Source organism: Paenarthrobacter nicotinovorans, assembly GCF_021919345.1.
Classification (GTDB): Bacteria; Actinomycetota; Actinomycetes; order Actinomycetales; family Micrococcaceae; genus Arthrobacter; species Arthrobacter nicotinovorans.
In genome coordinates this window covers 2,228,684-2,344,026 of the sequence record NZ_CP089293.1, presented here as the reverse complement: position 1 = coordinate 2,344,026, position 115,343 = coordinate 2,228,684, and the positions used below count along the sequence as shown (strand labels likewise).

General features: G+C 62.6%; 106 protein-coding genes (2 of these 106 running past the window's edge). 74 read left to right on the top strand and 32 right to left on the bottom strand.

Annotation, left to right across the window (positions count from 1 at the left end; genetic code table 11):
- Positions 1 to 428 carry the final stretch of a protein translocase subunit SecF gene (gene secF, locus JMY29_RS10905; RefSeq protein ID WP_018777756.1) on the top strand. It extends 562 nt beyond the left edge of the window, so only the last 428 of its 990 coding nucleotides appear in the window; its start codon lies off the left edge, out of view; the stop codon is at positions 426 to 428.
- A gap of 162 nt (positions 429 to 590) precedes the next feature.
- Positions 591 to 2,984: a RelA/SpoT family protein gene (locus JMY29_RS10900; RefSeq protein ID WP_018777755.1), complete on the top strand. Its 2,394-nt coding sequence runs from the start codon at positions 591 to 593 to the stop codon at positions 2,982 to 2,984.
- Between the two features lie 10 nt (positions 2,985 to 2,994).
- Here JMY29_RS10900 and JMY29_RS10895 read toward each other — a convergent pair whose 3' ends face one another.
- The 3 genes from JMY29_RS10895 to JMY29_RS10885 all read right to left on the bottom strand — a co-directional run bounded on the left by JMY29_RS10895 (position 2,995) and on the right by JMY29_RS10885 (position 6,048).
- A complete protein-coding gene (locus JMY29_RS10895; RefSeq protein WP_110504694.1) occupies positions 2,995 to 3,606 on the bottom strand; it encodes a hypothetical protein in 612 nt (203 codons plus the stop codon).
- 93 nt (positions 3,607 to 3,699) lie between these two features.
- Positions 3,700 to 5,187, bottom strand: coding sequence for a DUF349 domain-containing protein (locus tag JMY29_RS10890; protein ID WP_189075510.1), 1,488 nt, complete (start codon positions 5,185 to 5,187; stop codon positions 3,700 to 3,702).
- Positions 5,188 to 5,253: 66 nt separating this feature from the next.
- A complete protein-coding gene (locus JMY29_RS10885; RefSeq protein ID WP_189075511.1) occupies positions 5,254 to 6,048 on the bottom strand; it encodes a peptidylprolyl isomerase in 795 nt (264 codons plus the stop codon).
- A 206-nt stretch (positions 6,049 to 6,254) separates the two neighbouring features.
- Here JMY29_RS10885 and hisS point away from each other — a divergent pair, with 206 nt between their 5' ends.
- The 3 genes from hisS (at position 6,255) to JMY29_RS10870 (ending at position 10,377) form a co-directional block, all read left to right on the top strand.
- Positions 6,255 to 7,610, top strand: a complete 1,356-nt coding sequence (gene hisS, locus JMY29_RS10880) for a histidine--tRNA ligase (protein WP_018777751.1) — start codon at positions 6,255 to 6,257, stop codon at positions 7,608 to 7,610.
- A 110-nt stretch (positions 7,611 to 7,720) separates the two neighbouring features.
- The gene (gene aspS, locus JMY29_RS10875; RefSeq protein ID WP_018777750.1) at positions 7,721 to 9,514 is read left to right on the top strand and encodes an aspartate--tRNA ligase; all 1,794 of its coding nucleotides are present in this window, start codon (positions 7,721 to 7,723) and stop codon (positions 9,512 to 9,514) included.
- Positions 9,515 to 9,600: 86 nt separating this feature from the next.
- Entirely contained in the window at positions 9,601 to 10,377 is a 777-nt protein-coding gene (locus tag JMY29_RS10870; protein WP_189075512.1) for a GNAT family N-acetyltransferase, read from the top strand.
- Here the strand turns inward: JMY29_RS10870 and JMY29_RS10865 are convergent.
- Complete coding sequence (locus JMY29_RS10865) at positions 10,341 to 10,985, bottom strand: Vms1/Ankzf1 family peptidyl-tRNA hydrolase (protein ID WP_189075513.1); 645 nt, start codon at positions 10,983 to 10,985, stop codon at positions 10,341 to 10,343. The two genes, JMY29_RS10870 and JMY29_RS10865, sit on opposite strands and share 37 nt — an antisense overlap.
- Positions 10,986 to 11,026: 41 nt before the next feature.
- Here JMY29_RS10865 and JMY29_RS10860 point away from each other — a divergent pair, with 41 nt between their 5' ends.
- The 14 genes from JMY29_RS10860 to nusB all read left to right on the top strand — a co-directional run bounded on the left by JMY29_RS10860 (position 11,027) and on the right by nusB (position 24,623).
- A complete protein-coding gene (locus JMY29_RS10860) occupies positions 11,027 to 12,469 on the top strand; it encodes a replication-associated recombination protein A (protein WP_189075514.1) in 1,443 nt (480 codons plus the stop codon).
- A gap of 190 nt (positions 12,470 to 12,659) precedes the next feature.
- Positions 12,660 to 13,280, top strand: coding sequence for a 30S ribosomal protein S4 (rpsD, locus tag JMY29_RS10855; protein ID WP_018777746.1), 621 nt, complete (start codon positions 12,660 to 12,662; stop codon positions 13,278 to 13,280).
- A 158-nt stretch (positions 13,281 to 13,438) separates the two neighbouring features.
- Positions 13,439 to 13,813: a DUF948 domain-containing protein gene (locus JMY29_RS10850; RefSeq protein ID WP_018777745.1), complete on the top strand. Its 375-nt coding sequence runs from the start codon at positions 13,439 to 13,441 to the stop codon at positions 13,811 to 13,813.
- A 22-nt stretch (positions 13,814 to 13,835) separates the two neighbouring features.
- Positions 13,836 to 14,066, top strand: coding sequence for a hypothetical protein (locus JMY29_RS10845; RefSeq protein ID WP_026267164.1), 231 nt, complete (start codon positions 13,836 to 13,838; stop codon positions 14,064 to 14,066).
- A 114-nt stretch (positions 14,067 to 14,180) separates the two neighbouring features.
- Positions 14,181 to 16,859 carry an alanine--tRNA ligase gene (gene alaS, locus JMY29_RS10840; protein WP_018777743.1) on the top strand — a complete coding sequence of 893 codons (2,679 nt, stop codon included), beginning with the start codon at positions 14,181 to 14,183 and terminating at the stop codon, positions 16,857 to 16,859.
- 2 nt (positions 16,860 to 16,861) lie between these two features.
- Complete coding sequence (gene ruvX / locus JMY29_RS10835; RefSeq protein ID WP_018777742.1) at positions 16,862 to 17,452, top strand: Holliday junction resolvase RuvX; 591 nt, start codon at positions 16,862 to 16,864, stop codon at positions 17,450 to 17,452.
- Positions 17,449 to 19,245: an endolytic transglycosylase MltG gene (gene mltG / locus JMY29_RS10830; RefSeq protein WP_189075515.1), complete on the top strand. Its 1,797-nt coding sequence runs from the start codon at positions 17,449 to 17,451 to the stop codon at positions 19,243 to 19,245. The genes ruvX and mltG overlap by 4 nt, the downstream gene beginning before the upstream one ends.
- Positions 19,242 to 20,096, top strand: coding sequence for a shikimate dehydrogenase family protein (locus tag JMY29_RS10825; protein WP_189075516.1), 855 nt, complete (start codon positions 19,242 to 19,244; stop codon positions 20,094 to 20,096). Before mltG ends, JMY29_RS10825 begins: the two co-directional genes overlap by 4 nt.
- Positions 20,097 to 20,122: 26 nt before the next feature.
- Entirely contained in the window at positions 20,123 to 21,322 is a 1,200-nt protein-coding gene (gene aroC, locus JMY29_RS10820; protein WP_018777739.1) for a chorismate synthase, read from the top strand.
- Positions 21,323 to 21,378: 56 nt separating this feature from the next.
- Positions 21,379 to 21,888, top strand: coding sequence for a shikimate kinase (locus tag JMY29_RS10815; protein WP_055976085.1), 510 nt, complete (start codon positions 21,379 to 21,381; stop codon positions 21,886 to 21,888).
- Positions 21,885 to 22,976: a 3-dehydroquinate synthase gene (gene aroB, locus JMY29_RS10810; protein WP_189075517.1), complete on the top strand. Its 1,092-nt coding sequence runs from the start codon at positions 21,885 to 21,887 to the stop codon at positions 22,974 to 22,976. Before JMY29_RS10815 ends, aroB begins: the two co-directional genes overlap by 4 nt.
- A complete protein-coding gene (locus JMY29_RS10805) occupies positions 22,973 to 23,494 on the top strand; it encodes a tetratricopeptide repeat protein (protein WP_018777736.1) in 522 nt (173 codons plus the stop codon). Before aroB ends, JMY29_RS10805 begins: the two co-directional genes overlap by 4 nt.
- A gap of 155 nt (positions 23,495 to 23,649) precedes the next feature.
- On the top strand, positions 23,650 to 24,213 hold the full coding sequence (efp, locus tag JMY29_RS10800) for an elongation factor P (protein ID WP_011774957.1): 564 nt from the start codon (positions 23,650 to 23,652) through the stop codon (positions 24,211 to 24,213).
- A complete protein-coding gene (nusB, locus tag JMY29_RS10795; protein ID WP_018777735.1) occupies positions 24,213 to 24,623 on the top strand; it encodes a transcription antitermination factor NusB in 411 nt (136 codons plus the stop codon). The genes efp and nusB overlap by 1 nt, the downstream gene beginning before the upstream one ends.
- 94 nt (positions 24,624 to 24,717) lie before the next feature.
- On the opposite strand, the gene JMY29_RS10790 is transcribed toward nusB, so the two are convergent.
- Positions 24,718 to 26,013, bottom strand: coding sequence for a PrsW family intramembrane metalloprotease (locus JMY29_RS10790; RefSeq protein ID WP_189075518.1), 1,296 nt, complete (start codon positions 26,011 to 26,013; stop codon positions 24,718 to 24,720).
- Between the two features lie 110 nt (positions 26,014 to 26,123).
- Here JMY29_RS10790 and pyrR point away from each other — a divergent pair, with 110 nt between their 5' ends.
- The 13 genes from pyrR (at position 26,124) to JMY29_RS10725 (ending at position 41,193) form a co-directional block, all read left to right on the top strand.
- Entirely contained in the window at positions 26,124 to 26,708 is a 585-nt protein-coding gene (gene pyrR / locus JMY29_RS10785; protein ID WP_018777733.1) for a bifunctional pyr operon transcriptional regulator/uracil phosphoribosyltransferase PyrR, read from the top strand.
- Positions 26,705 to 27,733 (top strand): aspartate carbamoyltransferase catalytic subunit, encoded by a 1,029-nt coding sequence (locus JMY29_RS10780; protein ID WP_039241674.1) that lies wholly within the window; start codon positions 26,705 to 26,707, stop codon positions 27,731 to 27,733. The genes pyrR and JMY29_RS10780 overlap by 4 nt, the downstream gene beginning before the upstream one ends.
- Entirely contained in the window at positions 27,733 to 29,055 is a 1,323-nt protein-coding gene (locus tag JMY29_RS10775; protein WP_189075519.1) for a dihydroorotase, read from the top strand. Before JMY29_RS10780 ends, JMY29_RS10775 begins: the two co-directional genes overlap by 1 nt.
- The gene (locus JMY29_RS10770; protein WP_018777730.1) at positions 29,055 to 29,576 is read left to right on the top strand and encodes a PH-like domain-containing protein; all 522 of its coding nucleotides are present in this window, start codon (positions 29,055 to 29,057) and stop codon (positions 29,574 to 29,576) included. The genes JMY29_RS10775 and JMY29_RS10770 overlap by 1 nt, the downstream gene beginning before the upstream one ends.
- Positions 29,557 to 30,801, top strand: coding sequence for a glutamine-hydrolyzing carbamoyl-phosphate synthase small subunit (carA, locus tag JMY29_RS10765; protein WP_189075520.1), 1,245 nt, complete (start codon positions 29,557 to 29,559; stop codon positions 30,799 to 30,801). The genes JMY29_RS10770 and carA overlap by 20 nt, the downstream gene beginning before the upstream one ends.
- Positions 30,801 to 34,109: a carbamoyl-phosphate synthase large subunit gene (gene carB, locus JMY29_RS10760; protein ID WP_018777728.1), complete on the top strand. Its 3,309-nt coding sequence runs from the start codon at positions 30,801 to 30,803 to the stop codon at positions 34,107 to 34,109. The genes carA and carB overlap by 1 nt, the downstream gene beginning before the upstream one ends.
- On the top strand, positions 34,102 to 34,974 hold the full coding sequence (gene pyrF / locus JMY29_RS10755; protein ID WP_055975933.1) for an orotidine-5'-phosphate decarboxylase: 873 nt from the start codon (positions 34,102 to 34,104) through the stop codon (positions 34,972 to 34,974). The genes carB and pyrF overlap by 8 nt, the downstream gene beginning before the upstream one ends.
- Before the next feature lie 157 nt (positions 34,975 to 35,131).
- Positions 35,132 to 35,458, top strand: coding sequence for an integration host factor, actinobacterial type (gene mihF / locus JMY29_RS10750; protein ID WP_039241672.1), 327 nt, complete (start codon positions 35,132 to 35,134; stop codon positions 35,456 to 35,458).
- A 21-nt stretch (positions 35,459 to 35,479) separates the two neighbouring features.
- The gene (gene gmk, locus JMY29_RS10745; RefSeq protein WP_018777725.1) at positions 35,480 to 36,052 is read left to right on the top strand and encodes a guanylate kinase; all 573 of its coding nucleotides are present in this window, start codon (positions 35,480 to 35,482) and stop codon (positions 36,050 to 36,052) included.
- 38 nt (positions 36,053 to 36,090) lie between these two features.
- Positions 36,091 to 36,351, top strand: coding sequence for a DNA-directed RNA polymerase subunit omega (gene rpoZ / locus JMY29_RS10740; RefSeq protein WP_017197559.1), 261 nt, complete (start codon positions 36,091 to 36,093; stop codon positions 36,349 to 36,351).
- A gap of 27 nt (positions 36,352 to 36,378) precedes the next feature.
- On the top strand, positions 36,379 to 37,638 hold the full coding sequence (gene coaBC, locus JMY29_RS10735; RefSeq protein WP_189075521.1) for a bifunctional phosphopantothenoylcysteine decarboxylase/phosphopantothenate--cysteine ligase CoaBC: 1,260 nt from the start codon (positions 36,379 to 36,381) through the stop codon (positions 37,636 to 37,638).
- A 76-nt stretch (positions 37,639 to 37,714) separates the two neighbouring features.
- Positions 37,715 to 38,944: a methionine adenosyltransferase gene (metK, locus tag JMY29_RS10730; protein ID WP_189075522.1), complete on the top strand. Its 1,230-nt coding sequence runs from the start codon at positions 37,715 to 37,717 to the stop codon at positions 38,942 to 38,944.
- 149 nt (positions 38,945 to 39,093) lie between these two features.
- Entirely contained in the window at positions 39,094 to 41,193 is a 2,100-nt protein-coding gene (locus JMY29_RS10725; RefSeq protein ID WP_189075523.1) for a primosomal protein N', read from the top strand.
- Between the two features lie 17 nt (positions 41,194 to 41,210).
- Here JMY29_RS10725 and JMY29_RS10720 read toward each other — a convergent pair whose 3' ends face one another.
- Genes JMY29_RS10720 through JMY29_RS10705 form a run of 4 tightly spaced genes read right to left on the bottom strand, consistent with a single transcriptional unit; the run spans position 41,211 to position 45,133 of the window.
- Positions 41,211 to 42,302 carry a glycosyltransferase family 4 protein gene (locus JMY29_RS10720; protein WP_189075524.1) on the bottom strand — a complete coding sequence of 364 codons (1,092 nt, stop codon included), beginning with the start codon at positions 42,300 to 42,302 and terminating at the stop codon, positions 41,211 to 41,213.
- Positions 42,299 to 43,243 carry an alpha/beta fold hydrolase gene (locus JMY29_RS10715; protein WP_189075525.1) on the bottom strand — a complete coding sequence of 315 codons (945 nt, stop codon included), beginning with the start codon at positions 43,241 to 43,243 and terminating at the stop codon, positions 42,299 to 42,301. The genes JMY29_RS10720 and JMY29_RS10715 overlap by 4 nt, the downstream gene beginning before the upstream one ends.
- 11 nt (positions 43,244 to 43,254) lie before the next feature.
- The gene (locus JMY29_RS10710; RefSeq protein ID WP_189075526.1) at positions 43,255 to 44,136 is read right to left on the bottom strand and encodes an aldo/keto reductase; all 882 of its coding nucleotides are present in this window, start codon (positions 44,134 to 44,136) and stop codon (positions 43,255 to 43,257) included.
- Between the two features lie 34 nt (positions 44,137 to 44,170).
- Complete coding sequence (locus JMY29_RS10705) at positions 44,171 to 45,133, bottom strand: sugar-binding transcriptional regulator (protein ID WP_018777718.1); 963 nt, start codon at positions 45,131 to 45,133, stop codon at positions 44,171 to 44,173.
- Positions 45,134 to 45,255: 122 nt separating this feature from the next.
- Between JMY29_RS10705 and JMY29_RS10700 the strand changes: the two genes are divergently transcribed.
- The 6 genes from JMY29_RS10700 (at position 45,256) to JMY29_RS10675 (ending at position 54,462) form a co-directional block, all read left to right on the top strand.
- Positions 45,256 to 47,040, top strand: a complete 1,785-nt coding sequence (locus JMY29_RS10700; protein WP_189075527.1) for a glycerol-3-phosphate dehydrogenase/oxidase — start codon at positions 45,256 to 45,258, stop codon at positions 47,038 to 47,040.
- Positions 47,041 to 47,209: 169 nt separating this feature from the next.
- Entirely contained in the window at positions 47,210 to 47,962 is a 753-nt protein-coding gene (locus tag JMY29_RS10695; protein WP_018777716.1) for an MIP/aquaporin family protein, read from the top strand.
- Between the two features lie 79 nt (positions 47,963 to 48,041).
- Positions 48,042 to 49,556 carry a glycerol kinase GlpK gene (gene glpK, locus JMY29_RS10690; protein WP_055975914.1) on the top strand — a complete coding sequence of 505 codons (1,515 nt, stop codon included), beginning with the start codon at positions 48,042 to 48,044 and terminating at the stop codon, positions 49,554 to 49,556.
- A 301-nt stretch (positions 49,557 to 49,857) separates the two neighbouring features.
- Positions 49,858 to 52,386, top strand: a complete 2,529-nt coding sequence (gene leuS / locus JMY29_RS10685; RefSeq protein WP_189075528.1) for a leucine--tRNA ligase — start codon at positions 49,858 to 49,860, stop codon at positions 52,384 to 52,386.
- A 59-nt stretch (positions 52,387 to 52,445) separates the two neighbouring features.
- Positions 52,446 to 53,429: a DegV family protein gene (locus JMY29_RS10680; protein WP_374757497.1), complete on the top strand. Its 984-nt coding sequence runs from the start codon at positions 52,446 to 52,448 to the stop codon at positions 53,427 to 53,429.
- Between the two features lie 145 nt (positions 53,430 to 53,574).
- Entirely contained in the window at positions 53,575 to 54,462 is an 888-nt protein-coding gene (locus JMY29_RS10675; RefSeq protein WP_189075530.1) for a helix-hairpin-helix domain-containing protein, read from the top strand.
- Here the strand turns inward: JMY29_RS10675 and JMY29_RS10670 are convergent.
- Positions 54,427 to 54,729: a hypothetical protein gene (locus JMY29_RS10670; protein ID WP_229778582.1), complete on the bottom strand. Its 303-nt coding sequence runs from the start codon at positions 54,727 to 54,729 to the stop codon at positions 54,427 to 54,429. The two genes, JMY29_RS10675 and JMY29_RS10670, sit on opposite strands and share 36 nt — an antisense overlap.
- Here JMY29_RS10670 and JMY29_RS10665 point away from each other — a divergent pair.
- Positions 54,728 to 56,173 carry a ComEC/Rec2 family competence protein gene (locus tag JMY29_RS10665; protein ID WP_229778583.1) on the top strand — a complete coding sequence of 482 codons (1,446 nt, stop codon included), beginning with the start codon at positions 54,728 to 54,730 and terminating at the stop codon, positions 56,171 to 56,173. The genes JMY29_RS10670 and JMY29_RS10665 overlap by 2 nt on opposite strands.
- Complete coding sequence (gene holA, locus JMY29_RS10660; RefSeq protein ID WP_189075532.1) at positions 56,092 to 57,108, top strand: DNA polymerase III subunit delta; 1,017 nt, start codon at positions 56,092 to 56,094, stop codon at positions 57,106 to 57,108. Before JMY29_RS10665 ends, holA begins: the two co-directional genes overlap by 82 nt.
- Before the next feature lie 106 nt (positions 57,109 to 57,214).
- On the opposite strand, the gene rpsT is transcribed toward holA, so the two are convergent.
- Positions 57,215 to 57,475: a 30S ribosomal protein S20 gene (rpsT, locus tag JMY29_RS10655; RefSeq protein WP_011774926.1), complete on the bottom strand. Its 261-nt coding sequence runs from the start codon at positions 57,473 to 57,475 to the stop codon at positions 57,215 to 57,217.
- 168 nt (positions 57,476 to 57,643) lie between these two features.
- The gene (locus tag JMY29_RS10650) at positions 57,644 to 58,180 is read right to left on the bottom strand and encodes a type II toxin-antitoxin system PemK/MazF family toxin (protein ID WP_189075533.1); all 537 of its coding nucleotides are present in this window, start codon (positions 58,178 to 58,180) and stop codon (positions 57,644 to 57,646) included.
- Positions 58,181 to 58,340: 160 nt separating this feature from the next.
- Between JMY29_RS10650 and lepA the strand changes: the two genes are divergently transcribed.
- Positions 58,341 to 60,194: a translation elongation factor 4 gene (gene lepA, locus JMY29_RS10645; RefSeq protein ID WP_026267159.1), complete on the top strand. Its 1,854-nt coding sequence runs from the start codon at positions 58,341 to 58,343 to the stop codon at positions 60,192 to 60,194.
- The gene (gene hemW, locus JMY29_RS10640) at positions 60,195 to 61,424 is read left to right on the top strand and encodes a radical SAM family heme chaperone HemW (RefSeq protein WP_189075534.1); all 1,230 of its coding nucleotides are present in this window, start codon (positions 60,195 to 60,197) and stop codon (positions 61,422 to 61,424) included.
- Between the two features lie 90 nt (positions 61,425 to 61,514).
- Here the strand turns inward: hemW and JMY29_RS10635 are convergent, their stop codons facing one another.
- Positions 61,515 to 61,928 (bottom strand): DUF4870 domain-containing protein, encoded by a 414-nt coding sequence (locus JMY29_RS10635; protein WP_018777707.1) that lies wholly within the window; start codon positions 61,926 to 61,928, stop codon positions 61,515 to 61,517.
- Positions 61,929 to 62,057: 129 nt separating this feature from the next.
- Positions 62,058 to 62,909, bottom strand: coding sequence for a DUF3097 domain-containing protein (locus tag JMY29_RS10630; protein ID WP_018777706.1), 852 nt, complete (start codon positions 62,907 to 62,909; stop codon positions 62,058 to 62,060).
- 232 nt (positions 62,910 to 63,141) lie between these two features.
- Between JMY29_RS10630 and hrcA the strand changes: the two genes are divergently transcribed.
- From hrcA to JMY29_RS10615, 3 genes are read left to right on the top strand one after another with little or no spacing between them, the layout of a single operon-like run.
- The gene (gene hrcA / locus JMY29_RS10625; RefSeq protein ID WP_018777705.1) at positions 63,142 to 64,149 is read left to right on the top strand and encodes a heat-inducible transcriptional repressor HrcA; all 1,008 of its coding nucleotides are present in this window, start codon (positions 63,142 to 63,144) and stop codon (positions 64,147 to 64,149) included.
- Positions 64,150 to 64,199: 50 nt separating this feature from the next.
- Complete coding sequence (gene dnaJ / locus JMY29_RS10620) at positions 64,200 to 65,327, top strand: molecular chaperone DnaJ (protein ID WP_055975889.1); 1,128 nt, start codon at positions 64,200 to 64,202, stop codon at positions 65,325 to 65,327.
- A 2-nt stretch (positions 65,328 to 65,329) separates the two neighbouring features.
- Complete coding sequence (locus tag JMY29_RS10615; protein ID WP_189075535.1) at positions 65,330 to 66,091, top strand: 16S rRNA (uracil(1498)-N(3))-methyltransferase; 762 nt, start codon at positions 65,330 to 65,332, stop codon at positions 66,089 to 66,091.
- Positions 66,092 to 66,106: 15 nt separating this feature from the next.
- Here the strand turns inward: JMY29_RS10615 and JMY29_RS10610 are convergent, their stop codons facing one another.
- Entirely contained in the window at positions 66,107 to 66,982 is an 876-nt protein-coding gene (locus JMY29_RS10610) for a GerMN domain-containing protein (protein WP_189075759.1), read from the bottom strand.
- Between the two features lie 375 nt (positions 66,983 to 67,357).
- On the opposite strand from JMY29_RS10610, the gene JMY29_RS10605 reads away from it, so the two are divergent.
- The 5 genes from JMY29_RS10605 to JMY29_RS10585 all read left to right on the top strand — a co-directional run bounded on the left by JMY29_RS10605 (position 67,358) and on the right by JMY29_RS10585 (position 72,847).
- Complete coding sequence (locus JMY29_RS10605) at positions 67,358 to 68,437, top strand: PhoH family protein (protein WP_189075536.1); 1,080 nt, start codon at positions 67,358 to 67,360, stop codon at positions 68,435 to 68,437.
- Entirely contained in the window at positions 68,434 to 68,907 is a 474-nt protein-coding gene (gene ybeY, locus JMY29_RS10600; protein ID WP_018777700.1) for an rRNA maturation RNase YbeY, read from the top strand. Before JMY29_RS10605 ends, ybeY begins: the two co-directional genes overlap by 4 nt.
- Entirely contained in the window at positions 68,904 to 70,235 is a 1,332-nt protein-coding gene (locus JMY29_RS10595; protein ID WP_018777699.1) for a hemolysin family protein, read from the top strand. The genes ybeY and JMY29_RS10595 overlap by 4 nt, the downstream gene beginning before the upstream one ends.
- Positions 70,219 to 71,181: a GTPase Era gene (gene era, locus JMY29_RS10590; RefSeq protein ID WP_018777698.1), complete on the top strand. Its 963-nt coding sequence runs from the start codon at positions 70,219 to 70,221 to the stop codon at positions 71,179 to 71,181. Before JMY29_RS10595 ends, era begins: the two co-directional genes overlap by 17 nt.
- Before the next feature lie 106 nt (positions 71,182 to 71,287).
- Positions 71,288 to 72,847: an LCP family protein gene (locus JMY29_RS10585; protein WP_026267157.1), complete on the top strand. Its 1,560-nt coding sequence runs from the start codon at positions 71,288 to 71,290 to the stop codon at positions 72,845 to 72,847.
- Positions 72,848 to 72,936: 89 nt separating this feature from the next.
- On the opposite strand, the gene JMY29_RS10580 is transcribed toward JMY29_RS10585, so the two are convergent.
- Positions 72,937 to 74,889, bottom strand: coding sequence for a M13 family metallopeptidase (locus tag JMY29_RS10580; protein WP_189075537.1), 1,953 nt, complete (start codon positions 74,887 to 74,889; stop codon positions 72,937 to 72,939).
- Between the two features lie 249 nt (positions 74,890 to 75,138).
- On the opposite strand from JMY29_RS10580, the gene leuA reads away from it, so the two are divergent.
- From leuA to JMY29_RS10565, 3 genes are all read left to right on the top strand, one after another.
- Entirely contained in the window at positions 75,139 to 76,878 is a 1,740-nt protein-coding gene (leuA, locus tag JMY29_RS10575; protein WP_026267156.1) for a 2-isopropylmalate synthase, read from the top strand.
- A gap of 84 nt (positions 76,879 to 76,962) precedes the next feature.
- Positions 76,963 to 77,715 carry a DNA repair protein RecO gene (recO, locus tag JMY29_RS10570; protein WP_018777694.1) on the top strand — a complete coding sequence of 251 codons (753 nt, stop codon included), beginning with the start codon at positions 76,963 to 76,965 and terminating at the stop codon, positions 77,713 to 77,715.
- A gap of 2 nt (positions 77,716 to 77,717) precedes the next feature.
- The gene (locus JMY29_RS10565) at positions 77,718 to 78,542 is read left to right on the top strand and encodes an isoprenyl transferase (RefSeq protein ID WP_026267155.1); all 825 of its coding nucleotides are present in this window, start codon (positions 77,718 to 77,720) and stop codon (positions 78,540 to 78,542) included.
- 15 nt (positions 78,543 to 78,557) lie between these two features.
- On the opposite strand, the gene JMY29_RS10560 is transcribed toward JMY29_RS10565, so the two are convergent.
- The 3 genes from JMY29_RS10560 to JMY29_RS10550 are packed head-to-tail and all read right to left on the bottom strand — an operon-like array spanning position 78,558 to position 82,375.
- Positions 78,558 to 79,628: an alpha/beta hydrolase gene (locus tag JMY29_RS10560; RefSeq protein ID WP_189075538.1), complete on the bottom strand. Its 1,071-nt coding sequence runs from the start codon at positions 79,626 to 79,628 to the stop codon at positions 78,558 to 78,560.
- Positions 79,625 to 80,725, bottom strand: coding sequence for an alpha/beta hydrolase (locus JMY29_RS10555; protein ID WP_189075539.1), 1,101 nt, complete (start codon positions 80,723 to 80,725; stop codon positions 79,625 to 79,627). The genes JMY29_RS10560 and JMY29_RS10555 overlap by 4 nt, the downstream gene beginning before the upstream one ends.
- Positions 80,726 to 80,734: 9 nt before the next feature.
- Positions 80,735 to 82,375 (bottom strand): FAD-binding dehydrogenase, encoded by a 1,641-nt coding sequence (locus tag JMY29_RS10550; RefSeq protein ID WP_189075540.1) that lies wholly within the window; start codon positions 82,373 to 82,375, stop codon positions 80,735 to 80,737.
- A gap of 110 nt (positions 82,376 to 82,485) precedes the next feature.
- Here JMY29_RS10550 and JMY29_RS10545 point away from each other — a divergent pair, with 110 nt between their 5' ends.
- Positions 82,486 to 83,565, top strand: a complete 1,080-nt coding sequence (locus JMY29_RS10545) for a quinone-dependent dihydroorotate dehydrogenase (protein WP_039241323.1) — start codon at positions 82,486 to 82,488, stop codon at positions 83,563 to 83,565.
- A 61-nt stretch (positions 83,566 to 83,626) separates the two neighbouring features.
- Here JMY29_RS10545 and JMY29_RS10540 read toward each other — a convergent pair whose 3' ends face one another.
- Positions 83,627 to 84,220: a DUF3043 domain-containing protein gene (locus JMY29_RS10540; protein WP_039241322.1), complete on the bottom strand. Its 594-nt coding sequence runs from the start codon at positions 84,218 to 84,220 to the stop codon at positions 83,627 to 83,629.
- Positions 84,221 to 84,345: 125 nt separating this feature from the next.
- Between JMY29_RS10540 and JMY29_RS10535 the strand changes: the two genes are divergently transcribed.
- The 5 genes from JMY29_RS10535 (at position 84,346) to JMY29_RS10515 (ending at position 89,513) form a co-directional block, all read left to right on the top strand.
- Positions 84,346 to 85,779, top strand: coding sequence for a dipeptidase (locus tag JMY29_RS10535; protein ID WP_039241486.1), 1,434 nt, complete (start codon positions 84,346 to 84,348; stop codon positions 85,777 to 85,779).
- A 161-nt stretch (positions 85,780 to 85,940) separates the two neighbouring features.
- Positions 85,941 to 86,330: a HesB/IscA family protein gene (locus tag JMY29_RS10530; protein ID WP_018777686.1), complete on the top strand. Its 390-nt coding sequence runs from the start codon at positions 85,941 to 85,943 to the stop codon at positions 86,328 to 86,330.
- A 183-nt stretch (positions 86,331 to 86,513) separates the two neighbouring features.
- Positions 86,514 to 87,383, top strand: coding sequence for an aa3-type cytochrome oxidase subunit II (gene ctaC / locus JMY29_RS10525; RefSeq protein ID WP_018777685.1), 870 nt, complete (start codon positions 86,514 to 86,516; stop codon positions 87,381 to 87,383).
- A gap of 10 nt (positions 87,384 to 87,393) precedes the next feature.
- Positions 87,394 to 89,115 (top strand): aa3-type cytochrome oxidase subunit I, encoded by a 1,722-nt coding sequence (ctaD, locus tag JMY29_RS10520; RefSeq protein ID WP_018777684.1) that lies wholly within the window; start codon positions 87,394 to 87,396, stop codon positions 89,113 to 89,115.
- Positions 89,112 to 89,513, top strand: coding sequence for a cytochrome c oxidase subunit 4 (locus tag JMY29_RS10515; protein WP_018777683.1), 402 nt, complete (start codon positions 89,112 to 89,114; stop codon positions 89,511 to 89,513). The genes ctaD and JMY29_RS10515 overlap by 4 nt, the downstream gene beginning before the upstream one ends.
- A 125-nt stretch (positions 89,514 to 89,638) precedes the next feature.
- On the opposite strand, the gene JMY29_RS10510 is transcribed toward JMY29_RS10515, so the two are convergent.
- Positions 89,639 to 89,932, bottom strand: coding sequence for an HPr family phosphocarrier protein (locus JMY29_RS10510; RefSeq protein WP_018777682.1), 294 nt, complete (start codon positions 89,930 to 89,932; stop codon positions 89,639 to 89,641).
- 156 nt (positions 89,933 to 90,088) lie between these two features.
- On the opposite strand from JMY29_RS10510, the gene JMY29_RS10505 reads away from it, so the two are divergent.
- Positions 90,089 to 90,880, top strand: a complete 792-nt coding sequence (locus JMY29_RS10505) for a GntR family transcriptional regulator (protein ID WP_018777681.1) — start codon at positions 90,089 to 90,091, stop codon at positions 90,878 to 90,880.
- Between the two features lie 180 nt (positions 90,881 to 91,060).
- Here JMY29_RS10505 and qcrB read toward each other — a convergent pair whose 3' ends face one another.
- From qcrB to ctaE, 4 genes are all read right to left on the bottom strand, one after another.
- Positions 91,061 to 92,734, bottom strand: coding sequence for a cytochrome bc1 complex cytochrome b subunit (gene qcrB / locus JMY29_RS10500; protein WP_018777680.1), 1,674 nt, complete (start codon positions 92,732 to 92,734; stop codon positions 91,061 to 91,063).
- A complete protein-coding gene (gene qcrA / locus JMY29_RS10495) occupies positions 92,712 to 93,782 on the bottom strand; it encodes a cytochrome bc1 complex Rieske iron-sulfur subunit (protein WP_018777679.1) in 1,071 nt (356 codons plus the stop codon). The genes qcrB and qcrA overlap by 23 nt, the downstream gene beginning before the upstream one ends.
- A 97-nt stretch (positions 93,783 to 93,879) precedes the next feature.
- Positions 93,880 to 94,668 (bottom strand): cytochrome bc1 complex diheme cytochrome c subunit, encoded by a 789-nt coding sequence (gene qcrC / locus JMY29_RS10490; protein ID WP_018777678.1) that lies wholly within the window; start codon positions 94,666 to 94,668, stop codon positions 93,880 to 93,882.
- A gap of 87 nt (positions 94,669 to 94,755) precedes the next feature.
- A complete protein-coding gene (gene ctaE, locus JMY29_RS10485; protein ID WP_079581410.1) occupies positions 94,756 to 95,394 on the bottom strand; it encodes an aa3-type cytochrome oxidase subunit III in 639 nt (212 codons plus the stop codon).
- Positions 95,395 to 95,542: 148 nt separating this feature from the next.
- Between ctaE and trpD the strand changes: the two genes are divergently transcribed.
- Positions 95,543 to 96,601: an anthranilate phosphoribosyltransferase gene (trpD, locus tag JMY29_RS10480; RefSeq protein WP_018777676.1), complete on the top strand. Its 1,059-nt coding sequence runs from the start codon at positions 95,543 to 95,545 to the stop codon at positions 96,599 to 96,601.
- A gap of 36 nt (positions 96,602 to 96,637) precedes the next feature.
- Here trpD and JMY29_RS10475 read toward each other — a convergent pair whose 3' ends face one another.
- Both JMY29_RS10475 and JMY29_RS10470 read right to left on the bottom strand, forming a co-directional pair.
- A complete protein-coding gene (locus JMY29_RS10475; protein ID WP_018777675.1) occupies positions 96,638 to 96,916 on the bottom strand; it encodes an Lrp/AsnC family transcriptional regulator in 279 nt (92 codons plus the stop codon).
- A 72-nt stretch (positions 96,917 to 96,988) separates the two neighbouring features.
- A complete protein-coding gene (locus JMY29_RS10470) occupies positions 96,989 to 97,378 on the bottom strand; it encodes a DUF3054 domain-containing protein (RefSeq protein ID WP_039241318.1) in 390 nt (129 codons plus the stop codon).
- Between the two features lie 143 nt (positions 97,379 to 97,521).
- On the opposite strand from JMY29_RS10470, the gene JMY29_RS10465 reads away from it, so the two are divergent.
- The 5 genes from JMY29_RS10465 to JMY29_RS10445 all read left to right on the top strand — a co-directional run bounded on the left by JMY29_RS10465 (position 97,522) and on the right by JMY29_RS10445 (position 102,031).
- Positions 97,522 to 97,899, top strand: coding sequence for a VOC family protein (locus JMY29_RS10465; protein WP_018777673.1), 378 nt, complete (start codon positions 97,522 to 97,524; stop codon positions 97,897 to 97,899).
- Positions 97,900 to 98,051: 152 nt separating this feature from the next.
- A complete protein-coding gene (locus JMY29_RS10460; protein WP_018777672.1) occupies positions 98,052 to 98,507 on the top strand; it encodes a VOC family protein in 456 nt (151 codons plus the stop codon).
- 89 nt (positions 98,508 to 98,596) lie between these two features.
- Positions 98,597 to 99,025 (top strand): VOC family protein, encoded by a 429-nt coding sequence (locus tag JMY29_RS10455; RefSeq protein ID WP_189075541.1) that lies wholly within the window; start codon positions 98,597 to 98,599, stop codon positions 99,023 to 99,025.
- A gap of 418 nt (positions 99,026 to 99,443) precedes the next feature.
- Positions 99,444 to 99,962 carry a hypothetical protein gene (locus JMY29_RS10450; RefSeq protein WP_229778584.1) on the top strand — a complete coding sequence of 173 codons (519 nt, stop codon included), beginning with the start codon at positions 99,444 to 99,446 and terminating at the stop codon, positions 99,960 to 99,962.
- A 581-nt stretch (positions 99,963 to 100,543) separates the two neighbouring features.
- Positions 100,544 to 102,031, top strand: coding sequence for an ArnT family glycosyltransferase (locus tag JMY29_RS10445; RefSeq protein ID WP_229778585.1), 1,488 nt, complete (start codon positions 100,544 to 100,546; stop codon positions 102,029 to 102,031).
- Between the two features lie 23 nt (positions 102,032 to 102,054).
- On the opposite strand, the gene JMY29_RS10440 is transcribed toward JMY29_RS10445, so the two are convergent.
- The gene (locus JMY29_RS10440) at positions 102,055 to 104,448 is read right to left on the bottom strand and encodes an ATP-binding cassette domain-containing protein (protein WP_189075542.1); all 2,394 of its coding nucleotides are present in this window, start codon (positions 104,446 to 104,448) and stop codon (positions 102,055 to 102,057) included.
- Between the two features lie 131 nt (positions 104,449 to 104,579).
- Here JMY29_RS10440 and JMY29_RS10435 point away from each other — a divergent pair, with 131 nt between their 5' ends.
- From JMY29_RS10435 to JMY29_RS10425, 3 genes are read left to right on the top strand one after another with little or no spacing between them, the layout of a single operon-like run.
- Positions 104,580 to 105,716: a type III polyketide synthase gene (locus JMY29_RS10435; RefSeq protein ID WP_189075543.1), complete on the top strand. Its 1,137-nt coding sequence runs from the start codon at positions 104,580 to 104,582 to the stop codon at positions 105,714 to 105,716.
- Positions 105,713 to 106,438 carry a class I SAM-dependent methyltransferase gene (locus JMY29_RS10430; protein ID WP_189075544.1) on the top strand — a complete coding sequence of 242 codons (726 nt, stop codon included), beginning with the start codon at positions 105,713 to 105,715 and terminating at the stop codon, positions 106,436 to 106,438. Before JMY29_RS10435 ends, JMY29_RS10430 begins: the two co-directional genes overlap by 4 nt.
- A complete protein-coding gene (locus JMY29_RS10425) occupies positions 106,431 to 107,561 on the top strand; it encodes an FAD-dependent oxidoreductase (protein ID WP_189075545.1) in 1,131 nt (376 codons plus the stop codon). Before JMY29_RS10430 ends, JMY29_RS10425 begins: the two co-directional genes overlap by 8 nt.
- Here the strand turns inward: JMY29_RS10425 and JMY29_RS10420 are convergent, their stop codons facing one another.
- Positions 107,562 to 107,969 (bottom strand): nuclear transport factor 2 family protein, encoded by a 408-nt coding sequence (locus JMY29_RS10420; protein WP_018777664.1) that lies wholly within the window; start codon positions 107,967 to 107,969, stop codon positions 107,562 to 107,564.
- A 51-nt stretch (positions 107,970 to 108,020) separates the two neighbouring features.
- Between JMY29_RS10420 and JMY29_RS10415 the strand changes: the two genes are divergently transcribed.
- Positions 108,021 to 108,695, top strand: a complete 675-nt coding sequence (locus JMY29_RS10415; protein WP_018777663.1) for a peptide deformylase — start codon at positions 108,021 to 108,023, stop codon at positions 108,693 to 108,695.
- 22 nt (positions 108,696 to 108,717) lie between these two features.
- Here the strand turns inward: JMY29_RS10415 and JMY29_RS10410 are convergent, their stop codons facing one another.
- A complete protein-coding gene (locus JMY29_RS10410; RefSeq protein ID WP_189075546.1) occupies positions 108,718 to 110,733 on the bottom strand; it encodes a S9 family peptidase in 2,016 nt (671 codons plus the stop codon).
- Between the two features lie 69 nt (positions 110,734 to 110,802).
- Between JMY29_RS10410 and JMY29_RS10405 the strand changes: the two genes are divergently transcribed.
- The 4 genes from JMY29_RS10405 (at position 110,803) to JMY29_RS10390 (ending at position 113,867) form a co-directional block, all read left to right on the top strand.
- Positions 110,803 to 111,645, top strand: coding sequence for a methyltransferase domain-containing protein (locus tag JMY29_RS10405; protein WP_189075547.1), 843 nt, complete (start codon positions 110,803 to 110,805; stop codon positions 111,643 to 111,645).
- A 79-nt stretch (positions 111,646 to 111,724) separates the two neighbouring features.
- Positions 111,725 to 112,186 carry an NfeD family protein gene (locus tag JMY29_RS10400; protein ID WP_189075548.1) on the top strand — a complete coding sequence of 154 codons (462 nt, stop codon included), beginning with the start codon at positions 111,725 to 111,727 and terminating at the stop codon, positions 112,184 to 112,186.
- A 98-nt stretch (positions 112,187 to 112,284) separates the two neighbouring features.
- On the top strand, positions 112,285 to 113,259 hold the full coding sequence (locus JMY29_RS10395) for an SPFH domain-containing protein (protein ID WP_018777659.1): 975 nt from the start codon (positions 112,285 to 112,287) through the stop codon (positions 113,257 to 113,259).
- Positions 113,260 to 113,519: 260 nt separating this feature from the next.
- On the top strand, positions 113,520 to 113,867 hold the full coding sequence (locus JMY29_RS10390; RefSeq protein ID WP_011774875.1) for an RNA polymerase-binding protein RbpA: 348 nt from the start codon (positions 113,520 to 113,522) through the stop codon (positions 113,865 to 113,867).
- 96 nt (positions 113,868 to 113,963) lie between these two features.
- Here the strand turns inward: JMY29_RS10390 and JMY29_RS10385 are convergent, their stop codons facing one another.
- Both JMY29_RS10385 and JMY29_RS10380 read right to left on the bottom strand, forming a co-directional pair.
- Positions 113,964 to 114,707 (bottom strand): polyprenol monophosphomannose synthase, encoded by a 744-nt coding sequence (locus tag JMY29_RS10385; RefSeq protein ID WP_039241307.1) that lies wholly within the window; start codon positions 114,705 to 114,707, stop codon positions 113,964 to 113,966.
- A 167-nt stretch (positions 114,708 to 114,874) separates the two neighbouring features.
- Positions 114,875 to 115,343, bottom strand: the final stretch of a protein-coding gene (locus JMY29_RS10380) for an amidohydrolase (RefSeq protein ID WP_079581422.1). 1,190 nt of this gene lie beyond the right edge of the window; only the last 469 of its 1,659 coding nucleotides appear in the window; the start codon falls outside the window, past its right edge; the stop codon is at positions 114,875 to 114,877.

Here is a 115,343-nt window from a genome sequence, read left to right as displayed (position 1 = left end):
CCCTGAGCGATTTCGAAGTGACGCCGTCGGCGATTATCGGCTTCCTCACCGTCCTGAGCTACTCGCTCTACGACACCGTCGTGGTCTTCGACAAGATCCGCGAAAACACGTCGGACATCACAACGTCCACCCGCCGTACCTTCGGCGAAGAGGTCAACCTGGCCGTCAACCAAACCCTGGTCCGATCCATCAACACCATGATGGTGGCTGTCCTTCCGGTGGCCGCGATCCTCTTCATTGGGGCAGGACTCCTGGGCGCGGGCACCCTGCGCGACCTGTCGCTGGCCTTGTTTGTGGGTATCCTCATTGGCACCGCGGCAACGATCTTCATCGCGGCCCCGCTCTACGCCTGGCTGCGCCAGGGCGAGCCCGAGCTCGTCAAGCAGGCCAAGAAGGTAGCCCACCGACGCGCCGAAGCCACCGTTTAGGCGGCAACGGAGCTGTATTTGTCCAAGGGAGCCGGTCACCGCCACAGTGCGGTGGCCGGCTCTTTGACTTGCCGGCCCGATCGTCATGTGCTGTCCAGTTGCAGAAGCATTCGCTTCCGGGAATAGACTGGGAGAATTAAATCGGTTGTGAGGGGTACTTCTGTGGAAGAACGTGCGACGTCGGCACCACCGGCGGGCGGGGAAGACGACCGCAAAGCTGTGGCGGTCCCTGTAACGGGCGTGCCCGCCCGGGCCTCCGGCGCAGTGCCGGTGGACATGCCGGGAGCCCGTCCCACGTTTCCGGGCCGGCGGGAACGCACGCGTTCGCGCCTCGCGCGCCTGACCGGGCGGGGCGTAGCTCCGTACTCTCCGATCCTCGAGCCGCTGTTGCGGACCGTCAGGGCCAACAACCCCAAAGAAGATTTTGACCTGATCCAACGGGCGTTCGCAGTCGCCGAGCGCAGCCACCAGGGACAGAAGCGCAAGAGCGGTGATCCTTACATCACCCACCCCGTGGCCGTGGCGACCATCCTGGCTGAACTTGGCATGACAGGCACCACGTTGGCCGCTGCCCTCCTCCATGACACCGTGGAGGACACTCCATACACCCTGGCGGACCTGACACGGGATTTTGGCCCTGAGGTTGCCATGCTGGTGGACGGCGTTACCAAGTTGGACAAGGTCAGCTTTGGCGAGGCAGCCCAGTCTGAGACCGTCCGCAAAATGGTCGTGGCCATGGCCAAGGACATTCGGGTCCTCATGATCAAGCTGGCCGACCGCCTGCACAACGCACGCACTTGGCGCTTCGTTTCAGCCGAGTCTTCCTCCCGCAAGGCACGTGAAACGCTGGAGATCTTTGCCCCGCTGGCTCATCGCCTGGGCATGAACACCATCAAGTGGGAGCTTGAGGACCTGTCGTTCGCAGCCCTCTACCCCAAGGTGTACGAGGAAATCGTCCGGATGGTGGGGGACCGCACGCCGGAGCGCGAGAAGAGCCTGAGCGTCATCCGGAACCAGATCGCCGACGATCTGCGGACTGCCAGGATCAAAGCGACCATCACGGGCCGTCCCAAGCACTACTACTCCATCTACCAGAAGATGATCGTCAGGGATAAGGATTTCGACGACATCAACGACCTCATGGGCGTCCGGGTGCTGGTGGACTCCGTCCGCGACTGTTACGCGGCCCTTGGCACCCTGCATTCGCGCTGGAACCCGCTGCCAGGCAGGTTCAAGGACTACATCGCGATGCCGAAGTTCAACATGTACCAATCTCTGCACACCACGGTGATCGGTCCGGGCGGCAAGCCTGTTGAGATCCAGATCCGCACGCACGAGATGCATCGCCGCGCAGAGTATGGCGTGGCCGCCCACTGGAAGTACAAGGACCAGCCCAACCGGACGGCACAGGGCCCGGGCAGCCCGCGCGACGGCGACATGGGCTGGCTTCGTTCCCTGGTGGACTGGCAGCAGGAGACCTCCGATCCGGGTGAGTTCCTGGATTCCCTGCGTTACGAGATCAACGCCCGCGAAGTCTTCGTATTCACACCCAAGGGCGAAGTCATGGCGCTGCCAGCGGGTTCAACCCCTGTGGACTTTGCTTACGCCGTCCACACGGAAGTGGGACACCGCACTATCGGTGCACGGGTCAACGGTAAACTGGTGCCGCTGAACAGTGAATTGAACCATGGCGACTGGGTGGAGATCTTCACCTCCAAGGCCGAAGGTGCCGGGCCGAGCCAGGATTGGCAGCACTTCGTCAAATCCGCGCGTGCCCGCAACAAGATCAGGCAGTGGTTCACCAAGGAGCGTCGCGAAGAAGCGATCGACCGGGGCAAGGACATGCTCACCCGCGCCATGCGGAAGCAGAACCTTCCCCTGCAAAGGCTCATGACCCATGATGCTTTGTCTTCCGTCGCCGAGGATTTCCACTACGTCGACATCTCCGGACTGTATGCGGGCGTTGGTGACGGTCATACCTCGGCCCAGTCAGTCATGGAAAAGCTCATGGAGCAGTTGGGCGGCCATGAGACTCCGGATGAGGATCTTGACGAAGTCAGCATCCCCACCCAGGTAGCGAAGTCCAAATTCTCGGACTCTGGCGTCATCGTCAGGGGCGTGGGCGACGTATGGGTCAAGCTGGCCCGGTGCTGCACACCTGTGCCTCCGGATCCCATCCTTGGCTTCGTGACGCGCGGTTCCGGTGTCTCCGTGCACCGGACAGACTGCACCAATGTCTCGGGGCTGCGTGACCAGCCTGACAGGATCGTCGACGTCGAATGGGCACCTACGCAGTCCAGCGTGTTCCTGGTGGAGATCCAGGTCGAAGCACTGGACCGCAAATCGCTCCTTTCGGATGTGACGCGGATCCTCTCGGAGAACCACGTCAACATCCTTGCTGCATCGGTCCACACGTCCAGCGACAGGGTGGCGATCTCGAAGTTTGCCTTCGAGATGGGTGATCCCAAGTACCTTCACCACGTGTTGAATGCTGTGCGCCGCATTGACGGTGTTTTCGACGTCTACCGCACCACGGGTAACCGCCGCCGGAGCTAGCGGTTTGCTGCTAGCCGATAGCATTTGCCGGCATCAACTGTGCCAGGGTGGCCAGGGCGCGCTTCTTGTGGGGGACCCGGGGAGCTGCCTCGACTGCCAGGACAAGAAGTCTTAGCCGTACGCCCAGTTCCTGTCTGTCCAGGAGCCGACGCAGCACCGGCAGGGCACGTTCAGACTCGACGTGGAGCGCAATGTCCGCCGCGGTACGCAGCGGGGTGCTCACCAGCATCCCGCCGAGACTGACGACATCCATCTGCCCCAGCCGTACTTCATGGAGGCTGCAGGGCAGGGTGCCGCGAAGGCTGGAAATGCGGTGCTTGGCATCCACAAGCAGGGACAACTTCTCCGGCGGTTTGGCACAGCCATAGATCCAGGCGGCAGTGAGCCTGCCGGCCACAACTTTGGTGCGGATACGTTCAGGCACGCTCAGTGCGGCTGCGCGGGCGCGCAGCCGGTGGGTGATGGCCACACCAGGGGAGGAATAGTTCTTGCCGTAGAGGGGCATCAGGATGCCGTCGAACGCCATGCCCTGCAGTTCATTCCACGTGAAGATGCGGCCAGGGGCATAGAGCTCCGGAATAACCGGGTCCAGCAATTGCGGGGATGTGAGAGCGGGGACCATCCACCGATCATTTCGTGGGGCCCCCTACGAGTACAGGCTCCGATCCGGCTATGTGGATAACCGGATCGGAGCCTGCAACAGCGTCAGAAGGAATTATGCGAGGTCGCTGGCCGAACGCTGGATCTGGTCGAGCCAGGCCTGGCGTGCTTCCAAAGCTTCACGAGCAGCCTTGATGCGTCGCTGGTCGCCGGCCTTTTCAGCCTTGTCAAGGTCGTCCTTGAGGCCCGCGATGGCTGCTTCGAGCTGCGTCAGGGCACTGTTCGTGCGTGCCTTGGTTTCCGGGTTGCTCCGGCGCCACTTCTCTTCCTCGGCTTCACGGACAGCATCCTCCACCTTGCGAAGGCCTGCCTCGATCCGGCCCATGTCAGCACGCGGGACCTTGCCGGCATCTTCCCAGCGATCACGGATGGACTGGAGGGCCTTCTTGGCGGCGTTGAGGTCCTTGATGGGCAGCAAGCCCTGGGCCTCGACCACGAGTTGTTCCTTGACGGCCAGATTCGCTGTGTATTCCTGGTCAATCTGTTCATTGGCGGCCTGGCGATTGCTGAAGAAGACATCCTGGGCGGCACGGAAGCGGCCCCACAAGGCGTCGTCATCCTTGCGGCTGGCGCGCGGGGTGGCCTTCCACTGGTCCATCAGCCTGCGGTATTCACCGGCGGCGTAGCCCCAGTCAGTGGACGAGGAAAGAGCCTCGGCCTCTGCGATCAGGGCCTCTTTGGCGGACTTGGCAGCAGAATTGTTGCTGTCCAGCTGGGAGAAGTAGGCGCGGCGGTGGCGGTCGAAAACGGTGCGGGCCGAGCGGAAGCGCTTCCAAAGTGCGTCCTCGTTGCTGCGGCCGAGCCGGACGCCGCTCTTCTGTGCGGACTTCCAGGATTCGAACAGCTCGTTCATACGCGCGCTGGAGGTCTTCCATTGGATCTGCGCAGGATCCTGACCGGCAATGGTCTCCGCCTCGGCCACGATGGCCTCCCGCGCGGCAAGCTCACTGGCCCGAACGGCCTCGTGGGCAGCCTTCTCAGACTTCTCCAATTCCACGATCTGCGTTGACAGGGCATCCAGGCGGGCCTCGGCGGAACGGATATCGCCCACCATGTTGCGCTCGGCCAATTGCTCGCGCAGGTGCGTGACCGTCTTCTGCATGTCTGTTGCCGGCGCCTTGGACTCCACCCGGTGCTCCAGGAGGACTACCTGGGCGATGACGTCGTCGAACTTCCGGGCGAAATAGCCCAGGGCTTCGTCAGGGCTGACTCCCGGGTACTGTCCGACGGCGATTTCCTCACCATCGAGCGTGAGGAAGACGTGGCCGTCGCCTTCTGCCCGTCCCCACTTTGCTGCTTCTGCCAGCGACGCGGCAGATACTGCGGGTGCGGCAGGAACAACAGCAGCGGGTGCCTTGGGGCGTGCCGCAAAAGCCGCGGGCGACGGCGCTGCCGACGGCGCGGGGCGGGGTGCCGCGGGTTCATTGGGAGCCGAAGCGGGGGTTGCTTCGGGGGAAGCGCCGGCATCCGTGGCTTCGATCACCTCGACCGCTTCATCGTTGGCCACTGCTGCTGTTTCGTCGGATTTCTGACTGTCTGTCACCGCTAAAAGTCTTTCGCTTGGAGGGACTGCTAAGGCAATGCACCCCGGGCCTGGGCCCGGGGCTGGTTACTTCAGAGAAAACGAGTCTATCGTGACAGGTGCCACAGGGGCGCCGTCGCTGCTGTTTCCGCCGGCTTTGAGGCCGGCAGCGGCGATCTTCGTCACGACGTCCAACCCGCTGGTGACCTTGCCAACAACGGTGTATCCGCCAGCCGTGTCGGCCGGGATGGTGGTGTCCTTATAGACAATGAAGAACTGGTGCCCGTTGCCGTAGGCATTGTTGCCCGTACGGGCGACGGCGATGGTTCCGGCAGGGTACTTGTTGTCTGCCGGCGTGTTTTCGAGTGGACCCCAGCGATAGTTGGGGTCGTCAGCGCCGTCCTCTGATTTAGCGCCGCACTGCAGGAGGCCAAAGGTCTCGGAGGTGGTCAGCCGGTGGCAGTTGGCCCCTGTGTAGTAACCGGCATCAGCGAGCGACTTCAGGACAGCAGCCGCCTGCGGTGCCGCTGTACCGTTCAATTCGACTCCCACGACGCCGCTGTTCAAGGCAAGCTCGCCCGTGAACGTTTTGCCGGCTGCTGTATCCGGGCTGGGAATGTCGGCACCGTTGGACGCTGACGGGGATGCCGACGGCGAATTCAGGCCCGCCTCTGCGGCAGCGAACTCGTCTTCCGTGGGGTTGGAGCTGAAGACGGTCAGCTGGAGCACCACGGCAAGGACCACGGAGGCAGCACCGGCGCCGATGGCAATGATGTTGTCGCGTTTGCGGCGCTTTCCCTGTTCCTGCCGCAGGGCGCGCTTGGCTTCCATTTGCCTGATGCGACGTTTCGCTTCGCGGTCATCCCGCGACCTTGTTGCCAAGAGTCCTCCTGATTGTGTCCGCTTCGGATGGCTGCCGACAGGAACCCGGCATGCTGCATTAGATGTGCACGCGCGGAAAGCATAAACTGGCTGCCGCACATAGTTTATGCATGACCGGCTGGACGCCCGCCCTCTAAACGCCGAACGAGCGTTTAAAGCATGGCGCCGAGGCCCGGGTCAGCTTTCTTCGAGGAGACAATTCCACCATGGCACGTACCGCCTCCCTGTCCGGATTCCCCGAGTGGCTTCCCCAGGAACGGTTGGTGGAACTCCATGTGCTGGATACGCTCCGGAAGACATTCGAGTTGCATGGTTTCTCTTCCATTGAGACACGCGCGGTCGAAACGGTCGGCCAGTTGCTCCGCAAGGGCGAGATCGACAAAGAGGTCTATGGCCTGAGCCGGCTCCAGGATGATGAGGGCGAGGCTGCGAAGCAGGGCAGTTCCGATAAGTCCGACCCCAACGCGCTTGCACTGCACTTCGATCTGACCGTTCCGTTTGCGCGCTATGTCGTGGAAAACGCCGGGTATCTGGCTTTCCCATTCCGCCGCTACCAGATCCAGAAAGTGTGGCGCGGTGAACGCCCCCAGGAAGGCAGGGCCCGCGAGTTCACCCAGGCTGATATCGATGTGGTAGGCGACGGCGAACTGCCGTTCCGCTATGACGTTGAGATTGCGCTGGTCATCGCTGAGGCCCTGAGCGCCCTTCCCATTCCGGACTTCCGGCTGCGGATCAACAACAGGAAGCTGGCCGAGGGTTTCTATCGCGGCATTGGCCTGACGGACACCGCCGGCGTGCTGCGCAGCATAGACAAACTGGAAAAGATCGGTGCCGACAAGGTAGCCGGTTTGCTCAAGTCTGAGCTCGGCGCCACTGATGAGCAGGCGGCCCTGGCCCTGCAACTCGCCACGATCCGCACCGAGGACACCTCCTTCGTCGAGCAGGTCCGCGCACTCGGGGTGAAGGATGACCTCCTCGAAGAAGGCCTGAGCGAGCTTCAGCAAGTCATCGAAGCAGCCGTTCAGCGTGCCCCGGGCAAGGTGGTCGCTGACCTGAGCATTGCCCGCGGCCTGGATTACTACACCGGCACCGTCGTCGAGACCGTCCTTGTGGGACACGAGCAGCTCGGTTCGATCTGTTCCGGCGGCCGATACGATGCCCTGGCGAGCAAGGGCAACCGCAAGTTCCCCGGCGTCGGGCTTTCGATCGGCGTGACGCGCCTGGTGTCGCGCATCCTCAGCCAGGAACTTGCCACGGCCTCACGCGCTGTGCCGACTGCAGTGCTGGTTGCTTTGAATAGCGACGACAGCTGGTCTGCGGCCCAGGACATCGCGGCCCAGTTGCGTGGCCGCGGCATCGCTACCGAGGTCGCAGCCAAGGCCGAGAAGTTCGGCAAGCAGATCAAGTTCGCCGACCGGCGCGGCATCCCCTTCGTCTGGTTCACCGATGACGACGGAAAACACCAGGTCAAGGACATCCGTTCCGGCGAGCAGGTTGATGCCGATCCCACGACCTGGACTCCTCCGGAGGAAGACCTCCATGTCCGGGTGACCACGGCCTGATCCGACCATAGCTTCTCCCGCCCTTGGCGGGAGCCGCGGCCGGGGCGGGTAAACTCGGACGGGACCGCCTTTGCAGCGGTCCTTCTAAATTTCATGCTGAAAGGAATGCTGTGCTGCGCACACATGACCTCGGATCACTTCGTTCCGAGCACATTGGACAAACCGTTACCCTTGCCGGCTGGGTGGGCCGGCGCCGTGATCACGGTGGCGTTGCATTCGTTGACCTGCGCGACGCGTCCGGCGTTGCCCAGGTGGTTGTCCGTGAGGAGGAGGTCTTCCACGGCCTCCGGAACGAGTACGTCCTCCAGGTGACGGGCACGGTCAACAAGCGTCCCGAAGGCAACGAAAACCCTGCCCTGGCGACGGGTGAAATTGAGGTCATCGCCGACAACGTGGTTATCCTCAACACTTCCGAGCCCCTTCCGTTCCAGATCGACGAGCACGTTGAGGTTGGCGAGGAAGCACGTCTCAAGCACCGCTACCTCGACCTCCGCCGCCCCGGCCCCGCACGCAACATGCGCCTCCGTTCGGAAGCCAACCGCGTAGCGCGTGAGCTCCTCCACCAGCGTGGTTACGTCGAGATCGAAACGCCCACGCTGACGCGTTCGACGCCGGAAGGCGCCCGTGACTTCGTTGTTCCGGCCCGCTTGGCCCCGGGTTCCTGGTACGCCCTCCCGCAGTCGCCGCAGCTTTTCAAGCAGCTTCTCCAGGTGGGTGGCTTCGAGAAGTACTACCAAATCGCCCGCTGTTACCGCGATGAGGACTTCCGCGCAGACCGCCAGCCGGAGTTCACCCAGCTGGACATCGAAGCCAGCTTCGTGGACCAGGACGACGTCATTGAACTCGGCGAGGCAATCGTCAAAGCACTGTGGCAGCTGATCGACGTCGAAATCCCTACGCCGATCCGCCGCATGACGTACCTGGACGCCATGGCCAAGTACGGCTCCGACAAGCCGGACCTGCGTTTCGGTGTTGAGCTGACTGAACTGACCGACTTCTTCAAGGACACCAACTTCGGCGTCTTCAAGGCCCCTTACGTTGGTGCTGTCGTGATGCCGGGCGGCGCTTCCCAGCCACGCCGTACACTGGACGGCTGGCAGGAATTTGCCAAGCAGCGCGGTCACAAGGGCTTGGCCTACGTGCTCTACAAGGAAGACGGCGAACTGGCCGGTCCGGTCGCCAAGAACCTCACCGAAACCGAGCGTGCAGGCCTGGCGGACGCTGTTGGTGCGAAACCGGGAGACTGCATCTTCTTCGCAGCCGGCGAGAAGTCTGCCGCCCGGGCACTGCTCGGTGCCGCGCGCGTTGAGATCGGTCACCGTACCGGCCTCATCGATCCCAACGACTGGGCTTTCGTATGGATCGTGGACGCCCCGATGTTCGAGCCGGCCGCCGCTGCTGTCGCTTCCGGTGACGTGGCAGTTGGCGGTGGCCAGTGGACAGCAGTGCACCACGCCTTCACCTCGCCCAAGCCCGAATTCCTGGACACGTTCGACAAGGACCCGGAGTCGGCCCTGTCCTACGCCTACGACATCGTCTGCAACGGCAACGAAATCGGCGGCGGTTCCATCCGTATCCACGACCGGGCCGTGCAGGAACGGGTGTTCCAGCTCATGGGCCTGGACAAGGAAGACGCTGAGACGAAGTTCGGCTTCCTCCTGGAGGGCTTCAAGTACGGCGCACCTCCCCACGGCGGAATGGCGCTCGGCTGGGACCGCGTCGTCGCGTTGCTCGCCGGTGTGGAGTCCATCCGCGACGTCATCGCCTTCCCGAAGTCGGGCAACGGCTATGACCCGCTGACTGCGGCGCCTGCTCCGATCACGGCGCAGCAGCGCAAGGAAGCAGGCGTCGACTTCAAGCCGGAGGCCAAACCTGCGGCCAAGCCGGCAACCGCGTCCGAGTAAAGTCCTGGCCAAAAGGCTCTCCACCATGGTGGGGGGCCTTTTGGTGTTCGTGCCACATAATTTCCCGCATATGAGAGGTGCCGCAGATGATGGAGCAAGCACTCCTTGAAGACCTCATGGATAAGGCCTGGCCTGCCCTTGACCGGGAGGAGACGGGGGAGTGGGTGCTGCGCGCTTCGGAGGGAGTGACGCAACGGGCAAACTCAGTGTGGCCCAGGGTGTCCCACCAGACCGGACACGACGGCATCAGCCGGTCGGTCCAGGCCGCCGCGCGCTGGTACCGGGACCGGCGGCTTCCCCTGATCTTCCAGGTCTTCAACGATCCCCGCAGCGAAGCCCTCAATACCGTCCTGGACGAGCAGCGCTTCACCCGGCAGTCAGAAACCAGGATCATGGTCAGGGACGCTGCCGGGACATCCGCGGCTGCCCCCGGGCCTGGCGTAGAAATCAACGACCATCCCACCCGGGAATGGTTGGACCTGTGGTGGTCGGTGGATGGCCGCGGCGGCGAGGCAGAGCTGTTGGTCGCCCACAGAATTCTTGCCGCGTGCCCCTCGCTCTACGCCCTGCTGAGGGACGACGACGGCGTTCCCGCCGCCGTCGGGCGTCTCGCCTTGGTGGACGGCTGGGGCGGTATCTACAGCATGGCGACATCGCCGGCGCACCGCAGGCGTGGATACGGTACAAGGATTCTGGATGCGTTGTTGCGCGCCGGAAGCCAACGGCGACTCGAAGGGTTCTGGCTGCTGGTTACCGCGGCCAATCAAGGAGCCCGGGACCTCTACTTGCAGGCGGGTTTTACTGACCAGGGTGGCTATCTTTATCGTCAGGCGCCGCTGAAACGAGCGCCCGGCGGCTGCTGAGGCGGTTGCTGAACAGGTGCATCCGACACCGTAATCCGGACGGAGCAGGCGTCAGCTGCAGCTTTTGGCAGGACGGCTGGCTTCGGTTCCTGGACATCCAGGAAGGCGAGCCTTGTCCGGCCGGCAACTGCCTTGAGGGATGCGTGGGCGAGGACCTGGTCCACCAAGGTCCGGTCACCACCGGGAACGATGTACTCAATCCTGTGGCCGGAGAAGATCCGTGCGGCGTGTTCCGCCGTGGTTTTGGCGTCGATAAAGCGCGAACCGCTTTTCGAGGCCAAGATGGTGGAACCGCTGGCAGCAGCCAGGGCGTAGCCACCCCTCCGGACCAGCAACAGCCCGAGACCGCGCTCCTGGGTGGCGAGCGAGGCGAGCCGGTCCAGCTCTGTCGCCCCGCGCCCCGGCCTGCCATCAGCCGGCCACGGCGGTCGCAGCAAGGCCTCACTTCCGTCGGCCGCCCGCAGCAGCAAGCCGCCGTCGTCCAGGTCTTCCTCAACCGGGCCGTGGCTTGAGGCGAACCGGGCCACCCACCCCTGCAGCCTTTCCGCGGGCACTAAGGCGGTCCTGCTGCCGCCCCTACGTTGCGGGGCTGATGCTGGGCGGTGCACGTCGATGTCTCCTTTGCTGGAACTATGAGTAGCCTATCCATGTGGAAGATCTCTTTGGTGCCGGCGCAGTGGACGACGACGAGTCGGAGGAGCAGCCTGCCGCAGGGGGACCCTCGGACGCCAACTGGATGGCGTCCCAACGCAGTCCGCTGGCAGTGCGGATGCGGCCACGGACCTTGGACGACGTTGTGGGACAGCAGCACCTGCTCGGTCATGGTTCCCCGCTCCGGCAACTGGCGGCCGGCGCAGAGGCTGCCGGTCCGGCCGGCCCCAGCTCGGTGATCCTTTGGGGGCCGCCTGGAACAGGAAAGACCACCCTGGCGCATGTGATCGCCCGCGGTCCCGGCCGGAAGTTTGTTGAGTTGTCTGCGATCACCGCCGGCGTCAAAGACGTACGCCGGGTCATGGACGAGGCCCTGACGGCCCGTGACCTGTACAAGAAGACCACCGTCCTGTTCCTGGACGAGATCCACCGCTTCAACAAGGCCCAACAGGATGCCCTCCTGCCGGGGGTTGAGAACCGCTGGGTCGTGCTGGTGGCAGCAACCACGGAAAACCCGTCCTTCTCGGTGGTCTCGCCCCTGTTGTCGCGTTCGCTGCTGCTGACGCTGAAGCCGATGACTGACGATGACATCTCGGGACTGCTGCAGAGGGCAGTGTCCGACGCCCGCGGACTCGCGGGCCGCGTTGAGCTCAGCCCGGAAGCGCTGGACCATCTCGTGCGGCTGTCCGGAGGCGACGCCCGGCGTGCGTTGACGGCATTGGAAGCCGCTGCCGGGGTAGCTTTCGGTGACTCAGCCGCCGTCGACGACCCGGCCGCCGTCGAAGGCGAAGCGCCGGACGCCGCGGTGCTGGTGGAACTCCGCCACACGGAACGGGCCTTGGACGCTGCGGCGGTGCGCTATGACCGCGCGGGGGACCAGCACTATGACGTCGCCAGCGCGTTCATCAAGTCCATCCGCGGCTCGGATGTGGATGCGGCACTGCACTATCTGGCCCGGATGCTCGAAGCCGGGGAGGACCCGCGCTTCGTGGCCCGACGGATCGTGATCTCCGCCGCCGAGGACATCGGCATGGCCGACCCCACCGCATTGCAGACCGCCGTGGCAGCGGCGCAGGCAGTGCAGTTGATCGGCATGCCTGAGGGCCGCATTGTGCTGGCCGAGGCCGTGGTGCACCTTGCAACGGCGCCTAAATCCAACGCCGCCTACATGGGCTTGAACAAAGCGGTGGCGGATGTGCGTGCAGGCTATGGCGGCGGCATTCCGATGCATTTGCGGGATGCCCACTATCCCGGTGCCAAGCAACTGGGCCACGGCACCAGCTACAAATACGCCCACGATGAGCCGCACGGGATAGCCACCCAGCAGTACCCGCCGGACGACCTCGTCGGCAAGGACTACTACCAGCCCACCAACAACGGCGCGGAGCGGGATATTGCGGCCAGGTTGGAGCGGCTCCGCAAGATCGTCCGCGGCGAGTAGCGGAGGCAGGGCGGTTCCAACGCCCGTGGTAGGATTGATCCTTGTCTGGCATGACCCGACGCCAAATCCCTTGAAGATTTCTTCAACGGTGCTGCGCGCCCGGGCCAGTAGCAAGAGGCAGCGGTTGGCCGATGCTCTCCCTGATGGAGGCCAGTATCACAGATACACCGCAGTAATTGGAAGGACACAAGTGGCTAACAACACTCGTGCTCGCCGTACCGCACGCCTTTCGCGTGCACTCGGCATTGCTCTGACCCCCAAGGCCGCCAAGTACATGGAGCGCCGCCCGTACGGCCCCGGTGAGCACGGCCGTGCCCGCAAGAAGCAGGACTCCGACTACGCCGTACGTCTGCGCGAAAAGCAGCGTCTGCGCGCCCAGTACGGCATCCGCGAAGCCCAGATGACCCGTGCCTTCGAAGAAGCACGCCGCACCAAGGGCCTGACCGGTGAAAACCTGGTCGAGCTGCTCGAAATGCGTCTGGACGCCCTCGTGCTCCGTGCAGGCTTTGCCCGCACCATCGCACAGGCACGCCAGCTCGTCGTGCACCGCCACATCATGGTTGACGGCGTCCGCGTGGACCGCCCGTCCTTCCGCGTTGGCGAAGGCCAGCTCATCCACGTTCACAGCCGCTCCGAGGTCATGGCACCGTTCCAGGTCGCCGCTGCCGGTGCACACGTCCTGAACAACGTGCCCGCATACCTGGACGTCAAGATCGACGCCCTGCAGGCACGCCTGGTTCGTCGCCCGAAGCGCTCTGAGGTCCCCGTGATCTGCGAAGAGCAGCTCGTCGTCGAATTCTACGCTCGCTAAATTCAAGCAGCACAGACAAAGAAGCCCGTGGCAACCGCCGCGGGCTTCTTTGTCTATAAGGTACCGGGCCACTATAGGTAAGGTACTGGGGGAGGCCTTGGCCAAAGCCGCGATGCGGCTGGTGCAAGGCAGCGCAACGATCCTAGGAGAAGTGTTCTATGTCTGGTGGCGACATTGCCGGCCTCATCGCAGCAGGAGTCTTCGCGCTCCTGGTTCTGCTGTTGGCTGTGCCCATTCTGAAGTTGGGCGGCGTTTTCGATGAGGTCCGCACCTCCATCCGTTCGATCAGCGACGGCGCCACGCCTTTGATGGACGAAGTGACTGCCACGGTCACTACCACCAACCAGCAGCTGAAGAAGGTCGATGGCATCGCCTCCAACGTCTCGGACGCGTCAGCCAACATCTCCGCGCTGTCCTCGCTCGTGGCCGCCACGGTTGGGTCGCCGCTGATCAAGGTGGCTGCTTTCAGCTACGGAGTCCGCTCGGCTTTCGCCGCACGCCGGACCCCTTCCTCCGGCCGTCGCAGCCGCTGAATCAAGGGGAGACCATAAACCGATGAAGAGAATTGTTTGGATGGGCATTGGCGTCGCAATCGGCGTCATCGCCTTCCGTAAGATCACCGAGGCACAGGCAAACCTGGGCCCCGAAGGTTTGAACCGTGCGGTTGGCCGGATGGCTGACGGGCTGTTCGACTTCGCCGACGCAGTGCGGTCCGGCATGCACCAGCGGGAAGAGGATCTCCGCGCAGCGCTTGGAATTGACGACGCCGTAGCAGGCGGACGGTAGCGGAGCGGTTCGCTCCCAGGCCCTCAACAGGGCAGAATGGAAAGCTGCGGAACGGCACCAGCCGGTACCGCGCACATCGTGTGCAGTGAATTGAGAAGGGTAAGTAATCAGCTAATGAAGTCGCAGGAGATCACCAAGCGCTGGGTGGACTTTTTTGTCAGCAAGGGCCACACCGCCGTTCCCTCCGCGTCGCTCGTTTCCAGCGACCCGTCACTTCTCTTCACTGTGGCCGGAATGGTGCCGTTCATTCCCTACCTGACCGCCCGCGAAGAGCCGCCCTACAGCCGTGCCACGAGCGTCCAGAAGTGCATCCGCACCGGTGACATCGAGGAGGTAGGCAAGACTGCCCGCCACGGAACGTTCTTCCAGATGTGCGGCAACTTCTCCTTTGGTGATTACTTCAAGGAAGATGCCATCAAGTTCGCCTTCGAACTGCTCACCACCAGCGTGGACGACGGCGGTTACGGACTGCCTGCCGAGCGCCTCTGGGTGACGGTCTACGAAGAGGACGACGAAGCCAAGGAACTGTGGCTCAAGAACACCGGCATCCCGGCTGAGCGTATCCAGCGCATGGGCAAGGCTGACAACTACTGGTCCACCGGGCAGCCCGGCCCCGCCGGCCCATGCTCGGAAATCTACTACGACCGCGGCCCGGCGTACGGCATCGAAGGCGGCCCGCTGGCCGACGAAACCCGGTACATCGAAATCTGGAACCTTGTGTTCATGCAGTACCAGATCGAAAACGTCCGTTCAAAGGTGGACTTCGATATCGTCGGCGAGCTGCCGAAGAAGAACATCGACACCGGCCTGGGCATGGAGCGCCTGGCGATGATCCTCCAGGGCGTCGAGAACATGTACGAGACCGACCAGGTCCGCCCGGTCATCGACAAAGCTGCCGAACTGTCCGGCCGCGAGTACACTTCGGCCGAGTCGCCGGAGGACCCGCACCACACCGATGACGTCCGCATGCGCGTCGTCGCGGACCACATCCGCTCCGCCCTGATGCTCATTGCCGATGGTGTGGCGCCGTCCAACGAAGGCCGTGGCTACGTGCTGCGCCGCCTCATCCGCCGGGCTGTGCGCGCCATGCGCCTCCTCGGTGTCGAGAAGGCATGCCTTCCGGACCTTCTTCCCGCCTCCCGCGACGCCATGAAGGGCGTTTACCCGGTGGTGGAAACCGACTTCGCGCGCATCAGCCGTATTGCTTACGCCGAGGAGAAGGCCTTCCTCCGCACCATTGCTTCGGGAACGGCCCGCCTGGAAGACGCTGTGGCCGAATCGAAAGCTGCAGGAGTTCCGTTGTCCGGCGCCGATGCCTTCGCGCTGCACGACACCTACGGCTTCCCGATCGACCTGACCCTGGAAATGGCCGAAGAAGCCGGCCTCAAGGTTGATGAGGCAGGCTTCCGTGCGCTCATGCTTGAACAGCGCCAGCGCGCACAGGCTGATGCCAAGGGCAAGAAGGGCGGCCACGCCGACCTCAGCGCCTACCAGGAGCTTCTCGGCAAGGGTGAGACCGTCTTTACGGGCTACGACGAACTTGAGGGCGAAGCAAAGGTCCGGGGCATCGTCAGCGCAGGCCGTGCTGTCGCACATGCCTCCACGGGTGACGAAATTGAGCTTGTCCTCAACGAAACCCCGTTCTACGCCGAAGCAGGCGGCCAGTCAGCAGACACCGGCCTCATCACCGGTGACGGCTTCGTGGTGGAGGTCCTTGACGTCCAGCGTCCCATCAAGGGCCTGAGCGTCCACAAGGCCATCGTCCGCGAGGGTGAGATTGCCTCCGACGCACTGGTGCGGGCCGCCGTCGACCGTGAACGCCGCCACGCCGCAGAGCAGGCCCACACCGGAACGCATATTGTCCATGCCGCCCTCCACCAGATCCTTGGGCCCGAAGCTACTCAGCGAGGCTCCTACAACAAGGCCGGCTACCTGCGCTTCGACTTCGCCTGGGGTGAGGGCCTCAGCCCCGCCACGCGTTCCGAGATTGAAGAAGTCTCCAACATCGCCATCCGGAACAACTATCGCGTTGACACCAAGGTGATGGGCCTGGCAGAGGCCAAGGCGCTGGGCGCCATGGCCCTCTTCGGCGAGAACTACGGCAGCGAGGTACGGGTCGTCGAGATCGACGGCGCCTGGTCACGTGAGTTGTGCGGTGGCACCCACGTATCCAACACCTCCCTCATCGGCAGCCTCTCGTTGCTGGGCGAGCAGTCCGTTGGTTCGGGAAACCGGCGCGTCGAGGCCTTCGTGGGCCTGGACGCGTTCCGTCACCTTGCCGCGGAGCGCGCACTGGTGACTGAACTGACCGAGCTTTTGAAGGTCCCGTCCGGCCAGCTTGCCGATCGCATCTCGAGCACGCTGAACAAGCTCAAGGCCACGGAGAAGGAACTCGACCGCCTCCGCAAGGAACAGCTCACGGCAGCGGCCGCCAACCTCGTCGGAACGGCAAAGGACGCAGCCGGCGTGCGCGTAGTTGCCCACGACGCCGGCCAGGTGGGCGGCGCAGATGACCTGCGGAACCTTGCCCTGGACCTGCGCAGCCGTCTCGGTTCGGACGCCGCCGCAGTGGCCGTTGCCGGGGTCAGCAACGATCGCCCGGTCATCCTCATCGCCACCAACGAAGCCGCCCGCGAGGCCGGAGTGAAGGCCGGTGCGCTGGTCCGCCTGGCTGCAGGCATCCTCGGTGGCGGTGGTGGCGGCAAGGACGACGTCGCCCAAGGCGGTGGCACCGACGCTGCGAAGGTCTCTGAGGCCCTCACAGCGGTGGTGGACGCGATTGCCAAGCGCTGACGGTGTCCGCCCGTACTAACGATGACGTCTACCCCCGGGGTATCAAGCTGGGGGTAGACGTCGGTACCGTCAGGGTCGGCCTTGCCCAGTGCGATCCTGACGGCATTCTCGCCACGCCGTTCAAGACGGTAGGGCGCGATGCCAAAAAGAACTCCGATGTCCGTTTGGTGGTCAAACACGCCGCTGAGCTGCCTGCGGTGCAAATATTTGTCGGCCTTCCCCGCACCATGAAGGGGGAGGAGCGGGGCTCCGCGGCCATGGCTGCCGAGTACGCATTGCTCCTTGTGGAAGAGCTGGCCCGCGCCGGTCTGGACATTCCCGTGAACCTCGTCGATGAGCGGCTTTCCACTGTTACGGCACACCGCAACCTGCACGAAGCTGGCATGAGCAGCAGGAATCACCGTAAAGTGGTTGATCAGGTTGCTGCTGCTGGAATACTCCAGCACGCGATCGACATGCAAAAAGCCAGAGGAACGGACATCGGCCGCCGAGTGCAGGCACCGGCGGAGTCCGAAAAGCCCAGCAGTGCCCCAACGCTGCAGGCTGCCTCAGGCAGTGAACCCGATACTTCAACGAGGGGACTGCAACTGTGAGCCCGGTCAACAACGACCCCTCCAGCGGTACCGCCGGCGGCGGCATGCCGCTGACCCGCAAAGAGCTGCGGGCGCGGGAACGATTCCTCGCCACGCAGAACCACAACGTCGTACCCGTTCCCGAAGCGACCCCCGGCGAAGATTCCTTGTCGGTCGAAACAGAGGCGGAACTTCCACGTCCCGTTCCTGCTGTTCCAGCTCCACGCGTCCCCGAAGCGCCGCCGGCATCTGCAGCCCCGCCTGCCGCCAACCCTCCGGCTCCAGCCGCCCCGCCGGTACCCGCCCAGAAGCCGGTAGCCGAGCTTCAGAATGAGCGCGGGAATGTCGAGCATGATGACGTGGTGCACGCGCCGGTCACCCCCGAAGCAGCCCCTGCGCCCCAAGAACACGCACCGGACCACGAGCCTGCGCCGGACCACGAGCCTGCGCCGGACCATGAGCCTGGGTCGATCGACCATGACGGGTTCGACCACCCCCATGCCGGGCATGGTGAAGGGGAACTGGTCCACGCTGAGCATTCCGCGTCACCCCTCGAAGCCCATGAGTACGCCGAGCATGACGCGCACTACGGCGTAGCAGCCCATGATGGCTTTCACGACGGGCTTCACCCGGATGAGCTCCATCACGATGAACTCCATCACGACGAGCTCCACCACGATGAACTCCACCACGACGATCATCCCCACGAACTGTTGGCGCCTGCAGTGACCACAGCGGCGGCCAAAGCCGCCGCGAAGAAGGCGCGCCGCCGTCGTCGTGTCCTTGCCCTCCTCCTGACGCTGGGAGTGTTCGTCGCTGCCATCGCCGTTGGCGCGCAGTTCCTGAAGCCGTTGCTGGGAATGGACAAGGTTACCGACTACCCGGGACCCGGCACGGGTTCCGTCGTCGTCACGGTGCCCCAAGGCTCTGGACCCAAAGCTGTAGCCAACGACCTCGTGCAGAAACATGTTGTGGCGGACGCCGATTCGTTCGTCAAGGAGTTCGCGAGCCAGGGCGGCGAGTTGTCGCCCGGTGACTTTACGTTCCGGACCGAGATGAAGAACTCGGACGCCGTTGCGGTCCTGGTGAACAAGGACACGTCCAAGGTCATGTACTTCGCGTTGAGCGCTGGATTGCGTATCACCGAGTCCCTGGAAGCCATTTCCAAGGGCTCAGGCATTCCGATGGAGCAGCTCAACGCCCTCAACCAGGCTCCTGGACAGTTCGGCGTTCCGGCCAAGGCCAAGAACCTCGAAGGCTTCCTGGCACCGGGGGAGTATCGCTTTGAACTCGGCACTTCCGCCAAGGACATCATCCAAAAGCTTGTCACCACCACCTTGGATGAACTCAAAGCCCAGGGAATCACCGATCCCGCCAAGCAGTACGACACCGTGACCATCGCCAGCATCGTGCAGGCGGAGGGCGGACAGGCGGACTACGGAAACGTCGCGGGCGCCATCTACAACAGGCTCAAGCCCAACAACGTCGAAACCAGCGGGCTCATCCAATCCGACGCCACGGTAACCTACGGGCTGGGCAGGAAGTCCTTCCATGTCACGGAAGAAGAAAAGGCTGACAAGTCCAACCCGTACAACACGTACGCAAATGTGGGTCTGCCGGTGGGTCCCATCGGTTCTCCGGGCAAGACCGCGATCGATGCCGCGGCCAAGCCGACGCCCAACGACTACATGTACTGGGTAACGATCAACCTGGATACCAAGGAGACCAAGTTCTCCAAGACGCTGGCTGAGCACAACACCTATGTTGAGCAATACAACGCATGGTGCCAGGCCAACGCGGGACGGTGTGTGTGAGTCGTCGGGCTGCGGTCCTTGGCCATCCGATCTCCCACTCGAAGTCTCCGGCGCTGCATACTGCTGCCTACGCCAAGCTGGGTGTGGACATCGGGTACTCTGCCATCGATGTCACCGTTGCCGGCCTTCCGGCCTTCATGGAATCGCTCCGTGCAGAAGACTCCTGGTGTGGCCTGTCCGTAACCATGCCGCTGAAGTCGGCCATGGTCCGTGAAGTCGATGAGGTCCGGGGCGCCGGCGCCCTGTTGGGCGTCATCAACACAGTCGTTTTCGAGTACGACGGCGGCGCGGTGCGTCGGGCGGGATACAACACCGACGTTGCGGGCATTGTGGAGTCGGTCAGGTATGCCGGCGTTGCCACCACCCCGCACGCCGCCATCCTCGGTGGTGGCGGTACTTCCGCTGCTGCGGTCGCCGCCGTCCATGAACTTGGCGCGGACCACGTGGACGTCTTCGTCCGCGACGCCGGTCGTGCCGGTGACGCCGAAGCCGCCGCGGCCGCCGTCGGGATCTCCCTCTCCGTCAGGCCGCTGACGGAGGCCGCCACGGCTGTAGCGGGCACGGACCTGGTGATATCGACCTTCCCGCCCCGCGCCGCTGACGATTTGGCAGAGGAACTGGCGGCACTGCCGGGAACCGGGGCCGGTGTCCTGCTGGATGTCGCCTACGATCCTTGGCCAAGCCGCATTGCGGAAACCTGGCGCGGCCACGGGGGAGCGGTAGTCCCGGGGCTGGAGATGCTGATGTACCAGGCGGCAGAGCAGATACGGCTCTTCAGCGGCTGTGACGTTGATACCGCCGTCATAGATGTGATGTGCGACTCAGTCGGGCTTCCCCGGCGGGTGTTCTAGAGGCCCTACATGGCAGGATTGGTTATATGTTGCGTTGGTTGACTGCCGGTGAATCCCACGGTCCGGCTCTGATCGGAATTGTTGAAGGCGTGCCTGCCGGTGTTGAACTCACCAGCGGGCAAATTCGTGACGCGCTGGCGCGTCGCCGCCTCGGCTACGGACGTGGCGCCCGCATGAAGTTTGAACAGGACGAGGTCACCATCATGGGTGGCGTCCGGCACGGGCTCACCCAGGGTGGGCCGGTAGCCATCCAGGTTGGAAACACCGAATGGCCCAAGTGGGAGCAGATCATGTCTGCCGATCCGGTGGACCCGGAGGTCCTCGCCGACCAGGCCCGTAACGCCCCTTTGACCCGTCCCCGCCCCGGGCACGCGGACTTCACGGGTATGCAGAAGTACGGCTTCGACGAAGCCCGTCCGGTGCTTGAACGCGCCAGTGCACGGGAGACTGCCACCCGCGTTGCCCTCGGCACCGTCGCTGCGCAGTTCCTGAAGCAGCTGGGCGTGGAACTGGTGAGCCACACTGTGTCCATTGCCAGCGTCACCGTTCCTGAAGGCAAGCCGTTGCCCGGACCCCGGGACGTGCTGGCCCTCGACGCCGACCCCCTTCGTTGTTTTGACCGCGAGACATCCAACGCGATGGTCGCCGAGGTGGATGCAGCCCACAAGGAAGGCGAAACCCTCGGTGGCGTGGTTGAAGTACTTGCGTACGGCCTGCCGCCCGGACTGGGCAGCTACGTCCACTGGGACCGCCGTCTTGACTCGCGGCTTGCTGCTGCGCTTATGGGCATCCAGGCCATCAAGGGCGTTGAAGTCGGCGACGGGTTCCTTACGGCTGCCCGCCGCGGCTCGGCAGCCCACGATGAAATCGTCAAGGACGACGACGGCCGGATTGTCCGCCAGACCAACCGTGCCGGTGGCATCGAAGGCGGCATGAGTATCGGGGAAGTGCTGCGTGTTCGTGCAGCCATGAAACCGATCGCTACTGTTCCGCGCGCACTGCGCACCATTGACGTGAGCACGGGCGAGCCTGCCAAGGCGCACCACCAGCGTTCCGATGTTTGTGCTGTTCCCGCCGCCGGTGTCGTTGCCGAAGCCATGGTTGCCCTGGTTCTCGCGGAGGCTGTTGCCGAGAAGTTCGGTGGCGATTCCGTGGCGGAGACCCAGCGGAACCTGCAAAGCTATCTTGACAGCATTCCGGCCACCTTGGACTCGGTCGGCCGGTAGTGGTCCGCTTTGTCCTGGATGGCTGCTCCGCCCGTTCCGTTGTTTTGGTGGGGCCCATGGCTGTTGGCAAGTCGGCCATAGGCCAGCAGTTGGCCCAGCAGCTTGGTCTTCCGTTCGTGGACACCGACGCAGTGGTGGTTGCTGCCCATGGGAGCATTGCGGACATCTTCGCAGGACGCGGCGAGCACGCCTTCCGGGAAATCGAAGCCAGGGCAGTGGCGAAATCGATCGAGTCCGCCAAAGCACAGCCAGCGATCATTTCCCTGGGCGGCGGAGCAGTCCTTGATTCCGGAACCCAGCAACTGCTGGGGGAGTGCACCGTGGTTTACCTGGAATGCGACGCGGAAACCGTGGCGGACCGGATCGCGCGAAACACGGGAAGGCCCTTGCTGCAGGGGGACGCAATGGCCCGGTGGGAAGCACTCTTTGCCACCAGGCGTCCCGTCTACGAACGGCTCGCAGACATCGTCATGGATGTGCGTTCAGGATCCGTGGCGGAAATCGGCCTCCATTTGGAGGAACGGCTGCGCCAGCATGCAGCCTTGAAAGAGGAAGTTGAAAAGTGAGCAACGGAGCAACTGTCATCAAGGTGACCGGCCAGTCAGTCAACGAAAACTACGACGTCGTGGTGGGCCGTGGCCTGTTGCAGACCCTTCCCGAAAAACTCGGTGAACGCGTCCGACGGGTCCTGGTCATCCACCCGCGGGCCCTTCGGCTGACGGGCGACACCGTTCGCGACGAGCTGGAGAGCGCCGGATTCACCGCGCTTACGGCCGAAATCCCGGACGCGGAGGAAGGCAAGCACATCCAGGTTGCCGCGTTCTGCTGGCAAGTGCTGGGCCAGAATGACTTCACCCGTTCGGACGCCATTGTGGCTGTCGGCGGCGGCGCTGTCACCGATCTCGCGGGCTTCGTGGCAGCCACCTGGCTGCGCGGTGTCAAGGTCATCCACATGCCCACGAGCCTCCTGGGAATGGTGGACGCCTCGGTTGGAGGCAAGACGGGCATCAACACCGCCGAGGGCAAGAACCTCGTGGGGTCATTCCACCCGCCGGCTGCCGTCCTGGCCGATCTGGATACTCTTCAGACTTTGCCGAAGAACGAGCTCATCTCCGGCATGGCGGAAGTCATCAAATGCGGATTCATCGCCGATCCCGCGATCCTCGAACTGATCGAGAAGAACACGGACGCCGTGATGGATCCCGGTTCCGATGTCGTCCACGAACTCATTGAACGCGCCATCGCTGTCAAGGCCAATGTCGTATCCCAGGACCTCAAGGAATCCGGCCTGCGCGAAATCCTGAACTACGGCCACACCCTTGGCCATGCCATCGAACTGGTGGAGCGGTATTCCTGGCGCCACGGTGCTGCCGTTGCCGTGGGCATGATGTTCGCTGCCGAGTTGTCCCGAAGTGTCGGCCGTCTGTCGGATGCCGATGCCGACCGGCACCGCACCATCCTCGAAAGCCTTGGCCTGCCCATTACCTACCGAAGGGACCGCTGGCAGGGTTTGCTGGACGGTATGCGCCGGGATAAAAAGTCCCGTGGTGACCTCCTCCGCTTTGTCGTCCTCGACGGAGTGGCCAAGCCCGGCATCCTGGATGTCCCCGATACTTCCCTTCTCTTTGCTGCCTATCAGGAGATCGCATCATGACGATTGCCTTGCGCGAAGGGGTCAGTGACTGGCCAACAGCCGGGTTCCCCGGTGTCCGGATGAACCCGGACACACTCCTGCCCGTGGTGGTCAATGAGGAAGTCATGGAGACTGCTCTCGCGGCTTCGGATGATCCCGCGGACCGGATCATGGCCCTCCTGCTTGAAAACCAGCCAAAAGAGGCAGCTGAACTTCTGGCAGAGGCCCGCTATAAGGATCCTGAGTCCTTCCGGCTCAGGATCTTTGAGGCCGAAGTCCACCGTGCCACCAACCGCCATGACCGTGCCGTCCAACTGTTCCGCCACCTGCTGCACGAGGTCCAGGGAACGTCCAAGGAAGCAGTAGTACGCCAGTATCTTGGCCGCGCCTACTTCGTGGGCGGCAACGCGTTGGCCGCAGCCGAGGAGTTCTCCAGGGCACTTGACCTGAGGGTGGCCATGGCCGCCGATGCGGCACTGATCTACTCGTCCGCTGTGGCCCTGCAACGGGCCCGGGATGTCCTGGAAGTTGCTTCCTGAGAGCTGCCTGTAACGCTGCCCGCAAGGTCATGCCGCATTTGCCGGTAGAATGGTTTTTGGATTTTTGATAAATACGCGCTGGCGCGCCGAAAGGCACGCCTGCTTGGCATAGATAGCTGGCAGCTAGAACCAGTGCGATTAACCAGAGGATACGAGTGGCAACCACAAACGACATCAAGAACGGGACCGTACTGAAGCTCGAGGGCCAACTCTGGAACATCATCGAGTTCCAGCACGTCAAGCCGGGCAAGGGCGGTGCCTTTGTCCGCACCAAAATGCGCAACGTCATGTCCGGCAAGGTGGTCGACAAGACCTTCAACGCCGGCCTGAAGATCGAAACCGCAACGGTTGACCGCCGCGACTACCAGTACCTGTACCAGGATGGCGAAGACTTCGTCTTCATGGACACCCAGGACTACGACCAGATCACCGTTTCCGGTGCAACAGTCGGCGACGCCACCAACTTCATGCTCGAGAACCAGATGGTGAACATCGCCATCCACGAAGGCACTCCGCTGTACATCGAGCTGCCCCCGAGTGTCGTTCTCGAAATCACCTACACCGAGCCCGGCCTGCAGGGCGACCGCTCCTCCGCCGGAACCAAGCCGGCTACGGTGGAAACCGGCTACGAGATCCAGGTGCCGCTGTTCGTTGAGCAGGGAACCAAGGTCAAGGTCGACACCCGCGATGGCAGCTACCTGGGCCGGGTCAACGACTAGTGAGCGCACGCGGTAAAGCCCGTAGCAGGGCCTTGGAAGTACTTTTCGAAGCGGAGCAGCGCTCAGTTTCGGCTTTCGATGCAATGACAGCGCGTCGGGAGAAGACAGACCTCGTCATCAACCCCTACACGGTGGAAATAGTGGAGGGTGTTGTCTCCATGCAGGCAACCATTGATGAGTTCCTGGAGACCTACGCACAAGGCTGGACCTTGGAGCGCATGCCCTCCGTTGACCGCATCATTCTTCGTATCGGTGCGTGGGAACTTCTCTACAATGATGAAGTTCCGGACGGAGTGGCCGTAAGCGAAGCCGTGGCCCTCGCCAAGACGATGTCCACTGATGAGTCCCCGGCCTTCATCAATGGCTTGCTGGGCCGTCTGCAGAAGCTCAAGCCGTCGCTGCTGGCCTAGCCGGTAGGACAGTATTCGAAAATGGACCCTCCTCCCCGGAAAACCGGAGAGGAGGGTCCATTTTTTCGGGCAAGTACCGGAACTGCCCCGGGACCTACTGGAGGACAGCGGCCCTCAGTGCGGGGATGAGCCGGAGGTGTTCGATTTCGTCGTGTTGGTGCACGGGGACGTCGCGGCCACTGAGTATCCGTTGGCGTGTGAAAGCCAACGCGGTTGCCCCCTTGATGAATGCCCTCATCTGCCCGCCCCGGCCCCTCGATGCAGCCCAGCGAAGTGCCTGGCGCCTGCCCCGGGAGGTAGCCAGCATCTCCACCTCTGCCGGCGTGAACCAGCCGGCGCGGGCGTATTCCAGAAGCCGTTGACGGGTCAGCTTTCCCTCGGCGACGCGAAGCAGGATCACGCCGACGACGGCAACCAGGAAGATTGGTACCTGCACTGCGAAGTACTCCACCAGGAAGTTCTGCCCCATGCTGTTCCAGCGGTTGTGCAGGAACATTGCCGGCAGCAGGCCGATGAAGAAGGCCAGGACCGCATATCCTGAGTGCCATTTCCTGGCAGCGAATCCCATGATCAAACCGGTCGTGCCCGTGAATACTGCGTGGGCAAAGGGAGACATGACGCCACGAAGGATGAAAATGCGTACCAAATCGGTCCCGGGATCAGTGGAAGAGGCGATTTCACGCCCGAAGTAGAGGATGTTCTCAGTGAAAGCGAACCCCGCCGCAATGGTGAACGCGAACACCACGCCATCCACGGGACCGTCGAAGTACTTGCGGGCTGCCAGGATCAGGACCAGAAGTCCCAGTGACTTCGTGAATTCCTCCACGATCGGGGCCTGGACCGTCGCCATGAAATAGGCGAAGGCCTCTTCGCTCCCGGTGGGAGCGGCAAGCGCGAAAAGCGGTTGGATCAACAGCGTACCGGCTATGGAAACGGCCGCACCCCACGTAAAGGCGAACCAGAGCAGCCGCGGCGGTTCGGGCTCCCACCGGTCTATGACGCGCACCGTCAACAGGACGATGGACAGTGGGATCAATGAGACCAGGAAGCCGACGATGAACCCTGCGATCCCCGTATTTCCCAAGAGGAACGGCACCACCAACAGAAGACTACCCAGGACCAGGACGGTGCCGACGATCAGCAAGGGAAGGGTGCCCCAGCTCCGGCGTGCAGGCCGTGCCGGTGGCGTGGCCCAGTTTTGCTGTGGCAGGGACGCCGGGTTTCCCGGGGCTGCCTGGTAGTTTCGCGGCTGAACGCGACCGATCCACGTGGGGTTGGCACCTGGCTCCAGGTAAGGCCTTGGATAAGGATGTCCGCCGTGCTGACCGGGCTGGTTCATGCTCATGGGAAAGAGCCTATTCCACGCTCGGAAATGTGAGCTTAAACTCACCCACCTGCCAAGGACCCGCGCGGTCGTCCCATGGCCGCTGTGATACTTTTGGAGAGCAAATATTCCTTTTTTAATTCCGTCCCGTGAGGCGGGGAAAGGGGAGACGAGCGATGACTGAAGTCACTTCTGCGCACGTGCCGTCGCGGGTTGTCCTCAACCAGGCGGATATCGATCGTGCGCTTACTCGTATCGCCCACGAGATCCTCGAAGCCAACAAAGGCTCGCAGGACCTGGTTCTGTTGGGCATTCCCAGCCGCGGTTATCCGCTGGCCGTGCGGCTCGCCAATAAGATCGCCGCAGCCGACCCCACGGTTAACGCCGGGGCCATTGTCGGCCAGCTGGACGTCACCATGTTCCGTGACGACCTCTCCCACCAGCCCACCCGGCCTCCGCACCACACCCGGCTTCCGCTGTCCGGCATCGACAACAAGGTTGTTGTGCTCATTGACGACGTCCTCTACTCGGGACGCACCATCCGTGCAGCCCTGGACGCCCTTGTCGATCTCGGCCGTCCACGCATCGTCCGCCTTGCGGTCCTGGTGGACAGGGGCCACCGCGAACTTCCCATCCGCGCCGACCACGTGGGTAAGAACCTGCCGACCTCCTCTGCGGAAAAAGTCCGGGTACACCTCGAGGAAACTGATTCCGTAGATGGCACACCCGTCAACGAGGTAGTAATCGAGGCGGGCAAGTGAAGCACCTTCTTTCCACGGAAAACCTGGTCGCATCCGACGCCATCCGCATCCTGGACACCGCGGAAGAGATGTCCGCAGTGGGGGACCGCGAGGTCAAGAAGCTCCCCGCGCTCCGGGGCCGCACCGTAGTGAACCTATTCTTCGAGGACTCCACGCGAACCCGGATCTCCTTTGAAGCGGCGGCCAAGCGCTTGTCCGCCGATGTCATCAACTTCGCAGCCAAGGGATCCTCCGTATCCAAGGGCGAGTCCCTCAAGGACACCGCGCAGACCCTCGCGGCCATGGGCGCGGACGCCGTCGTCATCCGCCACTGGGCTTCGGGCGCGCCGCACCGCCTGGCCGCTACGGACTGGATCGATGCCGCGGTAATCAACGCCGGCGACGGTACTCACGAGCACCCGACGCAGGCACTTTTGGACGCCTTCACCATGCGCAGGCACTGGTCGAAGCTCAACGGAGTCGCATCGACGGGAGCGGACCTGGCAGGCATGCGGGTCGCCATTGCGGGGGACGTGCTGCACTCGCGCGTGGCCCGCTCCAACGTCTGGCTGCTGAAGACCCTGGGTGCCGAGGTCACCTTGGTTGCGCCACCCACCCTGCTGCCCATCGGCGTCGAGCACTGGCCCTGCAAGGTCAGCTACAACCTGGACGAAACGCTCGAGTCCGGTATTGACGCCATGATGATGCTGCGCGTCCAGGGTGAGCGGATGAACGCCTCGTTCTTCCCGTCCACCCGTGAATATTCGCGCCGCTGGGGCTTCGACGACGCCCGCCTCCGCGCTTTGGATGACCTGGGCATGAAGGACACCATCATCATGCACCCCGGCCCCATGAACCGTGGCCTGGAGATTTCATCCGCCGCCGCCGACTCGCCCCGTTCCACTGTGCTTGCGCAGGTACGAAACGGCGTTTCGGTCCGCATGGCGGCCCTGTACCTGCTGCTGTCCGGGGATACCCGCGAAGCAGCCCCACTGAACATTGTCACACCGGCTTTCGCAAGCCCGTCCAGCAAGGAGAGCAACTGATGGCCGAGAACACTTACTTGATCCGCGGGGCCGCCGTCCTCGGTGGCGAGGCCCAGGACCTGCTGATCCGCGACGGCGTAATTGCCGCCCGGGGTGCGGACCTTTCCGATGAGGGCGCCACCGTGATCGACGGCAAGGGCCTGGTGGCCCTGCCGGGCATGGTGGACGTCCACACGCACCTGCGTGAACCCGGTCGCGAGGACGCCGAAACAGTGGAGACCGGCACCCGGGCTGCTGCCCTCGGTGGCTTTACGGCCGTCCACGCCATGGCCAACAGCAACCCCGTGGCTGACACCGCCGGTGTCGTCGAGCAGGTCCACAGCCTGGGCCGTGCGTCCGGCTGGGTCGATGTGCGTCCCGTCGGCGCAGTCACCGTGGGTTTGGCCGGCGAGCAGCTCGCCGAGCTTGGCGCCATGGCCGACTCCCGCGCGCAGGTGCGGATGTTCTCCGACGACGGCATCTGCGTTCACGACCCGGTACTCATGCGCCGCGCACTTGAGTACGTCAAAGCGTTCGACGGCGTCGTGGCCCAGCACGCGCAGGAACCCCGCCTTACCGCCGGGGCACAGATGAACGAGGGCACAGTCTCCGCAGTCCTGGGACTGACCGGCTGGCCTGCCGTTGCCGAGGAAAGCATCATTGCCCGTGACGTCCTGCTTACCCAGCACGTCGGGTCCCGGCTGCATGTGTGCCACGTTTCCACTGCCGGGTCTGTTGAGATCGTGCGCTGGGCGAAGACCCGTGGCATCAACGTCACCGCCGAAGTGACCCCGCACCACTTGCTCCTGACGGACGAATTGGTCCGCAGCTACGACCCGGTCTACAAGGTCAACCCGCCGCTGCGCACGGACGCCGATGTGCAGGCCCTGCGTGAAGGACTGGCCGACGGCACCATCGACGTCGTCGGAACCGACCACGCCCCGCACCCCAGCGAGCACAAGGAGTGCGAGTGGGCGCAGGCGGCCATGGGCATGACGGGCCTTGAAACCGCGCTCTCGGTGGTTCAGGAAACCATGATCGAAACCGGCCTCATGACCTGGGCCGACTTCGCCAGGGTCACCTCGTTCACCCCCGCCGTCATCGGCCGCGTGGCCGACCAAGGCCGTCCGCTGGAAGTTGGCGAGCCGGCCAACGTCATCCTGGTGGACCCGGCTGCGCGTTGGACGGTCGACCCCCATAAGATGGCAACCATGGGCCGCAATTCACCGTTCAAGGGCAAAGAGCTGCCCGGATCCGTGGTGGCTACCTTCTTCAAGGGCCACCCCACGGTCCTCGACGGCCGGCTCAACACGCCCTACCAGCACCCGGCAGTCAGCAACTGATGAGCAACCAGACATTGACTGTGCTCACCACGGTGCCGCTGATCGTTGCCGTACTGGTGATGATCTGGCTCGGGTGGCGGAACCGGCTGAGGCGACAAGCCGACGTCGAACGTCTGCCTGCGGTGCCGGAACAGCTGACGCCCGCGAGCGTCGTCGCTGATGGCCAGTACGTGACCACCACGACGGCGGGCGACTGGCTCGACCGCATAGCGGCCCAGGGCCTGGGCATCCGGACCAACGCGGAACTGAGCATCCACGCCGAAGGCGTGTTGTTCGACCGCTCCGGTGCCGCCCCCGTCTTCATCCCGCGGCGGTCCCTCGTGGACAGCCGCGAAGCCAACGGCATGGCCGGGAAGTTCGTCGAAAAAGACGGCCTCCTTGTCATCAGCTGGAGGCTTGGCGCCCGGGAACTCGATACCGGATTCCGGTCCCGGCACTCAGCCGACAAGAAGCTCCTCCTTGAAGCCCTCCAGGAATTGATCTCCGCAGCCCCTCAGGCAGATGCCGATAGTGGAAAGTAATAAAGTGACGGAAAGTAACACAGCCACCAAAACCACCCCCTCCGCAGCAGTACTGGTGCTCGAAGACGGCCGCATGTTCCGCGGCCGCAGCTACGGCGCCCAGGGAACCGCACTGGGAGAGGCCGTCTTCGCCACCGGCATGACCGGCTACCAGGAGACCATCACCGACCCCTCGTACGCCCGCCAGTTGGTCGTCCAGACTGCGCCGCACATCGGCAACACCGGGGTTAACAGCGAAGACGCTGAATCCCGCCGCATCTGGGTGGCCGGGTACATTGTCCGTGATGCCGCGCGCCGGCCTTCCAACTGGCGCTCGGAGCGAAGCCTGGACGAGGAACTCGTCGAACAGGGCATCGTGGGCATCCAGGGCGTGGACACCCGTGCCATCACGCGCCACCTCCGCGAGCACAAGACCATGCGGGCCGGTATCTTCTCCGGCGAGGCCGCCCGGGCCACCGACAAGGAATTGTTGGACGCCGTCCTGGCCAGCGCGCCCATGGAGGGCGCAGCCCTTGCCGAGGAAGTCTCCATCGACGAGGCCTACGTGGTCGAACCCAAGGACCACGGCTGGGAAGGCGAACCCCGCTTCTCCATCGCCGCTGTGGACCTCGGCATCAAGGCAATGACTCCCGTGCGTTTCGCCGAGCGCGGCGTGCGCGTGCACGTCCTGCCTGCCACGTCCACGCTTGAGGACGTGAACGCGGTCAAGCCCGATGGCTTCTTCATGTCCAACGGCCCCGGCGACCCCGCCACTGCCGACCACCAGGTTTCCCTGCTGCGTTCGGTGCTGGACGAGAAGCTGCCGTACTTCGGAATCTGCTTCGGCAACCAGATCCTGGGCCGCGCCCTGGGCTTTGGCACGTACAAGCTCCGCTATGGCCACCGCGGCATCAACCAGCCCGTGATGGACCGCCGTACAGGGAAGGTGGAAATCACCTCCCAGAACCACGGCTTCGCAGTGGACGCGCCGCTGAACGGATCCACGGTGGCGCCGGAGGAGCGTTACGGCCGTGTGGAGGTCAGCCACGTCTCGCTGAACGACGACGTCGTCGAAGGCCTTGCCTGCCTCGACATCCCGGCCTTCTCGGTCCAGTACCACCCGGAGGCTGCCGCCGGCCCGCACGACGCCGCGTACCTCTTCGACCGCTTCATCGACCTCATGGCCGATACCAAAGCCGCCGCTCCCGCAAAGAACAACGACTCCAAGACTGAGGACAAGAAGTAATGCCCAAGCGTACAGATCTCAAGAGCGTCCTTGTCATCGGTTCCGGTCCCATCGTCATTGGCCAGGCGGCCGAGTTCGACTACTCCGGCACCCAGGCCCTCCGGGTCCTGAAGGAGGAGGGCCTCCGGGTCATCCTGGTCAACTCGAACCCGGCCACCATCATGACGGACCCCGAGTTCGCCGATGCCACCTACGTTGAACCCATCACCCCTGAGGTGGTGGAGAAGATCATCGCCAAGGAGCGCCCGGACGCCATCCTGCCCACCCTTGGTGGCCAGACGGCCCTGAACACGGCCATCGCCCTGGATAAGAACGGGGTACTGGAGAAGTACAACGTCGAACTCATCGGTGCCAACATCGCCGCCATCGAACTCGGCGAGGACCGCGAGAAGTTCAAGGGCGTCGTGGAGCGTTGCGGCGCCGAGTCGGCACGCAGCCACATCATCCACACCATGGATGAAGCCTTCAAGGCAGCCGAAGACCTGGGCTACCCCATGGTGGTCCGGCCGTCCTTCACCATGGGCGGGCTGGGTTCCGGCCTCGCGTACAACGAGGACGACCTCCGCCGCATCGTCGGCCAGGGCCTCCAGTACAGCCCCACCACCGAGGTCCTGCTTGAGGAGAGCATCCTTGGCTGGAAAGAATACGAACTCGAGATGATGCGCGACAAGAACGACAACGTCGTTGTCGTCTGTTCCATCGAGAACTTCGACCCCGTCGGTGTGCACACCGGCGACTCCATCACGGTTGCTCCTGCCCTGACCCTGACGGACCGCGAGTACCAGAAGCTGCGCGACGTCTCCATCGCGGTTATCCGCGAAGTCGGCGTCGACACCGGTGGCTGCAACATCCAGTTCGCCATCGACCCCGCCACGGGCCGTGTGGTGGTCATCGAAATGAACCCGCGCGTTTCCCGCTCTTCGGCGCTGGCCTCGAAGGCAACCGGTTTTGCCATCGCCAAGATCGCCACGAAGCTCTCCCTGGGATACACCCTGGACGAGATTCCGAACGACATCACCCAGAAGACCCCGGCTTCCTTCGAGCCGACCCTTGACTACGTGGTTGTCAAGGTTCCGCGCTTCGCTTTCGAGAAGTTCCCGGCAGCAGACAACACGCTGACCACCACCATGAAGTCGGTGGGCGAAGCGATGGCCATGGGACGCAACTTCACCGAGGCCCTGCAGAAGGCCCTGCGTTCATTGGAGCAGAAGGGCTCCCAGCTGGACTTCAGCTCGGTCCCGGAATACGAAGTGGCAGAGCTCATCGAGAAGGCCAAGCGGCCTACCACGGAGCGTCTGCACCAGGTACAGCGGGCCCTCCTTGGCGGTGCCACCGTTGAGGACCTTTTCGAAGCCACCAAGATCGACCCCTGGTTCCTGGACCAGCTCCAGCTGCTCAATGAGACTGCCCAGGAAATCCGCAAGGCCGGCGTTCTCACCGAGGAAATGCTGCGCAACGCCAAGCGCCACGGCTTCTCCGACGAGCAGATCGGTGCCTTGACGCACAACAACGAGGCCGTGGTCCGCGGTGTTCGCCAGGCCCTGGGCATCCGCCCGGTCTACAAGACGGTGGACACCTGCGCCGCCGAATTCGCCGCCTACACCCCGTACCACTACTCCTCCTACGATGAGGAGGACGAAGTAGGCCTGCACTCCAAGCCCTCCGTCATCATCCTCGGCTCCGGCCCCAACCGCATCGGCCAGGGCATCGAGTTCGACTACTCCTGCGTCCACGCTTCCATGGCCTTGCGCAAGGCCGGCTACGAGACCGTCATGGTCAACTGCAACCCGGAGACTGTGTCCACGGACTACGACGTTTCCACGCGTCTGTACTTCGAACCGCTGACCCTTGAGGACGTCCTCGAGGTCATCGCTGCGGAGGAGCGCACGGGCGGCGTCATGGGCGTCTTCGTGCAGCTTGGCGGCCAAACCCCCTTGAAGCTGGCACAGCAGCTTGCCGACGCAGGTGTTCCCATCCTGGGCACCTCGCCGGAAGCGATCGACCTCGCCGAACACCGTGGCGCCTTCGCCCGGGTCCTGGACGAGGCCGGCCTGACCTCCCCGAAGAACGGCACCGCCGTTTCCTTCGAGGACGCCAAGAAGATCGCCGACGAAATCGGCTACCCCGTGCTGGTCCGCCCGTCCTACGTGCTGGGCGGCCGCGGCATGGAGATCGTCTACGACGAAGCAAACCTTTCCCGCTACATCGCGAACGCCACCGAGATCACCCCGGATCACCCGGTCTTGATCGACCGCTTCCTTGAAGACGCGGTGGAGATCGATGTCGATGCCCTCTTCGACGGCACCGACATGTACCTCGGCGGCATCATGGAGCACATCGAAGAGGCCGGTATCCACTCCGGTGACTCCGCGTGTGTCCTGCCTCCGATCACCCTTGGCAACAACGTGATCGAGCGCGTCCGGACGGCAACCCGTGCGATCGCCGAAGGCGTGGGCGTACGTGGCCTCATCAACATCCAGTTCGCCCTTGCCTCCGACGTCCTGTACGTCCTGGAAGCAAACCCCCGCGCCTCCCGTACCGTTCCGTTCGTCTCCAAGGCAACGGGCGTGCAGATGGCCAAGGCCGCTGCCTTGATCGGTACCGGCGTCACCATCAACCAGCTCCGCAGCGCGTACAAGATGCTGCCGGAAAGCGGCGACGGCTCAACGCTGCCGCTGGATGCTCCGGTTGCCGTGAAGGAAGCCGTGCTGCCGTTCAGCCGCTTCCGTACGCCGGAAGGCAAGGTCGTCGACTCCTTGCTCGGCCCGGAAATGCGCTCCACCGGTGAAGTCATGGGTATCGACAAGCACTTCGATACCGCCTTCGCCAAGAGCCAGGCAGCAGCCAACAACGCGCTGCCTACCGAAGGCAAGATCTTCGTTTCCGTGGCCAACCGGGACAAGCGTTCGGTGATCATGGGCGTCAAGCGGCTCTCGGACCTTGGCTTCGAGATCGTCTCCACCGGTGGCACCGCCGACGTCCTGCGCCGCAACGGCATCCAGGCGACTCCGGTCCGCAAGGTTGCCGAGGGAAGCAGCGCCGAAGGTGAGGGAACCATCGCGGACCTCGTCATCGCCGGTGAGATCGACATGGTCTTCAACACGCCTTCCGGTGGCGAAGCCCGCAGCGATGGATACGAACTCCGCGCCGCAGCGACCTCCATCGGCATTCCATGCATCACCACCGTTGCTGAGTTCAACGCGGCAGTTCAGGCGATCGAGGCCCTGCGGACCTATGAATGGTCGGTGACCAGCCTGCAGGAGCACGCAGCCAACCTGTCGGCAGCCATGGAAGCCGCACATGCCTGAGACTGCAGCATCACAGCAGGCACAGCAGCCGGTCCGGGAGTCTTTCGGCTCCCGGCTGGCTGCCGCCATGGCCTCCCGCGGTCCGCTGTGCGTCGGGATTGATCCGCACCCGCAGCTCCTGGCGGACTGGGGTTTGAACGACGACGTCGCGGGGCTGGAGCGCTTCTCGCTCTCGGTGGTTGAGGCGGTGGCTTCCCTCGCTGCCGCGGTGAAGCCGCAGGTGGCGCTGTACGAACGCCACGGTTCGGCCGGCATGGCTGTCCTGGAACGAACGCTTGCGGCCTCAGCGGACGCCGGGGTGCTCAGCATTGCTGATGCCAAGCGTGGCGATATCGGTTCCACCATGGCGGCCTATGCGGATGCCTGGCTGCGGGATGGGTCGTCGTTGGCTGCGGATTCGGTGACGTTGAGTCCGTACCTGGGATTTGAGTCGCTGCGTCCCGCCCTGGATCTCGCAGCCCGGAACGGCCGGGGTGTGTTCGTGCTTGCGCTGACATCGAACCCCGAGGGAAAGTCGGTTCAGCACGTCGGAGGCGAACACTCCGTGGCCCGCAGGATCGTGGCCGCAGCCGCTGCGGAGAACCAGCGTTATGAGGGTGCACTGGGATCGGTGGGCCTGGTGGTCGGTGCCACTATCGGCTCGGCCCTGACAGATCTGGGCATCGAGCTTGGCCCGGTCCGCGGAGCTATCCTTGCGCCGGGACTCGGAGCCCAGGGCGCGACGCCTGCCGACCTCCGTGCGACCTTCGCTGACGCGTATCCGCAGGTCCTGGCCACCTCCAGCCGGGGAATCCTGGCAGCAGGTCCGTCCATTCCGGCTTTGCGCGCCGCAGCCGGGGAGACCCTGGCCGGGCTTCGTTCCTAAGGCAACGCGGGGTCACTTTTGGCCCATGATGGGCCTGACTACCGGCCATAAGTGACCCCGCGTTGGTCTAACGCATTGCGCAACTGCGCCCCTGGCGGTAGGTTCGGGATCAGTCGCGTGATCTGCATCACAAACTCGATCTGACAGGGGTTCGGCAGTGGGCCTGAAAGAGCTGACACCGCAAGAGCGTGCCGATGCGTTGGAAAAGGCTGCCAAGGCCCGGGCCGTGCGGGCCGCGGCCAAGGAGCGGCTGAAGCGTGGAGAAGTGAGCATCGCGGAGTTGATCTCCTCAGGCGCCACTGACGAAGCGATCGCGCGCATGCGTGTGGTGGAGTTACTGGAAGCCCTGCCGGGGATTGGTCCCGTCCGGGCGGCCGGGATCATGGCGGATATCGGTATTGCCGGATCCCGGCGTATCAGGGGGTTGGGAATCCACCAGGCCCGGGCGCTGGTAGATTTTATGGATACCCAACAAAGCGTTTGACGCATCTCCCCGAAGGAATCCGTGAGCAAGAATCCTGGACTGACCGTCCTTGCAGGCCCCACTGCCGTTGGCAAAGGAACCGTATCCACGTACATCAGGGATAACTATCCAGAGGTTTGGCTTTCGGTTTCAGCCACCACCAGGGCCGCCCGTCCGGGTGAAAAGGATGGTGTCCATTACTTCTTCAAGTCAGCCGAAGAGTTCGATGCCCTGGTAGCCGACGGCGAACTGCTGGAGTGGGCCGTAGTTCACGGCCAGAACCGCTACGGCACCCTTCGCAGCACTGTCAACGCCGCGATCGCCGAAGGTAAGTCCGTCCTCCTCGAGATCGACCTCCAGGGGGCGCGGCAGGTCAAGGCGGCTGTGCCCGACGCCAACTTCGTCTTCCTGGCCCCGCCCAGCTGGGACGAAATGGTCCGCCGGCTGGTTGGCCGCGGCACGGAAACCGCGGAGGAACAGCAGCGGAGGCTGGAAACCGCTAAACTGGAACTTGCTGCTGAACCGGAGTTTGACCACACCGTCATTAATGACGACGTTCGCCGGGCAGCGGACGAGCTTGTTTCACTCATGGGGCTTACCCCGCACGGGCGCTAAAGCGCCTGTTTGTTGGCCCGCTAGAATTTGGAGAATTCGTGTCCACGAACCTTGAAGGCATCATCAACCCGCCGATCGATTCGCTGCTTGAGGCTGCCGATTCCAAGTACGGCCTGGTGATCTTCGGCGCCAAGCGTGCCCGCCAGATCAACGCTTACTACGCCCAGCTGCACGAGGGCCTGTTCGAGTACGTCGGTCCCTTGGTTGACACCAAGCTGAACGAGAAGTCGCTCTCGATCGCCCTCCGCGAGATCAACGAAGGCCTTCTGGTTTCCACGCCGATCGAGCCCGCAGAATAAAGCAGACTGCCTGTTGACGGAGGTCACGTGCGCATAGTCCTCGGAGTCGGGGGAGGGATTGCAGCCTACAAGGTTGCATCGCTCCTCCGGCTTTTTACTGAAGCCGGCCATCAGGTGACGGTCATTCCCACGGAAGCAGCCACCCGTTTTGTCGGGGTTGCCACGTGGGAGGCCCTCTCCGGCAACCCGGTGAGCAACAGCGTCTTCGACGACGTCGACAAGGTCAACCATGTGCGCCTGGGGCACCAAGCCGACCTGATTGTCATTGCTCCCGCCACCGCCGATCTCCTGGCCCGGGCGGCCACCGGGCAAGCAAACGACCTCCTCACCAACACCCTGCTGATGGCCCATGGCCCGGTACTCTTCGCGCCCGCGATGCACACCGAAATGTGGCAGCACGCGGCGACCCAAGCCAATGTGGAAACGTTGCGCAGCCGGGGAGCAACGGTTCTGGAACCTGCTTCCGGGCGACTCACGGGTGCCGATTCGGGTCCGGGCAGGCTCCCGGAGCCGGACGCCATCTTTGCTGCGGCCATTGCCTTGGCAGAGGCCTCCGGTACGTCGGATAGTGCCCCACCGGCGTCGGCGACGCACGCATCACTCGTGGGCAGGACAGTTACGATTTCCGCCGGTGGAACCAGGGAAGCCCTGGACCCGGTCAGGTTCCTGGGCAACCGTTCCTCGGGCAAGCAGGGCGCTGCCTTGGCCGCCGCTGCCTTGGCCGCCGGCGCCAAAGTCCGTTTCCTGGCCGCGCACATGGATGTAGAGCCGCCGGCCGGCGTCGAGCTTGTCCGCATTGAGTCAGCCCTGGAACTGCGCGAGGCCGCGCTGAAAGCGGCAGTGGATTCCGACGTCGTCATCATGGCTGCGGCGGTTGCGGACTTCCGTCCGGCAGAGGTTTCGGACACGAAAATCAAGAAGGTCGACGGCGAGGACGCACCTGTTGTGCGCCTGGTCCGGAATCCTGACATCCTGCGCGAGCTTGTACAGAGGCGGACCGCTGAAGGCGGCCGGCAGTTGATTGTCGGCTTTGCGGCGGAAACCGGGGACGCGCAGGGCGATGTACTGGAGCATGCGGCAGCCAAACTCAAACGCAAGGGCTGCGACCTCCTCGTTGTCAATCAGGTGGGTGTTGGCCGGGTCTTCGGGCAGGACGACAACTCTGTGGTCATCCTTTCCGGCCACGGCGCTGAGCCGCAGTCCGCTGCCGGGTCCAAGACAGACGTCGCCGCCGCAGTGATTGACCGGGTTGGCGCCGAACTCGCACAGGTCTTCCCGGCCATGTGACTGAGCCCACGCCTGAATTCTTCGCAAAGGGACACACGGCAGATCACGTGATCCCGCAACCCAGTAAGGTGGTCGAGTGACTTTACCGCTGCACCATGAACACCATGGCACCCCGTCCAAGCTCCGCCTCTTCACTTCCGAGTCGGTTACTGAAGGGCACCCGGACAAGATCTGCGACCAGATCAGCGACTCCATTCTTGACGCGTTGCTGGCCGCGGATCCTGAATCCCGCGTGGCCGTTGAGACCATGGCCACAACCGGCTTGGTGCATGTGGCCGGCGAGGTCACCACTGATGCTTACGTCGAAATTCCGCAGATCGTCCGTGAGACCATCCTCGGAATCGGCTATGACTCCTCGGCCAACGGTTTCGACGGCGCCCGCTGTGGCGTTTCGGTCTCGATCGGCCAGCAGTCCAACGACATCGCGGGCGGGGTCTTCAACTCGCTTGAGGCCCGTGAAGGACGCCAGGAGGACGACTACGACCTCCAGGGTGCCGGCGACCAAGGCATCATGTTCGGTTACGCCAGCGATGAAACGGCGTCCTACATGCCGACTCCCATCTGGTTGGCGCACCGCCTTTCGGAGCGTCTGACCGAAGTCCGCAAGAACGGCGAACTTGCCTACCTGCGGCCCGACGGCAAGACCCAGGTGACGGTAGGGTACGACGGCGACCGGCCGGTTTCCGTTGAAACCGTTGTGATCTCCAGCCAGCACGCTGAGGAAGCAAGCCTTGATCAGCTCCGCGCGGACCTCGCAAGCTACGTCATCGAACCCGTGCTGGCAGCGTCAAACCTTGACCTCTCCCGCACGGTCAACATCCTGAACCCTGCAGGCGCTTTCGTCATCGGCGGCCCCGTCGGGGATGCCGGTCTGACCGGGCGCAAGATCATCGTGGACACCTATGGCGGATTCTCCCGCCACGGCGGCGGTGCGTTCTCCGGCAAGGATCCGTCGAAGGTGGACCGTTCTGCTGCCTACGCCATGCGTTGGGTCGCCAAGAACGTCGTGGCTGCCGGTCTCGCCAAGCGCGCCGAGATCCAGATCGCCTACGCCATTGGCCAGGCCCGGCCTGTGGGAACCTACGTTGAGACCTTCGGCACGGAGACTGTGGACCCTGCCCGTATCAGCGAAGCGATCGACGAACTCTTTGATCTCCGTCCCCGCGCCATCATCGATGCCCTGGACCTCAAGCGGCCCATCTACGCCAAGACTGCTGCACACGGCCACTTCGGACGGGAAGAGCCCGACTTCACCTGGGAGCGGCTGGACCGCGTTGCGGACCTGAAGGAATACTTCAACGCCTGATGTGTCCCGCGGACCGCCTCGATGTTGTTTTGTCGGTGGTTCGTGATTGGCTTTAGCCAGAGAGATGCCCGCAGCGGGTCAATCCCGCTGCGGGCATCTCTCGTTGACAGTGAAGCGGTCTTCCGTGTGATGAGTTGGAGGTGACGGGCATGGCAGCACACGATGTCCAGCCATCGTTGCTCCAACCCTCACTGTTGCAGGGTTTCCCCGACCGGATGCCGGCCAATGGACCTCCGCTGGCTGCGTCGAATCCGGTAGCGCGCGTCATCCTGGAGTCATCCCTGCCCCATTTGGACAGGCCCTTTGACTACAGCGTTCCCGCCGAACTCGCTGATGCGGCTTCTCCCGGCGTTCGGGTGAAGGTGAAGTTCAACGGCCAGGAACTCAACGGCTACATCATCGAGCGCCGGGGGTCCTCGGATGCGGCCCACCCGCTCATAGCCTTGCATAAGGTCGTGTCCCCGGTGGCGGTCCTGACCCCAGCCGTCTCCGAGTTGGCGGCCACCGTGGCTGCACGCTACGCAGGTACCCTGAGCGACGTTCTCCGGACGGCTGTGCCTCCCCGTGTGGCCAAGGTGGAGAAGGAACTTTTGGCCGGGGATTTGGACGCCGATGTCGCGGAGCTGAAGCCATTCACGGACGCTCACGCCTGGGCGGTGTACTCCAACGGCAAGTCCTATCTGCAGCACCTCGCCAGTGGCGGTTCGCCCAAGGCTGTCCTGACGGCCCTCCAAGGTTTCGGAGCGGCTGGCTGGGCGGCCCTGGTCGCATCAGCTGTAGCCACAGTCCGCTCCTCCGGACGGGGCGCGGTGGTGGTGGTTCCGGACTACCGCGACCTTGAGCAGTTGGAGTCCGCCCTGGCCAAGGTCCTGCCGTCGTCTGACGTAGCCAGGCTGACCGCGGACGATGGGCAAACGCCCCGTTACCGGAATTTCCTGCGGCTCCTGAGCGGTGCGGCCGGGGTGGCTATCGGCACCCGCTCTGCTGCCTACGCACCGGTCAAGGATCTGGGCTTGGTGGTGTGCTGGGATGACGGCGACGACCTCCACATCGAGCAACGCGCTCCCTACGCCCATTCCCGTGAGGTGTTGTTGCTCCGGGCCGAGCAGGAGGGCGCGGCTTGCCTCATGGCCTCCCACAGCCGCAGCACAGAGTTGCAGCGACTGGTGGAAATGCAGTGGGCGGCGCCGATCGAAGCGCCCCGCACCACAGTCCGCTCTACGGTGCCGCGCGTCCTCAACACCGCTGACAGCTTTGAGCAGGAACGCGACCCCCTGGCCCGGATCGCCCGTTTGCCGGGTGCGGCATGGCGGGCGGCCAAAGAAGGCCTGGAGCGCGGCCCCGTCCTGGTGCAGGTGGCCCGCGCGGGATACGCGCCGTCCTTGGTGTGTGAGACATGCCGTGAGCTGGCCCGCTGCAACGCCTGCCAGGGGCCGTTGGCGGTCTCCAGCAGTTCGGCCATGCCGGCGTGCCGCTGGTGCTCCACACCGGCTCCTCAGTGGCGCTGCACGCACTGCAGCGGAACCAGGCTGCGCCGGGGAGCCGCAGGTGTCATGAGGACCGCGGAGGAGCTGGGCCGGGCGTTCCCCGGCAAGCCGGTGGTCACCTCGTCCGGCGAGAACATCAAAGCCATGGTCCCCGATACTCCTGCCTTGGTGGTGGCCACGGTCGGCGCAGAGCCGGTTGCTCCCGCCGGATATGCCGCAGCCCTGTTGCTCGACGGCAATTCCTTGCTTCGACGGGAAAACCTGCGTGCGGGGGAGGACACCGTTCGCCGCTGGTTCAATGCCGCTTCCCTCGTGAAGCCTTCCGGCCAAGGCGGACTGGTAGTGATCACCGCGGATGACACCGCGGCCACGGGCGCACTTTTGCGCTGGGACGCTGCAGGATATGCCTCCAGGGAGCTCGCGTTGCGCAGAGAGCTCCAGCTACCGCCCGCGGTCCGAGTGGCTTCCGTCACCGGCTCAAGGGCCGACGTCGGGCATTTCTCCGAGGCTTTCGAGGCCAGCGCTCCGCTGGCCTCCGGCGCCAAACTCCGCAGCGCTGGACCGGCCCCGGTGCAATTGTTCACCGGCACGTCCCCCTCTGCGGCCGAAGAAGCCGATGCTGATGTCAGGACGCTGTACTTCATTCCGTATGCCGAAGCCGCAGAAACGACTCGCGCCATGCGTGCTGTCAAAGCCGCGAACGCTGCCAAGCGCACGGCCGGGCCGGTGCAGCTGCGCCTGGACGGGGTCGACGTCCTCTAGGCGCCAAGGTGCCGGACTCAGTACAACCCAGACTTGCGCCGGCGCAGGTTGACGACTTCTTCAGCCGCGGCGAGAAGTTGCCGTGCCGACTCGTCCCAGTTGAACTTCGATGCCCGTTCCACCGAAATGCGGGACCGCTGCTGCCACAATTCCCCGTCACCGAGGGCGGTTACTGCAGCAGAGAAGTCAGTGGGCGATTCAGGATCAACGTAACTGACGGCCTCGCCACCGACCTCCCTGAAGATCGGGATATCGCTGGCAATCACCGGGGTACCGAGGGCCATGGCCTCCACCAGCGGCAGCCCGTATCCTTCAGCGCGCGAAAGGCTGATCAGTGCGGTTGCCCGGAGCAGGAGGTCGTCGTATTCGGCGTCGGTTACACCGTTGTGGAAGATGACCTTGGCGCCGGCGGGAACGATGGCTTCCAGTTCTGCCCGGCGGTCCGCAGTGATGCGGCTCAACAGGTGCAACGTAAATTCCGGCAACCCGGCCATTCCCCGGATCATGGTTTCCACGTTCTTGTAGGGCATGAACGAGCCCATGTACAGCAGGGTCTTGTCGGCACCTGCTGCCGGATCCCGTGGTGTTTGTCCTGGCTGCGGAGCATTACCCACAATCCGGACCGGCCGCTTGGTCAGCCTGTATTTGGCCATCAGGGCTTCGGTGGTGTGGCTGATGGTGGCGACGATATCGGCCCGGTTCAAGAGCAACCGTTGGGGCCAGAAAGCCTTGTGGTACAGCCGCCACAGGAGGCGGACCGGGGCGGGAAGGAAACCCGGGGGAGCGGGGTGTTCGTAGTAGATGAGGTCGTGGAGGGTGAGAACCAGTCCGTACTTGCGCCCCAACGTGCCCATGGTCTGCATCGGGCAGACCACCACATCGGCGCCCAGGGGGTTGACCTTCCGGGCAACGAACAGCTCCAGTGGGGAAAGGGGGCTGTTGACCATCACATACGGAACGTCAGGCAGCAGGGCGAGTTGGCGCTTGTCGCTGACCAGCATGGTGACGTCCGCGAGTTTTGACGTGGCGGCTATGAGGCTGGAACCGTAGCGGCTGATGCCATCGTGGTGGTCCGTTCTGGTAAAGCGGGCGTCGATGACAATTTTCACGCGGGGTGTTCCTCCAGGAAGGTGCGGATCGCTGCTGCTGCGGGGGCCGGGGTTTCGTAGTGGATCAAATGCCCGACGTCGGGAATCACTTCCAGCGTAGCGTCCGGCAGCCGCTCCATCAGCTTGTGCTGGTTCGGAAGGGTGGCGATCTCATCCTTTTCCCCGGCGACGAGAAGGACCGGGAGCTTCAGTTGTTCGGCTACTTCTGCTACGTTGCCCGAGACCGACGCCTTGAAGGATTCGAGCAGGCTTTTCCTGTCCGCGAAGGCGCTGAAGTAGGCATCGTGCTGGCCGTGGATGAAGCGGCGGAGTGCTTTGTCCTTGGTCTTTGCCATGGTGATGCTCATGACGCGGACGACCAAGCGGTTTCGGAGGACAGCGAGTCCCACTCGGCGGGGAAGCCTGGCGGATGCCTGGTAGTACAGCACGGCAAGCTTGGTCATGATGCCCTTGGGACCTTCCAGAGCCGGAGCGGCAATGGGGTTGATCAGGATCAACGGGTAGATGGCATCGGGATGCGAAGCAGCGAAGTGGCTGGCCACTATCGAACCGAAGGAGTGGCCCAGCAGGACGGTCCTGGGACCCAAGCCGAGCGCGGTCATGAAGCTGGAGATGAATTGCCCGTAGCGCTCAACGGTGTGTTCATCATCCACGAACGGCTCCGAGCTTCCGAACGCCGGCAGGTCGGGCATGATGATGCGCATTTCCGGAAGCTGGTCCACTACGCGCAATAGACCGTGATGGTCTCCCCTGAAGCCATGGATGACCAGGATGGTGCGGGTCGTGGACGTGGCCTTGGCTGGTTCGTACGTCCAGTAGGCGACCGTGCTGCCGTCGACTTCGATATCCGAAGCGGTAGTCCGTCCGGCGAGGGCTTCACTGAAGAATCCATTGGGGGCCTGCGAGCCCTCGGGGGAGTGCGCGGTGTCCACTTTTTCCATGGAGGTATTCCCTAGTTCACGTTGTCCGGGTGTGAGCCGGTTCGATGGTGTCGTTCGAGTCCTGCCATGCCGTCCATGTCGGAGGGATCCAGCTCAAAATCGAATACGTTGAAGTTTTCCTTGATCCGTCCTGCAGAGCTCGCTTTGGGGATGACGAGGTTTCCCAGTTGGAGATGCCACCGGATGATGACCTGGGCAGGAGTTTTTCCATGCTTTTCGGCGAGCGAGATGATGGCAGCGTCGGCCAGGACCTGCCCGCGGCCGAGGGGACTCCACGCCTCAGTGGCTATTCCCAGCTGCTGGTGGAGTGTCCGTAATCTGCTTTGCTGCAGCCAGGGGTGCAGCTCGATCTGGTTTACTGCCGGGACGACTTCGGCTTTCTGCATCAGTTCGTCGAGATGGCCGGGCTGGAAGTTCGATACCCCGATCGCCCTAACTTTGCCCTCCCGATAGAGGGTTTCCAGCGCCTTGTATGTCTCCGTAAAAAGTCCGCGTCCGGCGCACGGCCAGTGGATGAGGTAAAGATCCACGTAGTCAAGCCCGAGGTTCGCAATCGAGGTGTCGAAGGCCCGGAGTGTGGACTCATAGCCTTGGTCGTCGTTCCAGACCTTGGTGGTCACGAACAGGTCCTCACGGGAAAGGGCGTGCACGGATTCCCCTGAACCACCCGTGCCGCCGTTCGCCCGGGCAGCATCGCCAATGGCACCGCCGAGCGCTCGGCCGACGCCCACCTCATTGCCGTACATCGATGCTGTGTCGAAACGCCGGTAGCCCTCGCCCAGGGCGGTCGCAACCAAAGCTTCGGCGTCTTTGGGCGGTACCTTGTAGAGCCCGTATCCCAAGCGTTCCATTTGTACGCCGTTGTTCAATGTCAGCCGGACCGGGAATCTCATAGCAAAGACTCTACCCATTTCCTGCACGAATGCTTCAGGAGTGGCCATTGAAACTGACCAGGCGTCGCGCGGAAGCCTCGTCCAGGATGAGGTCGGTGGCCAAACCCGCAGCCAGGGCTCCCTGCAATCCGTTGATCTTGGAGGCGCCCGACACCACGCAGATCCTGCGCCGGACCTGCCGCAACTGTTCGTGGCTGGGTCCTGTGGAGCGCTCGTTCAGCGTGATGCCGTCCGAGGAGCCGTCACTCCGGAAGAACACAGTCGCCACGTCGCCCACCACGTCGTCCGCTGCCAGCATGGAGAGGTCGCGTTCATCCAGGTAGCCGCCGGCATACACGTGGCTCGGGTAGTCCGAATCAACGGATCCGACTCCGAAAATAGCTATGCTCATGCGTGCCTGCAGATCAAGGATTCTTTGAACGCTGCGCTCATTCCACATGGCGGTCTTCGTGGCGGCGTGATCAAAGAAGGCGGGAACCGGGAACTGTTCAACCCTCGCTCCGTAGGCACTGCCGAAGCGTCGCATGATGTCGCTGGCGTAGGTAATGCCTGTGGTTTGCATGTTCCCGGCACCGTTGAGCTGGACCACGATGCTGTCATGGGTCACCTTGCGGGTGAGGTGACGGCTGACGGCGCTGAGCGTGGCGCCCCAGGCAACGCCGATGATTGCATTCGAATCCACCAAGGGCCCTATGGTCCTGGCGGCCTGCATGGCGACGCGGTCCAAGGTCTCCGCTTCATTCAAGGTGTCCAGGACCGGAACGACGTGGACGTCCACGCCGTACTGGTTCCTGATCTGGCTCTCAAGCTCAGGACCGGTATCGAACGGACTTCGAATCTGGACCTGCACCAGGCCTGTTTCCCGGGCTGAGGACAACAGCCGGGACACTGTGGACCGGGACGTCCGCAACTCGCGGGCGATCGCATCCATGGTCAGATCCTGCAGGTAGTACATCTGTGCAGCCCGGAGCGCATCCGAGTGACGTGATCGTGCCATCTCATTTCCTTACTGCACGTTTGTGCAAATAGCTTGACTCCATTTTCCACCTTCGCAAGATTAGTGGTGAACGGTGCAGCAGCGAGTGGCGCGGCGCACGAACCAAGCCCAAGGGAGCAGTTTTGGGACACAACAGGAATTCCGGTACTTCACAGCACGCACAGCAGCGTGACTCCGTCGTTGCACTGCAGGAGCGGCCCACGGCGAAGGTCCTCATTATCGGCGGTGGCATCAATGGTGTCGGAACGTTCCGCGACCTCGCGCTCCAGGGCGTCGACGTCGCCCTTGTTGAACGCGGTGATTTCTGCCAGGGCGCCAGCGGCGCTTCCTCCCACATGATCCACGGCGGCATCCGCTATCTCGAGAACGGCGAATTCCGACTGGTCCAGGAATCCGTGGTCGAACGCAACCGGCTCCTGCGCATCGCCCCGCACTACGTCAAGCCTTTGCAGACCACCATCCCGATCTTCAGCACTTTCTCCGGCATCCTTTCCGCGCCCACGCGTTTCCTTACCCACAAGCAGGGCAAGCCCAAGGAGCGCGGCGCGTTCCTCATCAAGGTGGGCCTGAGCATGTACGACTTCTTCTCCCGCGACGGTGGCAGCGTTCCGCGCCACCAGTTCCGCGGCCGGACAAAGGCCTTGGCTGAACTTCCCAAGCTGCACTCCGGAATCAAGTACGCAGCCACCTACTTTGATGCCTCAGTCCACAACCCCGAGCGTCTGACCCTGGACGTCCTGCAGGACGGCGAGAAGGCCGGCCGCGGGGGTGGGCTTCCCGGAGGCAGTGCCCGCGCCAGCAACTACGTCTCGCTCGTATCCATGGGTACCAACGGGGTCCGGCTCCGTGACGAGCTGACCGGCAAGGAATTCGACTTCCAGGCAGACGTCATCGTCAACACCACCGGCGCATGGGTTGACCTCACCAACCAGGCCATGGGTGCTGTGAGCAGGTTCATGGGCGGCACGAAGGGTTCCCACATTGTCCTGGACCACCCCGAACTCCTTGCCGCGTGCAACGGCCGGGAGATCTTCTTCGAGCACACCGACGGCCGCATTGTGCTGATCTACCCGATGGGAGACCGCGTGCTGGTCGGTACCACGGATGTCGACGCCGACATGTCCGAAGACGCCGTCTGCACGGAAGAAGAGATCGACTACTTCTTCGACCTCGTTGGCCATGTGTTCCCCACCATCAAGGTGGAGCGTGACCAGATCGTCTACAGCTTCGCCGGCGTTCGTCCCTTGCCCCGCCACGATGAAACCCAGCCGGGTTTCGTTTCCCGGGACTACCGCATCGAACGTAACGTCCGCACCGGTGACGACGCCGTGACAACACCAGGCGGCAAGGCCGCCGTCGTACTCAGCCTGGTAGGCGGCAAGTGGACAACCTTCCGTGCGTTGGCTGAACACATGACCAATGATGTCCTGCGCGAATTGGGCATGGAGCGCAAAGTCTCGACGGCGAAACTCGCCATCGGCGGAGGTGCCGGCTTCCCGGATACGGAACAGGGCGAACAGGAATGGATCAAGAATCACATGGGCCCGGGCCTGGATGCCGACCGGGTTGCCGTCCTGCTGACCCGTTACGGGACTCGTGCGGAAGAGGTCATTGAGTACCTCAACGCCGGCCAGGATCAGCCGCTGCGGTCAACCCGCGAACTCAGCGTTCGCGAACTGGCCTTCATGGCCGAGCACGAGCAGATCGGGCACCTGGTCGATGTCCTGATCCGCCGGACGTCACTTGCCTTCCGTGGCCTGGTGACCGGGGAGCTTCTCAATGAGATCGCCGCGGCCCTTGCCGAGCCGCTTGGCTGGGATGCAGCAACCCGTGAAGCCGAAATCCAGCACGCGCAGGATGTCCTGCAACGCTTCCACAAGGTTGACGTCCACAGCTTGGTGGCCTGAGGCCGGCAGCGGAAACAGCTTGACCGTCCCGGAGCGCGGCAGGGACGGAATGGGGTAGGTGGGCCCGACAGGGGCCCACCACACCGGGGCGGTTCCGGAGACAACGGAACCGTCCCAACAGCCTCTTCACCCGCGATGAGGCTGACAACAGAAAATAGAGGAGTCAAAGATGTCTCTTGGAATTGTTTTCCTTTCCGAAGTATTCGGAACCATGATGCTCACCCTGCTGGGTTGTGGCGTCGTGGCCAACGTTGCGCTCAAAGGCACCAAGGGCAACAACGCTGGATTCTTGATGGTGACGTGGGGCTGGGGTATTGCGGTCTTCGCGGGCGTTTTCGTGGCCGCCAAGTCCGGTGCGCACCTGAACCCGGCAGTCACCTTGGGCCTGTTGGTCAATGGAAAGGCGGAGTACGCGCCCGACGTGGCCGTAACGTTCGGCTCGACCCTGACCTATTTCGGCGGTGAACTGCTTGGTGCTTTCCTTGGCGCAGTAGTCTGCTGGCTCGCCTACAAGCAGCACTTCGATGAAGAGCCCCTGGCGGCAAACAAGTTGGGCACTTTCTCCACCGGCCCGGCCATCCGCTCCACCCCCTGGAACCTCATCACCGAAATCATCGGCACGTTCGTCCTGGTCTTTGTCATCCTGACCTTCGGAGGAACCCCCTCCGGCCTCGGCCCGCTGGCCGTAGCGTTGCTCGTTGTAGGTATCGGCGTGTCCCTCGGCGGTCCCACCGGTTACGCCATCAACCCCGCACGTGACCTCGGCCCCCGCATCGCACACGCCGTCCTTCCCATCAAGGGCAAGGGCTCCAGCGACTGGGCGTACTCCTGGATTCCGGTGGTTGGACCGTTGGTTGGCGGTACCTTGGCCGGGCTCGTTGGGCTGCTGGTACCCGGCATCATGCCTGCGCTTGCCGGCTGACCTGCCCACAACAATCTCCCTTATCCGCACACTGCTGACCATCACTGATTAACCAACAACACCAGACAAGGACGTCACCATGAATCAATACGTCATCGCCATTGATCAGGGCACCACCAGCTCGCGCGCCATCGTCTTCGACCACTCGGGCAACATTGTGTCCACCGGCCAAATGGAACACGAGCAGATCTTCCCGCAGGCGGGCTGGGTTGAGCACAACCCCGCCGAGATCTGGAACAACACACGCGAGGTCATCGCCTCAGCACTGTCAAAGGCGAACCTGACGCGGCACGACATTGCCGCCGTCGGCATTACCAACCAGCGTGAAACCGCGGTTGTCTGGGACAAAAACACCGGTGAGGCCGTCTACAACGCGATTGTCTGGCAGGACACCCGCACCCAGCCGATCGTTGACGAGCTGGCACAAGACGGCGGGCTTGAGCGGTTCAAGCAGAAGGTTGGCCTTCCCCTGGCCACATACTTCTCCGGAACCAAGATCAAGTGGATCCTGGACAACGTCGACGGTGCCCGTGAAAAAGCCGAGGCAGGCGACCTTCTCTTCGGGAACACCGACGCGTGGGTCCTCTGGAACCTGACCGGCGGCGTCGACGGCGGCGTGCACGTCACGGACGTCACCAACGCTTCCCGGACCCTGTTCATGGACCTTGAAACATTGCAGTGGGACCAGGAGATCCTGGACGTCTTCGGTGTTCCGGCTTCCATGATGCCCACCATCAAGTCCTCCTCCGAGGTGTACGGCCATGTCCACACCTCGCAGTTGCTCCGCGAGACCCCCGTGGCCGGAATCCTGGGCGACCAGCAGGCAGCTACCTTCGGTCAGGCGGCATTCCAGGCCGGTGAAGCGAAGAACACCTACGGCACGGGCTGCTTCCTGATCTTCAACACCGGCGAGGACATTGTCCACTCCAAGAACGGTCTTCTCACCACCCTCGGCTACAAGCTGGGTGACGCCAAGCCGCACTACGCCCTCGAGGGTTCCATCGCCGTCACCGGTTCCTTGATCCAGTGGCTTCGCGACAACCTGGGCATGATCAGCTCCGCGCCGGAAGTTGAGGAACTCGCCGCCGCGGTGAAGGACAACGGAGGCGTCTACATCGTTCCTGCGTTCTCCGGCCTCTTCGCCCCCTACTGGCGTGCGGATGCGCGTGGCGCCATCGTTGGCCTGACACGTTTCGCCAACAAGGGCCACATCGCCCGTGCGGCGCTGGAAGCCACCGCCTTCCAGACCCGTGAGGTGCTCGACGCCGTCAACGCCGACTCGGGCGTTCCGCTCACCGAGCTTAAGGTCGACGGCGGCATGGTCGCCAACGAGGCACTCATGCAGTTCCAGGCGGACATTCTCGGCGTGCCTGTGGTTCGCCCGAAGGTCGTCGAAACCACGGCTCTCGGTGCTGCCTATGCGGCCGGTCTCGCTGTCGGCTTCTGGAAGGACCTGGGCGAACTGAGCGCCAACTGGAACGAAGACAAGCGCTGGGAGCCGCAGTTGCCGGCAGAGGAGCAGGAGCGCCAGCTGCGTCTCTGGAAGAAGGCAGTCACCAAGTCCATGGACTGGGTCGACGAGGACGTTAAGTAGCCTGACCTGACGTTGACGGCAGCCGCGCCTGCCCCGCCCGCTTCGCGGTGCCCACCACACCCGGGCGAGGCGCGGCTGCCGTCAACTCAACCATCAGTCCTGTAAGCCGCTCGATGCGACTTGGGAGTTTGATCGTGCGCTATTGTAGATCTATGCGTGCGATCCTTCTGCTTAGCTAGCCGCCCGGCTTTCAACAGCCGTGCGGCCGCCCCTCCATTGTTGAGGGGCTTTTGTGTGTCCGGGGGTATCCGGGACCGCAGCAGGAGGTAATACCGCCATCGAAGAACAGAAGAGGGCAGCAGTGAGCGTTCAGCCGGAGACAGAGACCGGAACAGCACAGACAGCCGCAGCCGAAGCGCCTGAAGAAGGCGTCTACAGCTTCGCTGCGATGGAAGCCAAGTGGCCGCAGGTCTGGGAAGACCTCAAAGTCTTCACGCCTGCCGACGACGGCTCGCGTGAACGCCGCTACGTTCTGGACATGTTCCCCTACCCCTCGGGCGACCTTCACATGGGCCACGCCGAAGCGTTCGCCATGGGCGACGTCGTCGCCCGTTACCTGCGCCAGAAGGGCTTCGACGTCCTGCACCCGATCGGTTGGGACTCCTTCGGCCTGCCCGCCGAGAATGCGGCCATCAAGCGCAACGCGCACCCCAGCGAGTGGACGTACGCGAACATTGAGACCCAGGCGGCGTCGTTCAAGCGATACGCCATCTCGGCTGACTGGTCGCGGCGCATCCACACCTCCGACCCTGAGTACTACCGGTGGACCCAGTGGCTGTTCAAGCGCTTCTACGAGCGCGGCCTGGCATACCGCAAGGACTCTCCGGTCAACTGGTGCCCCAAGGACCTCACTGTCCTGGCCAACGAGCAGGTCGTCAATGGCGCTTGTGAACGTTGCGGCACGCCGGTCACCAAGAAGTCCCTGAATCAGTGGTACTTCAAGATCACCGACTACGCCGACCGCCTGCTGGAAGACATGGACCAGTTGCAGGGCCATTGGCCCGAGCGCGTGCTGGCCATGCAGCGCAACTGGATCGGCCGGTCCGAAGGCGCACATGTCAGGTTCGTCATCGAAGCCACGGACGACCGGGCTGAGCGCGAAGTCACCGTGTTCACCACCCGTCCCGATACTCTCTACGGCGCAACGTTCTTCGTCGTTGCAGCTGACGCGCATCTGGCGCTGGATCTGGTGACCCCGGAACAGCACGACGAACTCATGGCCTACCGCGAGAAGGTCAAGGCCCTGTCCGAAATCGAGCGCCAGTCCACCGAGCGTGAGAAGACCGGCGTCTTTACCGGCCGTTACGCAATCAACCCGTTGAACGGCGAAAAGCTGCCGGTCTGGGCTGCTGACTACGTACTGGCCGACTACGGTACGGGCGCCATCATGGCCGTGCCCGCGCACGACCAGCGCGACCTCGACTTCGCCAAGGCCTTCGACCTCCCGGTCCGGGCCGTCCTGGATACCGGCGATGAAGACCCCGCTGCTACCGGTGTGGCCACCTCGGGCGAAGGAACGCTCAAGAACTCCGGTGAACTGGACGGGCTGTCCAAGGCCGAAGGCATTCCGGCTGCCATCGGGATCCTCGAAAAGCTCGGAACCGGCGAGAAGTTCGTCAATTTCCGGCTGCGTGACTGGCTGCTGAGCCGCCAGCGCTTCTGGGGCACGCCCATCCCCATCATCCACTGCGGCGAATGCGGTGAAGTGCCGGTCCCCGACGACCAGCTGCCGGTCAGGCTGCCCGACAACCTGCGTGGCGAAGCATTGGCCCCCAAGGGAACCTCCCCGCTGGCCGCAGCCGTGGAATGGGTCAACGTCGAGTGCCCCAACTGTGGCCGTGCCGCCCAGCGCGACACCGACACCATGGACACCTTCGTGGATTCCTCGTGGTACTTCCTGCGTTTCGTCTCGCCCGACTACACCGAGGGCCCTTTCGATCCCGAGAAGATCAATGACTGGATGCCGGTGGGTCAGTACGTGGGCGGCGTGGAACACGCCATCCTGCACCTGCTGTACGCGCGCTTCTTCACCAAGGTCATCAAGGACATCGGGCTGATCGAGGCAAACGAGCCTTTCTCGGCGCTCCTGAACCAAGGGCAGGTGCTCAACGGCGGCAAGGCCATGAGCAAGTCCCTCGGCAATGGCGTGGACCTCGGCGAGCAGCTGGACAAGTACGGTGTCGATGCCGTCCGCCTCACCATGGTCTTTGCTTCCCCGCCTGAAGACGACGTCGACTGGGCGGACGTTTCGCCGTCGGGCTCGGCCAAGTTCCTGGCGCGTGCCTGGCGCCTCGGGCAGGACGTCAGCAGCGAGCCCGGCGTTGATCCGGCCACCGGTGACCGCGCCCTGCGCACGGTGACCCACAAGACCATTGCCGACGCCGCCGAACTTCTGGACAACAACAAGTTCAACGTCGTTGTGGCCCGCCTGATGGAGCTGGTCAATGCCACCCGCAAGACCATCGACTCAGGTGCCGGGGCAGCCGATCCTGCTGTTCGCGAGGCGGTGGAAGCTGTCGCTGTCATCCTGAGCCTGTTCGCTCCGTACACGGCCGAAGATCTCTGGAACACCCTGGGACACCCGGCGTCAGTGGCGAACGCGGGTTGGCCGGCACACGACGAAGCACTGTTGGTGCAGGACACCGTCACCGCCGTTGTCCAGGTCCAGGGCAAGGTCCGGGACCGCTTGGAAGTCTCCCCGGACATTGCCGAAGACGAGCTGCGTGAACTGGCCTTGGCTTCGGAGAATGTTCAGCGGGCACTGGACGGCCGCGGCATCCGTACTGTGATTGTGCGTGCACCTAAACTGGTGAACATCGTTCCTGCCTAGCAGGGACTGTGAGGCCGCCGGCACTGTGCCGGCGGCCGGCCATCATCTATGGAGGTTGCGTGCCTGAGCGAGAACCACCGGCCTGGATATGGCTCAAGGAAAGAGTGGCGCGTCTTCGGCAACCGGCGGCGCCGGTTACCGCCGCCGATCAGCCGCTTGCCGCCGTCGTCAGGACTGCTGTCGTCACCGATTCCGCGGCCGCGCTGCCGGCCGACTGGATTTCTGCCTTTACAGCGGATGGACGCCTGGCGGTTGTTCCCATGCCAGTGATGGTGGGGAATGAAATCTATGGCGAGGGCGAAGACGACATCACCCAGACGTTGGCTTTGGCACTTGCTTCGGGAGCTTCCGTCAAAACCTCCCGACCATCACCGGGCCAGTTCGAGCAGGCGTACCTGGCAGCCCAGCGGCGCGGTTTTGAGGCTGTGGTCTCCATTCACATTTCGTCCGAACTCTCGGGGACGGTGGACGCCGCCAAGCTGGCCGCTGAACGTGTCTCGATACCGGTCGAAATTGTGGACTCCCGCACTGTCGGCATGGCCCAGGGAATGGGGGTCCAAAGCGCCGTCGTCGCCGCAGCGGACGGGCGCGGACCGGCCGAAGTCCGCGGCTTCGCGGAACAGCGCATGGAACGCACCAAGGTTTACTTTTACGTTCCCAGCCTGGAACAGCTGCGGCGGGGTGGGCGCATAGGCGCGGCTGCGTCGCTCTTGGGTACAGTGCTGGCCATCAAACCCATCCTGGCGGTCGACGGCGGCAAGATCGTGCCGCTGGAAAAGGTACGTTCCGCTGTGCGTGCCATAGCCCGCCTCGAGGAGATCGTTGCTGCCGACGTAGCCTCCCGTCCCAAGGGGCAGCAACGTTTGGCGGTCCACCACTTCGGAAACCAGATCGAGGCCGAAGCCTTGGCAGCCCGTCTGAACGAGACCTGCCCGGACTGCCCGGCACCCCAAATCAGTGCTTTGCCGGCTGTCTTGGCCGCGCATGCCGGGCTCGGAGTTCTTGCGGTCATCGTGGGGGAGAGCAGTACGCCGACGGGCTGAGCCTGGACCTGCGGATTCAGGCTCATGGACTGGATGAGGGTAGTGCGCCGGCGTGCCTGGTCTGCTTGCATCTGAGCGCAGCCACTTATCCACATAGCCATGGAAGCTCGCCCACGTGCCCCGCCGCCGACCGTAGGCTCGATTCATGCCACGCCGGAGCCGGGACCTGTCCCCAGATGCCGCAGCGCAGGCCGCGCGGGAACGGTTCGCCGCACGGATGATCCCAGACCACAGCAGTCGGCCGCTGCTGGATCTATCCGGGGATTCAGGCGCAGAAACAGATGATCTGGCGTCACTCTTCGCAGGCGAGGCAAATTCGGTTCCGGCTGTCGCCCGGCTGCGTTGGCGGACATCGTGGAGGGTAGCTGCGCTGGTTGCCGTGGTGGCGGCCGTGCTCATGGCATGGTTTCTCTGGCGACTCGCGGACGGTCGGGCAACGTCTGAGCCCCTGGGTCCTTCCGTATCCGCCGGCCGCTCAGATGGTCCTGATGCCGTAGATCCTCCGGCCGAAGGCGTGCAGCCCGCAGAAGTTGCTGCTCCGCCTGCGCAAGGTGGGCCAGGAGTGGTCATGGTGCACGTTGCCGGTGCGGTGGGTAAGCCCGGTGTCGTCTCATTGCCTCAGGGGAGTCGCGTCTTCCAAGCCATCGATGCGGCTGGCGGGGCGGCGCCCGGCGCCGACCTTACCGCCCTCAATCTGGCGGAAGTCCTCACCGACGGAATCAAGGTGTACATACCCGTTGTCGGAGAGACACCCCCTCAGAGCTCGCCGGTTGCGGGTGCTGGCGCAGTTTCCGGAGCGGCCAGTGGAACAGCCGGCCCTGCCGCGACAGGTGCCAAGGTCAACATCAACACAGCCTCGCTGGAGGAACTAGGGACATTGCCCAGGGTCGGACCGGTAACAGCCCAACGCATCCTGGACTGGCGGAAAGAGCACGGAGCATTCACGTCCGTGGATGAACTTGACGCTGTGGACGGCATCGGGCCCAAGCTTATGGAGTCACTGAAGGATCTTGTGACGGTGCAAAGTGGCTGACGCCGGCGCCGGGGCGGGGTCGGCCGGACGTACTGACCTCAGGTTGGTTCCTACTGCAGCCACTGCGTGGGGAGCGGCGTTCGCAGGCACCTTCAATGAGGCTGTTTGGTCCTGGGCTGCGGCAGGTTTCCTGTTGATCGCAGGCGCGGTCTTGCTGTTCAGTGGGCGGCAGCGGCGGTGCGCCGGGGTGCGGGCCCGGACAATGCCCGCCACTTTTGCTTTGGCCTGTTTCTTCGGGGCCACAGTTGCGGTCCATTGTGCAGCCATGGCAGTCCAACGGGAGGAGGGACCGCTGGCGCAGGCGGCTGCGGACCATGACGGAGTCGCCATCGAGATACGGATTACGGGAAGCCCGGCCGCATCGATGGCACCTGGCCAGTCCGGAGGGACCAGGTGGACTGTGACAGCCGAATTGTTGGCCGTAACGGCGAAGAGCACTGTTGCGCGGGGGACGGCGGATGTCCTGATCGCCGGCGGCGATGGTTGGGACAAGGTACAAGCGGGCCAAGTGGTCAGAACCACCGGGACCCTCAAGGAATCCCGCGACGGCCAGGGCCAGGATGCGCTCCTGTCGGCGTCCTCGTGGCCGGTGGTGCTCGACTCCCAACCCGATGTCCGGCAATCCGCCAGCGAGCTTAAGCATGGCTTCAGTGCCGCGACAAGGTGGTTGCCTCCCGATGCAGCCGGGCTGTTGCCAGGCATGGTCACGGGAGACACAAGTTCCTTGCCGGAGAGTCTCGAAAAAGACATGAAAACGACAGGGATGACCCATCTGACAGCTGTCAGCGGTGCCAATTGCAGCCTCGTTCTGGGAGCATTCATTCTGCTGGCCCGGTCACTTCGGCTCTCTCGCCCGTCGGCGGCCGCCATTGCTGCATGTGGCCTGGCTGGGTTCGTCCTCATGGTCGGTCCTGACCCGAGCGTCGTGCGTGCCGCCGTCATGGGAGCTGTAGGGTTGGCCGCCATGGTGGGCGGCCTTCGGGGGCGTTCCCTGACGTTCCTTTGCGTTGCCACAGCGATTCTGTTGCTTCTTGACCCGACCATGGCAGCGAACGCGGGATTTCTCCTGTCCGTACTGGCAACGCTCGGGATAGTACTCCTGGCCAGCCGCCTTGCTTCCTGGATACCCTCGCGCGTTCCCCGATGGATGGCTGCCGGAGTGGCCGTTCCGTTCTCCGCCCAGCTGCTGTGCGGGCCCGTCATTGTGGCACTTCAGCCACAATTTACTCCGTATGCCCTCATCGCCAATGTCGTGGCCGGTCCTTTGGTTGCCCCAGTGACCATCATGGGAACGCTCGCTGTGCCGTTGGCGGTGATGGCGCCTTGGTTGGCAGTGGTGCCCGTCGCGGTGGCTGGCGGATGTGCGGCCACTGTTGCGGGAGTTGCCAGGTTCTTCGCGGGTTTGCCCGGCGCAACAATGCCTTGGGCCGAAGGCCAGGCCGGTGTCGCCGCCATGGTGCTGTGCTCGGGCGTCAGCATCACGCTGGTCTGGATGGTCCTGCAATCGGAACGGGTTCTGGTGCGGGTTGTGGCTTTGCATGCCGGGGTGGTGCTGTTCCTGGGCCGCATGTCAGGGCGCAGGCATGGCAGACTTGATATCTGCAAGGAATCATCCGGAAGGAAACACCAGTGGCTGCTGCCCAAAACACCCGGGCCAAGAACGCCGCGGCGAACACCGTCAGCTGGCGGGACGCAAGCCCGGCCGCCGTAGTACTGATCACCGGGCCGGAAGAATACCTTGGTATCCGTGCCATGGATCGGATCCGCACGCAGGTGCGGACTGCCGCGCCGGACGTGGAACTCAGCCGTCTCAACGCCGGCTCCTACGAGGCAGGGACACTGGCGATGACAGTGACTCCGTCCCTCTTCGGGGAAGGCAAGCTCATTGAGGTCGAGGGCCTCGAAGCCATGAATGACGCGTTCCTGGCGGATGGTCTGGCCTATCTCCAGCACCCTGACGAGGACGTTGTCCTCGTCCTTCGCCATGGCGGTGGAGTACGCGGTAAGAAGCTGCTTGATGCCGTGAAGGCCGGGGGATGGCCCGTCATCGACTGCCAGCCCCTGAAGAAGGACTCGGACAAGACCGCCTTCGTTGTCTCGGAGTTCAAGGCGGGCGGACGCCGCATTGAAGGCGAAGCCGTCCAGGCCCTGGTAAACGCGGTCGGTGCCAATCTTTCAGAGCTCGCATCAGCGTGCGGCCAGCTCATCGCTGATGCTACTACTGCCGTGACGGCAGAGACCGTGGAACGTTACTACGGAGGGCGGGTTGAAGCCACAGCCTTCAAGGTGGCAGATGCTGCCATGGCAGGCAACGGGCCAGTAGCACTTTCCACTCTCCGGCACGCCCTGGCCACCGGCGTCGATCCCGTTCCTCTCGTAGCTGCCCTGGCAGCCAAACTTCGGACCCTCGCCAAAGTAGCCGGGGCCAACGGGTCTTCAGCCACCATCGCCAGGAATCTGGGAATGCAGCCCTGGCTGGTGGAACAGGCCCAACGTGACGTTCGCCGGTGGACCCCCGAAGGCCTCATCCGTTCCATCCAGGTCATTGCCGAGGCGGATGCCCAGGTGAAGGGCGAATCGCGTGATCCCGTGTACGCGGTGGAGCATGCGGTAACGGTAATCGCCACGTCAGCCAGTCGTCGCTGAAGTCCGCCTAAGAAGTACCCGCCGGAGAAATACCGGCCGTTAAACCCAAAGGCCGGCACCCAATGGGTGCCGGCCTTTTGATCAGCTCAGTCGAACTGGAAAAACCTTAGAGTGCGTTGACCTTCTTGGAGATCGCCGACTTGCGGTTTGCAGCGTTGTTCTTGTGAATAACGCCCTTGCTGACAGCCTTGTCCAGCTTGCGGCTGGCAGCAACAAGTGCAGTTCCAGCAGCATCCTTGTCAGCAGACTCAACGGCGGTGTTGACGGCGCGGATGGCCGTCTTCAGCTCGGACTTGACAGCGTTGTTACGCAGGCGAGCCTTCTCGTTGGTGAGGATGCGCTTCTTCTGGGACTTGATATTAGCCACGTATGAACTCTCTTTTTAATGCGGAAATGGTCTAGAGGGTTTTCAGGTTGGCCATCGACTGAGCGGCGTGGGGATGCCTATGGCAGCCAACCATGAGTGGCCGTCGACCTGCACGGACACACAGCTATAAAGGATAGCAGATACTCACGGATAACGGAGACCCGCAGTTCAGCGCACGCTTTGATAGGCCCTGAGGCTCCGTGAAACGTCCTGGAATTGCCGCTTGCCCAAGACCGCGCCTTCTCGCCGCACGGCCCGGGGGTCCAAGCGGATGATGCGCTGTACATTGACCTCGCTGGGCCGGCCCTGTCGGTCCCAAGGGCCGGCGCCAATGTCGACGTAGCTATCAGCGCGTGCTCCGTTGTCGTGGTCTTTCGAGGTCAACATCAACCCAAGCAACCATTCTCCGTCCCGCCCGATAAGAAGAACGGGGCGGTCTTTGCCCTGCGAGTGGTCCTCTTCATAGGGGACCCAGCCCCACACAATTTCGCCAGGATCCGGCCTGCCGTCCGGCTTGGGGGAGTAGCTGGGCTTGACGGCTCCGCGGAAGTCGCCTGGGTAGCGGCCCGGTGGCTGCCCGACGGCGGTACGCCGGGTGGGTTTGCCCGCCGTCGCCGATGGCGCGGCCGGCTTGGAGCTGCCGCCTCGCAGCGCCTTGAGTGAACGCAACAGAAATTTCCCCAGGGGGCGCACGTCAAAAGCCATAGGAACACGCTACATCCGACGTCGCCGGACAGCAGGGCGCGCGATGTACGGCGAAGCGCCGGTTCGTGGGAGACTAGAGGATCAGATGCGCGGCATGTTCGGGCTGGCTTATGCCCAGTCCGGGTAATTGCCGTGTGAGTGTCGACAGTAAGGATCCTGCGTGTCTCCCATGGCCCGCACCGCACCGGTGCCCGCCGCAACAGATCCGGCCATCATCCGGAACTTCTGCATCATTGCCCACATTGACCACGGTAAATCCACCCTGGCCGACCGCATGCTGCAGTTCACCGGCGTCGTTCAGCAACGCGACATGAAGGCCCAGTATCTGGATCGCATGGATATTGAGCGCGAACGCGGCATCACCATCAAGTCCCAGGCTGTCCGCATGCCTTGGGAACTGGACGGCACCAGCTATGCCCTGAACATGATCGACACTCCGGGTCACGTCGACTTCACCTACGAGGTTTCCCGGTCCCTGGCAGCCTGCGAGGGCGCGGTTCTGCTGGTCGACGCGGCACAGGGCATCGAGGCCCAAACCCTTGCCAACCTGTACCTGGCGATGGAAAACAACCTGACCATCATTCCGGTCCTGAACAAGATCGACCTCCCTGCGGCCCAGCCCGAGAAATACGCGGCTGAGCTCGCCAACCTCATCGGTGGGGACCCGGAGGACGTTCTGAAGGTTTCCGGCAAGACGGGCGTGGGCGTCGAAGCGCTCCTGGACAAGATCGTCCGCGATTTGCCTTCCCCCGTAGGCGATCCTGACGCTCCCGCCCGGGCCATGATCTTCGACTCGGTCTATGACACCTACCGGGGCGTCGTGACTTATGTCCGTGTTGTGGATGGCATGCTGCATCCCCGCGAACGTATCCAGATGATGTCTACCCGTGCGACGCACGAGCTTCTCGAAATCGGTGTGAGTTCCCCGGAGCCCACGCCCTCGAAGGGCTTGGGCGTTGGCGAGGTGGGCTACCTGATCACCGGCGTGAAAGATGTCCGTCAGTCCAAGGTCGGCGACACCGTCACCAACCTGGCCAAGCCGGCGTCGGAATCCCTCAGCGGTTACGCAGATGCCAAGCCGATGGTCTTCTCGGGCCTGTACCCCTTGGATGGCACGGATTATCCGGTCCTTCGCGATGCGCTCGAAAAGCTCATGCTCAACGACGCCGCCCTGGTGTACGAGCCCGAGACCTCCGCTGCGCTGGGCTTCGGTTTCCGTGTGGGCTTCCTGGGGCTTCTGCACCTTGAAATCACGCGTGAGCGCCTCGAGCGTGAATACAACCTGGACCTCATTTCCACTGCTCCGAACGTGGAGTACGAGGTTACTCTGGAAGACAAGCGCGTCGTCCACGTCACCAACCCCAGCGAGTACCCCACAGGCAAGATCTCCGAGGTCCGCGAGCCGATGGTCTCTGCCACGGTCCTGGCGCCCAACGAGTTCGTTGGCGCAATCATGGAACTGTGCCAGAGCCGCCGCGGCCAGATGAAGGGCATGGATTACCTGTCCGAGGACCGCGTGGAGCTCCGATACTGGATCCCGCTGGCCGAGATCGTGTTCGACTTCTTCGACCTCCTGAAGTCCAAGACCCGCGGTTACGCCTCGCTGGACTGGAAGGCCGACGGCGAACAGGTCGCCGACCTCGTCAAGGTCGACATCCTGCTACAAGGTGAACAAGTGGATGCGTTCAGCGCCATCACCCACCGCGACAAGGCCTACGCCTACGGTGTGATGATGACCGGAAAGCTCCGCGAGCTTATTCCCAGGCAGCAGTTCGAAGTGCCCATCCAGGCAGCCATTGGCTCCCGCATCATCGCCCGTGAGAGCATCCGTGCCATCCGCAAGGACGTTCTTGCCAAGTGCTACGGCGGTGACATCACGCGTAAGCGCAAGCTGCTCGAAAAGCAAAAAGAAGGCAAGAAGCGCATGAAGATGGTGGGCCGCGTTGAGGTTCCCCAGGAGGCCTTCATCGCAGCACTGACGACCGACGAGTCCAAGGACAAGGCCAAGAAGTAAATGCCCAGCGTCCTTCCTTTGGGCGATCCGGCACCTGCGGATGGATTATTGCCACCGCAGGTGCTGGACGGCGTCGAGCAACGCAAATTCGGGCTCTACGTGCACATTCCGTTTTGTGCCGTACGGTGTGGCTATTGCGATTTCAACACGTATACCGCCACGGAGCTCGGCGGGGGAGCGTCGCAGGATGCCTATGCTTCCACGGCTGTTTCCGAAGTCGCTTTCGCGGCGACGGCCCTTGAGGCCTCTGGCCTTCCGCATCGTCCACTAAGCACAGTATTTTTTGGTGGCGGTACGCCCACGCTCCTGCCTGCGGAGGATCTCGCAGAGATCCTGCGCGCCGCCGTCGGCTACTGGGGCTTGGAGCCCGGCGCTGAGGTGACCACCGAGGCCAATCCCGACTCTGTAACACCCGAATCCTTGAAGGTGCTTGCGGACGCGGGCTTCACCCGCGTGTCCTTCGGCATGCAGTCTGCGGTTCCGCACGTGCTGAAAGTGCTGGACCGCACCCACACTCCCAGCCGGGTGCCGCTGGTGGTGCAATGGGCCCGCGAAGCAGGCCTCTCCGTCAGCCTGGACCTTATCTACGGGACACCAGGGGAGTCCATGGAGGACTGGGAGTTCTCACTCAAGACGGCGCTCTCGTACGGGCCGGACCACATCAGCGCCTACGCATTGATAGTCGAGGATGGCACCAAACTTGCCGCGCAGATCAAGCGTGGCCAGGTGCCCGGAATCGACGACGACGACCACGCCGCAAAGTATGAACTGGCGGACAAGATGATCTCCTCGGCCGGCTTGAACTGGTACGAAGTCAGCAACTGGTCGAGGACTCCGGATCAGGCGTGCAAGCACAACCTCGCGTATTGGCGCGGAGACGATTGGTGGGGAATCGGCCCCGGCGCGCACTCACACGTGGGCGGTGTCCGGTGGTGGAACGTCAAACACCCCACGGCCTACGCATCACGATTGGGGTCAGGGACCTCACCTGCCGCAGGGCGCGAAACCCTCGACGCCGGCACCCGGGAAGTCGAGCGGATCATGCTGGAGGCGCGGCTCGGAACGGGCCTTGCCGTAGATGCCCTGGATGCGATTGGGCGCCACGCGATGGCGGGCCTCATTGCTGACGAACTGGTTGATCCGGTTCAGGCATTCAAGGGACGACTGGTTCTTACCCTTAAGGGCAGGTTGCTCGCAGATGCCGTAGTCCGCAGGATCCTGCCGGACTGACCTTCGCCTGGGACTGACAGCCCGGTACCGTACCCCCCGGACCCCCCGGACCCCCCGGACCCCCCGGATTCATCGGGCGGATCGGGGGTCCTACTTGATCCAGCGCAGGTTGAAACGGTAGCGGTGGGGCTGGCCGTGGTTGACCCGGATGCCCGCTGAAACAGAGAAGCACGTCAGTGCCACCCAGATACCCGTGGCAATGACGGCAAAAATGTTTCCCACCACCGGCAGCAGGACAAGGATGTTGGCCAAGACGGCGGCAATGGTGGGAGGCAACGTGAAATTCAGTGCCTCCTTGGATTCCTGCGCTGTGAACGGCCCGCGGTCGCGGAAAATCAGGTAGATCAGGAGAGCCGGCAAGCATCCAAGGATGCCGCCGAAGTGGGCCAAAGTGGCCCACTGCCTGTCCTCGCTGGCTGTCAACGGGAGTGCGTTGGCAGGGGCGCCATGGTACTGGGGCCGGCCTGCGGCGCTGCCCGGTTCTTCAGGAGCGTTATCTGCCACGGTGTCTTCCCTTTGCCTTAAATGCTTTAAAGATGCTGCTGTGTTGCTGTCCAAGAATACCGGGCCGCGCGTCCTTCCCGGGACCAACGCCCCGGAAGCATGCCGGATCCTGATGATCCGGACCGTGGACTACGGGACGGTGAGGAAGTCGATGACTTCTTCCACACGCCCCAACAACGATGCCTCAAGGTCCGCATAGCTGTGCACTGCGCCCAGCAGGCGCTGCCAGCCCAGCCCGATGTCCTCCGCTGTTTCGTGGGGCCAACCGAAGGCCGTGAGAATCCCGGTCTTCCAATCAGTGCCGCGGGCAACGGCGGGCCATTGCTCGATGCCCAGGACCTTCGGCCGGATGGCCTGCCACACGTCCACATAAGGGTGGCCCACGATCAGGACGTTGCCTGCAGCGCCGGGGACAGTCATGGCCTCGGCTGCGATCCGGGACTCCTTTGAGCCCGCCACGAGGTGGTCCACCAGGATGCCAAGGCGGCGGCCGGGACCGGGTCGGAAGTCGGCAATGGCGGACTTGAGGTCGTCCACGCCGTGGAGCGGTTCCACCACAATTCCTTCAACACGGAGGTCGTCACCCCAGACTTTCTCCACGAGTTCAGCGTCGTGCTTGCCCTCCACCCAGATGCGGCTGGCCTTCGCGACCTGCGCCCGTTGCCCCTGGACCTTTACCGAACCCGAGGCCGTGCGATTCGCCTGAACCGCTGAAGCGGGCCGGCGAGGGGCCGGAGGCATCAACCTGATCGCTTGTCCTTCGAGAAGGAATCCGTACCCGAGTTGGAACGACTTCGTTTTACCGCGCCTGTCCTCGAGCGACACGATGTGCATGCCACCGGTCTTTTCCACCCGGGTGACTTCGCCCACCCATCCTGACTGGACGTCTTCGAGGACCATGCCGCGTTGCACCGGCACCTCAGGGAGCTGGCGTTTGGCTGGAGCGGTCAGGTCCTGCGGGCCCCAATTGTCGAAAGCCAAGGAATTCCTACCTCTGTGGTGATGTGAAAGGGGACAGGGGCGGGTTGCCGTCAGCCGGTATCGGGACGCCGCCCTGGATGCAGTCCTCGGACGGTTTCAATGCTAACAACGTGGTGGCTCATACTAGACTTGTTAGCACTTGGGCATGTTGAGTGCTAAGTGTGCGGTGATCCATTGGAGGTCCCGCGGGGACCGGTCCCATGGACCATGGCAGTCGTCAGGAGGTGTAGCAATGAGTGAGCCACGCAAATTGGAAGTGCTGCGTGCCATCGTTGAGGATTACGTGCATTCCCGGGAGCCGGTGGGATCGAAAGCCCTCGTTGAGCGTCATCACCTGGGTGTTTCCAGTGCCACCATCCGCAATGACATGGCTGTCCTGGAAGAAGAAGGTCTTATTGCCGCCCCGCATACCAGCGCCGGCCGAATCCCCACTGACAAGGGCTATCGCCTGTTCGTTGACCGCATCTCCCAGGTCAAGCCGTTGTCCGCCGCCGAGCGTCGGGCAATTCACTCGCTGCTTGAAGGACCCGACGACGTCGATGACATTCTTGAGCGCACAGTACGGCTCCTTTCCCAGCTGACCAACCAGGTCGCCGTCGTGCAGTATCCCCACTCGCACCGCGCATTGGTCCGCCACGCGGAGTTCGTTCTGCTGGCCCCCAAACAGGTGCTGGTGGTCCTCATTGCGGACACCGGGAGCGTCGTGCAAAAAGTCATCGACGCCGGTTCGGACGTGGGGAACGAGGCTTTGATGTTGTTGCGGTCACGATTCCTTGGCAGCATCGCCGGCACCCAGCTGGCACTCCTGCCGCAGGTGTTACCGTCGGTGGTGGCCCTTTGCCCGCCGGATCTTCGTGCCCTCGCCCAAAGGCTGGCCACTGGCTTGGAATCCCTGAGCGACACCAGCCGTGAGGAACGCATTCTGATGGCCGGTACGGCCAACCTCGCACGTTCCAACGTTGACTTCCCGCTAAGCATCGGTCCCGTGCTTGAGGCCCTTGAGGAACAAGTTGTCATGCTCCGGTTGTTGTCGGACATGGGAGACGATCCCCGGGGCGTGACAGTCAGCATTGGCCGGGAGAATCCGTACGACGGCCTGGCCGAGGCCTCTGTAGTGGCCACCGGCTACGGTTCCGGCGCCAAGGTGGGAATCCTTGGACCGACCCGCATGGACTATCCCACCACCATGGCAGCAGTTCGTGCCGTGGCCCGTTACCTTTCCCGCATTCTCGGCGGCTGAACACCGGCCCGGGAAAACATCCGCAGTACAACCAGGAAGAGATACCGACTTTGAGCAGCCACTATGACGTTTTGGGAGTCTCGCCGGAAGCCACCGGGGAAGAGATCAAAAAGGCGTACCGCAAGTTGGCGCGGAAACTCCACCCGGACGTAAACCCGGGTGAAGATGTCGCGGAGCAGTTCAAGGCCGTGACGCACGCTTACGAAGTGTTGTCAGATCCCCAGAAGCGCCGCGTCTACGATGCCACGGGCAACGAGAACGGCACTGATAACGGCTTCGGCGGCGGCTACGCCGGCCAGGGCTTCGCCTTCCAGGACATCTTCGACACTTTCTTTGGCGGCGGCGGTGGACACGGAGGGCCCGCCTCCCGTGTACGACGTGGCCAGGACGCCCTTATCAGCGTTCGGATCGACCTCAAGGATGCCGTGTTCGGCGTCAACAAGAAGCTTGAAGTGGACACAGCCGTGGTCTGCCCCACCTGCGACGGCAGCTGCTGCCGCCCGGGCACCCACCCTGAACGCTGCGACATTTGTGGTGGCAGCGGCCAGGTTCAGCGCGCCGTCCGCTCCATTCTGGGGCAGGTCATGACCACCGCCCCCTGTGGTTCCTGTGAAGGCTTCGGCACCGTCATCAAGGATCCCTGCAACGAATGCAACGGCCAGGGACGCATCAGGAGCCGCCGTTCGCTCACCATCAAGGTTCCCGCCGGCGTCGCTACCGGTACGCGAATCCAGCTGTCCGGCCAGGGCGAAGCAGGACCTGCAGGTGGTCCGGCCGGTGATCTGTACGTGGAGATCCGCGTCAACAACGATTCCACGTTCGTACGCGAAGGCGACGACCTCCACGCCACCCTCAGCGTGCCCATGACGGCTGCTGCCTTGGGGACCGACGTGCAGCTTGAGACGTTCGACGGCGCACAGGACATCGAAGTGAAGGCAGGCACGCAGTCCGGAGAGGTCATCACCCTTCGTGGCCTCGGCGTAACGCACCTGCGGGGCTACGGCCGCGGCGATCTGAAGGTTCACCTGCATGTGGAAACACCTACCAAACTGGACCATGCACAGGAAGAACTCCTCCAGCAGCTTGCCAAGCTCCGCGGCGAGCAGTTCACCGAAGGAAAACTGGTGGCCAGTGGTGGCATGTTCGCAAAGCTCCGGGACAAGCTCGGTAACCTGTAGCGGTGAGCAACCCCGTTTTCTTTACACCGGCCGGCAGCCTCAGCCACGTAGCGCCCGGTACTGATTTTGTCCTGGAGGGTCCGGAGGCCCGCCACGCAGTGACGGTGAAGCGCTTGGCCGTCGGTGAGTCCGTTGACATCGCCGACGGCGCAGGTGCCCGTCTCACTGGAGTGGTCGCCGAAGCGGCGCCCGGTGCCCTGACGGTGACCGCCACCGACATCGTCTTCGAAGCCCAGCCGGACGTTCGATTGGTACTGGTTCAGGCGTTGGCCAAGGGTGATCGCGACGAGCTCGCAATCGAGACGGCAACGGAACTGGGCATTGATGCCGTGATTCCCTGGCAGTCGGAGCGATCCATCGTGCGCTGGAAGGCGGAGCGGGCAGCCAAGGCGCATGCGAAATGGGAGTCAGTGGTCACCGCGGCTGCAAAACAGGCGCGCAGGGCCTGGGTACCTCCAATCCGCCCGATCGTCGACTCCAGCGGTTTGGTGAAAGCCGTTGCCGAGGCCGATTTGGCCGTCATTCTTCACGAGGACGCCAAAAACCCTCTGCGGGAGGTCCTGGAGAGGCTGGATGTCAACGGTGCTTCGCCCAGTGAGGTTCTGTTGATCGTGGGGCCTGAGGGCGGGATTTCGCCGCGTGAAGTGACACGGCTTAGCGATGCAGGGGCCGTGACGGCCCTCCTGGGTCACCATGTCCTGCGGTCGTCGACGGCGGGACCCGCCGCCGTCGTCCTGGCCAGCGACGTCCTCGGTCGCTGGTAGCCGGCGAACGTCGAATCAGGCCACGGTGAACAACCGGGTGTCCGTGCTCGATTCTATGGCCTTGCCGGCATCGTCGACCTCGGTTACCCGCAATTCATATTTTCCGGGTTTCAGTGTCGCGCCGAAGCTGAACAGACCATACTGCCCGGGTTCGCCGGTTGCTTTGGTCTGGCCCGTGAGCAGGCTCGACTTCTCACCCTTGCCGTTGTCCTGAAGGAGCTGCCAGCTGATGGGCCGTGAATTGTCCGTGGTGCGCCCGTTGAACTTGATCAAACCAGGGGGCAGGGACACGTCCTCCTGCGGATCGATGATCCACAGCGGCGCCACCAAGGAAGCATCACGCGTCATGGGTTCGCCAAGTTTCACTTGGCCGAAGGCCATGTAGTCCTTGTGCCCGTCAACGAGAATGACCACTTGGATCTGCTGTCCGGAGTTGATGAGTCCGGAGGACGATGCCGCGGCGGACGCCGTGTAAACCAGCTGCTGGATGGCCCGTTGTGCCATCCCGGCATCGAGGTTTGAGTTGAAGGCGTCGCGGGACACATCAACGGTGATCACGTTTTTCCCCGAGATGGAGGTCGCCAGGCTTCCTGGTTCCTGCCAGGGCGTGAAGAAGTCGTGATCCAGGGGCTTTTCCGCCATCATGATCCGCAGGGCCGTCGTCACAGGATTGCCGTCACCGGAAATGTCCCGGAACTCACGGTAGAGGTAGACCTCCTCCTTGCTCCGCCCGATCCAGTAGACCGGAATCTTGGTGGACGCCTGCGTCGTTTCCAGTGGTGCGTTGCTCGCAGGGGCGTCCTGGACCGTCATCGGAGGCGAGCTCTGTGTCGCCTGACTGCCCCCTCCGCCGTTTGCGATGCAACCAGTGAGCAGCATGACAGCAAGCATCGCCGGCGCAACGACGGCGGACTTGGTCCGCTTGCGTGCGCCGCTTCCGTTGCTCGCTGGCTCGGTGATGGCGTTTCCTGTCTTACGATGCAAAACGCGGCCGCCTATGGGGCGGGCCGCTGGGGTCGGAACTGCGGGGGCTCGACCACCCGCTATGCCAGCTTGGCACATCGTCGACGGCGTCCGGCCGGGTTTCTGCGGACGCCGGCCAACTGAAACATGATTGATACCGGCTTGATGCCGAGTTGAGACAAAATGTCGGCAGTGCAGCGGCGGCAGTGATCCGGACCATTGGCGAGGTTCATCCCGGGCCGCGCTGGCGTAGGATTGCGTCATACGATCAACCGGAGGAGAACAGGCCGTAGGGCCAGCACTATGAGTGAATCTTTGAACGGGCGGCTCAGGACCGGAAACGGGAACCAGCCGACCACCGAGTTCCCGCACACCTTACCGGGCACGCGCACGGAAGTTGTCACCTTCGACAACTCCGACCAGATGGTTCACTCGCTGGGCAGCCACGATGAAGCCCTGCGGTACATCGAGGAACAGTTCCAGGACGTCAACTTCCACGTCCGGGGCAACGAGCTTTCCATGACCGGTCCCGCAACCGTCATTCCCCGCATCATGCGCCTCCTTGAGGAAGTGCGCGGTCTTGTGGCGAAGGGGACATTGGTCACGCCTGATGTGCTCCAGCAGTTGGTGTCCCTCCTGCGGACCCAGTCTGTGCAGAACCCTGCGGATGTCCTGACCCACAACATTCTTTCCAGCCGTGGCAAGACCATCAGGCCCAAGACGCTGAACCAGAAAAACTATGTTGACGCCATTGACGACAACACGGTGATTTTCGGAATTGGCCCTGCAGGTACGGGCAAGACCTACTTGGCCATGGCCAAGGCCGTCCAAGCGCTCCAAATGAAGGAAGTCAGCCGGATCATCCTGACGCGGCCCGCCGTTGAAGCGGGGGAGAGGCTGGGATTCCTTCCCGGCACTCTGAGCGACAAGATCGACCCCTATCTGCGCCCCCTTTACGATGCCCTGCACGACATGATGGATCCGGAATCCATCCCGCGATTGATGGCGGCGGGCACCATCGAAGTGGCTCCGTTGGCCTACATGCGTGGTCGGACCCTCAACGACGCCTTCATCATCCTTGATGAAGCCCAGAACACCACTCCGGAACAGATGAAGATGTTCCTGACCCGGCTCGGCTTTGGCTCCAAAATGGTGGTCACCGGTGACGTCACGCAGATCGACCTGCCCTTCGGAGCAACGTCCGGGCTGCGTATTGTCCGGGAAATCCTGACCGGGATCGACGACGTGAATTTCTCCATCCTCGAGGCCGCAGACGTAGTACGGCACCGCCTGGTGGGCGATATCGTCTCCGCCTACAGCGCGTGGGATGATGCCCACAGCGCAGAGGCAGCACACACACCTAAACGTGGAGAACGTAAATGAGCATTGAAGTCAACAACGAGTCCGGCGTGGCAGTGGATGAAGCGCAGCTGGTGACGTTGTCCCGCTTCATCTTTGAGCGCCTGTATATCCACCCCCAGGCAGAGCTGTCCATCCTGCTGGTGGACGAACCCGCCATGGAGAAACTGCACATTGAGCTGATGGACGAGCCGGGAGCCACCGATGTGCTGTCCGTGCCCATGGACGAACTGACGCCCGGCACCCCGGACAAGCCAACTCCGCAGGGCATGCTTGGAGACATCGCGATCTGCCCGCAGGTGGCTGAAGTGCAGGCCCGCAACGCGGGCCACCCTACGCAGGATGAAATGCTGTTGCTGACCACGCACGGAATCCTCCACCTGCTGGGCTTTGACCACGCCGAGCCCGATGAAAAAGAAGAAATGTTTGGCTTGCAGCGGGAACTGCTGTCTGAATTCCTGGGCAAGGATGCCCCCATGGAGACCATGCAGTGACGTCGATCATTCTGGTCGGCATGGCGCTGGTATTCCTCAGCTTTGTTGCACTGCTGACTGCGGCCGAGGCTGCGTTCAACTTCCTGCCGCGGCATGAGGCCGAACAATCCATTGGCCGGAGCAAAGGCAAGGCCCTGGCCGGCATCCTTGAAAACCCGATCGCCCACATGCGGGCCCTGCGCTTTTGGCGTGTGTGGTTTGAAATGGCAGCGGCAGTGGCCGTCGCGGTTGTCCTCCACAGCCTGCTGGACAACGTCTGGCTCGCCGGGCTTGCGGCAACGGGCATCATGGCCGTGATCGGCTTTGTGCTCGTCGGCGTTTCACCCCGGCAATTGGGACGCGCGCACTCCGGACCCGTGGTGCGTTTCACGGCACCGCTGATCAGGTTCCTGTGCTGGATCCTGGGCCCGATCCCAGGATGGCTGGTGGCGCTTGGCCAAGCAGTAGCCCCAGGCGCTCCCAGCGGTGACGACGCTTTTGTCAGTGAGGAAGAGTTCCGCGAGTTTGTCGACCGTGCGGCAGAGTCGGACATGATCGAAGACAACGAAGCGGAGCTCATCCATTCGGTCTTTGACTTTGGCGACACTTTGGTGCGTTCCGTCATGGTTCCCCGCACGGACATCGTCAGCATCGCTACCGGCGCGGACCTTGAAACTGCCATGGGCTTGTTCCTGAGGTCGGGGTACTCGCGAATCCCTGTCATAGGTGAGAACACGGATCAGATCCGAGGCATTCTGTACCTCAAGGATGTTGCCGCAGCGATGTACCGCGGCGAACCGGGCTTGCAGGCGCACGACGTCGATTCGCTGGCCCGCGATGTCCGATACGTCCCCGAGTCCAAGCCGGTGAGTGATTTGCTGAGGGAACTCCAGCAGGAGTCCACCCACGTGGCCATTGTCATTGATGAATACGGCGGAACCGCCGGCCTGGTGACTTTGGAAGACCTCATTGAGGAAATCGTGGGTGAAATCGTTGACGAATACGATGCCGCAGCGGAGGAAGCCGTCGACCTGGGCGACGGGCAGTACCGGGTGAGCGCGCGAATGAGCATCGATGACCTTGGGGAACTGTTCGATATTGACCTCGACGACGACGAGGTGGACACCGTTGGCGGCCTCCTCGCAAAGGCGCTTGGCCAGGTTCCGATTGTTGGAAGCTCGGTTGAAGTGAACGGCGTGTTCCTTAAGGCAGATAGGCTGGAGGGTCGCCGAAACAGGGTCAGCCATATCATTGCGGCCGCCATGCCAAAGGAAGACACTGACCTTGAAGACCTTCTCGACGACGCCGACTCAACGCAACAGGGAGTTCCACGTGAGCAAGCAAAATAAGAAATTCGACGCCGATAGCGACTTCGGCGGCTTTCACGCGGGGTTCTCGGTGCTGGTGGGCCGGCCGAATGCGGGCAAGTCGACCCTGACCAATGCCTTGGTGGGCCAGAAGGTGGCCATTACCTCGGCCAAACCGCAGACCACGCGTCACACCATCCGCGGTATCGTCCACCGCGAGGACGCACAATTGATCCTCGTGGACACCCCGGGACTTCACCGTCCCCGGACCCTTTTGGGAAAGCGCCTCAACGAGCTTGTCGCCGATACCCTGGCCGAAGTTGATGCCATCGGTTTCTGCTTGCCCGCCAACGAGAAGATCGGCCCCGGCGACAAATTCATCGCAGCCCAGCTGGCCGCCGTCGGGCGCAAGCCGATCGTTGCTTTGGTGACCAAGACAGATCTTGTCGACAGGCAGGCTCTCACGGAGCAGCTGCTCGCTGTCGCAGCGCTCGGCCGTGAGGTTCTGGGTGAACAAGGCTGGGCCGACATCGTTCCGGTGTCAGCTGCCGATGGTTTCCAGGTTTCCACCGTCGCCGACGTCCTGATCAGCCACATGCCTTCCTCCCCGCCGCTTTATCCGGATGGTGAGCTCACAGATGAGCCGGAAGCGGTCATGATCGCTGAGCTCATCCGTGAAGCCGCCTTGGAGGGTGTCCGGGACGAGCTTCCGCACTCCTTGGCAGTTGTGGTGGAGGAAATCGTTCCGCGTGAAGGCCGGTCCGAGGACAACCCGCTCCTGGATGTCCGGGTGAACCTCTATGTCGAGCGTCCCTCGCAGAAGGCCATCATTATTGGCAAGGGCGGAAGCCGTCTGCGCGAAGTGGGAACCAATGCCCGCAAGGGTATTGAAACCCTGCTGGGCACGCGGATCTACCTCGATCTGCACGTGAAAGTCGCCAAGGACTGGCAGCGGGACCCCAAGCAACTGGTCAAACTAGGATTCTAGCCAGCAATGCTGGTTCCGGCGTGGCTCCCGGCCCGATAAGGAACTTCCCAGAAACGGCAACTATGATTGCGGGGATCGAGCTGTTTAAGGAAAGGTAAACCGAATAGTGCGACGTCGTGACGCCCGCCCAGAGGGCACCGGCACCGCAGGCCCCGTTGCGGCACGCCATGGAGCGGATGCTGACGGCACTCCGCGCCATATGAATGAACGCAAGGGACTGCCGCTCTGGTTGAAGATTGTCACCGGTGTGGTCTCGGTTGCCTTGGTTGCCGGCGTCGCCTTCGCTGCTTTCTGGTTCATCCGGCTGCAGACCAACATCACCAAGGCGCCGCTGAGCGCCGCGGAGTCACGTAACGCCGGCGATGCCTTGGCCAACGACAAGACAGACCGCCTGCAGATCCTGATCCTTGGCTCCGATACCCGTGACGGGAAGAACGCCGAGTACGGAAGTACCGAAGACTCCACAGGCTATGGCCACTCGGACGTCATGATGCTGCTGGACATTTCCGCTGACAACAAGCGGGTCAATGTCCTCAGCTTTCCCCGGGATTTGTTGGTGGATGTTCCCCAGTGCACGGACCGCACCAACAACCAGACCTTTCCTGCCCGCAGCGGCGTGATGATCAACGAAGCCATGGCAGAGGCCGGCATCGGCTGTGCCGTGGATACCGTCAATAAACTGACCGGCTTGGAAATCGACCACTTCATGATGGCCGACTTCAACGCCGTCAAGGAACTCTCCCACGCTGTGGGCGGCGTCAATGTGTGCGTGAGTGACCCCGTCTTTGATCCGGACTCCCGGCTCCGCCTGAAGAAGGGCGACTCACTGGTCGAAGGCGAACAGGCCCTGGCTTTCCTGCGCACCAGGCATGCGTTCGGCGATGGTGGAGACCTGGGCCGCATCAAGGGCCAGCAGGCATTCCTTTCTTCCCTGACGCGAAAGCTGAAGAGTGAAGGCACTCTGGGCAACCCGCAGCGACTCCTCCAGATCGCAGACGTAGTCACGCAGAATCTGACGGTCGACGAGGGCCTCGCTTCTGTACCGTCGCTGCTGACGATTGGTGGCCGCCTCAAAGACATTGATGTGTCCAAGGTGGCTTTTGTGGCCGTTCCCACGCAAGCTGCAGCAGTGGATCCAAACCGGCTGGAACTCGTTGAACCTCAAGCGTCCCAACTCTTCGCAGCACTGCGCGCGGACCTGGACCTGACCACGCCCGGGGCTACATCAACACCCACGCCTTCGGAAACCCCGGCACCCCAGCCCACGGCCACCACGCCTCCGGCGCCCGCCTACGACAAAGCCATCCAGCCTGTCTCTGTGGCCAACGGCAGTGGCGTGGGAACCAGGGCGCAGGAATTGATGACTGTTCTCACGGGCGCTGGATTTACCCAGGCAGTGAGCTACCTGGCCAACCCGGTGGACCAAACCGTGCTCTACTACGGGCAGGGATTTGCCGATGTGGCTGCAGATGTGGCCAAGCTCTACGGCATCCCGGCTGCCCAGGTGCAGGAGGCCCCCGGAGTGGCTGGCGTGCAGCTCTATGTGGGTACCGACTTCACTACCGGTACCGCCTACGGAGCAGCTTCGGTCCCGTCCAACGTGGTCAACCAGACGGCCAGCGACGCCGTGTGCCAGCAGGTGAACCCGCTCTACATCGATCAGTAAGCGAGGATCAGTACCTCAAGAGCCATTGCCGGTTCAAAGCGAAGGCCGGGCCAGTTGCGTAACTCGCCCGGCCGTCGTCGTCCTGCTTCCTACCAGATGCTGACGCGTTCCCCGGGTTCCGCCCACATGCCGTCCGACTCAGCCACTTCGAATGCTTCATGGAATGCATCGAGGTTCTTGGCGATTGCGTTGGTCCGGAACTCGTTGGGGGAGTGGGGGTCCGTGGCAAGCCTGCGGATTGCTTCCTCGGTCCGGATTACCTGACGCCACCCGGCCGCCCAGGACATGAAGAACCGTTGCGGACCGGTGAAGCCATCTATAACTTCCGGTTCCTTGCCATCAAGGCTGAGAAGGTATGCCTTGTAGGCGATGGTGAGGCCGCCCAGATCGCCAATGTTCTCACCCAGGGTGAGTTTGCCGTTCACCTTGTGCTCTGGGGCGGCATACGGTGAGAGAGCATCGAATTGCGCTACCAGCTTGGCGGTGAGTGCTTCGAATGCTGTGCGATCCTCCTCGGTCCACCAATTTCGCAACGCACCGCTGCCATCGAACTGCGATCCCTGGTCGTCGAAGCCATGGCCGATTTCGTGTCCGATCACTGCCCCGATTCCACCGTAGTTCACGGCGTCGTCCGCCTCGGCGGTAAAGAACGGCGGCTGGAGGATTGCCGCCGGGAACACAATCTCATTCAACATCGGGTGGTAGTAGGCGTTGACCGTCTGGGGCGTCATCAGCCACTTCGTCAGGTCGACGGGCTTGCCGATTTCGTCCAGATGGCGGTCAACGTCGGCGTCATGCGCGCGTTCAACATTTCCGAGAAGGTCATTGGGGTCAATCTCCACTGCGGAATAGTCGATCCACTTTTCCGGGAAGCCAATCTTGGGACGGAACGCATCCAACTTCTTGAGGGCTTCCTTCTTCGTCTCCTCACCCATCCAAGCCAAGGAAGAGATGCTCTCGCGGTAGGCCGCAATCAGGTTGGCCACCAAGGATTCCATCCGGGCTTTGTGACCGGGAGGGAAGTGCCGTTCGACGTAGATCTGACCGACTGCCTCACCCAGCGCAGCTTCCACGACGGCGACTCCGCGCTTCCAGCGTTCTTTGTTTTGCGGGGTACCGCTCAGGGTGGTGCCGTAGAAGTCGAAGTTTGTGTCCACGAACGCAGACGACAAATAGGGGGCGGCCGAACTGAGGACGCGGAGTGTCAGCCATTCCTTCCAGGCCTGCAATGGTTCGGACTCCAGCAGCGCGGCGGCGCCAGTGAAGAAGTCCGGGGTGCTGACAACGATCTCCCGCCGTTTCGCCGCGTCGACCCGAGCTGCGTCGAACCACGTGTCGAGCCAGGGGAACAACTCTGTGGCCTCTTCCGCAGATCTGAGGTTGTACGTCTTCTGGGGATCCCGGAGCGTGACGTTGTCCCAGTGATGCGAAGCCAGTGCCGTCTCAAGCGCGACGACGCGCTGTGCAGCCTCGGCGGCATCGGGAATGGAAGCGAGCGTGAAGAGTTTTTCGATGTAGCTGCTGTACGCCGACACAATGCCGGCGAACTTGTCGTCGCGGTAGTAGGACTCGTCGGGCAAACCCAAGCCGCCCTGCCCGATGTACAGCAGGATTCGTTCCGGGTTCCCGGCATCCGGCGCGGGATAGATGGAGAAGAGGCCGGACACATCCGAACGGAAAAGACGGCCGATCAAAGCTGCCAGGTCCTTGGGAGAGCTCACTGCGCTGACCTCGTCAAGGCGGCCCCGCACGGGTGCGAGTCCCTTTGCCTCTGCCGCAGCCTCGTCCATGAAGCTGGCGTAGAGGCCGCCAACCTTTTGTTCAATACCGGTGGCCGATTCGCCTTTGCCGGCGGCCTCTTCGATGATTGCCTTGACTGCGAGCTCGGCCCCGTCACGCAGGGCGGTGAAAGTTCCTTCCAACGGCCGGTCATCCGGAATCGTAGTGCTGTTGAGCCACGCGCCGTTGACGTGCTGGTATAGGTCGTCCTGGGGCCGGACGCTGTGGTCGATATTCGAAAGAGTGATCCCCGACTGTGGCACTGTGGCTCCTTGTGTGGACGCTGCAGCTGGTGTCGCCACCGCCGCGGCGTCTGCATAGTGGACGTTGCATGAGGTGTTGCACTGTCATCATACGCACCGTGTTACTGTAATTTTGTGCGTGCGGAAATGCTTCTTCTTAGCTGCCGCGGCGAGGCCTGAAAGCTATCTGACGCTGGGCCATCCTCGCCGCGGAGTTTCGTTGTGTCCGGCTAAGCTTTCATTCAGTTCTTAGAGAAAAGGCCACACGTCATGCGTAATGCACAAAAGCCCTCCGGTATGCCCACCCACCGTTACCTGCCGTTCCAGGACCAGATCACGGTCGAGGTCCCGGACCGCACTTGGCCGGACAAGGTCATCACCAAAGCTCCGCGCTGGTGCGCCGTTGACCTGCGGGACGGCAACCAGGCGCTGATCGACCCGATGAGCCCGGCACGCAAGCTGAAGATGTTCCAGCTGCTGGTCAAGATGGGCTACAAGGAAATCGAGGTCGGCTTCCCGTCGGCATCGCAGACGGACTTCGATTTCGTCCGCCAGCTCATCGAGGGCGGCCACATTCCGGACGACGTCACGATCCAGGTATTGACCCAGGCGCGTGAGCACCTGATTGAACGGACCTACGAGTCATTGGTAGGTGCCAAGCAGGCGATCGTCCACCTGTACAACTCCACCTCCGTATTGCAGCGCCGAGTGGTCTTCAACCAGGACGAAGACGGCATCCTGGATATCGCGCTGCAGGGTGCGCGTTTGTGCAAGAAGTACGAAGAGACGCTGACCGACACGCACATCACCTACGAGTACTCGCCGGAGTCCTTCACGGGAACCGAGCTCGAGTATGCTGCACGCGTTTGCAACGCCATCGCCGACGTCTTTGAGGCCTCAGCCGATAAGCAGGTCATCATCAACCTGCCTGCCACGGTGGAAATGGCTACGCCGAACGTCTATGCCGACTCGATCGAGTGGATGCACCGTAATCTGCACCCGCGCGAAGGCATCATCATTTCGCTCCACCCGCACAATGACCGCGGCACGGGAGTTGCTGCAGCCGAACTCGGTTACCTGGCCGGTGCGGACCGTATTGAGGGGTGCCTCTTCGGCAACGGCGAACGCACTGGCAACGTTGACCTGGTCACGCTGGGGTTGAACATGTTCGTGCAAGGCGTTGACCCCATGATCGATTTCTCCGACATTGATGAAATCCGCCGGACAGTGGAGTACTGCAACCAGTTGCCTGTGCCGGAGCGCTCTCCCTACGGTGGCGATCTCGTCTTCACAGCGTTCTCGGGTTCGCACCAGGACGCCATCAAGAAAGGCTTCGAGGCTCTGGAGAAGGACGCCGCCGCTGCCGGCAAGCCCGTGGATGATTTCACCTGGCAGGTGCCCTACCTGCCGATCGATCCCAAGGACCTGGGTCGCAGCTACGAGGCTGTCATCCGCGTCAACTCCCAGTCCGGCAAGGGTGGCGTTGCCTACTTGCTGAAGAACGAGCACAATTTGGACCTGCCGCGGCGTGCCCAGATCGAGTTCTCGGGAGTTATCCAGCGACGCACGGACGCCGTGGGTGGCGAAGTCAGCGGGTCCCAGTTGTGGCAGATCTTCCAGGATGAGTACCTGCCCTCGGACGAAGAGCAGGCCCAGTGGGGCCGTTATACCTTGGGCAGCGTGAGCACCGAGACCGACGAGTCCGGCGCAATGACCATGAATGCGAACCTGCGGATCGAGGGTACTGAGGTTCGGCGCACCGGGCATGGCAACGGTCCCATTGCGGCCCTGTTGGACATACTGCACCAGGACGGCGTCGATGTCCGGGTTCTCGACTACAGCGAGCACGCGTTGTCGGAAGGCGGCAGCGCCAGTGCCGCCGCGTATGTTGAATGCGCCGTCGGAGAGCGTGTCCTGTGGGGAGTGGGAATTGACCCGAGCACCACAACGTCGTCCCTCAAGGCACTGATCTCGGCTGTGAACAGGGCCGTTCGGGACGCCCAGGCCTAGGCCCCGGCCGTGTGGTGACAGGAAACTCTGTCACCACACGGTCCGGCAACCGTCCCGGGTCCAGGCATAGTGCGAAGATTAGATGTGGCCAATCCATCGTTTGCAGCCCGGTCCTACCGGGACGATGCCGTGGTTCTCCGTACCCACAAGCTGGGCGAGGCGGATCGCATTATTACCTTGCTGACCAAGCACCATGGGCAGGTCCGTGCCGTGGCAAAAGGGGTCCGCAGGACCAGCAGCCGTTTCGGCGCGAGGCTTGAGCCCTTCATGGTGGCCGACCTTCAGCTGGTATCCGGCCGCACGTTGGACATCGTCACCCAAGCAGTGGCGAAAGGTGCCTACGGAAGCAGCATTGCTGCCGACTACGGCAGATTTACGGTGGCTGCCGCCATGACGGAGACAGCAGAAAAGCTGACCGACGCAGACACGGAATCGGGCACGGCCCAATACAACCTTCTGGTAGGTGCGCTGGCGGCCCTGAGCCGTTCGGACCACCCTCCGGAGTTGATCCTGGATTCCTATCTTCTGCGCGCGTTGGCCACGGGAGGCTGGGCCCCCAGCTTCACGGCCTGTGCACGGTGCGGTAAACCGGGACCCCACACAGCATTTGCTGCTCCGGTGGGCGGAATGGTCTGCGGCGACTGCAGGCCACCCGGATCACCGGCGCCGGCGGCTGAGACCGTGGTACTCCTGGGCGCTTTGTTGACAGGCAACTGGGAGGTCGCGGACGTTTCCGACCCGCGGCACCGCAGGGAAGCCGCCGGGCTGGTGGCGAGTTACCTGCAATGGCATTTGGAACGGGCCTTGAAATCACTCAAACACGTGGAGCGAAGCTGACAGTGGCACTTGGAAAGAAAAGCAAGACAACAGCGGCAAGGACTGCGCCGGTCGTCGCTCCTTACGGGCATCCATCCGGAGCGGTGCCGCCAGCAATTCCAAGTGAGCTTATCCCGCAGCACGTGGCCATCGTCATGGATGGCAATGGCCGATGGGCGAACCAGCGTGGATTGCCACGGATCGAGGGACACAAGGCCGGCGAACCTGCCCTCCTTGATGTGATGGCCGGAGCCATCGAACTGGGGATCAAGTACGTCAGCGTCTACGCTTTTTCTACAGAGAACTGGCGCCGTTCGCCCGAGGAAGTCCGCTTCCTCATGGGATTTAACAAGGATGTGTTAAGGCGGCAGCGGAACCAGCTGGACGACTGGGGCGTCCGGATCCGGTGGGCCGGCCGGCGGCCGCGGCTTTGGGGTTCGGTCATCAAGGAACTCGAAGAGGCCGAGGAATACACCAAGGGCAATGACACCTGTACCTTGACCATGTGTGTTAATTACGGCGGGCGGGCCGAGATTGCCGATGCCGTATCGGCCATTGCGCAGGACGTCGCAGCCGGCCGCTTGAAGCCTGGCTCTGTCTCGGAGAAGACCATACAGAGGTATCTGGACGAGCCCGATCTCCCGGACGTGGATCTCTTCCTCCGGAGTTCGGGGGAGCAGCGACTGTCCAACTTCCTGCTCTGGCAGTCCGCCTACGCGGAGTTCGTCTTCATGGACACCCTGTGGCCTGATGTGGACCGGCGCACCTTGTGGGACGCCGTCGAAATCTACGCCAAACGGGACAGACGCTACGGCGGGGCCGTCGATGCTGCCCCGGCAGCGGAATAGCACACGTGGGCTACATCAATACGGGTAGGCAGCCAGCCAGACGGCGACGTCCCGGTACGCCTGCTGCCGGACAGTGCGACGGGACAGGAAGACGTCGTGGAGCGCACCCGGATACCGGAACACTGCTGTCCGCCGGGCAAGGCCGAGAGCACGCCGGGAGGTCTGTTCGACGTCGATGACGGCGTCTGCGCGCATAAGGTCCGAGGTCCATTCCGCCTGAATCCTGGTGCGACCAGACAGGAGAACCAGGACAGGTGCGTCAATGTTCAGCTTGCGCTCCACTGCCGCGTGCCCCGCCAGTACTGCCTTGGTCCAACCGGCGCGAATGGGGAAGGACGTGCGCGGACGCCAGACCGGGTCCAACATCCATTCGCCGTGTGCCTCATTGCTGACGCTCTCCCAGTACGCCGGCATTTCCGGGAAGCGGAAGGGTCGTTTCGGGTCCGTGCGGGCAAAAGGTTCCACCAGGTGCATGGCGATGCTGCGGACGAGGCTGCTGCCCTGGAGTTCCAGCCAGGGGGAGTTAAGTACGAGGGTGCCGACCTTGCCCGGGTTGCGGTCGGCCCAGAGTGCCGCGATCAGCCCGCCAAGGGAGTGGGCAATCACGTGGATCGTAGGCGGAACAGGGTTGTTGGTCCGTTCTGCCACATCTGCTTCAATCGCCCGGAGGGCCGCGGACAGGTCTTCGTCGTAGACACCGAGATCCGAGGTGTAGCCGGGGGTTTGTCCCGGGAGCAGGCTTCTGCCGAATTTGCGGAGGTCCAGGGCATAGAACATAAAACCAGACGCGTTAAGGTACTCGGCCAGCTCGGTTTGGAGGAAGTAGTCTGCCCACCCGTGGAGGTAGAGCACCGCTCGCGGCGCCCCGCCGGACTCGGGCGGAGTACGGCGCTTTCTTTTTGCGAAGGTCGTCAGGAAGTCGAGGATTCCGTGCGGGGCGGTGTCCCCGGTGGGTGGCGAGTGCCGCACCAAGGTGGCTTTGACCGGGCCCTCTTCGTCAGTCCCCAAGGGCAAATCCAGGCTCTCGTAGTTGTGGCCCAGTACATCCGGCCCCCACTGTATTCCGGCGTTACCTGTAGCCGTCATGCATCCCCCTTCTGTTGGTGTTCCATGCTGTGGTGTTCCTGGGCCGGGTGCTCCGGCACGGTGGTTTCCGGCACGGTGGTTTCCGGCACGCTGCCTTGCGGGCCGCCATAGCGCATGTATCCACTGATCCAGCGGCCCAGCCTCGCATAAGCGTCCTGCCGCACTGCAGGTGCCGAAAGGAAGACATCGTGGAGCCCGCCATCAATGCGTTCCAGGGTGACTGTCCGGCCCAGTGCCATGGCCCGGAGGGCGATAATGCCGACATCCAAGACGGCATCGGAGCGACGCATCGATTCCTGCCACACCATGCCATTGGCGCTGGCCGCAGATGTAAGGACCAAGACCGGCATCTGCAGGTTCAACCCTTGCGATACCAGCGCATGGCCCGCGAAGACGGCGCTGAGCCAGCCTGCCCGGACAGGGAAGGCAAGCGGGGGCCGGTACTTCTCGTCCAGCGCCCATTCACCCTCGGCGCTGCTGCTGATGCTCCGGAAGTAGAAGCCTCTCTCCGGCAGCCTCAGTATGGTTTCAGGACGAAGTTTGGCCAAGGGCGCCAGCACAGTGTGCACGGCACGACGAACCAACGAATGACCGTGCATTTCCAGCCATGGACTGTCGAGGACCAAGAATTGGAGTTTGTCCTGATGCCGGCTTGCCCATAGCGCTGCAATCAATCCTCCGGTTGAGTGTCCCATCAAGGTCAGACTGCCCGGAGGGACGCCGGCACGGTCAGCACGGATGAGTTCCAGGGCTCCGTCGATTTCGGCGTCGTAGTAGGCCAAGTCAGCCACGTAGCCACCCGGGCTGTCCGATCGAAGACTTCGTCCGTGGTTGTGCATGTCAAGGGCATAGAAGTCGTAACCCTGGCCCGCCCAGAACCGGGCCAACTCCGTATTGAAGAAGTAGTCGCTCCAACCGTGCAGGAACAGCACGGCACCATAGGGGGCGTTTCCAGCCCCCGGACCTTCGTGCGGCCGGGCAGGCAGTTCCGCCCTGTGACGGATCAGAGTGGCGCGGCGGACGACGCCGTCAGGCCCTGCCGCCTCAAAACTGCAGGATTGAAAGTCCTTTCCCAGGATGTCAGGGGTCCACTCCATGGCCCTAGCTTAGACACTGGCGGCGGCTTCCCGCCCCGCGGCCCTCCCGCTGAAGAGACAGCCGCCGAGGAAGGTTCCTTCCAGGGCACGGTACCCGTGGATGCCGCCTCCGCCGAACCCCGCCGCCTCGCCGGCAGCGTAGAGGCCCGCTATGGCTTGACCGTCATCGTTGAGCACCCTGGACTTCAGATCCGTCTGGAGGCCGCCAAGGCTCTTTCTGGTGAGGACGGACAGGCGGATGGCTATTATGGGGCCGTGAGCCGGGTCCATCAGACGGTGCGGGGGCGCGACGCGCATCAATTTATCCGTGGCAAATCGCCGTGCAGCCCTGATTGCCGCGAGTTGGGGGTCCTTTCCCAAGCCGCTGGACACTTGGCGGTCACGTGCTTGGACCAGGGCCTCAAGGGACCCGGCATTGATCAGCTGGTTGCCGGTTAGTTTGTTCATCCCTGCAGCGAGTTCCCGCACCGATGCGGCCTGGATGAAGTCTTCGCCCTTGTCCAGGAAACGCTGGATGGGGGAGTCGGCGCCGGGTTTCAGGCGTGAAGCCAACAGACGGACATCCTTGCCGGTCAGATCCGGGTTCTGTTCCGATCCGGACAGGGCAAGCTCCTTGAGCGCGATGGTCCGATTAAGGACAAACCAGGAATACCCGTGGTTGGTCGCGACAATGTGGCGCAAAGCGCCCAGTGAATCGAAGCCGGGAAACAGCGGGGCGGGCAGCTGGGCTCCGGTGGCGTCCAGCCACAGGGACGACGGGCCCGGAAGGATGCGGATGCCGTGCTGTGGCCAGACGGGATCATAATTGCGGATTCCCTCCGGGTAGTGCCACATCCTGTCACCGTTGATCAACGAGCCACCCGCTGTCGCTACCGCCGGAAGGAACCCGCCGTCCACTGACGCGGGCACACCGCTGAGCATCTCCGCAGGCGCCTTTCCCCCTGGCCATTGCCGCCTGACAACCTCGTGGTTGCCGCCGATCCCTCCGGTGGTCACCACCACCGCCCCCGCATTCACTTCGAAGTCTCCGACGGTGACCCTGGACGATGCCTGGCCCCGGACCGCCGTCGACTGTTCCAGGACCTGGCCGGCCACCCCGGTGACCTTTCCCGCCGTCGTCGTCAGGGCTGCGGCGCGGTGCCTGAAGCACATCCGCACCTTTCCCGCGGCTACACCCTCCTGCACTTTGGCCAGGAAGGGTTGGACGAGCGCCGGACCTGTTCCCCACGTGACGTGGAAGCGGGGCACCGTATTGCCATGACCCTGCGGTCCGTAGCCTCCCCGCTCCGCCCACTGGACCAATGGAAAGATGCCGACGCCCAGGTTCCTGAGCCAACTCCTCTTCTCGCCGGCTGCGAAGTTGACATAGGCCTCGGCCCAGGCCCGCGCCTGCGTATCGGCGGGCCGGTCGAAAGCGGCGGAGGCGAACCAGTCAGACAACGCGAGCTCGGTACTGTCCTTGACGCCGAGCCTGCGCTGTTCCGGGGTGTCGACCATGAAGAGGCCGCCGAAGGACCAGTGGGCCTGACCGCCGAGCGAGGCTTCCGGCTCCTGGTCCAGCACGATGACGCTCTTTCCGGCGGCATACGCTGTGGCAGCGGCCACGAGCCCCGACAGGCCGGCGCCGACTACTGCGATGTCGGCAGTCATGGGCTGATGTTCATGATGTGCGTCACTATCTACCGGCGGCATGCGTACATGCTAGCGGCTTCCATGGTCACGGGTTTGGCGAGTAGTCCCCGAACGGCAAAACTAGGATCATGCGTGTTTACCCCACATTCTTCAAGTTGGCCTTTTCCTGGATGGATGCCGAGAAGGCCCACAAGATCGGTTTCCAGGGAATCCGGCTTGCCCACCGTTCGGGCGCCGGCCGGATCCTGGCAAAGCTGACTGCGCCTGATGCCTCCTTAAGGACGGAGGCGTTGGGCCTCACTTTTCCGTCGCCGTTCGGTTTGGCCGCCGGCTTCGACAAGGAAGGCCACGGCATTGAGGCCCTGTCCGAGCTCGGTTTCGGCCATGTGGAAGTTGGCACCATCACCGGACAAGCTCAGCCGGGCAACGAGAAGCCCCGGCTGTTCCGCCTGATCGAGGACCGCGCTGTTATCAACCGCATGGGATTCAACAACGACGGCGCCGCGGCAGTTGCGCCGCGGCTTAAGTCGGCACGGGCTGCTTTGCAAAGGCAGTACCGTGACACACGGCCAATCATCGGGGTCAACATCGGCAAGACCAAGGTAGTGGAGCTGGAGGACGCCACTGAGGACTACCTGGTGAGTGCAAGGACCCTGGCTCCGGCGGCGGATTATCTGGTGGTCAACGTCAGCTCACCGAACACGCCTGGCCTCCGTCTGTTGCAGAACGTCGAAACCCTCCGCCCGCTCCTGAGGGCCGTCGGCGACGCCGCCGATGAGTCCGCGGGGCGGCATGTGCCGCTGCTCGTCAAGATTGCTCCGGACCTGTCCGATGAAGACATTGACGATGTCGCCCGCCTGGCGCTGGACCTTAAGCTTGATGGCATCATTGCCACCAACACCACGATTTCCAGGGGCGGCCTCATGTCTGATCCCGCAAAGGTTGATGCCCTCGGTGCCGGTGGATTGTCCGGGGCGCCCCTCAAGCAGCGCTCCCTGGAGGTTCTGCGCCGCCTCAAGGAAGCGGTCGGCGATCAGCTCGTTCTCATCGCTGTTGGTGGCGTAGAGACACCCCGCGATGTGCAGGACCGGCTGGATGCCGGAGCAACCTTGGTGCAGGGATACACGGCCTTCCTCTATGAAGGTCCGTTCTGGGTTTCCCGCATCAACAAGGGCCTGGTAAAGCTCCGCAAGCGGTCATCCCGCTAAAGCGCAAAAGCAGGAGACCCCGGACCAATGGTCCGGGGTCTCCTTTTGAATGGTGTGGCTACTAGGCCGGGTACTGCCCGCGCTTCACCTGTGGCTTGGGCAGGCGAAGCTTGCGGAACTGGAGCGCACGCATGCAGCCGTACCAAACGGATCCGCGCTCAACCTCGCCGAATTTTGCTGTCAGCTGTTTGCGGAGCTTGCGCGACAGGATGAACACGTCAACGAAGACTGCGAGGAACATGATCCAGAAGCCGACAAGGACGTAGCTGATGCCGGCGCTGGTGGGCGGAATGATCAGCGAGATCACGACGAACAGCAAAGCTCCGAACATGAGGTATTCGCCCAGGCTGAAACGGGCATCGACGTAGTCGCGCACGTACCGCTTCTGGGGTCCCTTGTCCCGTAGGGGGAGGAACTTCTCGTCACCGGTGTCCAGGGCCTGGCGCATTTTCTGGCGCTGGTCCTGAATTGCCACCCTTTCCGCAGCCTTCGAGGCCTTGCGGTCGGTGGGCACCAGGGGGCGTTTCCGGGCTGCTTCCTGGGCCTTCCGCTTGGGCGTAGGGGTGCCCTTACCGGCACCCGGTCCCGGGGCGGTGGCGTAGGCCTGGTCTACTACTGACTGAGCGCTGGGCTCTTCCTTTTTACGTCCGAACACCCATACAGAATACCCTCGGCGAGGTGGCGCACGTTACCTCGTGGGAGGTTGGCCGGGGTTATGGGTCCGGTCAGCCCGGCCTTGCATCCCGCGGGGGCTTGTTACCCGGAGGTAAAGTGTGGGCCATGACTTCAGCGCATGCGGAGAACCCGCAGAACAAGCAACAGCACTCCGGCGACATCCCGGTCGAGGAACTGGAGAAGGCGGTCAACGAGGCCTTCAACTCCACCATGGATTCCCTGAAGAACCTGGTGTCCATTCCCGGCATTGCATGGCCCAGCTTCGACCCCAATGAACTCGATCGAAGTGCCGAGGCCGTATCTTCCCTGGTACAGGCCGCCGGCATGCCGGACGTCCGTATCCTGAGGTGCAACAAAGCCGACGGTACCCCCGGCGGCCCTGCCGTCGTCGCCCGTCGACCCGCCGCGGACGGCAAGCCCACCATCCTTCTGTACGCCCACCACGACGTACAGCCGCCGGGTAACCGGGATCTGTGGACCTCTGAGCCCTTTATGGCGGAAGAACGGGACGGCCGTCTGTACGGGCGCGGTGCGGCCGATGACAAAGCAGGCATCATGGCCCACCTGGCTGCTTACAGCGCCGTCAGCGAAGTTCTTGGCGAAAAGTTCGGCCTCGGCGTGACCTTCTTCTTCGAGGGCGAGGAAGAGGCGGGCTCGCCCACTTTCCGCACCTTCCTTGAGGAACACCAGGAGCTGCTCCGTTCGGACGTCATCGTGGTGGCCGATTCGAGCAACTGGAAAGTGGGTGTTCCGGCCCTGACTACCAGCCTCCGTGGCTTGGTGGACGGCACGTTCGAAGTCCGCGTCCTGGACCACGCCGTCCACTCAGGGATGTTCGGTGGGCCGGTTCTGGACGCTCCTACGCTTCTGTCACGCCTGATCGCCACACTCCACGACGACGACGGCAACGTGGCAGTCGCCGGGCTGGTGGGGCGTGATGACGTGGTGGTCGACCTCACCGAAGAGGACTACCGCGCCGACGCGTCAGTGCTCGACGGCGTGCGGCTCGCCGGGAGCGGGACCATCGGTTCGCGCCTCTGGACCAAGCCGGCGTTGTCCATCATCGGCATGGATGTACCGGCCGTCGACGTGGCCTCCAACACCTTGATTCCCGCAGCACGTGCCAAATTCAGCATGCGCCTGGCCCCTGGCCAGGACCCCGAAGCTGCCATGGACGCTTTGAAGAACCACGTTGAGTCGAGGGCGCCATTCGGAGCCAAGGTGACATTTACGCCGGGGGAGCGCGGGAACGCCTTCAGCACCGACACGACCTCATCTGCCGCCCGTGTCGCTTTGTGGGCCTTGGAACAGTCCTGGGGCGTGCAGCCGGTGGAAATGGGAATCGGCGGGTCCATTCCCTTCATTGCCGACCTCCTGGAAATGTATCCGGACGTCCAGATCCTGGTGACAGGGGTGGAAGATCCCGATTCCCGCGCGCATAGCGCCAACGAATCCCTCCACATCGGCGACTTCCGCCACGCAGTGTTGGCTGAAGCGTTGATGCTTGCACGTCTGAATGCCGAGGGGCTGGGGGCTTAGTCCCTGTTTAGCAGGGAACAAGGAAATGCTGTCAGTGGTTACGTCTGGAGTTATAGCAAAGCGTCTGCGCGACGTAGCATTAGCTATAACCCGTATGTAATTGGGTAAGGGCAGGCAGCGTCCCGGCGCCGCCTCCAGAAGCTTCATAAGAAGGTAGGCCAATGAGCACTGCAACCAACGAAAACAGCACCGGAACACAGGTCGTCACCAGTGACGAACTGCCCACGCACGAGGTCAATCTGACCGACGTCGCAGCAGGCAAGGTCCGCAGCCTCCTCGAACAGGAAGGGCGCACCGATCTTCGGCTGCGCGTTGCAGTCCAGCCTGGCGGATGCTCCGGCTTGATCTACCAGCTCTACTTTGACGAGCGCATGCTCGACGGAGACGCTGTGCGTGACTACGACGGTGTCGAGGTCATCGTGGACAAGATGAGTGTCCCTTACCTCAGCGGTGCAAGCATCGACTTTGAAGACACCATTTCGAAGCAGGGCTTCACCATTGACAACCCGAACGCCGGCGGGTCTTGCGCCTGCGGTGATTCGTTCCACTGATGTGAGCCATCGCCGCATGTCGGCGCCCCTCCGGGCCGCTTCAAAAGCGTTCGGAGCCACGGCGCTGACATGTGCGCGAAAACCGCCTGATAGCGGTAAGCTCTACATCGGGTAGTAAAACTTTTAGTGTGCCCGGTGAGCCTTCGGCCTGCCGGGAGACAGCAACAAGAGGAAGGGCCGTCTGTGAGTTCGCAGAACCGAACCGGCAGCCGACGCATAAAGATCACCTCGATCACTGGCTTGGCACTCGCCGGCGCGTTGGTTTTGACCGGATGTTCACCAGAGGTAGAGAAGGGTTGGCTGCCTACAGAGCGCGGCACGACCAACCACACTGACCGGATCATGGACCTCTGGGTCAACTCATGGATCGCCGCCTTGGCAGTCGGTATCATCACGTGGGGCCTCCTGGTCTGGTGCATCATTGCTTACCGTCGCCGTAAGGGCACCACGGGATTCCCCAAGCAGCTCAGCTATAACCTGCCGCTCGAGGTCTTCTACTTGACCATCCCGCTGTTCATGGTGCTGGTGTTCTTCTACTTCACCGACCAGGACCAGCGCGCGATCGACGATCGTTCACAGCCTGCAGATGTCGTTGTTGATGTCCGCGGAAAGCAGTGGGCCTGGGACTTCAACTACAAGCAGGGCCAGGTCATCTCCGAGGACCTCCACGAAGCCGGCGTTCAGGCTCACCTGACGGGCGCCGAAGTGGACAAGGAACTGCTCCCCACCCTGTACTTGCCGGTTGGCAAGTCCGTGGACCTGGAGCTGAACTCCCGCGATGTCATTCACTCCTTCTGGGTTCCCGCCTTCCTTCAGAAGCGCGACATGATCCCCGGCAAGACGAACTACATCCGGTTCACTCCCACCAAGGAGGGCACCTTCGATGGAAAGTGCGCCGAACTCTGCGGTGAATATCACTCCGAAATGCTCTTCCGCGTCAAGGTTGTCTCCGAGTCTGAGTTCAAGGCCCACATGGACAAGCTCCGCCAGGATGGCAACACGGGCCTGCTCGGTGCGGAATACGACCGCAATCCGAACCTGAACGAAAAGTAAGGGGAGCGACGTGGCTACTTACACTCAATCCGCCGGGACCCTTGAGGCTCCCGTAGTTCCTAAATCCAAGGGACGCATTGTCGTCAACTGGATCACCTCCACGGACCACAAGACCATCGGGTACATGTACCTCATTGCGTCGTTCGTGTTCTTCTGCCTCGGTGGCGTCATGGCGCTCCTGATCCGTGCAGAACTGTTCGAGCCGGGCATGCAGATCCTGCAGACCAAAGAGCAGTACAACCAGATGTTCACGATGCACGGCACCGTGATGCTGCTGATGTTCGCAACCCCGCTGTTCGCCGGCTTCGCCAACGTCATCATGCCGTTGCAGATTGGTGCCCCGGACGTTGCGTTCCCGCGTCTGAACGCCCTGGCGTTCTGGTTCTTCCTCTTCGGCTCCACCATCGCCGTATCCGGCTTCATCACCCCGCAGGGTGCTGCCAGCTTCGGTTGGTTCGCTTACGCACCGTTGTCGAATACGACATTCAGTCCGGGTGTCGGTGGTGACCTGTGGGTCTTCGGGCTCGCGCTCTCCGGTTTCGGAACCATCCTTGGTGCCGTCAACTTCATCACCACCATCATCTGCATGCGCGCTCCGGGCATGACCATGTGGCGTATGCCGATCTTCACCTGGAACACCCTGGTGACGGCAATCCTCGTCCTCATGGCCTTCCCGCCGCTTGCAGCTGCACTCTTCGCCCTTGGCGCTGACCGCCGCTTTGGTGCCCACATCTTCGATCCCGAAAACGGCGGTGCCGTCCTCTGGCAGCACCTGTTCTGGTTCTTCGGCCACCCCGAGGTGTACATCATCGCCCTGCCGTTCTTCGGTATCGTTTCCGAGATCTTCCCGGTCTTCAGCCGGAAGCCGATTTTCGGTTACAAGGGCCTTGTCTACGCAACCATCGCCATTGCAGCTCTGTCCGTGACCGTGTGGGCCCACCACATGTACGTGACCGGTTCCGTCCTGCTTCCGTTCTTCGCTTTCATGACGATGCTGATCGCAGTACCGACGGGCGTGAAGTTCTTCAACTGGATCGGCACCTTGTGGCAAGGATCCATCACATTCGAGACGCCTATGCTCTGGAGCATCGGCTTCCTGGTGACGTTCCTCTTCGGTGGCCTGACGGGCATCATCCTGGCATCGCCGCCGCTGGACTTCCACGTTTCCGACTCCTACTTCGTGGTCGCCCACTTCCACTACGTGGTCTTCGGTACCGTCGTGTTCGCCATGTTCGCCGGCTTCTATTTCTGGTGGCCCAAGTGGACCGGCAAGATGCTGAACGAACGTCTCGGGAAGATCCACTTCTGGCTGCTGTTCCTCGGCTTCCACGGCACGTTCCTGATCCAGCACTGGCTGGGTGTTGAAGGTATGCCGCGTCGCTACGCCGACTACATGCCGCAGGACAACTTCACGTGGATGAACCAGTTCTCCACTATTTCCTCCTTCGTCCTGGGCGCTTCGCTGCTGCCGTTCTTCTGGAACGTCTACATCACGTGGCGCAGCAACAAGAAGGTTGAAGTAGATGACCCGTGGGGCTTTGGTGCTTCGCTGGAATGGGCAACCTCGTGCCCGCCGCCGCGCCACAACTTCACTTCCTTGCCCCGTATTCGCTCCGAACGCCCGGCCCTGGATCTCCACCACCCGGAGTTGGCCCAGGTGCACACCGCCGAGGCTCCGTCACCCGCAGCAGCAGTTCTGGGTAACGCCGACCAGAGGGACGTCAGCAAATGAAAATTGAATCGTGGCTCTTCGGAGCCGGAGTCTTCTTCTTCGTACCCGTAGCGATTGCGTACGGCTTCCTGACCGAATGGTCCGAGTGGGTTGGCGTGCTCGGCATCCTGCTCGTAGGTGGCCTCGCAGGCATGATCGGTGCTTACCTTGGCTTCACAGGCAAGCGCATCGGAATGCGCCCGGAGGACCGTCCTGACGCAGAGATCCACGAGGGTGCGGGGGAGCAGGGTCACTTCAGCCCCTGGAGCTGGTGGCCCCTGGTTCTTGGCCTCTCGTGTGCAGGTGGATTCCTCGGCTTGGCCGTAGGTTTCTGGGTAACCTACGTGGCCGGTGGCCTGGCCATCGTTGCCTTGATCGGCTGGGTCTTCGAATACAGCCGCGGCGACCACGCCCACTAGCAGTTCCAGAACGGCAATAAGGATGGGCCCTACCAAAAGGTGGGGCCCATCCTTATTTGTGTATTCAGGGTTCTTTTTCGCGTCCGGCATCCCCGTGTGATGGGTGATCCGCGCGCAACGTAGCCTCAGCGGGCCTCAGGAGCCTCCAGGACGGAGGAAAGAGCAGCAAGGGCATTCCGTGCCGTCCAGAGAGTTTGAGAGTCCGTGAGCGCATCGGGGGCGACCTCAAGAAGAACTTCACATCCGTGGCCGAAGTCCTCTGTCATGACCTCGAGCAGAGATCGGGCGTCGACCGGCTTGCCGTCTGTCTTCCGGATTGTCACGGGCAGTCCTGTCTCCGTGACGGCACGGACAAAAACTGCTGCCGCGCGGGCATGAAGGCCGATCTCAGCGGCGACTAAGGCTTTCTGCTGCGGCAAGCCAGCTCCTTTGCTACGGCGGTTTACTCCGCCAGGAAATGATCCATACAAGAGTAGCCGCCATCCCGGGAAGCCCACCAGTTCAATGTCCGCTGGTCTAGACCTGTGGCTGTCTGTCTTATCCTTGAAACATGACTCAATTGCTGGATTTCTGCTGTGGCTGACGCAGCCGGCATTGCTGGCGAGATTGACCGTTCCAGCAGCACGCCCATCTACATTCAACTGCGTGAAATCCTTCGTACCTTCATTGGGCAGTCGTGTCCGCCGGGTTCGGCCCTTCCTTCCGAACGGGATCTCTCGGAGCGCTTTGGCCTTGCACGCATGACTGTTCGACAGGCCATCGATGCGCTGGTCGGCGAAGAAGTCATAGAGCGGGTCGTAGGCTTGGGAACTTTCGTGAGGAAGCCCAAGCTGGACCTTCAGGTGAAGCTGACCTCCTACAGTGAGGAAATGCAGCGGCGCGGCATGGTCCCGGCCGCCAAGGTTCTGAGTTTTGAACAGATTGCAGCCAGTGCGTTTCTGGCGCGGGAACTGCAGCTCGACGAGGGAACGCCCCTGGTTCGGTTCCGGCGGCTTCTCCTGGCCGATAACGAGCCCATGAGCGTGGACGAGAACTTCATTCCGGCACACCGCGTTCCAGGACTTCTCGATGAGGCCCCGCCAACGTCGCTGTACAACGTTCTGAGCGAACGGTATGGCCTGGTCATGGAGTGGGGCGAGGACATGATCGAGGCAACGGCTGCGTCACCGTCCACTGCAAGGTTGCTGAACGTGGACGTCGGATCGCCGCTGCTGAAGATCCAGCGCCATGCCTTCGTTGCGCGTGCAATGGTGGACTATTCCGTCTCCTACTACCGGGCCGACAGGTACAAGCTGTGGGTACCCTTGCAGCGGCCTGGAGTGCGTCCAACGCGCAATTATGCATCGGGATACCGGACCACGCAGTAGAGCCTGCCCGGCGCACCGTCGGGTGGCTGTTGGGTAGCCGTCGGGTGGCTGTCGGGTGGGCCTCCGCACCATCGGTGTGGGACTGGACATCCGACCCCTTCCAGCGTTCTTTGAGATCCAACAACAGAAGGGGCACAGTCCGCATGGACTGTGCCCCTTCTGTTGTCGAGGTCCGGGCCGTTAGTGGCTCAGGCTCTTTTGCTCGTCGGCCGCTTCGATGGCCTCGTGGTGGCCATGTGCGTGCGCGGCTTCAAGTTCCGCAGGCGTTGCCGGAGCAACGCGGTCTTCGAAGAACCAGCGGGAAAGCGCTGCACGGCGCTTTTCCTTGCGGGTTACTACGCCATGCTCGTTCGGCTGCGCCGGCAGGGGAGCCGGTGATTCGAAGCCTACGAGCTTGTAGCGCTTGTACTCGTCCAGGGGTGCGTGGACTTCGATGAACTCGCCGTGCGGGAGCCGAACGATACGTCCGGTTTCGCGACCGTGGAGTGCAATTTCGCGGTCCTTGCGCTGGAGAGCCAGGGCAATTCGCTTGGTGACGATGAAGGCGATGATCGGGCCGATGAAGAACAGCGTCCGCAACCAGTACGTCACGTCATTCAGTGACACGTGGAAGTGAGTGGCAATGAGGTCCGAGCCGGCCGCGGCCCACATAACGCAGTACCAAGTGAAACCGGCCACGCCGATCGCAGTGCGGGTGGGTGCATTGCGGGGGCGGTCCAGAACGTGGTGTTCACGGTTGTCCTTGGTGACCCAGCGTTCGATCCATGGGTACATGAACAGAACGGTGAAGATGATTCCCGCAGGAACCAGGGCCGGAAGAAGCACGTTCAGCGTGAGCGTGTGTCCAAAGACGATCCACTCGAAGTGGAAGTTGTTGATGACACCCGGCATAAGGCGAAGGGCGCCGTCGACGAATCCGATGTACCAGTCAGGCTGGGTGCCGGCCGAGACAGGGGAGGGGTCGTAAGGCCCGTAGTTCCAGATCGGGTTGATGGTGAACGCTGCCGCCATGAGCGCCAGAACACCGAACACGATGAAGAAGAAGCCACCGGCCTTGGCCGCGTAAACCGGGCCGAGGGGGTAACCGACGACGTTGCCGTCGTTGCGGCCCGGGCCAGGGTACTGCGTGTGCTTGTGGACAACCACCATGAAGAGGTGGATCACGATCATCAGCAGGATGAGGGCGGGCACCAGGAGGATGTGGAGCACATACAGGCGGCCGATGATGGCCGTACCCGGGAACTCCCCACCGAAGAGGAAGAAGGAGATGTACGTTCCGATGACCGGAATCGACTTGATCACGCCGTCGATGATGCGCAGGCCGTTACCGGACAGCAGGTCATCGGGGAGGGAGTAACCGGTGAAGCCGGCAGCCATGGCGAGGATCAGCAGGACGCCGCCCACAACCCAGTTCATTTCGCGGGGCTTGCGGAAAGCGCCCGTGAAGAAGACACGCAGCATGTGAACGCCGAGGGATGCCACGAACAGCAGTGCTGCCCAGTGGTGTACTTGGCGCATGAAGAGACCGCCACGGACATCGAACGAGATGTTCAGCGACGAGTTGTAGGCAACAGACATTTCGACGTTGTACAACGGCGTGTAGGAACCCTGGTAGTGGGTTTCTGCCATGGACGGATCGAAGAAGAAGGTCAGGAAGGTACCCGACATCAGCAGGATGACGAAGGAATACAGCGCCACCTCACCGAACATGAACGACCAGTGGTCAGGGAAGACCTTCCGGCCGAACTCGCGCAGGATGCCGGAGCCGCCAACACGCTCGTCTACAAAGTTGGTGAAACTACCAACCTTGGTCTTCGGAACGAAGGGGGCTTCAGCTGTTGATGAGGCGCTCATGCTCGTCACGCTCCCAGTAACTCGGTCCTACAGGTTCTCTGAAGTCGCTGGTAGCGACGAGGTAGCCCTCTGCATCAACCGCGATAGGCAGCTGGGGAAGCGGACGGCTGGCCGGCCCGAAGATGACCTTGCATTCCTGCGTGAGGTCAAAGGTGGACTGGTGGCACGGGCACAGAAGGTGGTGCGTCTGCTGCTCGTAAAGAGCGACAGGGCATCCGACGTGCGTGCAGATCTTGGAGTAAGCAACGATTCCGTTGTAGCTCCAGCTCTCGCGTCCCTCGGAAGGATTCAGCGAGTTCGGGTCCAGACGCATCAAGAGGACAACGGCCTTGGCCTTTTCGTTCAACTTGCCCTCGTGGAGCTCGTTGAGGCCCTCGGGGATAACGTGGAAGGCCGAACCGATGGTGACATCCGAGGCCTTGATGGGTGTGCCATCGGGGTCGCGGGTCAGGCGCTTGAGCTTGCCGCCCTCCGGAGCCCACATGGTGTGCGCCAGAGCCTTGTCAGGACGCGGACCCAAGTCGCCAAAGATGGCAAGAGCGGGCAGGGGAGCCAAAGCGACAGCACCAAGAAGGGTGTTGCGGATCAGCGGACGGCGCTTGATGCCGGTTTCCTCGACGATGTCGTCGACGATGCGCACAGCTGCCTGGCGGTCCTCTTCGGTACGGATAGCGTGGCGCTCTTCAGAGACTTCGTGATCGGGCATCAGGGCCTTGGCCCAGTGCACGATGCCGGTGCCGATACCGAGCATCGCGAAGGCCGTGCCGAGGCCCAGAAGAAGGTTCTGGGTGCGGATGGTTGCAATGGTGGTGTCGTCGCCAAGGTCAATGGCGAAGTACGCCACCAGGAAGACCAGCGTTCCGATGACGGAGGTGCCAAACAGAATGGCTACCTGACGCTCGGCGCGCTTTGCGGCTACCGGGTCCGTGTCAGCCAGGCGCAAACGATGCGGAGGGAGTCCAGGATCCTGGAACTTCTCCACCTCATTCTGACCAGCCGTAGCTACGGTGCCCGAGTGGTTCGGACTGCCGTCACTATGGTTGCCCATAATTCGCCTCATCCTTCTCTCGTTGTCTCGGCCGGGGCCGAGTTATTTTCAGTTTCAAACTGCTGATCGTGCAGCAGAAGTTTTCGTTGCTTCGCGATCAGGACGTGCGGGACGTCAGCCAGATCGTGAATGCGATGATGACACCCAAGCCGGCAACCCACACGAACAGGCCTTCGGAGACCGGGCCGAGGGATCCAAGGTCAGCGCCACCCGGCGAACCATTGGCTTCAATGGTCTTCAGGAAGGTGATGATGTCGCGCTTGTCTTCAGGGGTGACGTTCGAGTCGTTGAACACGGGCATGTTCTGCGGGCCCGTGGCCATTGCCTCATAAATGTGCTGTGAGCTGACGCCTGCAAGAGCCGGAGCGAACTTGCCTCGTGTCAGGGCTCCACCAGCAGCAGCTGCGTTGTGGCACATGGCGCAGTTGACGCGGAAGAGTTCGCCACCCTTGGCAGCGTCTCCCTTGCCGTCCAGGAGGTGCTCTTCCGGAATGGCCGGGCCTGCGCCAAGGGATGCAACATAGGCAGAGAGCTGCTTGGTCTGCTCTTCATTGAACTGGGCGGGCTTCTGCTGGGCCTGCGGGCCGTTCATCTGCATGGGCATACGACCGGTACCAACCTGGAAGTCAACCGCAGCAGCACCCACGCCGACCAGCGAGGGGCCGTCCTGGGTTCCGCTGGCACCCATGCCGTGGCAGGTGGCGCAGTTGGCGGCGAAAAGCTTGCCGCCTTCTTCTACGTCACTGGCGCTGTAGCTTGTGGTGTCGGCCTTGGCCTGGTTGACAGATGTGGCAACGGCGTACAGCCCACCAGTGAGGAGGAGGCCCATCAATAGCAGCGCTATGGCTGCCAGTGGGTGACGTCGCTTCTGCGAGAGTGCCTTCACGTGGTGGTTCCTTTATTCGATCCTGCGTCGGCTCCGTGAGCCGCTTCTTGAAATTCTGCCTCTTGTAGAAAAAGAGTCAAGCCGGGCTTACTTGAGGACGTAGATGACCAGGAAGAGGCCAATCCAAACAACGTCAACGAAGTGCCAGTAGTACGAGGTGACGATTGCCGACGTCGCTTCAAAGTGTCCGAACTTCTTGGCCGCAAACGCACGGCCGATGATGAACAGGAAAGCGATCAGGCCGCCGATGACGTGGAGGCCGTGGAAGCCCGTGGTCATGTAGAAGGCGGAGCCGTAGGCATTGGAGGACAGGGATACGTGCTCGGATACGAGCATGGCGTATTCCGTCGTCTGCCCGGCAACGAAGAAGGCACCCATGATGAAGGTGAGGGTAAACCATTCGGTCATGCCCCAGCGGGTGAACTGCAAGAGCCCGCCGGTGCGGCGGGGTTCGAGCCGCTCGGCGGCAAAGACGCCCATCTGGCAAGTAAAGGAACTTGCCACAAGGACGATGGTGTTGACGAGCGCAAACGGGAAGTTGAGCTTGGCCGTCTCCTCGGCCCACATCAGTCCTGATGTGGATCGCAGGGTGAAGTACATGGCAAAGAGGCCGGCGAAGAACATCAACTCACTGGACAGCCAAACTACGGTTCCAACAGAAACCAAGTTAGGGCGGTTCAGCGTCGGGTGCGCCGGGGTACTGGGGGCATGGGTCGCAGATGTCACAAGGACATTATGTCTGTAAAAGTCCAGAGTTCCCAATGCAAACCACCGATTCGGGAGACTTTTTCTACAAAGACGCGAAATCGCGCGGAAAAGTTCCCGGCGTGGTTCACATTGGTCATCGGCGTGGCTGGCTCGATAGCATCAGGGAGTGACTTCTCCGGCATCGGCACCTGCAGCCAGCAATACCTGGCCAGGGCTCATCTCAGCACTGATCAACGGCGACGACCTTGCAGTGGACAACACAGCGTGGGCCATGAACACGATCATGTCCGGAGAAGCTACTCCATCGCAGATTGCAGGCTTCCTGGTGGCCTTGCGGGCCAAGGGCGAGACCGTTGAGGAGCTTGCTGGTCTGGTGGAGGCCATGGTCCAGCATGCCAATCCCATTTCGATCTCGGGTGAAAAGCTGGACATCGTTGGAACCGGCGGGGACCGCCTCAACACTGTGAATATCTCCACAATGGCGGCACTGGTGGCTGCGGGCGCCGGAGCCAAGGTTGTAAAGCACGGCAACCGGGCTGCTTCATCGACCTCGGGCTCGGCGGATGTCCTGGAGGCACTCGGTGTGCGCCTGGATCTGTCCATCGACCAGGTGGCGCGCAACGCGGAAGAGGCCGGAATCACGTTCTGCTTTGCTCAAGTCTTCCACCCCTCGTTCAGGCACACGGCAGTCCCTCGGCGGGAATTGGCCGTTCCTACGGCGTTCAACTTCCTGGGTCCCATGACCAACCCCGCACATGTCCAGGCATCTGCCGTGGGCGTGGCGAATGCGCGGATGGCGCCCCTTGTTGCCGGCGTGCTGGCCCGCCGCGGTAGCCGCGGCCTTGTGTTCCGTGGAGATGACGGGCTTGATGAACTTACGCCAACGGGGCCATCCACGGTGTGGGAGATCAGGGACGGTTCCGTGACAGAAGAGGTGTTCACACCTGCCGAGCTCGGTATCAAACCGTCCACCGTAGCGGACCTCCGTGGTGGGGACGCCACGGTGAATGCTGGCGTCGTCCGGGAAGTGCTTGACGGCAAGCCCGGTCCCGTCAGGGACGCGGTGCTCCTCAACGCAGCTGCAGGGTTGGTGGCATTCGATCTCCACGCTGACGGAAGCCTGCTGGACCGGATGCGGGCTGCCTTCGGCAGGGCAACTGAGTCGATTGATTCCGGGTTGGCTGCCGGAGTGCTGGCCAAATGGACGGCCCTCAGCCAAAGCTGATTTGGCTCACGTTCTTCCCGTGCGCAGGCTCAGTCCTTATTCAAAACCGAGGGCAAATGCGGCGTCCAGGTCATGCTGTGAGTAGGCGCGGAACGCAATGTGCGTGGTGGTATGGACCACTGAAGGCACCTTGGACAAGCGATCTGCAATGACGTCCGCGAGATCCTCGTGCTTGGACACCCGGGCAACAGCGATGAGGTCCCATTCGCCGGTGACTGAATAGACCTCGCTGATGCCTTGGATGGCCGAGATTTGTTCGGCGGTTTCCGGGATGCGCGAGGCATCGGTCTTGATCAGGACAAAAGCGGTGATCACGTGGGGCCTTTCCGGAAAAGCATCGTTGCGGACGCTCCCCAGCCTAGTGCATGTGCTGGTTGGAGGATCGGATCAGGCTCGGCGTTGCCGGCTTGCCGACACCCGACGGACCAACGCAATCACCGCACGGAAGCCAAGCAGGAAAACACCCAGGCTGATCAGCGCAACAATGACAAACGGCAGGACGACGGTTTGTCCCGTCACGGCCCTCAACATCATGCCGACGATCACGGCCGCGAGCCACACTGCCACGCCGGATGGCCAGACGGCGAACGGCGCACGCCACACCCGCAGGACAAGCCAGCCGAGCAACGCGCCTACCAGGAACGGCCATGCTGTGATGAAGGCGCCGGAAATAATGTCTCCGCGGGCATGGGCGTCACGGCCGATCGCAGCGAACACGAGAATCAGCAGAAGATCGGCGGCCGCGGCTGTAAGCCAGGATTTCGAGGTTGAAAGCATGATCCTGACAATATCGGGGGAGGAGGGCCACCGCGAAGTTGAGCGTTCCCCGAAAGTCGGTGTGCGGTGGACACTTGCGCGTAGTGCACCGCTGAGGCGACGATGACCGGGAGGGGCCGACAGCCCCCGCTCCGGGAGGTCGAATGAAACTGCTCCAGGTGGCCCAGCACGCCGGCGATCTGCAGCGGGCAGCTGCCTTCTACTCGGCACTGTTGGGCTCGGAACCGAAGGCGCTGTTCGACCCTCCCGGACTTCTGTTTTTCGATGTTGGCGGCGTGCGGCTGCTTCTGGAGGAGGCCGCGCCCTCATCCCTCTTGTATCTGGAGGTAGGTGACCTCCACGGCTTGGTGTCAGGTCTTAAGGAGCGCGGCGTCCGGGTCATATCTGAACCCCACATGATTTTCGCCCACGAAGACGACCTTTTGGGTCCTGCGGAGTCGGAGGAGTGGATGGCGTTCATCGAGGACAGCGAAGGCAATACGGTCGGGCTGGTCAGTCGGGTCAGGCCGGCGGGCGACTGACCTGGATTGGATGGTGCGCCCCCTGTTGCGACACTGTGCGTTGGGTCCGGCGTGCCAGTCTCCACCCGCCGTCGGGCATTGTTTGGACGAAACGGGGCTATTAGCCTCGTGTGGGGACGATCGGTTCCCAAGACCTTTGGAAGGTTGGCAGGATGCAGAAGATTTCCACTTGTTTGTGGTTCGACGGCCAAGCGGGGGAGGCAGCGGAGTTCTACACGTCGACGTTCGCAAATGCGTCCATGGGGCAGCCAATGCCGGGTCCCGATGGCACGGTCATCATGGTCGGATTCGAAATCGGGGGCCGGGAGTTCATGGCATTGAACGGAAGGCCGGGACTTGGCTTCACCGAGGCCATCTCCTTGGTTGTGAACTGCGAAAACCAAGATGAGGTGGATCGGTACTGGGACGCGCTGGTTGATGGGGGAGAGGAGGGCCGGTGCGGGTGGCTCAAAGACAAGTTCGGTGTCTCCTGGCAAATCATCCCGACCGCAATGCCCGAGTTTTTGAACGGTCCGGATGAGGCCGGATCCCGCCGTGCCATGGAGGCCATGATGACGATGGGAAAACTTGACCTGGCGGTGCTGAAAAAGGCCTACGACGGCGACTAGAAAGTTTGGGGGACAGGCGCCTCTGGGCGCTGTTAGCATTGCCGCACGGTGACGTGCGCACCCTTCATAACCATGAGGAGAACTGACTGATGACCACCCGCCTCAATCCATACATCTCGTTCCTCGACAACGCCAGGGACGCAATCAATTTCTATGAGTCCGTCTTCGGCGGCGAATTGACTCTTAGCACCTTCGGGGACTTCCAGGCCAGCCAAGACCCTGCGGAAGCCGATAAGGTCATGCACGCCCAATTGACGACGCCGAACGGCCTGACGCTGATGGCGGCAGATACGCCCAACGGCATGGAGTACAACCCGGGTAACAACATGTCTGTCTCCTTGAGTGGTGAAGCTGCGGACGATGCGGAGCTGCGCGGCTACTGGGAGAAACTTGTCGACGGCGGCACGGTCACCGTGCCGCTCGAGAGCGCTCCGTGGGGCGACACCTTCGGCATGTGCGTGGACAGGTTTGGCATCGCATGGTTGGTCAACATCGCCGGGGAACAACAGGCCCAATAGCGCCACTCTCCATGCCCGCTACGGCCATGCCGTAGCGGGCCGCGACAGGGATGCCCGTCCGGATAACCGGACGGGCATCCTTTTTGATTGCTGCTCCGGATGCGACTGACTCGCTTGTCACATAGTCAGTTGATAAAGTCACGAAAGTCGCAGGGTTGTCATAAACGAGACAACACTGTCAAGTAAATAACGGGCTAACTCCTTGTAACTGAGGCACTTGAAGCTTGTTTGGATAGTCCCGCGGTGATAGCGTTTCGCTGGCTGGACATATGGGGGATTCGGCAAGCATTTGGCTAAGACTTTTAGCGGCCCAATCATCACTTGAAATTCTTCATTAACCCAGGGGAAGCAAATGAGAAGAACTATTGCGACAATTGTGCTCGCAGGAACTGTCATGTTCGCTGGAGCCACGTCCTCCATGGCCAGTACCTACCCGGCGCCCGGCAATGAGCAGGGAACCGTTTCGGACGGCACGATCGATCGTGGTGAAACGATCACCTTTTCCGGCGGCGGATACATCCCAGGCGAGACTGTCAACGTTAGTTTCGAGAAGAGAGGTGGCCCGCGGGGGAGCGCCCCAGCCAACTTCGGCGTCATCGCCGACGGCAATGGCACCATCTCCACAAACATAACCTTCGACAACGCCGGCAATTACATGATTTCCGCCGTCGGTGCCACATCCGGCAATATTCGTTCGGCGCGCGTGGCAGTGAATAACGGCAACCACGGACGCGGAAATAATGGCAATGGCAAGGGCGGCTCTGATTTCGTTGCTGTCTCCAGTGTTACTGATGCTGGAGCGGCAGTTGGTGTGGCGGATTCGAGTGCCGACTCCGGCATGGTCATATGGGGGCTGGTTGGTGCCGGTGTGCTGGCGGCGGGCGCGGCGTCCGTGGTGGTCGTGCGTCGTCGTGCGGGTACCAGTACGACAGATTAGAAGACTTTCATAACGCGGGGTGGGTGTTCCTTGAGGGATCACCCACCCTGATCACTTTCAACATTGGAGTGAATTCCCGTTTTGATTTCTTTTGCGTTCGTGCGAAGACCATCGCTGCGCATTCTTTGTTATTACTGATTTCGTCAATATAACCGGATGACTGTAGTGCCGGGCGACCCTCTGGTTTCCAAGCGGCGACTCGATGTGGCGTAGGCGGGGAGCGGAGAGTCATCCGTCTAGCCGGGCCCTCTGAGACTTTACTTTACATAATGTAGATTATCGGCGTTCGAGACTAGGGGGTAGAAGTAGCTTCGAGAACTCCCGACTTCAGGATTTCGTTTCCTAATGCCTGCCTGCAACACAAACCCCGTCACTGCTGCACTAACTCTTCGGCGGTATCGCTGTGGTCACGTTGAGGAGATGAATACGGTGGAAAGACGGCTGGTCAGAGACGCTCTGCGCATCGGGGTGTTGGTTCCCTGATGACTCGAGTTCTGGAATCAGGTCCACGAAGCGAACTACGCGTTCGGCTCAGTGAATCGGTGGGTGCATTGCTTTGGCTGTTGTGGCGGCCTTCTTCCATGACGATCCTCCTGGCATTGCTGGCGGTGCTGCTTCGCGTCTACGGCGTCCAGCAAGCCAATGACCTGTTCATTGACGAAGTAACGTATGCGGAAATGGCCAGGCAGATGGCGGAGGGCCAACTTCCGTCTATTCTGGGGTCTCCTTTCTTCCTTCATCCCCCGGGGCTGTTTGCGCTCGACGGAATGGTCATTGGAGTGTTGGGGCTAGGTGGCGGCCCCATGGACCTGGCCCTGCAGTTGCGGTGGGTCAACGCAATTGTGGGCGTCATGACGGTAGTCGTCTGCGTTCTGCTGGTGCGCCGGCTCGTCGGCCTGGTACCTGCAGTTTTCGCCGGTGCGATCCTGGCAAGTGACCCGTTTGTGCTGCGCATGGACGGCCGATTGATGATGGAGACCCCAGCGGGGCTGGCCGTACTTACAGGTTGGCTGCTGGTCCTGATGGCTCTGGGTCAAGCGCCAGGTCGCCGGCGTGTGCTGCTGGAAGTTGCCGGCGGATTCGCTTTTGGACTGGCACTGGTGACCAAGGACATGACTGTCATGTTCACGGTGGGTCCTCTCCTGTCTGCCGTGCTGTGGCGCCAAACGCTTCGAGCAATGACCGCCATGAGGATCTTCGCCTGTGCACTGGTCCCCTACCTGGTGTATCTCTGCGTGATTGCCTCTGCAGGTTTGCTTCCTGCGTTCGTGGACCAGAAGACAGTAGGTGTCCTCAGGATTACCGGTGTTATGCAAATGACCGGCTTCAATTCAGTGACGGGCACGGACCTTACCGGACGTCTCGTGGAACTCGCCGGCCGGTTCGGCACCAGTTACATACTCCTTGGACTTTCGCTGGTGTCCGGCGCACTGGCGTCCTTGTCCCGGGTCCAAATTCGCCGCATCATCGGCGTGTACTCGTTCATCAGCGGCATCGTTGGCGCATATTCCGTCTTCTTCGGGGCTGCCGAGGAGCAGTTCGGCTATTGTGTGGTGCTTGCCTCCCTGATTTCCACTCCTGTCGCCGCGACCATGGTGCTTGAACGGCGACCCGCAGCCCGAACTTTTCTCGTTACTGCCGCGGCGCTGATGAGTGTCATCAGCCTTGCCCTCGGATTGCAGGCAAGGCTGACTGTTGATGACGGGCTGGTGCGCGCACGCGACTTTCTGACCACCCGGCTGCCTTCCGACTCACAGGTGGGCCTGACCACCGTGACTGAAGAATTCGCGCTGCTGCCACACACTAACTGGGAGGTCCTGCCTTCCTTGAAGTCGCTAAGCGACCGGGGCGCTGAATATGTCCTGACCCAGGGCAGGCAATTGCGCGAGGGATACGGCTACGCAGCTCCTGAGCTCGTGGAGTGGCTGAAGGCAAACGCTGAACCGGTCTACTCCTTTACCGGACCCACCTCGGGCGAGACTGTTGTCTGGCGCCTTGACCGATCGAAGCTGGACGCAGCAGTCGAAGCCGGGCACACGATCCCGCCTGTGACCGGCGGCTATCCGTAGAACGCCAGGTCAAACAACAGAGGTCATGCGCCTACGTAAGCGGCCAAGTGTTTGCCGGTCAGTGTTGCTTTTCCAGCCACAAGCTCAGCCGGCGTTCCTGCGAAAACTATCCTGCCGCCGTCGTGACCCGCACCAGGGCCAAGGTCGATGATCCAGTCGGCGTGAGCCATGACCGCCTGATGGTGTTCGATCACAATGACGGATTTCCCGGACTCGACCAAGCGGTCCAACATGCCCAGCAGGTTTTGGACATCCGCCAGGTGCAAACCCGTGGTGGGCTCATCGAGGATGTAAATGTCGCCCTTCTCGGACATCTGCGTGGCCAGTTTGAGCCGTTGCCGCTCACCACCTGACAACGTGGTCAATGGCTGGCCCAACGTCAGGTAGCCAAGCCCGACATCGGCGAGCCGGTCCAGGATCTTGTGGGCCGCAGGCGTTCGCGCTTCCCCCTCGCTGAAGAAGCCTTCAGCCTCGTTGACCGACATTGCAAGCACTTCTGCAATATTGCGCTCCCCCAGCTTGTACTCCAGAACGGAGGCCTGAAAGCGCTTTCCTTCACATTCCTCACAAGTCGATTCGACTGTCGCCATGACGCCGAGATCCGTATAGATGACGCCGGCGCCATTGCACGTTGGGCAGGCGCCCTCGGAGTTCGAACTGAAGAGGGCCGGCTTCACGCCGTTGGCCTTGGCAAAGGCCTTGCGGATGGGTTCGAGCAGGCCGGTGTAGGTGGCAGGATTGCTCCTTCGGGATCCTCGGATGGCACCTTGATCGATGACCAGTACGCCATCGCGCTTGGCCACCGATCCGTGGATCAGTGAACTCTTTCCGGATCCCGCAACCCCGGTCAGGACGCACAGGACACCAAGGGGAATTTCCGCGTCCACGCTCTGAAGGTTGTTGGTTGAAGCGCCGCGGACTTCCAATTGTCCTTTGGCCTTACGGAATGTGGCCTTTATGGAGGCGCGGTCGTCAAGATGCCTCCCGGTAATGGTGTCACTCCCCCGCAGCCCGTCCAGGTCGCCCTCGTAGCACACCGTGCCGCCGCCGGTACCAGCCCCCGGACCAAGGTCGATGATGTGGTCCGCGATGGCGATGCTTTCCGGCTTGTGTTCGACCACCAGTACGGTGTTGCCCTTGTCCCGCAGTTGGAGCAGCAACTGGTTCATCCGCTCAATGTCGTGGGGGTGTAGCCCGATGGTTGGCTCGTCGAACACATAAGTGATGTCGGTCAGGGACGAACCCAGATGCCGGATCATCTTGGTGCGCTGGGCCTCACCCCCGGACAGGGTGCCAGCCGGGCGGTCCAGCGAAAGGTAACCCAGGCCGATGTCCGCGAAGGAGTCCAGGAGATGCTGCAGTCCCTTGAGCAGGGGCGCGACTGAGGGCTCATCGAGCTGGCGGATCCACTCAGCGAGATCGGTGATCTGCATTGTGCACACGTCAGCGATGCTCTTGCCTTTGATCTTGGAAGACCTGGCCTCCGGACTCAACCTGGTGCCCTCGCACTCAGGACAGGTGGTGAATGTGATGGCCCTCTCCACAAAGGCGCGGACGTGGGGCTGCAGAGCGTCAACGTCCTTGGAAAGCATCGACTTTTGGATCTTCGGGATCACGCCCTCGTAGGTGAGGTTGATTCCTTCCACCTTGACCTTGGTGGGCTCCCGGTAGAGAAGGTCGTGGAGTTCCTTTTTGGTGAATTTGGCGATCGGCTTGTCCATGTTGAAGTAGCCTGTACCGCTGAAGATGCGTCCGTACCAGCCATCCATGCTGTAGCCGGGAATCGTGAGCGCGCCTTCGCTGAGCGATTTGCTCTCATCGTAAAGAGCTGTGAGGTCGAAGTCGTTGACCGAGCCCATGCCTTCGCAGCGTGAGCACATTCCACCGAGGCGGTTGAAGGAGGCTTTCTCCGTTTTGGTCCTGCCCTCGCCGCGATCCACAGTGATCGCCCCGCTCGCCTTTACCGTGGGGACATTGAAGGAATACGCGTTGGGAGATCCAATGTGGGGCTGTCCGAGGCGGCTGAAGAGAATGCGGAGCATGGCGTTGGCATCTGTGGCCGTGCCCACCGTTGAACGGGGGTTGGAGCCCATTCTCTCCTGGTCCACGATGATCGCCGTCGTCAGTCCTTCAAGCACGTCCACATCAGGTCGTGCCAAAGACGGCATGAAGCCCTGGACAAACGCGCTGTAGGTTTCATTGATCATGCGCTGCGATTCTGCAGCAATGGTGGCGAAAACCAGGGAGCTCTTGCCGGATCCCGAGACGCCGGTAAACACCGTCAGCCGTCGCTTCGGAATTTCGACGCTGACATCTTTCAGGTTGTTTTCGCGGGCGCCCTGGACCCTGATGAGGTCGTGGGTATCGGCAATGTTCATCGCGGGAGATTGCGTGTCCGAACCGGCAGCAATAGTCATGGTTTCTCCGTCCGTTGGGCGACACTGTCCAACAGTCCCCCGTCGGCGTCGCCTGGCTCTCCTTGACCGACCTCGGTCAATACGATTGATTCTGCCATTGTCTTCCCGGCTTTACTCACTAAGAATGAAGCATGCCGGTATACATGAGGTCCCTCGAAACCGCAGTTCCCCCTACGATTCTGGTCCAGGAGCAGGCGCGTGAGGTGTTTGCCGCCCAGCCGGGCCTGACGCGGCTGGGTACCCGGCTTGTCACCACATGCTTTGATTCGGCCGCTATCGACACCCGTTTCACCGCCGTTGAGGAGTTGAGCCTCGATGCCAACCCCGAAAATCCGAAGTTCTTCGATCCTGAAACCAACAGGGTCCTGAGTCCCAGCACCAAGGTCCGCAACGAAATCTTCGCCACCGAAGCAACCAAGCTGTTCGTCGAGGCCGGCAAGACAGCGGTCGCGCAGGCCCAAGGCATCGATCTGGATGACATCACGCACGTGATCACCGTGTCCTGTACCGGCTTCTTCAACCCTGGACCCGACTACAAGGTGGTCAGGGCGCTGGGCCTGAATCCGGCAGTTCAGCGCTACCACCTGGGCTTTATGGGCTGTTATGCCGCATTCCCCGCCATGAAGGCGGCAAAGCAGTTCTGCCTTGCTGACCCGGAGGCGGTTGTCCTGGTGATCTGTGTTGAACTCTGCTCGCTCCATGTCAGGACATCGAACGACCCGGACACCATCATGGGTTCGGCCATCTTCGGCGATGGCGCGGCAGCGGCGGTCATTTCCGCCAGGGAGCCGGAGGGCGAAGAGCCAGTGATCCGGCTGGACCACTTCGAAACGGTTCTGACGCCGGTCGGCGAGGAAGCCATGGCATGGAACATCGGAGACGAAGGTTTTGAGATGGTCCTGGGCTCCTATGTGCCCCACATCATCGAAGAACACATCACCGGCGCGCTGGAGCCCTTGCTGGCCAAGGAACCGGAACTGGCCGGTTCGCCCTACAGGGACATCACCCACTGGGCCATCCATCCCGGCGGGCGCAGCATCCTTGACAAGGTCGAGTCCAAACTGGAATTGACGCAAGAACAGTTGGTACCTGCACGGGAGACTCTCAGGGAATACGGCAACATGAGCAGTGCCACAGTGTTGTTCGTCCTGAAGTACATAATGGGACAGGCGGCCAGCCAACGCGAGGAGCGGATCTGCTCCATGGCATTCGGCCCCGGCCTTACGGTGGAGACGGGCCTCTTCACGCTGGTCTCCCCCGCTCTGTGAGTCCCTGGGGGTCCCTCAGGGAAAGGGACCTGGACAGCATTGAGGACATGGACAGGCCGGACTGCGATCCGCTGCTGCTCAGCCGAACCTATGCCAGGTTTCCCGTCGTCAACAGGCTGCTTTCAGGATGGCGCCGGACGTACAAGCGCCGCATCCGTCCGCTGCTGGCGGAGACGGGTCATGCATCCTTGCTGGACATAGGAAGCGGCAGCGGTGACGTGGCCCGCAGTCTGGCGCGATGGGCGCGCCAGGATGGATTCACCCTGTACGTGACTGCCGTCGATCCGGATCAACGGGCCCATGCTTTTGCGACGCACTTACCCGGGGACGAAAGGGTTACATATCGTCTGGCCCACAGTTCCGAGCTGGTTGCGGAGGGCCTTGCATTCGATGTCGTGATCTCCAACCACATCCTTCACCACCTGGATGCCCGGCAGTTCGCCGCGGTCCTGCACGATTCGGAACTGCTGTGCACGCGACTGGCGCTGCACAACGATCTGCAACGAAGCAACGTCGCCTACATTTTGTTCCTGGCCGGCTTTTGGCCTCTGGGCTGGGGCTCGTACATCGTCAGGGACGGCTTGCTGTCCATCAGGCGGAGCTACACGATGGCTGAATTGCGATCCGCCATCCCGCCCGCATGGACAGTCGAAAGCAACGGACCTTGGCACAACATGCTGGTCCACCAGCACCAAGGATCGGGGAACCGCAACCGTGCTTGACGTGGTGATTGTCGGAGCGGGTCCGGTGGGCTTGTTTATGGGCCTGCGGCTGCTCCGGAGCGGCCACAGGATCCGTATCCTGGAACGCAGGAGTGCCGGAAGCGCACGTTCCCGCGCCATCGGGATCCATCCTCCGGCGCTGGCAGCGTTGGAGCGCGCGGGAGTCTCCGGGCAGCTGGTGCAGGCCGGGGTCAGGATCAAACGGGGCGTTGCCTACAGCCGGGGCCGTAAAGTTGCCGAACTTCCCTTCACCGGGGACTCCGCGTTCCCTTTCATTCTGGCCGTTCCGCAGGCGACCACGGAGAAGGTGCTGGAGGACGCGGTGCTGGCAGTCGACCCGGCAGCGATCGTCCGAGGCATCGACGTCCGGGAAACGCGCGACGACGGAACTGCTGTTCGCGTTCTGGCCCACCCGACGCCGGGGAGCCGGGAGTACCGGGCCCGGCTGGTGATTGCAGCTGACGGCGCGCATTCATCACTGCGACGGCGTCTTGTCCCGGACATCGCACCACGGACTTATCCGGACTCGTACCTTATGGGAGACTTCCCTGACGCCACTGGGCATGGCGCTGATGCGGTGCTGTATCTGGAGCCGGAAGGGATCGTTGAATCATTCCCCCTGCCGGCAGGTGTCCGCAGATGGGTGGTGAGGCTCGGTGCGCCGGCAACGGATGCGACGGCGGTCGGGATGGCTCGGTTGGTCGAAGCCAGGACGGGTGAGGTGCTGGAGGTAGCCGGAAATACGATGCTCAGCGCTTTTGACGTCCAGTCGCGCTTGGTCCGTCAGATGGTGCACGGGCGGGTGGTCCTCCTTGGTGACGCCGCCCACGAAATCAGCCCCATCGGCGGCCAGGGCATGAACCTTGGGTGGCTGGATGCTGCAGCCTTGGCTCCCATCGTCGATGCCGCATTGGCCGGAAACGGTGTCGGGAAGGCGCTGCAGGTCTTCGAAGGGGTCCGGAGGAAAGCCGCGGTCCGGGCGTCGCGGCAGGCCGGGCTCAACATGGCCTTGGGCCGGCCACTGCCACCAGCTGCCATGGCGGCGAGGAACAGGGTGTTTGCGGGTCTTTTGGAGGTGCCCGGCGTGGCCGGGGTGGTGGAGCGGCGCTTCACCATGCGGTAACTATTCCGGCGCCGTGTAGTAGCAGTCGTAGGTGTCCTGGCTGATGATCAGGCCATCCCGTAGCTGGAAGATGGCCGTGCTCCTGGCGCGGATGGTGTCGCCACGGTCCCAGTGCGGGAGATCCAGGAGCAGCGTTGCCGACCAATTCATCTCAAGGACGACACGGTCTTCCTCAGTGGTAGTGCGGACAATCTCGAAGCGCTGGTCCGCCACGATGTCCTGGCTGTGGTCAGCGCCGGAGAGGGTTTCCGCAAGGTTCCGTGTGGAGCCTGTCTTGGACAGCGCGTGGGGCCATTCGGTGAGCTTGAAGTCCTCAGCCAGGAAAGGCCGCAACGCAGCTGAGCCACCGCCGGCTTCAACTGTTCGGACGAACCCGAGCACGTGTTCCAAGGGCGTGGGATTGGTCATTCTTCGAGCCTAGCCCACTGACAAAGACACCCACGGATATAGGCTCGTTCCATGACGCATCAACCCCATCCCGGAGCTTCAAGCCCCGCTGCAGATTTCAATCCCCTCCAGATCCGGGATGCCGTCCGACGGTTGCTCGATAGTGAGGAACTCCCGGCCATCGTCCAGGCGGGGCACCCGGTGTTGCGTCAGCATGCCGCGCCGTACGACGGCCAGCTCGACGACGTCGAACTGCTGGCGTTCATTGACCGGATGCGCGATGCCATGCATGCAGCCCCAGGGGTCGGCCTCGCCGCGCCCCAGGTGGGCATCCCGTTGCAGTTGGCGGTCCTGGAGGACAAATACGAGATTGATCCGGTGTCCGCCTCCGTGCGGCACAGGGAACCGTTGGAGTTCTTCGCCATTGTCAACCCGAAGTACCGTCCGTTGGGCACGGAAACCTCGGCATTTTACGAGGGATGCCTCTCAGTCCAGGGCTACCAGGCAGTTGTGGACCGACACAGCAATGTTGAGTTGTCCTTTGTGACCCCCGCCGGCGAGCCTGTGGAGGAATGGTTCTCCGGATGGCAGGCCCGCATTGTGCAGCACGAGACCGACCACCTTCATGGCGTCCTCTACCTGGACCGTGCCGAGATCCGCTCCCTGGCCAGCAACGCCGAACACACCGCGCGTTGGGCCTCGCCCGACATTGATGAGGCACGCCGGTCGCTCGGCTTCCTTCCCTGAAGCCGGGCGCCGCTCCGGTTCCCTACTCCGCAGCTTTGTTTCCGGCGGTCGGGAGGTACTTGGCCCACCAGCTGAGGATGTGCTCAAAGCGTTGTCGGCGGTGGTGCGGTGTACCCGAACGGGACAACTCGTGGTCCTCACCCGGAAAGACCAGCAGGGCGGTCTCAACCCCTTGCGCCTTCAACTGTGCATAGTAGCGCTGGCCTTGTTCGATAGGGCAGCGAAGGTCATTTTCGCTGTGCACCACCAGCGTCGGTGTTTGCACATCCGCGATGAAGGCCATGGGACTTTGGGCCAGCATCTGCTCCATTGACCCTCCGGTGTATTCCCTGCCAAAGAACCAACCAATGTCCGAAGAACCCGCAAAGCTGACCGGGTCCAGGAAACCCCGCTCCACGATCGCAGCCTTGAAGCGATGATGATGCGCGATGATCCACGCAGTCAGGTAACCGCCGTAGGAGCCGCCCATGATGCCCACATTCCCGGGGTCCAGGGATTTCCGCGATGCCAGGGCAGCGTCGAGGAAGGCCATCACATCCTGCATGTCCAGGGTGCCCATGCGCCCCTTGATGGCTCGCCCGTGCTCCTGGCCATAGCCGGACGACCCGCGGGGATTGCACATCACCACCGCGTATCCGGCCGCGGCATAAACCTGGGCCTCGTCGAAGAGCGCTCCCGTGTACTGGGCGAACGGTCCGCCGTGGATGTTCAGAAGGACCGGATGCGGTCCCGGGCCCTCCGGTATGACGAGCCAACCGTGGACAGCATGTCCGTCGCTGGATTCAGCCTCGAAATCCAGGGGCTCAATGACCGTGGAGTTGTTCCGAAGGGCTCCTGAGAAATCCGTCAGGAGGCGAAGCTCACCACGCTCCAGCGTTGCGACATCTCCAGCAGTGGACGCGTCGGAGAGGCTTACCGCGATTTCTCCGTTTGCGGCAACTGAAGCCCCGATGACAACCCGGGCGCCGTGCACCAGCGGGGTGATGTCGCCGTTCGCGATGACTTCAAGGAGTTCAACGCTGCCCAAAGCCGTGTTGAGGACCAGGACACGGTCCGGTCCGCTTGGTTCCAGGGGCCCGGAAACATCCAGGTGCTCCACATCAGTCAGGGCTACAGCCTCTCCCCCGGCCGACGGCATCACATAGAGCACGGAGTTCCGCGCCACAAAGTCCCGGCCGGTATCACCCAGTTCCTGGGCGATGTAGAACAACCACTTGCCGTCCGCGGAGGGGCGCACATCGGTGACGGTCTGCGGTGTCCGGTTGGCGGGTTCGACGACGACCGGCTCCCCGCCGGCAGCATCAACCCTGTAAACAGAGGTGACCAGATCGTCGTCGTGTCCTTCATGCAGTGCCGCTACGAAGTAGAGCCGGCCACTGTCCGCAGAAAACGCCGGCGATGTGTGGTCGGCGTCCCCAAAAGTGAGCTGCAGGGCGGCGGGCAGGCCGGGCAGCTCCAGAGTTGGCTGCTCGTGGGCCGCCCTGCCGCGCGGAAGGACTGCGGGTTCGCCGCCCAATTCCGGGACCTCGACGACAAACAGCTGTTGCCGCTGGTCGGCGGTGTATCCAACACCGTTCATCATGTATTGGTTTGCGGTGATGAGACGGGCATCTTCGGCACCCAGGGTCACGTCGTCAACCGTTCCGTAGCGTCCCCGTTCGGGGACCCGCGCCAGGAAGGCGATTCGGTGCGAATCCGGCGCCCAAACGAAGCTGTCAACCCCCGCAGCTTGGTTCGTGATCCGCTGTGGTTCCCCGCCGGCCGATTCCACCACGAACAGCTGGGGTTTACCGCCGGGGTCGCTGCGCAGGAAGGCCAGGACCAGCCCATCCGGTGAGAATGACGGTGCAGTGTCGCGGAACCCCCGGGTGATGCGGCGCGGGTACTTGGCGTTGTCCAAAGGCACTGACCAAAGCTGGCCTACATAAGTGTCAGCGTCAAAATCCGGTCTCGTGACGGACACCACCGCCTTGGTCCCGTCGGGGTGGATGGCAGGGGCGGACACGGAGTTCAACAGGGGCAGCTGCTCGGGTTTCACGTTGGTGAGCCTAGCCCGGCGCCTCGTCCCGCGGCTCCAGACACTCCGTCCCACCGTAGGATTGAAGCCATGTTGTCCGACGCCGTCCCCGCCTTGCGCTGTCCCGTGTGCCAAGGACTTTTCGAGTTAAGGGAAGGCCGGCCGGCCACGCTTGCCTGCCGGAACGGACACCTGTTCGATGCCGCCAAACAGGGCTACTTCAATTTCCTGACCGGGAAAGGCACCGTCTTCGAAGCTGATACGGCGGAGATGGTCGCTGCCAGGTTCCGGTTCCTGGAAGGCGGGCACTATGCGGGTCTGGCCACGGCGTTGGCCGGCATGGCGGCTGAGGCGCTTCAGGGGCCGGAGACACTGGTTCTCGACGCCGGAACGGGCACCGGCCACTACTTGCGCAGCGTTATTGAAGCGACAGGCTCAACCGCCGTCGGCATGGATATTTCCAAATTCGCGCTTCGTCGTGCAGCCCGCCTCAACCCGCTAGCGGCCAATGTTGTATGGGACATCTGGCGTCCATTGCCCATGGCGGACAACTCGGTGGACGTGGTGACGGTTGTGTTCGCCCCGCGGAACCCTTCGGAGTTCGCGCGGGTGCTTCGGCCCGGAGGAAGCCTCCTGGTGGTGACTCCACGGCCCGGCCACCTGCAGGAGATCGCAGCCAGGACGGGAATGCTCAGCATCGAAGAAGGCAAGGAGGAACGGCTGGCGGAGTCGATGAGCGGGTATTTCGATTCTTCCGCGAGCCACTGCCTTGACTTGCCCTTGGTGCTGGACGGAAACGAGGTAGCCGACCTCGCCTTCATGGGCCCTGCCGGCCACCATTTGCAGCAGGAACAGTTGTCAGGGCTTGCAGCTTCCGAGGAGCCGGTGCCCGCCACCGCGAAGTTCCGGATCAGCGTGTTCACTGCGTCCTGACGCCCGACGACACGTCGGGCTAGGATGGAGGAACAGCGACTGTGATCCCGCTCGCGGGATCCGGGACCAAGGGGGAACGATGTTTGAATGGCTCGGCGAGAATTGGTGGGCTCTCTGGCTCACAGTCTTCCTCGCGTTCGCAGTGGTGGAGATGCTGACTCTCGACCTCTTCTTCATCATGCTGGGCGGCGGTGCGCTGGCAGGCCTGATAGCCGACTTCGCCGGCGCCGACTTCTGGCTGCAGATCGTCATTTTCTGCGTGATTTCCCTTTTGATGATCGTTTTCGTGCGGCCAGTGGCTTTGAACCACCTGCGCAAGGGACCCACAGAACAGCTTTCCAACATAGACCGGCTCATCGGCCAGCCTGCCCTCGTCATTGAAGCCGTGAGCAGCACCAGCGGGCTGGTAAAAATCGGCGGCGACGTGTGGAGCGCGCGCAGCGCCGCCGGCGTCATTGACGCCGGGGCAACGGTCCAGGTCACCAAGATTGACGGAGCGACGGCGGTGGTCGCTTCGGCTGCCGACAACAGCTCCCGCTGACGTTTAGTCGCACTCGGATTTCAGGCCGTTGCCGGACCGGGGCAACCTGCCCGCGCACAGCCTCATCAAACCACGCAATTGGGGAACGAAGGAGATGTATGGACGGCTTAGGAGGAACAGCAGCGGCAATTGTGCTGATTGTTCTCGTTATTTTTGTCATCATCGTATTGGTCCGTTCGGTAAGGATCATCCCGCAGGCACGTGCCGGCGTCGTTGAACGGCTCGGAAAGTACCAGCGCACGCTCAACCCGGGACTGACAATCCTGATTCCGTTTGTCGACCGGCTCCTGCCGCTGCTCGACCTGCGCGAACAGGTAGTCTCCTTCCCGCCGCAGCCGGTCATTACCGAGGACAACCTGGTGGTCTCGATTGACACCGTGGTCTACTTCCAGGTCACTGATCCCAGGGCCGCGACATATGAGATCGCCAACTACATCCAGGCCGTTGAACAGCTGACAACCACCACGCTTCGTAACGTGGTGGGTGGACTGAACCTTGAGGAAGCACTCACATCCCGCGACCAGATCAATGGTCAGCTGCGTGGCGTACTGGACGAAGCAACAGGCCGCTGGGGAATCCGGGTGTCCCGGGTGGAACTGAAGGCGATCGACCCGCCCCACTCCATCCAGGACTCGATGGAAAAGCAGATGCGTGCAGAGCGTGACCGCCGCGCAGCCATCCTGACCGCCGAGGGTACCAAGCAGTCGCAGATCCTCACCGCGGAAGGCCAGCGCCAGGCTGCCATCCTCGCAGCTGAGGGTGACGCCAAAGCCGCCATCCTCCGGGCAGACGGTGAAGCACAGGCCATCCAGAAGGTCTTCGATGCTATCCACAAGGGCAACCCGGACCAAAAGCTGCTCGCCTACCAGTACCTTCAGACGCTTCCGAAGATCGCAGAGGGCAGTTCGAACAAACTCTGGATCATCCCGAGCGAAGTTGGCGAGGCCCTCAAGGGCATCGGCGGTGCGCTTGGTGGGAACAGCCCCGACTCCCCTGTCGCGGGCCTCTTCGACGGAGGCTCGAAGACCCCGGAGCCGGTAGGGACAGTGGAACCACCACGTCCCGCCGAGTAGTTCCTGTCCCGTAGGGACAACGCGAGCGGCCAGCCATTCCGGCTGGCCGCTCGCGGCGTCTCCGGGCTTTTGAGTACTCAGCGAAGATCAGCGTATAATGGGATATTTGTCCGGCTGGTTCAGCGTGGACGGAACATTAAAGCTTGGCCAGGCGTTGCAATTAGTGATGCAAGGTGTGCAGAAGTAGTCCGTAGGGATCGTGAAAACGGCTTACGGCTAGCGCGGAGTTCCTGCTCCGCGAACAGACAGAGGGAGTAATCATGAGCGATCGCAGCCTGCGGGGTATGCGTCTTGGCGCCCAAAGCATGGAAACTGAATCCGGCGTTGAACCGGCACCGCGTCAGCGGGTCGAGTACCGTTGCGAGGATGGCGAGCAGGTCTTCGTAACCTTCTCCTCCGAAGCAGAGATCCCTCCCGTTTGGGTTTCCAAAACGGGGAAGGAAGCGCTCCTGGTCGATGGCGAGCGTCCCGTGGACGCCAACGAGAAAGCCGTCCGTACCCACTGGGACATGCTGCTGGAACGCCGCAGCCTTCCTGAGCTGGAGCAGATCCTCGAGGACCGCCTCAACATCCTTCGTGAGCGCCGTGGAGAACGCCGCTCCGCATAGCCGCTAACGGCAAGCCTTTTGGGCATAGTTTCCAAGACAACAGCAAAGGCCGGGTCTGGTTCCTGATGGAACCGGACCCGGCCTTTCTTGTGCCTGCTACTTCGCGGCTTCGGGTGACTTGCGGGTGATTTTCGCCCAGCGTGCAGCCAGGCCCCACTTGGTGACGTTGATCATGGCTTCCACCACGATGTTGCCACTCATCTTCGAGGCTCCGAGCTCCCGTTCCACGAACGTAATGGGGCGCTCCTCGATGCGAAGGCCAAGCTTGGCCACTCGCCAGGCCAGGTCAACCTGAAAGCCGTAGCCTACTGACTCGACCTCGTCCAGGTTCAGTGCCTCGAGGGTGCTGCGGCGGAACGCCCGGTATCCACCGGTGACGTCCTTGATCTTGACGCCAAGCATGATGCGGGCGTAGGTGCTGCCGACGCGGGAGATGGCCTGGCGGTAGAGGGGCCAGTTCACGACACTTCCGCCAGGAACCCAGCGGGAACCCATGGCGAGATCCGCACCGTCCCGCACGGCGTCGAGGAGGAGGGGAAGCTGCTCGGGCTTGTGCGAACCATCCGCGTCCATTTCGACGAGGACGTCGTAACCGGCGGCCAGACCCCACTTGAAGCCTGCGATGTAGGCGGCCCCCAAGCCTTCCTTGCCCTTGCGGTGCAGGACATGAACCTGGCTGTCCTCAGCGGCGAAGTCGTCGGCAAGCTTTCCCGTGCCGTCAGGGCTGTTGTCGTCGACCACCAGGACGTCGGAGTCGGGTACCGCTGCGCGCAGCCGTCCCAGCGTCACGGGGAGCGATTCCAGCTCGTTGTAGGTGGGAATGATCGTCAGGACACGCAAGAAGAGGCCTTTCCTTGATGGAGCGGTCAGTGTGCCGGACCAGCCTGGCAGCTGGCGTTCTGGCGCAACTCTCCATTATAGGACGACGGCGGCCATGACTTTTGCGTCTGTGGTGCCGGCCACAGGGCACAGTGGCAGTCCCTGATCTTGGCTTGCAGACGGAACGACTAGACACGAAGGGATTCGTGAGCGAACAGTTCACGGCCCTCACGGACAGTTTGGAGGCAGCGGGGGTCCGACCCTGTGTCGAGGGCGGGCAGGAGCGGTGTCCGTGCGCGGGGATCCGTGCTCCATGACTGTACCCGGCTGTCAGCAACCTGGACCATCAGCTCTTCCACTTCCCACACGGCGAAACTGGCCGGTGCGCCAGGTACTAGTTGCCCCATTAGGGGGTTCCTGTGCTTGGCCGCCCGCCATCCTGCGCGCGTGTGTCCCAGAAACGCCGCGCGCGCCGAGATGCGTTGTTCCGGGTTGCTGTGTTCGAGGCAAGCGCGCACGCTGGACCAGGGCCGGAGTGCAGTGACAGGGCTGTCGCTGCCAAAAGCAATCGGTACGCCACTGGAGTAGAAGGACGCGAACGGGTTCATGCCGGCGCTCCGGCTGCCAAGGCGTTGCTCGTACAAGCCACCAGCTGCG

Bases quoted from the DNA above. Each gene is read 5' to 3' on its own strand.
- JMY29_RS10895 (WP_110504694.1), bottom strand. From the start codon at position 3,606: ATGGTCCCCGCTCTCACATCCCCGCAATTGCTGGACCCGGTTATTCCG.
- hisS (WP_018777751.1), top strand. From the start codon at position 6,255: ATGGCACGTACCGCCTCCCTGTCCGGATTCCCCGAGTGGCTTCCCCAG.
- JMY29_RS10870 (WP_189075512.1), top strand. From the start codon at position 9,601: ATGATGGAGCAAGCACTCCTTGAAGACCTCATGGATAAGGCCTGGCCT.
- JMY29_RS10850 (WP_018777745.1), top strand. From the start codon at position 13,439: ATGTCTGGTGGCGACATTGCCGGCCTCATCGCAGCAGGAGTCTTCGCG.
- JMY29_RS10845 (WP_026267164.1), top strand. From the start codon at position 13,836: ATGAAGAGAATTGTTTGGATGGGCATTGGCGTCGCAATCGGCGTCATC.
- alaS (WP_018777743.1), top strand. From the start codon at position 14,181: ATGAAGTCGCAGGAGATCACCAAGCGCTGGGTGGACTTTTTTGTCAGC.
- aroC (WP_018777739.1), top strand. From the start codon at position 20,123: ATGTTGCGTTGGTTGACTGCCGGTGAATCCCACGGTCCGGCTCTGATC.
- JMY29_RS10815 (WP_055976085.1), top strand. From the start codon at position 21,379: ATGGCTGTTGGCAAGTCGGCCATAGGCCAGCAGTTGGCCCAGCAGCTT.
- JMY29_RS10805 (WP_018777736.1), top strand. From the start codon at position 22,973: ATGACGATTGCCTTGCGCGAAGGGGTCAGTGACTGGCCAACAGCCGGG.
- pyrR (WP_018777733.1), top strand. From the start codon at position 26,124: ATGACTGAAGTCACTTCTGCGCACGTGCCGTCGCGGGTTGTCCTCAAC.
- JMY29_RS10775 (WP_189075519.1), top strand. From the start codon at position 27,733: ATGGCCGAGAACACTTACTTGATCCGCGGGGCCGCCGTCCTCGGTGGC.
- JMY29_RS10770 (WP_018777730.1), top strand. From the start codon at position 29,055: ATGAGCAACCAGACATTGACTGTGCTCACCACGGTGCCGCTGATCGTT.
- carA (WP_189075520.1), top strand. From the start codon at position 29,557: ATGCCGATAGTGGAAAGTAATAAAGTGACGGAAAGTAACACAGCCACC.
- carB (WP_018777728.1), top strand. From the start codon at position 30,801: ATGCCCAAGCGTACAGATCTCAAGAGCGTCCTTGTCATCGGTTCCGGT.
- pyrF (WP_055975933.1), top strand. From the start codon at position 34,102: ATGCCTGAGACTGCAGCATCACAGCAGGCACAGCAGCCGGTCCGGGAG.
- JMY29_RS10725 (WP_189075523.1), top strand. From the start codon at position 39,094: ATGGCAGCACACGATGTCCAGCCATCGTTGCTCCAACCCTCACTGTTG.
- JMY29_RS10715 (WP_189075525.1), bottom strand. From the start codon at position 43,243: ATGGAAAAAGTGGACACCGCGCACTCCCCCGAGGGCTCGCAGGCCCCC.
- JMY29_RS10710 (WP_189075526.1), bottom strand. From the start codon at position 44,136: ATGAGATTCCCGGTCCGGCTGACATTGAACAACGGCGTACAAATGGAA.
- JMY29_RS10705 (WP_018777718.1), bottom strand. From the start codon at position 45,133: ATGGCACGATCACGTCACTCGGATGCGCTCCGGGCTGCACAGATGTAC.
- JMY29_RS10695 (WP_018777716.1), top strand. From the start codon at position 47,210: ATGTCTCTTGGAATTGTTTTCCTTTCCGAAGTATTCGGAACCATGATG.
- glpK (WP_055975914.1), top strand. From the start codon at position 48,042: ATGAATCAATACGTCATCGCCATTGATCAGGGCACCACCAGCTCGCGC.
- JMY29_RS10675 (WP_189075530.1), top strand. From the start codon at position 53,575: ATGCCACGCCGGAGCCGGGACCTGTCCCCAGATGCCGCAGCGCAGGCC.
- JMY29_RS10665 (WP_229778583.1), top strand. From the start codon at position 54,728: ATGGCAGTCCAACGGGAGGAGGGACCGCTGGCGCAGGCGGCTGCGGAC.
- JMY29_RS10670 (WP_229778582.1), bottom strand. From the start codon at position 54,729: ATGGCTGCACAATGGACCGCAACTGTGGCCCCGAAGAAACAGGCCAAA.
- JMY29_RS10650 (WP_189075533.1), bottom strand. From the start codon at position 58,180: ATGGCTTTTGACGTGCGCCCCCTGGGGAAATTTCTGTTGCGTTCACTC.
- hemW (WP_189075534.1), top strand. From the start codon at position 60,195: ATGCCCAGCGTCCTTCCTTTGGGCGATCCGGCACCTGCGGATGGATTA.
- hrcA (WP_018777705.1), top strand. From the start codon at position 63,142: ATGAGTGAGCCACGCAAATTGGAAGTGCTGCGTGCCATCGTTGAGGAT.
- JMY29_RS10610 (WP_189075759.1), bottom strand. From the start codon at position 66,982: ATGCTTGCTGTCATGCTGCTCACTGGTTGCATCGCAAACGGCGGAGGG.
- JMY29_RS10605 (WP_189075536.1), top strand. From the start codon at position 67,358: ATGAGTGAATCTTTGAACGGGCGGCTCAGGACCGGAAACGGGAACCAG.
- ybeY (WP_018777700.1), top strand. From the start codon at position 68,434: ATGAGCATTGAAGTCAACAACGAGTCCGGCGTGGCAGTGGATGAAGCG.
- leuA (WP_026267156.1), top strand. From the start codon at position 75,139: ATGCGTAATGCACAAAAGCCCTCCGGTATGCCCACCCACCGTTACCTG.
- JMY29_RS10560 (WP_189075538.1), bottom strand. From the start codon at position 79,628: ATGACGGCTACAGGTAACGCCGGAATACAGTGGGGGCCGGATGTACTG.
- JMY29_RS10555 (WP_189075539.1), bottom strand. From the start codon at position 80,725: ATGGAGTGGACCCCTGACATCCTGGGAAAGGACTTTCAATCCTGCAGT.
- JMY29_RS10550 (WP_189075540.1), bottom strand. From the start codon at position 82,375: ATGACTGCCGACATCGCAGTAGTCGGCGCCGGCCTGTCGGGGCTCGTG.
- JMY29_RS10545 (WP_039241323.1), top strand. From the start codon at position 82,486: ATGCGTGTTTACCCCACATTCTTCAAGTTGGCCTTTTCCTGGATGGAT.
- JMY29_RS10535 (WP_039241486.1), top strand. From the start codon at position 84,346: ATGACTTCAGCGCATGCGGAGAACCCGCAGAACAAGCAACAGCACTCC.
- JMY29_RS10530 (WP_018777686.1), top strand. From the start codon at position 85,941: ATGAGCACTGCAACCAACGAAAACAGCACCGGAACACAGGTCGTCACC.
- JMY29_RS10515 (WP_018777683.1), top strand. From the start codon at position 89,112: ATGAAAATTGAATCGTGGCTCTTCGGAGCCGGAGTCTTCTTCTTCGTA.
- qcrB (WP_018777680.1), bottom strand. From the start codon at position 92,734: ATGAGCGCCTCATCAACAGCTGAAGCCCCCTTCGTTCCGAAGACCAAG.
- qcrA (WP_018777679.1), bottom strand. From the start codon at position 93,782: ATGGGCAACCATAGTGACGGCAGTCCGAACCACTCGGGCACCGTAGCT.
- JMY29_RS10470 (WP_039241318.1), bottom strand. From the start codon at position 97,378: ATGCTTTCAACCTCGAAATCCTGGCTTACAGCCGCGGCCGCCGATCTT.
- JMY29_RS10465 (WP_018777673.1), top strand. From the start codon at position 97,522: ATGAAACTGCTCCAGGTGGCCCAGCACGCCGGCGATCTGCAGCGGGCA.
- JMY29_RS10460 (WP_018777672.1), top strand. From the start codon at position 98,052: ATGCAGAAGATTTCCACTTGTTTGTGGTTCGACGGCCAAGCGGGGGAG.
- JMY29_RS10455 (WP_189075541.1), top strand. From the start codon at position 98,597: ATGACCACCCGCCTCAATCCATACATCTCGTTCCTCGACAACGCCAGG.
- JMY29_RS10450 (WP_229778584.1), top strand. From the start codon at position 99,444: ATGGCCAGTACCTACCCGGCGCCCGGCAATGAGCAGGGAACCGTTTCG.
- JMY29_RS10445 (WP_229778585.1), top strand. From the start codon at position 100,544: ATGACGATCCTCCTGGCATTGCTGGCGGTGCTGCTTCGCGTCTACGGC.
- JMY29_RS10440 (WP_189075542.1), bottom strand. From the start codon at position 104,448: ATGACTATTGCTGCCGGTTCGGACACGCAATCTCCCGCGATGAACATT.
- JMY29_RS10435 (WP_189075543.1), top strand. From the start codon at position 104,580: ATGCCGGTATACATGAGGTCCCTCGAAACCGCAGTTCCCCCTACGATT.
- JMY29_RS10420 (WP_018777664.1), bottom strand. From the start codon at position 107,969: ATGACCAATCCCACGCCCTTGGAACACGTGCTCGGGTTCGTCCGAACA.
- JMY29_RS10415 (WP_018777663.1), top strand. From the start codon at position 108,021: ATGACGCATCAACCCCATCCCGGAGCTTCAAGCCCCGCTGCAGATTTC.
- JMY29_RS10405 (WP_189075547.1), top strand. From the start codon at position 110,803: ATGTTGTCCGACGCCGTCCCCGCCTTGCGCTGTCCCGTGTGCCAAGGA.
- JMY29_RS10400 (WP_189075548.1), top strand. From the start codon at position 111,725: ATGTTTGAATGGCTCGGCGAGAATTGGTGGGCTCTCTGGCTCACAGTC.
- JMY29_RS10395 (WP_018777659.1), top strand. From the start codon at position 112,285: ATGGACGGCTTAGGAGGAACAGCAGCGGCAATTGTGCTGATTGTTCTC.
- JMY29_RS10390 (WP_011774875.1), top strand. From the start codon at position 113,520: ATGAGCGATCGCAGCCTGCGGGGTATGCGTCTTGGCGCCCAAAGCATG.